89 protein-coding genes and 1 pseudogene (1 of these 90 cut by a window edge) are annotated in these 100,458 nt (G+C 70.1%); 49 read left to right on the top strand and 41 right to left on the bottom strand.

Going from position 1 to position 100,458, the window contains the following annotated elements:
• Nucleotides 1-175: 175 nt before the first annotated feature.
• Entirely contained in the window at nucleotides 176-490 is a 315-nt protein-coding gene (locus ACIRVH_RS19315; protein ID WP_403954584.1) for a hypothetical protein, read from the bottom strand.
• Between the two features lie 231 nt (nucleotides 491-721).
• Between ACIRVH_RS19315 and ACIRVH_RS19310 the strand changes: the two genes are divergently transcribed.
• From ACIRVH_RS19310 to ACIRVH_RS19300, 3 genes are all read left to right on the top strand, one after another.
• Nucleotides 722-1,378 carry a maleylpyruvate isomerase N-terminal domain-containing protein gene (locus tag ACIRVH_RS19310; protein WP_403954581.1) on the top strand — a complete coding sequence of 219 codons (657 nt, stop codon included), beginning with the start codon at nucleotides 722-724 and terminating at the stop codon, nucleotides 1,376-1,378.
• Nucleotides 1,379-1,430: 52 nt separating this feature from the next.
• Nucleotides 1,431-1,799, top strand: a complete 369-nt coding sequence (locus tag ACIRVH_RS19305) for an arsenate reductase family protein (RefSeq protein ID WP_403954578.1) — start codon at nucleotides 1,431-1,433, stop codon at nucleotides 1,797-1,799.
• A 120-nt stretch (nucleotides 1,800-1,919) separates the two neighbouring features.
• On the top strand, nucleotides 1,920-2,660 hold the full coding sequence (locus ACIRVH_RS19300; protein ID WP_389184006.1) for a hypothetical protein: 741 nt from the start codon (nucleotides 1,920-1,922) through the stop codon (nucleotides 2,658-2,660).
• Between the two features lie 3 nt (nucleotides 2,661-2,663).
• On the opposite strand, the gene ACIRVH_RS19295 is transcribed toward ACIRVH_RS19300, so the two are convergent.
• A complete protein-coding gene (locus ACIRVH_RS19295; RefSeq protein WP_403954576.1) occupies nucleotides 2,664-3,530 on the bottom strand; it encodes an alpha/beta fold hydrolase in 867 nt (288 codons plus the stop codon).
• Between the two features lie 68 nt (nucleotides 3,531-3,598).
• On the opposite strand from ACIRVH_RS19295, the gene ACIRVH_RS19290 reads away from it, so the two are divergent.
• The 7 genes from ACIRVH_RS19290 to ACIRVH_RS19260 all read left to right on the top strand — a co-directional run bounded on the left by ACIRVH_RS19290 (nucleotide 3,599) and on the right by ACIRVH_RS19260 (nucleotide 11,109).
• Nucleotides 3,599-4,066, top strand: a complete 468-nt coding sequence (locus ACIRVH_RS19290) for a MarR family transcriptional regulator (protein ID WP_403954573.1) — start codon at nucleotides 3,599-3,601, stop codon at nucleotides 4,064-4,066.
• Nucleotides 4,067-4,264: 198 nt separating this feature from the next.
• Nucleotides 4,265-5,296 (top strand): glutamine synthetase, encoded by a 1,032-nt coding sequence (glnII, locus tag ACIRVH_RS19285; RefSeq protein WP_403954571.1) that lies wholly within the window; start codon nucleotides 4,265-4,267, stop codon nucleotides 5,294-5,296.
• Between the two features lie 422 nt (nucleotides 5,297-5,718).
• On the top strand, nucleotides 5,719-6,315 hold the full coding sequence (locus tag ACIRVH_RS19280; RefSeq protein WP_403954568.1) for a winged helix-turn-helix domain-containing protein: 597 nt from the start codon (nucleotides 5,719-5,721) through the stop codon (nucleotides 6,313-6,315).
• A 66-nt stretch (nucleotides 6,316-6,381) separates the two neighbouring features.
• Nucleotides 6,382-7,407, top strand: a complete 1,026-nt coding sequence (locus ACIRVH_RS19275) for an NAD-dependent epimerase/dehydratase family protein (RefSeq protein WP_403954566.1) — start codon at nucleotides 6,382-6,384, stop codon at nucleotides 7,405-7,407.
• A gap of 52 nt (nucleotides 7,408-7,459) precedes the next feature.
• A complete protein-coding gene (locus tag ACIRVH_RS19270) occupies nucleotides 7,460-8,731 on the top strand; it encodes a sensor domain-containing protein (RefSeq protein WP_403954563.1) in 1,272 nt (423 codons plus the stop codon).
• Nucleotides 8,716-9,369, top strand: coding sequence for a LuxR C-terminal-related transcriptional regulator (locus ACIRVH_RS19265; protein WP_403954561.1), 654 nt, complete (start codon nucleotides 8,716-8,718; stop codon nucleotides 9,367-9,369). The genes ACIRVH_RS19270 and ACIRVH_RS19265 overlap by 16 nt, the downstream gene beginning before the upstream one ends.
• A 174-nt stretch (nucleotides 9,370-9,543) precedes the next feature.
• Nucleotides 9,544-11,109, top strand: a complete 1,566-nt coding sequence (locus tag ACIRVH_RS19260; RefSeq protein WP_403954558.1) for a DUF1996 domain-containing protein — start codon at nucleotides 9,544-9,546, stop codon at nucleotides 11,107-11,109.
• A 67-nt stretch (nucleotides 11,110-11,176) separates the two neighbouring features.
• Here the strand turns inward: ACIRVH_RS19260 and ACIRVH_RS19255 are convergent, their stop codons facing one another.
• Nucleotides 11,177-11,569: a hypothetical protein gene (locus ACIRVH_RS19255; protein WP_403954555.1), complete on the bottom strand. Its 393-nt coding sequence runs from the start codon at nucleotides 11,567-11,569 to the stop codon at nucleotides 11,177-11,179.
• A 79-nt stretch (nucleotides 11,570-11,648) separates the two neighbouring features.
• Here ACIRVH_RS19255 and ACIRVH_RS19250 point away from each other — a divergent pair, with 79 nt between their 5' ends.
• The 5 genes from ACIRVH_RS19250 to ACIRVH_RS19230 all read left to right on the top strand — a co-directional run bounded on the left by ACIRVH_RS19250 (nucleotide 11,649) and on the right by ACIRVH_RS19230 (nucleotide 16,969).
• A complete protein-coding gene (locus ACIRVH_RS19250) occupies nucleotides 11,649-12,185 on the top strand; it encodes a tetratricopeptide repeat protein (RefSeq protein WP_403954939.1) in 537 nt (178 codons plus the stop codon).
• 49 nt (nucleotides 12,186-12,234) lie between these two features.
• Nucleotides 12,235-14,157 carry a hypothetical protein gene (locus ACIRVH_RS19245; protein ID WP_403954550.1) on the top strand — a complete coding sequence of 641 codons (1,923 nt, stop codon included), beginning with the start codon at nucleotides 12,235-12,237 and terminating at the stop codon, nucleotides 14,155-14,157.
• A 69-nt stretch (nucleotides 14,158-14,226) separates the two neighbouring features.
• Complete coding sequence (locus ACIRVH_RS19240) at nucleotides 14,227-15,123, top strand: metal-dependent hydrolase (protein ID WP_403954547.1); 897 nt, start codon at nucleotides 14,227-14,229, stop codon at nucleotides 15,121-15,123.
• Nucleotides 15,123-16,211, top strand: a complete 1,089-nt coding sequence (locus ACIRVH_RS19235) for a PDR/VanB family oxidoreductase (RefSeq protein WP_403954544.1) — start codon at nucleotides 15,123-15,125, stop codon at nucleotides 16,209-16,211. Before ACIRVH_RS19240 ends, ACIRVH_RS19235 begins: the two co-directional genes overlap by 1 nt.
• Nucleotides 16,212-16,279: 68 nt before the next feature.
• Complete coding sequence (locus ACIRVH_RS19230) at nucleotides 16,280-16,969, top strand: TetR/AcrR family transcriptional regulator (RefSeq protein WP_403954541.1); 690 nt, start codon at nucleotides 16,280-16,282, stop codon at nucleotides 16,967-16,969.
• Nucleotides 16,970-16,982: 13 nt separating this feature from the next.
• Here ACIRVH_RS19230 and ACIRVH_RS19225 read toward each other — a convergent pair whose 3' ends face one another.
• Both ACIRVH_RS19225 and pulA read right to left on the bottom strand, forming a co-directional pair.
• A complete protein-coding gene (locus ACIRVH_RS19225; protein WP_403954538.1) occupies nucleotides 16,983-17,345 on the bottom strand; it encodes a 5-carboxymethyl-2-hydroxymuconate Delta-isomerase in 363 nt (120 codons plus the stop codon).
• Nucleotides 17,346-17,378: 33 nt separating this feature from the next.
• The gene (gene pulA, locus ACIRVH_RS19220) at nucleotides 17,379-22,784 is read right to left on the bottom strand and encodes a pullulanase-type alpha-1,6-glucosidase (RefSeq protein ID WP_403954535.1); all 5,406 of its coding nucleotides are present in this window, start codon (nucleotides 22,782-22,784) and stop codon (nucleotides 17,379-17,381) included.
• A gap of 201 nt (nucleotides 22,785-22,985) precedes the next feature.
• Between pulA and ACIRVH_RS19215 the strand changes: the two genes are divergently transcribed.
• The gene (locus ACIRVH_RS19215; RefSeq protein ID WP_403954532.1) at nucleotides 22,986-25,055 is read left to right on the top strand and encodes a carbohydrate-binding module family 20 domain-containing protein; all 2,070 of its coding nucleotides are present in this window, start codon (nucleotides 22,986-22,988) and stop codon (nucleotides 25,053-25,055) included.
• A 10-nt stretch (nucleotides 25,056-25,065) separates the two neighbouring features.
• Here ACIRVH_RS19215 and ACIRVH_RS19210 read toward each other — a convergent pair whose 3' ends face one another.
• From ACIRVH_RS19210 to ACIRVH_RS19190, 5 genes are all read right to left on the bottom strand, one after another.
• On the bottom strand, nucleotides 25,066-26,445 hold the full coding sequence (locus ACIRVH_RS19210) for an alpha-amylase family protein (protein ID WP_403954530.1): 1,380 nt from the start codon (nucleotides 26,443-26,445) through the stop codon (nucleotides 25,066-25,068).
• A 133-nt stretch (nucleotides 26,446-26,578) separates the two neighbouring features.
• The gene (locus ACIRVH_RS19205) at nucleotides 26,579-28,300 is read right to left on the bottom strand and encodes a glycoside hydrolase family 13 protein (protein ID WP_403954527.1); all 1,722 of its coding nucleotides are present in this window, start codon (nucleotides 28,298-28,300) and stop codon (nucleotides 26,579-26,581) included.
• A 158-nt stretch (nucleotides 28,301-28,458) separates the two neighbouring features.
• Nucleotides 28,459-29,364 carry a sugar ABC transporter permease gene (locus tag ACIRVH_RS19200; protein ID WP_403954524.1) on the bottom strand — a complete coding sequence of 302 codons (906 nt, stop codon included), beginning with the start codon at nucleotides 29,362-29,364 and terminating at the stop codon, nucleotides 28,459-28,461.
• 19 nt (nucleotides 29,365-29,383) lie between these two features.
• Entirely contained in the window at nucleotides 29,384-30,388 is a 1,005-nt protein-coding gene (locus ACIRVH_RS19195) for a carbohydrate ABC transporter permease (protein ID WP_403954521.1), read from the bottom strand.
• A 97-nt stretch (nucleotides 30,389-30,485) separates the two neighbouring features.
• Entirely contained in the window at nucleotides 30,486-31,757 is a 1,272-nt protein-coding gene (locus tag ACIRVH_RS19190; RefSeq protein WP_403954519.1) for an extracellular solute-binding protein, read from the bottom strand.
• A 436-nt stretch (nucleotides 31,758-32,193) separates the two neighbouring features.
• Here ACIRVH_RS19190 and ACIRVH_RS19185 point away from each other — a divergent pair, with 436 nt between their 5' ends.
• Both ACIRVH_RS19185 and ACIRVH_RS19180 read left to right on the top strand, forming a co-directional pair.
• On the top strand, nucleotides 32,194-33,228 hold the full coding sequence (locus ACIRVH_RS19185; RefSeq protein ID WP_403954516.1) for a LacI family DNA-binding transcriptional regulator: 1,035 nt from the start codon (nucleotides 32,194-32,196) through the stop codon (nucleotides 33,226-33,228).
• 68 nt (nucleotides 33,229-33,296) lie between these two features.
• Nucleotides 33,297-34,163, top strand: a complete 867-nt coding sequence (locus tag ACIRVH_RS19180; RefSeq protein WP_403954513.1) for a phosphatase PAP2 family protein — start codon at nucleotides 33,297-33,299, stop codon at nucleotides 34,161-34,163.
• A gap of 28 nt (nucleotides 34,164-34,191) precedes the next feature.
• Here the strand turns inward: ACIRVH_RS19180 and ACIRVH_RS19175 are convergent, their stop codons facing one another.
• The gene (locus ACIRVH_RS19175; RefSeq protein WP_403954510.1) at nucleotides 34,192-37,194 is read right to left on the bottom strand and encodes a bifunctional [glutamine synthetase] adenylyltransferase/[glutamine synthetase]-adenylyl-L-tyrosine phosphorylase; all 3,003 of its coding nucleotides are present in this window, start codon (nucleotides 37,192-37,194) and stop codon (nucleotides 34,192-34,194) included.
• An 883-nt stretch (nucleotides 37,195-38,077) separates the two neighbouring features.
• Between ACIRVH_RS19175 and ACIRVH_RS19170 the strand changes: the two genes are divergently transcribed.
• The 5 genes from ACIRVH_RS19170 (at nucleotide 38,078) to ACIRVH_RS19150 (ending at nucleotide 42,258) form a co-directional block, all read left to right on the top strand.
• A complete protein-coding gene (locus ACIRVH_RS19170; protein ID WP_403954508.1) occupies nucleotides 38,078-38,518 on the top strand; it encodes a VOC family protein in 441 nt (146 codons plus the stop codon).
• Nucleotides 38,519-38,625: 107 nt separating this feature from the next.
• Nucleotides 38,626-39,513, top strand: a complete 888-nt coding sequence (locus ACIRVH_RS19165; RefSeq protein ID WP_403954505.1) for an alkaline phosphatase family protein — start codon at nucleotides 38,626-38,628, stop codon at nucleotides 39,511-39,513.
• A 1-nt stretch (nucleotide 39,514) separates the two neighbouring features.
• On the top strand, nucleotides 39,515-40,792 hold the full coding sequence (locus ACIRVH_RS19160) for an MFS transporter (RefSeq protein ID WP_403954502.1): 1,278 nt from the start codon (nucleotides 39,515-39,517) through the stop codon (nucleotides 40,790-40,792).
• The gene (locus ACIRVH_RS19155; protein WP_403954500.1) at nucleotides 40,789-41,808 is read left to right on the top strand and encodes a TolB family protein; all 1,020 of its coding nucleotides are present in this window, start codon (nucleotides 40,789-40,791) and stop codon (nucleotides 41,806-41,808) included. Before ACIRVH_RS19160 ends, ACIRVH_RS19155 begins: the two co-directional genes overlap by 4 nt.
• A 30-nt stretch (nucleotides 41,809-41,838) precedes the next feature.
• Nucleotides 41,839-42,258 (top strand): VOC family protein, encoded by a 420-nt coding sequence (locus ACIRVH_RS19150; protein ID WP_403954498.1) that lies wholly within the window; start codon nucleotides 41,839-41,841, stop codon nucleotides 42,256-42,258.
• A gap of 31 nt (nucleotides 42,259-42,289) precedes the next feature.
• Here ACIRVH_RS19150 and ACIRVH_RS19145 read toward each other — a convergent pair whose 3' ends face one another.
• From ACIRVH_RS19145 to ACIRVH_RS19120, 6 genes and pseudogenes are all read right to left on the bottom strand, one after another.
• On the bottom strand, nucleotides 42,290-43,333 hold the full coding sequence (locus tag ACIRVH_RS19145) for an NAD(P)-dependent alcohol dehydrogenase (protein WP_403954496.1): 1,044 nt from the start codon (nucleotides 43,331-43,333) through the stop codon (nucleotides 42,290-42,292).
• Between the two features lie 117 nt (nucleotides 43,334-43,450).
• A complete protein-coding gene (locus ACIRVH_RS19140; RefSeq protein ID WP_403954493.1) occupies nucleotides 43,451-44,689 on the bottom strand; it encodes a glycoside hydrolase family 3 N-terminal domain-containing protein in 1,239 nt (412 codons plus the stop codon).
• A gap of 325 nt (nucleotides 44,690-45,014) precedes the next feature.
• Nucleotides 45,015-45,806 carry a DUF4239 domain-containing protein gene (locus ACIRVH_RS19135; protein ID WP_403954490.1) on the bottom strand — a complete coding sequence of 264 codons (792 nt, stop codon included), beginning with the start codon at nucleotides 45,804-45,806 and terminating at the stop codon, nucleotides 45,015-45,017.
• A 319-nt stretch (nucleotides 45,807-46,125) separates the two neighbouring features.
• Nucleotides 46,126-46,212: pseudogene (locus tag ACIRVH_RS19130) on the bottom strand (glutamine synthetase); the annotation flags it as partial.
• An 890-nt stretch (nucleotides 46,213-47,102) separates the two neighbouring features.
• The gene (locus ACIRVH_RS19125) at nucleotides 47,103-48,167 is read right to left on the bottom strand and encodes a CU044_5270 family protein (RefSeq protein ID WP_403954488.1); all 1,065 of its coding nucleotides are present in this window, start codon (nucleotides 48,165-48,167) and stop codon (nucleotides 47,103-47,105) included.
• Nucleotides 48,164-48,808, bottom strand: coding sequence for an RNA polymerase sigma factor (locus ACIRVH_RS19120; RefSeq protein WP_403954486.1), 645 nt, complete (start codon nucleotides 48,806-48,808; stop codon nucleotides 48,164-48,166). The genes ACIRVH_RS19125 and ACIRVH_RS19120 overlap by 4 nt, the downstream gene beginning before the upstream one ends.
• A 1,616-nt stretch (nucleotides 48,809-50,424) precedes the next feature.
• Here ACIRVH_RS19120 and ACIRVH_RS19115 point away from each other — a divergent pair.
• Nucleotides 50,425-50,712, top strand: a complete 288-nt coding sequence (locus tag ACIRVH_RS19115; RefSeq protein WP_403954483.1) for a hypothetical protein — start codon at nucleotides 50,425-50,427, stop codon at nucleotides 50,710-50,712.
• 76 nt (nucleotides 50,713-50,788) lie between these two features.
• Here ACIRVH_RS19115 and ACIRVH_RS19110 read toward each other — a convergent pair whose 3' ends face one another.
• On the bottom strand, nucleotides 50,789-51,001 hold the full coding sequence (locus ACIRVH_RS19110; RefSeq protein WP_403954481.1) for a hypothetical protein: 213 nt from the start codon (nucleotides 50,999-51,001) through the stop codon (nucleotides 50,789-50,791).
• Between the two features lie 280 nt (nucleotides 51,002-51,281).
• Between ACIRVH_RS19110 and ACIRVH_RS19105 the strand changes: the two genes are divergently transcribed.
• Entirely contained in the window at nucleotides 51,282-51,485 is a 204-nt protein-coding gene (locus tag ACIRVH_RS19105) for a cold-shock protein (RefSeq protein WP_403954478.1), read from the top strand.
• A 210-nt stretch (nucleotides 51,486-51,695) separates the two neighbouring features.
• On the opposite strand, the gene ACIRVH_RS19100 is transcribed toward ACIRVH_RS19105, so the two are convergent.
• Nucleotides 51,696-51,872: a hypothetical protein gene (locus tag ACIRVH_RS19100; RefSeq protein ID WP_403954474.1), complete on the bottom strand. Its 177-nt coding sequence runs from the start codon at nucleotides 51,870-51,872 to the stop codon at nucleotides 51,696-51,698.
• 535 nt (nucleotides 51,873-52,407) lie between these two features.
• Between ACIRVH_RS19100 and ACIRVH_RS19095 the strand changes: the two genes are divergently transcribed.
• Complete coding sequence (locus ACIRVH_RS19095) at nucleotides 52,408-52,539, top strand: hypothetical protein (protein WP_403954471.1); 132 nt, start codon at nucleotides 52,408-52,410, stop codon at nucleotides 52,537-52,539.
• A gap of 14 nt (nucleotides 52,540-52,553) precedes the next feature.
• On the opposite strand, the gene ACIRVH_RS19090 is transcribed toward ACIRVH_RS19095, so the two are convergent.
• The 3 genes from ACIRVH_RS19090 to ACIRVH_RS19080 all read right to left on the bottom strand — a co-directional run bounded on the left by ACIRVH_RS19090 (nucleotide 52,554) and on the right by ACIRVH_RS19080 (nucleotide 54,476).
• On the bottom strand, nucleotides 52,554-53,015 hold the full coding sequence (locus ACIRVH_RS19090) for a hypothetical protein (protein ID WP_403954468.1): 462 nt from the start codon (nucleotides 53,013-53,015) through the stop codon (nucleotides 52,554-52,556).
• A gap of 85 nt (nucleotides 53,016-53,100) precedes the next feature.
• Complete coding sequence (locus ACIRVH_RS19085; protein ID WP_403954464.1) at nucleotides 53,101-53,943, bottom strand: helix-turn-helix domain-containing protein; 843 nt, start codon at nucleotides 53,941-53,943, stop codon at nucleotides 53,101-53,103.
• Complete coding sequence (locus tag ACIRVH_RS19080; RefSeq protein ID WP_403954461.1) at nucleotides 53,940-54,476, bottom strand: DUF6879 family protein; 537 nt, start codon at nucleotides 54,474-54,476, stop codon at nucleotides 53,940-53,942. The genes ACIRVH_RS19085 and ACIRVH_RS19080 overlap by 4 nt, the downstream gene beginning before the upstream one ends.
• A 380-nt stretch (nucleotides 54,477-54,856) precedes the next feature.
• On the opposite strand from ACIRVH_RS19080, the gene ACIRVH_RS19075 reads away from it, so the two are divergent.
• Both ACIRVH_RS19075 and ACIRVH_RS19070 read left to right on the top strand, forming a co-directional pair.
• Complete coding sequence (locus ACIRVH_RS19075; RefSeq protein ID WP_403954458.1) at nucleotides 54,857-55,120, top strand: helix-turn-helix domain-containing protein; 264 nt, start codon at nucleotides 54,857-54,859, stop codon at nucleotides 55,118-55,120.
• Nucleotides 55,121-55,208: 88 nt separating this feature from the next.
• Nucleotides 55,209-56,474, top strand: a complete 1,266-nt coding sequence (locus ACIRVH_RS19070; protein WP_403954935.1) for a tyrosine-type recombinase/integrase — start codon at nucleotides 55,209-55,211, stop codon at nucleotides 56,472-56,474.
• A 78-nt stretch (nucleotides 56,475-56,552) separates the two neighbouring features.
• Here the strand turns inward: ACIRVH_RS19070 and ACIRVH_RS19065 are convergent, their stop codons facing one another.
• Nucleotides 56,553-57,914 (bottom strand): glutamine synthetase family protein, encoded by a 1,362-nt coding sequence (locus tag ACIRVH_RS19065; RefSeq protein WP_403954455.1) that lies wholly within the window; start codon nucleotides 57,912-57,914, stop codon nucleotides 56,553-56,555.
• Nucleotides 57,915-58,214: 300 nt separating this feature from the next.
• Here ACIRVH_RS19065 and ACIRVH_RS19060 point away from each other — a divergent pair, with 300 nt between their 5' ends.
• Nucleotides 58,215-59,402: a globin domain-containing protein gene (locus tag ACIRVH_RS19060; RefSeq protein WP_403954452.1), complete on the top strand. Its 1,188-nt coding sequence runs from the start codon at nucleotides 58,215-58,217 to the stop codon at nucleotides 59,400-59,402.
• Between the two features lie 55 nt (nucleotides 59,403-59,457).
• Here the strand turns inward: ACIRVH_RS19060 and ACIRVH_RS19055 are convergent, their stop codons facing one another.
• Together ACIRVH_RS19055 and ACIRVH_RS19050 are read right to left on the bottom strand one after the other, a co-directional pair.
• Complete coding sequence (locus ACIRVH_RS19055; protein WP_403954449.1) at nucleotides 59,458-60,498, bottom strand: FAD-dependent monooxygenase; 1,041 nt, start codon at nucleotides 60,496-60,498, stop codon at nucleotides 59,458-59,460.
• A gap of 91 nt (nucleotides 60,499-60,589) precedes the next feature.
• Nucleotides 60,590-61,036, bottom strand: a complete 447-nt coding sequence (locus ACIRVH_RS19050; RefSeq protein ID WP_403954447.1) for an Rrf2 family transcriptional regulator — start codon at nucleotides 61,034-61,036, stop codon at nucleotides 60,590-60,592.
• A gap of 136 nt (nucleotides 61,037-61,172) precedes the next feature.
• Here ACIRVH_RS19050 and ACIRVH_RS19045 point away from each other — a divergent pair, with 136 nt between their 5' ends.
• The 4 genes from ACIRVH_RS19045 to ACIRVH_RS19030 all read left to right on the top strand — a co-directional run bounded on the left by ACIRVH_RS19045 (nucleotide 61,173) and on the right by ACIRVH_RS19030 (nucleotide 66,791).
• Nucleotides 61,173-61,859 (top strand): DUF3105 domain-containing protein, encoded by a 687-nt coding sequence (locus tag ACIRVH_RS19045; RefSeq protein ID WP_403954444.1) that lies wholly within the window; start codon nucleotides 61,173-61,175, stop codon nucleotides 61,857-61,859.
• The gene (locus ACIRVH_RS19040) at nucleotides 61,856-62,485 is read left to right on the top strand and encodes a DUF305 domain-containing protein (protein ID WP_403954441.1); all 630 of its coding nucleotides are present in this window, start codon (nucleotides 61,856-61,858) and stop codon (nucleotides 62,483-62,485) included. The genes ACIRVH_RS19045 and ACIRVH_RS19040 overlap by 4 nt, the downstream gene beginning before the upstream one ends.
• A 209-nt stretch (nucleotides 62,486-62,694) precedes the next feature.
• Entirely contained in the window at nucleotides 62,695-64,638 is a 1,944-nt protein-coding gene (locus ACIRVH_RS19035; RefSeq protein ID WP_403954438.1) for a protease pro-enzyme activation domain-containing protein, read from the top strand.
• Nucleotides 64,639-64,742: 104 nt separating this feature from the next.
• On the top strand, nucleotides 64,743-66,791 hold the full coding sequence (locus ACIRVH_RS19030) for an NAD(+) synthase (protein ID WP_403954435.1): 2,049 nt from the start codon (nucleotides 64,743-64,745) through the stop codon (nucleotides 66,789-66,791).
• A gap of 24 nt (nucleotides 66,792-66,815) precedes the next feature.
• Here ACIRVH_RS19030 and ACIRVH_RS19025 read toward each other — a convergent pair whose 3' ends face one another.
• Both ACIRVH_RS19025 and ACIRVH_RS19020 read right to left on the bottom strand, forming a co-directional pair.
• Nucleotides 66,816-67,016: a DUF397 domain-containing protein gene (locus ACIRVH_RS19025; protein ID WP_403954432.1), complete on the bottom strand. Its 201-nt coding sequence runs from the start codon at nucleotides 67,014-67,016 to the stop codon at nucleotides 66,816-66,818.
• Nucleotides 66,988-67,851 carry a helix-turn-helix domain-containing protein gene (locus tag ACIRVH_RS19020; RefSeq protein WP_403954431.1) on the bottom strand — a complete coding sequence of 288 codons (864 nt, stop codon included), beginning with the start codon at nucleotides 67,849-67,851 and terminating at the stop codon, nucleotides 66,988-66,990. The genes ACIRVH_RS19025 and ACIRVH_RS19020 overlap by 29 nt, the downstream gene beginning before the upstream one ends.
• Before the next feature lie 116 nt (nucleotides 67,852-67,967).
• On the opposite strand from ACIRVH_RS19020, the gene ACIRVH_RS19015 reads away from it, so the two are divergent.
• Complete coding sequence (locus ACIRVH_RS19015; RefSeq protein WP_403954428.1) at nucleotides 67,968-68,192, top strand: hypothetical protein; 225 nt, start codon at nucleotides 67,968-67,970, stop codon at nucleotides 68,190-68,192.
• A complete protein-coding gene (locus tag ACIRVH_RS19010; RefSeq protein WP_403954426.1) occupies nucleotides 68,189-68,548 on the top strand; it encodes an ATP-binding protein in 360 nt (119 codons plus the stop codon). Before ACIRVH_RS19015 ends, ACIRVH_RS19010 begins: the two co-directional genes overlap by 4 nt.
• Before the next feature lie 524 nt (nucleotides 68,549-69,072).
• Here the strand turns inward: ACIRVH_RS19010 and ACIRVH_RS19005 are convergent.
• Complete coding sequence (locus ACIRVH_RS19005; protein WP_403954423.1) at nucleotides 69,073-69,432, bottom strand: hypothetical protein; 360 nt, start codon at nucleotides 69,430-69,432, stop codon at nucleotides 69,073-69,075.
• Nucleotides 69,433-69,892: 460 nt separating this feature from the next.
• On the opposite strand from ACIRVH_RS19005, the gene ACIRVH_RS19000 reads away from it, so the two are divergent.
• Nucleotides 69,893-73,864: an RICIN domain-containing protein gene (locus tag ACIRVH_RS19000; protein WP_403954421.1), complete on the top strand. Its 3,972-nt coding sequence runs from the start codon at nucleotides 69,893-69,895 to the stop codon at nucleotides 73,862-73,864.
• A 15-nt stretch (nucleotides 73,865-73,879) separates the two neighbouring features.
• Complete coding sequence (locus ACIRVH_RS18995) at nucleotides 73,880-74,485, top strand: hypothetical protein (protein WP_403954418.1); 606 nt, start codon at nucleotides 73,880-73,882, stop codon at nucleotides 74,483-74,485.
• 442 nt (nucleotides 74,486-74,927) lie between these two features.
• On the opposite strand, the gene ACIRVH_RS18990 is transcribed toward ACIRVH_RS18995, so the two are convergent.
• Complete coding sequence (locus ACIRVH_RS18990) at nucleotides 74,928-75,890, bottom strand: DUF5937 family protein (RefSeq protein ID WP_403954416.1); 963 nt, start codon at nucleotides 75,888-75,890, stop codon at nucleotides 74,928-74,930.
• Nucleotides 75,891-75,988: 98 nt separating this feature from the next.
• On the opposite strand from ACIRVH_RS18990, the gene ACIRVH_RS18985 reads away from it, so the two are divergent.
• Entirely contained in the window at nucleotides 75,989-76,834 is an 846-nt protein-coding gene (locus tag ACIRVH_RS18985) for an alpha/beta fold hydrolase (RefSeq protein ID WP_403954932.1), read from the top strand.
• 27 nt (nucleotides 76,835-76,861) lie between these two features.
• On the opposite strand, the gene ACIRVH_RS18980 is transcribed toward ACIRVH_RS18985, so the two are convergent.
• The 4 genes from ACIRVH_RS18980 to ACIRVH_RS18965 form a co-directional block, all read right to left on the bottom strand.
• The gene (locus tag ACIRVH_RS18980; protein ID WP_403954414.1) at nucleotides 76,862-78,082 is read right to left on the bottom strand and encodes an MFS transporter; all 1,221 of its coding nucleotides are present in this window, start codon (nucleotides 78,080-78,082) and stop codon (nucleotides 76,862-76,864) included.
• 97 nt (nucleotides 78,083-78,179) lie between these two features.
• Nucleotides 78,180-79,148, bottom strand: coding sequence for an endonuclease/exonuclease/phosphatase family protein (locus ACIRVH_RS18975; RefSeq protein ID WP_403954930.1), 969 nt, complete (start codon nucleotides 79,146-79,148; stop codon nucleotides 78,180-78,182).
• Nucleotides 79,149-79,417: 269 nt separating this feature from the next.
• Nucleotides 79,418-80,047 (bottom strand): TetR/AcrR family transcriptional regulator, encoded by a 630-nt coding sequence (locus tag ACIRVH_RS18970; RefSeq protein WP_403954411.1) that lies wholly within the window; start codon nucleotides 80,045-80,047, stop codon nucleotides 79,418-79,420.
• Between the two features lie 75 nt (nucleotides 80,048-80,122).
• Nucleotides 80,123-81,709 (bottom strand): MFS transporter, encoded by a 1,587-nt coding sequence (locus tag ACIRVH_RS18965; RefSeq protein ID WP_403954409.1) that lies wholly within the window; start codon nucleotides 81,707-81,709, stop codon nucleotides 80,123-80,125.
• Nucleotides 81,710-81,912: 203 nt separating this feature from the next.
• Between ACIRVH_RS18965 and panB the strand changes: the two genes are divergently transcribed.
• From panB to ACIRVH_RS18950, 3 genes are all read left to right on the top strand, one after another.
• Nucleotides 81,913-82,779 (top strand): 3-methyl-2-oxobutanoate hydroxymethyltransferase, encoded by an 867-nt coding sequence (gene panB, locus ACIRVH_RS18960; protein WP_403954406.1) that lies wholly within the window; start codon nucleotides 81,913-81,915, stop codon nucleotides 82,777-82,779.
• Nucleotides 82,780-82,989: 210 nt separating this feature from the next.
• A complete protein-coding gene (locus ACIRVH_RS18955; protein ID WP_403954403.1) occupies nucleotides 82,990-84,015 on the top strand; it encodes an ATP-binding cassette domain-containing protein in 1,026 nt (341 codons plus the stop codon).
• Entirely contained in the window at nucleotides 84,012-84,887 is an 876-nt protein-coding gene (locus ACIRVH_RS18950) for an ABC transporter permease (protein ID WP_403954400.1), read from the top strand. Before ACIRVH_RS18955 ends, ACIRVH_RS18950 begins: the two co-directional genes overlap by 4 nt.
• Before the next feature lie 55 nt (nucleotides 84,888-84,942).
• Here the strand turns inward: ACIRVH_RS18950 and ACIRVH_RS18945 are convergent, their stop codons facing one another.
• Complete coding sequence (locus tag ACIRVH_RS18945) at nucleotides 84,943-88,203, bottom strand: BTAD domain-containing putative transcriptional regulator (protein WP_403954397.1); 3,261 nt, start codon at nucleotides 88,201-88,203, stop codon at nucleotides 84,943-84,945.
• Between the two features lie 33 nt (nucleotides 88,204-88,236).
• The gene (locus ACIRVH_RS18940) at nucleotides 88,237-88,734 is read right to left on the bottom strand and encodes a DUF6578 domain-containing protein (protein WP_403954394.1); all 498 of its coding nucleotides are present in this window, start codon (nucleotides 88,732-88,734) and stop codon (nucleotides 88,237-88,239) included.
• Between the two features lie 105 nt (nucleotides 88,735-88,839).
• On the opposite strand from ACIRVH_RS18940, the gene ACIRVH_RS18935 reads away from it, so the two are divergent.
• Nucleotides 88,840-89,640 (top strand): site-2 protease family protein, encoded by an 801-nt coding sequence (locus ACIRVH_RS18935; protein WP_403954391.1) that lies wholly within the window; start codon nucleotides 88,840-88,842, stop codon nucleotides 89,638-89,640.
• Here the strand turns inward: ACIRVH_RS18935 and ACIRVH_RS18930 are convergent.
• The 3 genes from ACIRVH_RS18930 to ACIRVH_RS18920 all read right to left on the bottom strand — a co-directional run bounded on the left by ACIRVH_RS18930 (nucleotide 89,630) and on the right by ACIRVH_RS18920 (nucleotide 91,806).
• Nucleotides 89,630-89,821, bottom strand: a complete 192-nt coding sequence (locus tag ACIRVH_RS18930) for a hypothetical protein (protein WP_403954388.1) — start codon at nucleotides 89,819-89,821, stop codon at nucleotides 89,630-89,632. The two genes, ACIRVH_RS18935 and ACIRVH_RS18930, sit on opposite strands and share 11 nt — an antisense overlap.
• A gap of 54 nt (nucleotides 89,822-89,875) precedes the next feature.
• Nucleotides 89,876-90,589, bottom strand: a complete 714-nt coding sequence (gene npdG, locus ACIRVH_RS18925) for an NADPH-dependent F420 reductase (protein WP_403954385.1) — start codon at nucleotides 90,587-90,589, stop codon at nucleotides 89,876-89,878.
• 143 nt (nucleotides 90,590-90,732) lie between these two features.
• Nucleotides 90,733-91,806 (bottom strand): exo-alpha-sialidase, encoded by a 1,074-nt coding sequence (locus ACIRVH_RS18920; protein ID WP_403954382.1) that lies wholly within the window; start codon nucleotides 91,804-91,806, stop codon nucleotides 90,733-90,735.
• A gap of 115 nt (nucleotides 91,807-91,921) precedes the next feature.
• Between ACIRVH_RS18920 and ACIRVH_RS18915 the strand changes: the two genes are divergently transcribed.
• Nucleotides 91,922-92,518: a hypothetical protein gene (locus ACIRVH_RS18915; RefSeq protein ID WP_403954379.1), complete on the top strand. Its 597-nt coding sequence runs from the start codon at nucleotides 91,922-91,924 to the stop codon at nucleotides 92,516-92,518.
• 44 nt (nucleotides 92,519-92,562) lie between these two features.
• Nucleotides 92,563-93,840, top strand: coding sequence for an MFS transporter (locus ACIRVH_RS18910; RefSeq protein WP_403954376.1), 1,278 nt, complete (start codon nucleotides 92,563-92,565; stop codon nucleotides 93,838-93,840).
• Here the strand turns inward: ACIRVH_RS18910 and ACIRVH_RS18905 are convergent, their stop codons facing one another.
• Nucleotides 93,841-94,080: a hypothetical protein gene (locus ACIRVH_RS18905; RefSeq protein ID WP_403954374.1), complete on the bottom strand. Its 240-nt coding sequence runs from the start codon at nucleotides 94,078-94,080 to the stop codon at nucleotides 93,841-93,843.
• A gap of 58 nt (nucleotides 94,081-94,138) precedes the next feature.
• Here ACIRVH_RS18905 and map point away from each other — a divergent pair, with 58 nt between their 5' ends.
• Nucleotides 94,139-94,996: a type I methionyl aminopeptidase gene (map, locus tag ACIRVH_RS18900; RefSeq protein ID WP_403954372.1), complete on the top strand. Its 858-nt coding sequence runs from the start codon at nucleotides 94,139-94,141 to the stop codon at nucleotides 94,994-94,996.
• A 123-nt stretch (nucleotides 94,997-95,119) separates the two neighbouring features.
• Nucleotides 95,120-95,767, top strand: coding sequence for a heme oxygenase (biliverdin-producing) (locus ACIRVH_RS18895; RefSeq protein WP_403954370.1), 648 nt, complete (start codon nucleotides 95,120-95,122; stop codon nucleotides 95,765-95,767).
• Here ACIRVH_RS18895 and ACIRVH_RS18890 read toward each other — a convergent pair.
• Nucleotides 95,764-96,408: a PhzF family phenazine biosynthesis protein gene (locus ACIRVH_RS18890; protein WP_403954368.1), complete on the bottom strand. Its 645-nt coding sequence runs from the start codon at nucleotides 96,406-96,408 to the stop codon at nucleotides 95,764-95,766. The genes ACIRVH_RS18895 and ACIRVH_RS18890 overlap by 4 nt on opposite strands.
• Nucleotides 96,405-97,292, bottom strand: coding sequence for a hypothetical protein (locus ACIRVH_RS18885; RefSeq protein ID WP_403954365.1), 888 nt, complete (start codon nucleotides 97,290-97,292; stop codon nucleotides 96,405-96,407). Before ACIRVH_RS18885 ends, ACIRVH_RS18890 begins: the two co-directional genes overlap by 4 nt.
• Nucleotides 97,293-97,477: 185 nt before the next feature.
• Here ACIRVH_RS18885 and efeO point away from each other — a divergent pair, with 185 nt between their 5' ends.
• The 3 genes in view from efeO to efeU are tightly spaced (at most 13 nt apart) and all read left to right on the top strand, a layout consistent with a single transcriptional unit that may run on beyond the window.
• Nucleotides 97,478-98,614 (top strand): iron uptake system protein EfeO, encoded by a 1,137-nt coding sequence (efeO, locus tag ACIRVH_RS18880; RefSeq protein WP_403954363.1) that lies wholly within the window; start codon nucleotides 97,478-97,480, stop codon nucleotides 98,612-98,614.
• Between the two features lie 13 nt (nucleotides 98,615-98,627).
• Complete coding sequence (gene efeB, locus ACIRVH_RS18875; RefSeq protein WP_403954360.1) at nucleotides 98,628-99,908, top strand: iron uptake transporter deferrochelatase/peroxidase subunit; 1,281 nt, start codon at nucleotides 98,628-98,630, stop codon at nucleotides 99,906-99,908.
• A 3-nt stretch (nucleotides 99,909-99,911) separates the two neighbouring features.
• Nucleotides 99,912-100,458, top strand: partial view of an iron uptake transporter permease EfeU gene (efeU, locus tag ACIRVH_RS18870; protein WP_403954358.1) — the 5' portion only. It continues 326 nt past the right edge of the window; the window shows 547 of its 873 coding nt (coding positions 1-547); it begins with the start codon at nucleotides 99,912-99,914; its stop codon lies off the right edge, out of view.

The following is a 100,458-nucleotide window of genomic DNA, read 5'->3' as shown; positions in this document are numbered from 1 at the left end:
GGGGGGGGGGCGGCGCGCCGGGCCGGGCGCGGGCGCCCCCCGGGCGGGCGGGGCCCGGGTGGGGGGGGGGGGGGGGGGGGGCGGCGGGGGGCCGCCGCCGGGGGGGGGGGGGGGGGGGGGGGGGGGGGGGGGGGGGCCCCGGGGGGGGGGCGCCCCCCCCCCCCCCCCCCACGGCTCAGCGCGAGTACCGCATGAACGCCCGCACCATGTGGCACGTCGTGTCCGACGGCGGGTGCACTCCGATCTTCTCCGCCGTGCTGCGGATCGTCTCGTTGCGCGCCTGGTCGGGCAGGTAGATCCCCAGGTCGAGCAGGGCTATGGCCAGGCGCATGGCCTTCAGGCGCCGGTTGTGCGTGACGTACCAGTCGCGCGGCCGCCCGGCCGGCAGGGCACGCTTCTGCATCGGCACGTAGGGCGAGTCGAGCTGGACGGAACGCTTGGCGGTGGACTGGGTCGGCAACGGCTTGGTCTTCAGGGCGGCAGCGGGCACAGGCATCCTCCTGTCGCGGTCAGGGCAGCACCGGAAGGCTCCGGCGATTCCCTCGAACACTGCTTCCAGTTTACTGCCGGGCACTGACAATCAGGGAGTCCGGAAGGTCCATCAAAGGTCCAGGTCAGTAAGGAAATTGCCACTGCGTCACCGCAGGTTCGGGAGGTGCGCGTGAGACGGAGGAAATTCGAACAGAACCGATGGCGGGGGCGTCCGCGATACCGTGCCGCGGTGGACCTCTTCTCACGCTCGTGGACGGCGTTGCGCACGGCGGTCACCGAGACCCCGGACGAGGACTTCGACCGGCCGTCCGGCTGTGCCGGCTGGCTCGTTCGGGACCTGGTGTGCCATCTGGTCATCGACGCCCAGGACGTCCTGATCACGTTGGTCACGCCCGCAGACGGCGAACCGACCGTGGACGCGGTCACCTACTGGGACCTCCTCGCCGAGCTCCCGACCGGCGAGGACCCGCTCGACGCGCTGATCCCGCGGCTGGCCGCCGCGTACGGCGAGCCGCGGTGGCTCAAGTTCCACCTGGACGACGTCGGTTCCGCCGCGGGCCGTGCCGCCGCACTCGCCGATCCCGCCGCCCGTGTCAGCACCCAGGACAAGGTGCTGACCGTCGGCGACTACCTGTCCGCGTACGTGCTCGAGTGGACCCTGCACCACCTCGACCTGATCGCGCATCTGCCGTCGGCCGCCGATCCGCCCGCCGAGTCCCTCGCGGCGGCACGCGCGTCGCTGGAGAAGATCGGCGGGACCCCGTTCCCCGCCTCGTTCTCCGACCGGGACGCGCTGCTGGTCGGCACCGGACGCCGCACGCCGACCGCGACGGAGAAGGCCGCGCTGGGCGGCTTCGCCGCGAGGCTTCCGCTGGTCCTCGGCTGAGCGGGCCGTTCGCTCCGCAGGTGGGGAACGGGGTTCGCGTACCGTGGGCCGCATGGAGATCTGGATCAATCCGGCCTGCTCGAAGTGCCGTAGCGCGCTCAGCCTTCTCGACGCCGAGGGGGCCGACTACACCGTCCGCCGTTATCTGGAGGACGTGCCGAGTGAGGACGAGATCAGGGCCGTACTCGACCGGCTCGGGCTCGAACCGTGGGACATCACCCGCACCCAGGAGGCCGCGGCCAAGGAGCTGGGGCTGGGCGAGTGGGCGCGCGACGAGACCTCGCGGGACCGGTGGATCACGGCCCTCGCCGAGCACCCCAAGCTCATCCAGCGCCCGATCATCACCGCCGACGACGGAACCGCCCTGGTCGCCCGCACCGAGGAGGCCGTGCAGGAGGCGCTCTCCCGGAACAAGAGCTGAGCGTTGCTCAACTCCCCTGTGACGCAGGTTACTTCGGCAAACTTCCGCAACCGCTGAGTAACCTCGTTCGGGATCTCGTACATAGCGGCGTACGCTCCCCTACCTCTTCAGGAGGCGCGGATGTCGCGCAGGAGAACTCTCGGCACGAAGAAGAAGATCGCGCTGCTCGTCAGCGCCGCGGCGGTGGCGGGCGGCGGGGCCTTCGCGCTGGCGTCCACCTCGAACGCCGCGCAGAGCCCGCAGAACGCCAAAACGCTGTCCGCCGGGGACTCGACCGTCTGCCAGGGGCTGGCCACGGCCCACGGCAACAACGACAAGTTCATCGCGGACCAGAAGGCGAAGCCGGACGCGCAGTCGGCGGCCCGGATCGCCAACCGCGAGGCGGTCATCAAGCAGATCGAGGTCCAGCAGAAGGCTGCCGGATGCACCGTTGGGGAGTCGGCTCAGGGCTCCCAGGCGGCTCAGGGCAACGCGGGCCAGCAGGGCAACGCCGGTCAGCAGGGCAACGCGGGTCAGCAAGGCAATGCCGGTCAGCAGGGCAACGCGGGTCAGCAGGGCAACCAGCAGGCCGGCAACGCGGGGAACAACGGCGGTGGCGCTGCCGCGGCCGCCGGTCAGCAGGTGTGCAAGGGCTCCACCGTCACGCTCTCCGGCGAGGGCGGCGCCCCGGCCGCGTCCAGCAACCAGTTCCCGGCGGGCACGACCCTCAAGGTCACCAACCTGGACAACAACAAGTCCACGACGGTGAAGGTCACCTCGGTCTCCGGCAGCTGTGTGCTGCTGAACAACGCGGCCTTCGAACAGGTCCGGGAGCCGGGCAAGTTCCTCATCCGCCGCGCGGTGATCGAGAAGGTGGGGTGAGGTTCAGCCACCGGACAGGAAATCGGTGAGGTGACGGGCCAGGCCGGGTGAGGCTGCCTGCGGCAGCGCGTGGTGGGAGACACCGGGCAGTACGACGGTCTCCACGTGCGGCAGCGTCGCCGCGGCCCGGCTCGTCACCGTGGTGGGGTCATGGGTCCTGCTGTTCGCTGCCACGAGCAGCAGGACCGGCACCTCCAGGGCGCGCAGCGCGTCCGGTGCCGGGCGGGGGTCCGTCACCGGCTTCGCGGACGGGAAGCCCGCGCCCGCCTCCTGGAGGGCCAGCCACTCGGGGTCGAGGGACGCCCCCCCGGTCTCCCACTCCAGGAACGCGCGGACCCGGCGGGGCGCGGGCCGCAGCAGCATGGGCAGGGCGTGGAGCAGGTATGCCGCCTTGTATCCGGCGAAGCACAGGGTCGGATCGAGGAGGAACAGGCGGCGTACCCGAGCAGGTGCGCGCAGGGCGTGATGCAGGGCGATCCAGGCACCGTACGAGTGCGCGCCCACGTCGGCCGACGTCACGCCGAGGCCGTCCAGCAGGGCGTCCAGCCAGGAAGCCAGGTCGGCGACCGTACGGGGGTGGCGGTCGGTGGCCGGGATGCTCAGGCCGGGGGCGCCGATCAGGTCGGGGGCGTAGACACGCCGGACGCGGGCCAGGTCGGCGGCCTGGGCGTACCAGGACACGGAGGTCGCTGTGCCGCCGCCCGGCAGCAGGAGCAGCGGCGGCGCCTCGCGTGGGCCGCAGACGTTGACCCGGGTGTCGCCGAAGGGCGTGGCCACGGTGAGCGCCTCACGGTCCGCCGGCCATTTCGCCAGCACCTTGTCGTACGCAACCCGGAAGACGTCGGCGTCGTACACGCTCGTCCTCGGCATGGAAGAACCCCCTATTATCTCGCTGAGCAAGATACTCGTTGAGCGAGATGATACGCCGGAGGACCCGTATGCCGACCCCGCCCCGCCCCGACGCGGTGCCCGAGATGGAGACCGTCCATCTGCTGCGGGCCGTCGCCGTCGAACTCGGCCTGCACAGCGCCCGGTTCGCGCACCAGAACGGCATGCACCCCACGGACGTACGCGCCCTGATCGCCCTCATGGACGCGCGGCGCGCGGGCGAGGAGATGACCGCCGGGCGGCTCGGGGCCGAGCTGGGGCTCAACTCGGCGGGGACCACCGCGCTCGTGGACCGGCTGGAGCGGGCCGGGCAGGTGCGGCGGGTGCGCGGGGAGCGGGACCGGCGGCGGGTCGTGGTGGAGGTGGAGGAGCGCGCGGTCGAGCTGGGCCAGGCGTTCTTCGGCCCGCTGATCGAGCGGTCGCTGGAGCTGCTGCGCGGGTACGACGAGCGGCAACTGGCGGCGATCCGGGGATTCCTGGAGGGAGTTCGGGAGGCCGCCGCCGAGGGCCGCGACTGAGCGCCCATACCCCGCGGGTCAGACCCTCACAACGTGAGTCGGGACACAGAACGACCAGGTAACACGGGGTTCACACGAGAGCAATGACCGGGAAATCGCCTGTTGACAGGCTGCCCGGCAGATCGACGCGGCGCCCCAGTGCCGCAGCGCCGCAAGCACCCGAGTGCACCCGCACCCACCCCCGAAGGATGTGGCCCCGTGACCTTCAAGGCTGAGTACATCTGGATCGACGGCACCGAGCCGACGGCCAAGCTGCGTTCCAAGACGAAGATCATCACGGGTTCCCCCGCCGGTCTCGACGCGCTGCCGATCTGGGGCTTCGACGGGTCCTCGACCAACCAGGCCGAGGGGCACTCCTCGGACCGCGTGCTCAAGCCGGTCTTCACCTGCCCGGACCCGATCCGTGGCGGCGACGACATCCTCGTCCTGTGCGAGGTCCTCGACATCGACATGACCCCGCACTCCTCCAACACGCGTGCCGCGCTGGCCGAGGTCGCGGAGAAGTTCGCCGCGCAGGAGCCCATCTTCGGCATCGAGCAGGAGTACACCTTCTTCGACGGCCCCCGCCCGCTCGGCTTCCCCGAGGGCGGCTTCCCGGCCCCGCAGGGCGGCTACTACTGCGGCGTCGGCGCCGACGAGATCTTCGGCCGCGAGATCGTCGAGGCGCACCTGGACAACTGCCTGAAGGCGGGGCTCGCGATCTCCGGCATCAACGCCGAGGTCATGCCCGGCCAGTGGGAGTTCCAGGTCGGCCCGGTCTCCCCGCTGGAGGTCTCCGACCAGCTGTGGGTGGCCCGCTGGCTGCTCTACCGCACCGCCGAGGACTTCGGCATCTCCGCCACCCTCGACCCCAAGCCGGTCAAGGGCGACTGGAACGGCGCCGGCGCGCACACCAACTTCTCCACCAAGGCGATGCGCGAGGGCTACGACGCGATCATCACCGCCTGCGAGTCGCTCGGTGAGGGCTCCAAGCCGCTCGACCACGTCAAGAACTACGGCGCCGGCATCGACGACCGTCTGACGGGTCTGCACGAGACCGCCCCGTGGAACGAGTACTCCTACGGCGTCTCCGACCGCGGTGCCTCGGTCCGCATCCCGTGGCAGGTCGAGAAGGACGGCAAGGGCTACATCGAGGACCGCCGCCCGAACGCCAACGTCGACCCGTACGTGGTGACCCGCCTCCTGGTGGACACCTGCTGCTCCGCCCTGGAGACGGCCGGCCAGGTCTGATCCGAGACTCCGAAAGGGGCGCCCGCCAACCCGGCGGGCGCCCCTTTCGCGTACCCCCTGTCCGAGGAGTGAGACGGTAAATCGGCAGGTGAGGTACACAGCGTCAACTTCCCGCCAAGGAAGCGTCCAAGCAGTGAGAGGAGACTCCTGTGCGGCGCACTCGTCTGCTTCAATGGGCGCATGGCCAGCTTCCAAAAGCACATCGCGACAGGTCGCCATGACCTCGAGCCGTTCTGGCCTTCCCGTCAGCACCACGACTTCGACCGGGTGTGTTGCCGCGCGATGAACGCGCCGGCCCTCTAAAGCCGTACACCCCGGCCTTCGGCCAGCGCGAAACGACGTACGTCCCCCGGCGCGCCCGACCACGAATCGCGGCCGTCGTCCTGCCCGACGAACTCCTCGCGCGAAAGAGCTGACCTCTCATGGCGACCACTCGTTCTCTCTCCACCGCCGCTCTCTCCACCTCCACCGCCACTCTCACCGCCCCCGCCCAGAACGGCACCCGGCACCGGTTGCGGGCCGTCGACCGGGACGAGGTCGTCAACGTGGCGGACCTCCTGCCGCCGGGCGCCACCTGGCTGCCCGCGCCGCAGCACACCCTGCCCACCCTGCCCGGCCAGCCGCCGATGGTCGGCTACCTGGTGCTGGTCCCGGCCGACCAGCGGCCCCCGTTCCTGCCGGTCGCGGTGCCGGACCAGCCGGAGACGGTCGCGCAGGCGGACGGCGACCCGCTGGTACGGATCGACTCCGGGCAGCGCACCGCCAGCGTCGACGGCCGCGAACTCGACCTCACCTACCTGGAGTTCGAGCTGCTCGCGCACCTGGTGGCGCACCCGCACCGGGTGCACACCCGCGACCAGCTGGTCACCACCGTGTGGGGGTACGGCCACGTCGGCGACGGCCGCACCGTCGACGTGCACGTCGCCCGGCTGCGCCGCAAGCTGGGCGCCCAGCACCGCCAGACGATCCAGACCGTGCGCCGGGTCGGCTACAAGTACACCCCGCCGACCGGGCGTTGACCGGGGTTGTCTGCCGACGGCAGACAACCCTTCCCTCCCGGGCCCGTACCGGGCACGCTCCCCGGCATGAGACTTCTCGTGCTGGGCGGAACGGAGTTCGTGGGGCGGGCCGTCGTGGAGGCCGCGCTCGGGCGCGGCTGGGAGGTGACCGTCTTCCACCGGGGACGGCACCGGCCTCCCGAGGGGGTGCGGTCGCTGCACGGCGACCGCACCGCCGCCGACGGTCTGGCAGCCCTCGCCGCGGACGACGACACCTGGGACGCCGTGGTCGACACCTGGTCGGCCGCGCCGCGTGCCGTGCACGAGGCGGCACGGCTGCTGCGGGGCCGCGCCGGACGGTACGTGTACGTCTCCAGCCGGTCGGTGTACTCCTGGCCCTGGCCCGCGGGAGCCGGCGAGGACGCTCCGCTGGTGGAGGGCGCCGCCGCCGACGCGGAGGCGACCGACTACGCGCGCGACAAACGGGGCGGTGAACTGGCCGCCGTCGAGGCCTTCGGCACGGAGGGCTCGCTGCTGGTGCGGGCCGGGCTGATCCTCGGCCCGTACGAGAACGTCGGCAGGCTCCCCTGGTGGCTGACCCGGATCGCCCGCGGCGGCCCGGTCCTGGCACCCGGGCCGCGCGAGCTGCCGGTGCAGTACATCGACGTGCGCGACCTCGCCGACTGGCTCCTGGGCGCGGTGGAACAAAAGCTGAGCGGGCCCTGCAACCTGGTGAGCCCGCCCGGCCACACCACGATGGGTGAGCTGCTGCGGGCGTGCGTCGACGTCACCGGCGCGGACGCCGAACTGCGCTGGACCGACCCGGAGGTGATCCTGGGCGCCGGGATCGAACCGTGGACCGAGCTGCCGGTGTGGGTGCCGCCGGGCGGCGAGATGTACGACGCGGTGCACCGCGCGGACGTGTCCCGTGCGCTGGCCACGGGACTGGTGTGCCGGCCGGTCGGCGAGACGGTCGCGGACACCTGGCGGTGGCTGACGGAGATCGGCGGCACCGCGCCGCAGCGCCCGGACCGGACGGGCAAGGGCCTGGCCCCGGAGGTGGAGGCGAAGGTGCTGGCAGCGGGCGGGGGTGTAGCCGGCACCACCCCCTGACACGGGTCTTCGGCCCAGTGACCGGGGCCGATCGGTCGGCGAGACTTGTGGCATGAACACCGAACCGAAGAGTGGCCGTGCCCGTGCGCGGACCCGAGAGGTACTGCTGGCCGCCGTACAGGGACTCACGCTGGCCGTGGCCGTGCTGCCCTTCTCGGTACTGCTCCTCGTCCTGACCCTGGTCTCCGTCGCGCTCATCCCGATCGGCGTCGGCATCGTCACGACTCCGCCGATCCTGACCGCGGTGCGGGCCCTCGCGGACAAGCGCCGGGAACTCGCGGCCGAGTGGTGCGGGGTGCGGATACCGTCGGCGTACCGGCCGGTCCCCGCGGGCGCCAACCCGTGGACGCGGACCCTGGCCCTGCTGCGCGACCCGCAGGTCCGGCGGGACGTGCGGTGGCTGCCGGTGGACATGACGGCCGGCTTCATCACGGCGCTGCTGCCGGCCGTCCTGCTCTTCTACCCCTTCGAGGGGTTCGCGGTGGCGGCCGGGCTGTGGCGGGTGCTCGCGAAGGACGAAACGTACTGGTACGGCTTCGTGCCGGTCACCGACCAGCCGTCCGCGCTCGGCGCCGCCGCCACCGCAGCGGTCCTCCTGGTCGCCGCCTACCGCCTCACCCCGCGTCTGCTGACGGTCCACTTCGAGCTCACCCGGTCCGTCCTCGGCGCAGACCAGGGCGAACTCGCCGAACGGGTCCGCGTGTTGACCGAGACCCGACGCGACGCCGTGGACACCTCGGCCGCCGAGCTGCGCCGCATCGAGCGGGACCTGCACGACGGGGCGCAGGCCCGGCTGGTCGCGATGGGCATGGATCTCGGCACGATCGAGATGCTGCTGGACCGGGACCCGGCCCAGGCTAAGAAGCTCCTCTCCCAGGCCCGCCGGAACTCGGTGGAGGCCCTGGAGGAACTGCGCGACCTGGTCCGCGGCATCCATCCGCCGGTGCTGGCCGAGCGCGGACTCGGGGACGCGGTGAGGGCGTTGGCGCTGCGGCTGCCCCTGCCGAGCGAGGTGAGCGTGGAGCTGTCCGGCCGCGCGGACGAACCCGTCGAGTCGGCCGCCTACTTCGCGGTCAGCGAGGTGCTCACCAACGCCGTCAAGCACTCCGGTGCCGAACGGCTCTGGGTGGATCTGCACCACGCCGGCGACATGCTGCGGATCACGGTCACCGACAACGGCAGGGGCGGTGCCGTGATCGGCGCGGGCTCGGGGCTCGCCGGGGTCGAGCGGCGGCTCGGTACATTCGACGGCGTCCTGGCCGTCAGCAGCCCCGCGGGCGGTCCCACCCTGGTGACCATGGAGATCCCGTGCGTGTTGTCCTAGCCGAAGACCTCTTCCTGCTGCGCGACGGACTGGTCCGGCTGCTGGAGGCCTACGGCTTCGAGATCGCGGCGGCCGTCGAGTCCGGGCCCGAACTCACCCGGGCACTGGCCGAGTCGGAGCCGGACGTCGCCGTGGTCGACGTACGCCTGCCGCCCACGCACACCGACGAGGGGCTGCAGTGCGCGCTGCGGGCCCGGCAGGAGCGGCCCGGGCTGCCGGTGCTGGTCCTCTCCCAGCACGTGGAGCAGCTGTACGCGCGGGAGCTGCTCGCCGACGGCAGCGGCGGGGTGGGCTATCTGCTCAAGGACCGGGTCTTCGACGCCGACCAGTTCGTGGACGCCGTACGACGGGTGGCCGCGGGCGGTACGGCGATGGACCCGCAGGTGATCCAGCAGTTGCTGTCCCGGCGGGCGGCCGACGACCGGCCGCTCGGCAACCTCACCCCGCGGGAGCGGGAGGTGCTGGAGCTGATGGCGCAGGGCCGGTCGAACGCGGCGATCGCGGCCCAACTGGTGGTGACGGAACGGGCCATCGCCAAACACACCTCCAACATCTTCGGCAAACTGGGCCTTGAGGTGTCGGACGACGACAATCGCCGCGTTCTGGCCGTGCTCGCCCACCTCGACCGCGACCGCTGAGCCGAAATGCAACTTCCGCTGCTCAGCAGGTATTTGAGCCCCGAGTGCGGGGTAATCCTCTGACTAATTTGTGAGACGGCTGAACACCTCTGAGGCGGCGTCCGTATGGATGGATGCCGCTTCACTCCTGTCGGGCGCCTCGATGCTGCCCCGCAAGGAAGTCAGAGGAGTTCCATGGGACGCAACACACGAAAACGCCGTACGCCGCTGGCCACCAAGGCCATAGCCGCATCGGCGGCCCTAGCGCTCGGTGGGGGCGGGCTGATCTGGGCGAACTTCTACGCCTCGGCGCACGAGTCGAACAACCAGTCGTGGGGAGGCAACCAGACCAAGGCCGCGACGGCCTCGGTCGCGACGATCTCCTGCCCGGACGTCGGCCAGAAGCTGACGAACGTGCCGAACCAGGCCCGCCAGGGTGTGGCGATGGAGCTGGGGAACCTCGACCGGCAGATCACCGAGGCCTACAACCGGCTCGCCTCCACCCGGCAGGCACAGAGCAACGATCCGAGCTTCGTGCAGAACTCGATCGTCGGCCCCCTCAAGGACAAGCGGGCCGCGACGATCGACCGGATCAGGATCGACATCCAGCGGGTCGGCGGTTCCTTCAACAACTCGCTCAAGCAGCTCGCCGCCTGTACGACGCAGTCCGCCAACCAGACCACCGCCGGTGGTCAGCAGCAGAACACCGGTGGTCAGCAGCAGAACGGCGGGCAGCAGCAGAACACCGGTGGCCAGCAGCAGAACACGGGTGGTCAGCAGCAGAACACGGGTGGTCAGCAGCAGGCCGGCGGACAGCAGCAGAACATCGGCGGGCAGGCCGGCAACGGCCCGGTCGCGGCCGACTTCGTGGACATCACGAAGGTCGCCGCGAACGTCCAGGGCAAGCCGGTGCGCGGCAACAACGCCTCGACCGGCACCTTCACCACCCGCTGCGGTGTGAACGCGAACAAGAACCACAACACCGACAACGTGATCGTGGCGCCCGGCGTGACCAACGGCGCGCACCACCTGCACGACTACGTCGGCAACCAGAAGGTCAACGCGTTCTCCAGCAACCAGACGTTCCTGCAGGGCGGCACCAGCTGCCAGAACCAGAGCGACCTGTCGTCGTACTACTGGCCCGTGGTCCGCGTCCAGGACGGCTCGCAGGACTTCGACCAGAACGCGGACGGCGGTGGCAAGGAAGGCAACGTCGGCAAGATCCTGACGCCGGTCCAGGCGCAGATCAAGTACGTCGGCAGCCCGGCCAGCAAGGTCGTCGCGATGCCGCAGTTCCTGCGCATCATCACCGGTGACGCCAAGACCACCACCAACGGTCTGGCCAACGCCAACGCGCACTGGAGCTGCACCGGCTTCGAGAACAAGGTGCAGCTGACGTCGCAGTACCCGATCTGCCCGCAGGGCAGCAAGGTGGTGCGTACGTTCGCCTTCCAGAGCTGCTGGGACGGCCAGAACATCGACAGCGCCAACCACCGCACGCATGTGGCCTTCGCCGACCCGGCGAGCGGTGTCTGCGGGAACGGCTTCAAGGCGATCCCGCAGCTGACGATGCGCCTGGTGTACAACATCACCCCGCCGACCGTCCAGAACGGCCAGGTGAAGAACGCCTACGCGGTGGACGGCTTCCCGGAGCAGCTCCACAAGCCGGCCACCGACCACGACGACTTCATCAGCGTCACGACCGGCGGCCTGGCGAACAAGATCGCGAACTGCATCAACAACGGTCAGCGATGCGCGTAGTGACCACGTAGTGACAACCCCCTGGGAAAGCGGGCGGTGGGAATCTCCCACCGCCCGCTTTTCTTGGTCAGCCGCTGTGCGCGTGGTGGTTCGCGCCCACCTCGACATCGCCGCCGAGCGTGCCGCGCAGCGCCTTGACGACCCCGTCGTCGCCGACGGCGACCCACTTGCGGCCGACGAGGTAGAAACCGCCGTAGTCCTTCGCGTCGTTGATCCACTCGCGCTGGCCGCGGTCGGTGGCGAAGGTGGCGAGGATGAACTGCCCGTCGGTGTTCTTGCAGATGGCCTGGCGGATCTCGTCGGCGTCGGTCTGCATGTTCGGCTTGCACTTCACCTCGGCGGCCAGGCTCTCCAGACTGCCCGTGGCGGTGGCCGGCACCGCCTTCGTGTCGCCGCCCGACCCGCAGTCGGCCAGGGCCAGTGCCGCAGCGGCGCCGATCATCAGTCGCGTCAACCTCATCCGTTCCTCCGGTCCTGGTGGGCCAAGCATGCCCCAGCCCCTTCGGATACGGCTCCGGGCCGCGGTGCGCTCAAATCCGATGCCGGGGTGGGCACAGGTGTGCGAGGGTGACCCGGTGAACCAAGACTGGGAAGATCGCGCGACCGCCGCCTGGGCGACCTTCGACGAGTATCCCGAAGAGCGGGCGGCCGAGTTCCGCGCCGTGATCGGCAAGCTCGTCGCCGAGCTGCCCGACGGCAGTGAGCTGGCCCCGTTCGAGCAGGCCTGCGCCTGGGACTCCACCGGGCACTCGGACAAGGCGGTGCCGCTGTACCGGGAGGCGCTGGCGCGGGGCCTGAGCGGTTACAAGGGACGCCGGGCCAAGATCCAGTTGTCCTCCTCCCTGCGGAACATCGGACAGGCCGAGGAGGGCGTCAATCTCCTCACCCCCGAACTGGACGCGCCCTCGGACGAGTTGGACGACGCCGTACGGGCCTGCCTCGCCCTGTGCCTGTCCAGCCTGGGCCGCGACCGCGAGGGCCTCTCCCTCGTCCTCGGTGCCCTCGCCCCTCATCTGCCCCGCTACCAGCGGTCGATGGCCAACTACGCGCGCCTGCTGGTCGAACCCGAGGCGTGAGTCGCCTGCTTGGCGGTGACCAATCAACGGCTCGCTCGTTCTCCCGGACGTGCAGTCACAGGATGTAGCCCAGCGTCACGCACCCTCCTCCGCCGGGGCCACCGGCCCGGTCGTCGACGTCGAACAGGCCGAGGCCGCGCTCGTCGAGCACTACCCACGGCTGGTCCGGCTCGCCCACCTGGTACTGCCGCCGGCCCTCGGCCGCAGCCGCCGGGTACTGACGGCCCACGCCCTGGTCCAGCGGGCCCTGCCCCGGGGCCGCAAGCAGACGTCCGTGATCCCGGCCCAGTCCACGGGCCGGGAGGGCGACCCCGGGTACGCGTTCCTCCGGCTCCGGGTCCTGCGTGCGGCGCTGGAGGCGGCCCGCCCCCGCACGGGCCGGCCGCGGCTCTCCCAGCTGCCGCCGCTGCTCCCGCAGGTGTGGGGGCTGCGCCTGTTCCCGCGCTCCGGCGGCGCCGACGAGCTGGCCCTGGACCAGCGGCTGTCCGCCCTGTCCGGCCCGGCCCGCGCCGCGTACGTGCTGCGCGGCCTGGAGAAGCTGCCCGACACGGACATCCGCAGGATCCTCAAGTCCGCCGGGGTCGACCGCCCCGAGTCCGCGCTGGCGGAGGCCAACGGGGTGCCCGCGCAGGACGCGCTGCTCACCTCCCCCGAGTTCGACCCCTGCTCGCTGCAGGCCCGGCCCACCGACCTGATGCGCCGCCGCCAGCACACCAAGGCCGCGCTCGCCGCGGCGGCCGCGCTCGCGGTGTGCGGGGCGCTGGTGGCCATGCCGGGCGGCGGCTGGGGTCCCGACGGCGCCGCCGCGCCCGTCTACGCGGAGAACCCGGCGGCCGAGGCGGCCCTGGACCCCGGCAAGCTCACCCGCGTCGCCCCTACGGCGTGGGAGTCGGCGGCCCGCAACGACTTCTCCGCGTGGCCCGCACGCGGCCCGCTCACCGGCGACAAGGACCTGCTGCGCCGCGCCCTCGCCGTCTGGACGCGGCCCGGAGAGACGGTCCGCGTCTCGGCCACCCCCGGCACTCAGACCGGCGCCCCGGCCGGCCCGCCCCAGCTGCTGTACGCGGGCGAGGTGGACAACGCGCGCGTGGCGGTCTTCTACGACGGCCTGCGCATCGCCCGCTACGCCGAGCCCACGGACGGCACCGCGGGCGCCGCCCTCGACTTCGCCCGCGTCGACGGCGCGACCGACGCCGAGGCGAGCGCGCTGGTGCTCGGCCGCTCCGACGGCAACGTCCGCTATCTGACCGCCCCTTGGGTGAAGAGGGCCGCCGAGCGGGACCTGACGAAGCCGGACGCGGCCGCGGCACCCCTCACCGTCACCGACGGCGTCACCACGCCGATGGCCAGCTCCGCCCTGCAGCCCGGCAGCTGCACCTCGTGGAACGTGCTCCAGCTGACCGACGCCTCCGGCACCCGACTCGCCACGGACCTCGGTGAGCTGGTCCCGGCCCACCTCACCGCGGGACGCCCGGGTGCCACGGGTGAGGCGTCCGGGGCGGAGGGGCTGCGCGCCTGGGCGCCGTTCGCCTGCTCGCTGACCGCGGAGCGCTCCGTGGGGGTGCGCAGCGTCAACGCCTGGGCGTTCGCGAACCAGCCGTTGCCCGACGGGAGCGGGGCGGCCGAGTGGGTGTGCACCAGGGCGGAGACCTGGCGCGGCGACGGTACGGCGGCACTGGCCCAGTTCCGGACGCCGGGCGGGCCGGTCGGTGCGGTCGTGGCCAAGGGCACGGACGTACGGTCCTGCGGTCCGCGCGACCCGCACGTCCTGGCCGGGGTGCTGTGGAAGTCCCGCGCCGGGCACTGGTACCTGCTGGCCGCGGGCAGCCAGGACACCGCGTCGATCCGGGCGACCGGCGGGGTCACCGCGTCCGGTCCGGGACCGCTGCTGGTGGCCCGGGCCCAGCAGGGGGCGCAGGCGCAGCTGAAGGGCACCCTGACGGACGGCAGGCCGGTCAGCGGACTGCACTAGCTGACACTCGCGTCAACAAGGTGCCGCACGGGGGTTCTCAGATGACCTACCCGTCAGTACATTGACGCCATGTCTAACACGCAGGCCCGGCCGGTGGAGTCCGAGCGCATACCGCTCAAGGCCCGCGACGTGTCCTTCTCCTGGGAGGACACACCGCTGCACTGGGTGCCCGGCGACCCGTTCACCACGCACACGATCAACGTGCTGCACCTGCTGCTGCCCGCCGGCGAGCGGTGGTTCGTGCATGTGTACAAGCAGGTGCTGCCGCTCATCCGGGACGACCGCCTCCGCGAGGACGTCATCGGTTTCATCGGGCAGGAGGCGATGCACTCCCAGGCCCATGACGAGGTCCTGCCGCACCTGAGGGAGCAGGGGCTCGACCCCGCGCCGTACACGGCGCAGGTCGACTGGTTCTTCGAGAAGCTGCTCGGCGACCGCACGCTGCCGCCGGGCAGGGCACGCCGCTGGTGGCTGCTGGAGCGGGTCGCGCTGATCGCGGCCATCGAGCACTACACCGCCTTCCTCGGCGACTGGGTGCTCAACGCCGCCGAGCTGGACCGGCGCGGCGCCGACCCGACCATGCTGGACCTGCTGCGCTGGCACGGCGCCGAGGAGGTCGAGCACCGCTCCGTCGCCTTCGACCTGTTCATGCACGTCGACGGCAGCTACCGGCGCCGGGTGCGCACCTGGGCGACGGCCTTCAGCGCGCTGGTCTTCCTGTGGCAGCGCGGGGCCCGCTTCTTCATGGAGAACGACCCCACCCTGGTGGACGGCAAGGCCTCCTTCAAGGATTTCCATCGGAGCGGCCGCCGGGGCACCCTGCCCACGACCGGTGCCATGCTCAAGTCCATCCCGCGCTACCTCAGCCACGCCTACCACCCCTCCCAGGAGGGCTCCACCGCCCAGGCGGTCGCCTACCTGGCCTCCTCCCCCGCCGCGCTCGCGGCCGAAAAGACGGGGTCGTGATGCCGAAGCTGCGCACTGTCGCGCTCGTCGCAGGGGCCGCCCTGCTGACCCGGCGAGCCCTGCGCCGCCGGATCCAGGCCTCGCCGCTGTGGCCGCTGCCCGCGCTGGACCCGCCCGTCTCCGGCCGCCCCCGCTCGCGGGCGCTGCGGCTGCTGCTCACCGCGCACGAGACGGTCGGCGACGGGGTCGTACAACTGCGCCTGGAGGGCAGCGGGTTGCCGCGCTGGGAGCCCGGTGCGCATCTCGACCTGGTGCTGCCGTCGGGGCTCGTACGGCAGTACTCGCTGTGCGGGGACCCGGAGGACGGCTCCTCGTACACGGTGGCCACCCGGCTGGTCGAGGACGGCCGGGGCGGCTCGCGGGAGGTGCACGAGCAGCTCACCGAGGGCATGGAGTTGGAGGTGCGCGGCCCGAGGAACCGTTTCCCCCTCGTCGAGGCGCCCGCGTACGTCTTCGTCGCCGGCGGCATCGGCATCACACCGATCCTGCCGATGCTGCGGGCCCTGCCGGACGGCACGGACTGGCGGCTGCTGTACGGCGGGCGGACGCGGGCCTCGATGCCGTTCCTGGAGGAGGTACGCAAGCTCGCCGGGATGGGGGTCCCCCCTGCTCGAGCGAAGTCGAGAGCTCGGGGGAGGCTGACTCTGGTCGCCGAGGACGAGGACGGGCGGCCGGACCTGGAGGCGCTGTTCGCGGAGGTTCCGGAGGGGACGGCCGTCTACTGCTGTGGCCCGGAGGGCCTGATGGAGGCGGTGGAGGCACGGCTGCCCGAGGGTGCCACGCTGCACCTGGAGCGGTTCGCGCCGCGCACGTCGTCCGACGGCAACCACGCGTTCGAGGTGGAACTGCGTCGCAGCGGAAAGACGTTGCCGATCCCCGCGGACTCCACCGTGCTGGCCGCCGTGCGCCGCGCACTGCCCGACACCGCCTACTCCTGCGAGCAGGGCTTCTGCGGGACCTGTCAACAGCGGGTGCTCGAGGGTGAGGTGGACCACCGGGACGAGCTGCTGACGGATGCGGAGCGTGCCGACTCGATGCTGATCTGTGTGTCACGGGCCAGTAGTGAGCGAATTGTGCTGGATATGTGACGGACTCATGTGAATACCGGCGCTGGTCCGGCCCGTTCCGGGCCGGATTCGATCGGTAAGGTGTTCGCATGAGTACCGGGGTTCGCCGCAGGATGGGCGTCGAGGAGCGGCGGCAGCAGCTGATCGGTGTCGCACTCGACCTGTTCAGCCGCCGTTCGCCCGACGAGGTCTCGATCGACGAGATAGCGTCGGCGGCGGGCATCTCGCGCCCGCTGGTCTACCACTACTTCCCCGGCAAACTCAGCCTGTACGAAGCCGCGTTGAAGCGTGCCTCGGAGGATCTGGCGGGCCGCTTCGCGGAGCCGCACGAGGGCTCGCTCGGGGCCAGGCTGCTGCGCGTGATGCGCCGCTTCTTCGACTTCGTGGACGAGCACGGGCCCGGCTTCTCGGCGCTGATGCGCGGCGGCCCGGCCGTGGGCTCCTCGACGACCAACGCCCTCATCGACTCCGTACGGCAGGCCGCCTACGAGCAGATCCTGACGCATCTGGGCGTCACCGAGGCACCCGCGCGCATGGAACTGGTCGTCCGCTCCTGGATCTCGCTCGCCGAGTCGACGGCGCTGATCTGGCTGGACGGCCGCCGCATCCCGCGCGCCGAGCTGGAGCTGCAGCTCGTGCACGACTTCGCCGCCCTGGTGGCGGTGAGCGCCGCCCACGACGCGGACATGGCCGCCCTGCTGCGCACCATGGTCAAGGACGAGCCGGCCGACGGGCCCCTTGCGGAGCTCGTCGGCCGGCTGCTGTCCCTGGCGCCCTGAGGAGCGCGGACCGCTACCGGTCGAACTTCCGGTACGACGGATCCAGGTCGCGGATCTCGGCGGAGGCGTGCAGGGCGAAGCGCTTGTCCGCCACGTGCCCCCGAAGCAGCTCCAGCACGGTCTCCGTGAGCCTCGCCTTCGTCTCGTCGCTGCGGCCGGCGAGGAGCCCGATGGTCACGTGCACGATGGCGTGCCCGTGCTCCGCCGGGTCCTCGTGCCCGTACGCCGTGAGTGCGCTCGGCCGGAACTGCGTCTTGCAGGCCTCCGGCTTGGCCGCCGCGATCTCCACGGTCGCCTCGTGCAGCGCCCGCGCGAAACCGGCGCGGTCGAAGGCGGCCTCCATCGTGTTCGAGTAGTCGACGGTGATCTGCGGCATGAGCACTCCTGTTCTACGGCGACGGGGCCGACCCTACTTCGCCGCCCGGGTGAAGACCGCCACCGTCCGCGCGGGCACGGTGAACGTGCCCGAGTCGGCTGCGTAGGAGGAGGTCTTCACCACCGCGTCCTCTCCGGCCGCCTGCACCGGGTGCAGCCGGTAGGCCGTCCCGGCGAGGGCGCCGATCCGCTGATCCTGCTGCTGCGGGGTGGCGTTGAAGACCACGACCAGGTCACCGAGCCGCATGGTGATCACGCCCGGCGTCTCGTCCTTGCCGGACAGCGGGAAGGACAGCCGGTCCTGCACCTGCGCGGCCGTGCCGAGGGAGAACGCCTTCTCCGTCGTACGGATCCTCAGCAGGTCCTGGTAGGCGGCCGAGGAGCCGGTGATCTGCGGGCAGCCCACCTTCACGGCGCCGAGCAGCGGCTTGGCGTAGTCCCACTTGGACTGGTTGTCGGCCGCCATGGGCAGTCCGCGCCCGAAGCCGTTGCCGTCGGCGCAGTTCCAGTGGATGGCGTTGAACCAGTCGCCGCTGTCGAAGGAGTTGCGGTCCAGCGACTTCGAGCGCAGCAGGTCGGTGCCCGCCTGGGAGAGGGACGGCCCCTGCGAGAGGGCGGCCGTGGCCATCGCCAGCACCTGCATCCGGGCCCGGTCGGACGCCGAGGTGTCCTTGGGCAGCTTGTAGGTGAGGGCGTCGAACAGCGACTCGTTGTCGTGCGCGTCCACGTAGGCGAGGGCGTCGCCGGGTGCGTCCGCGTATCCGGCGGGCGAGCCGTTGTAGTCGATCTCGGAGCCCTTTACCTCCTTGCCGTCGGTGTCGGTGAAGGCGAAGGACTTCAGGTTGCCGGTCAGACCGACCTTGATCAGGTCCTGGTAGTGCAGCAGCCGGGCCTTCTGCTCGGCCGAAGTGCCGTTCGACGCCGATCCGTTGGGGTCGGTGTAGAGCCCGGACGCGAAGCCCTGGATGCCGGGGTCCGAGTCGAAGGGGCCGCCGCCGCGCACGGCGTCACGGGCACGGTCGGAGAAGGTGGCGATGCCGGTGCCGGCCATGTTCTGCTGCGTGGCCTGCACGAACCGGGCGTCGTTCGCGACCTCTCCGAAGTTCCAGCCCTCGCCGTACAGGATGATCTTCTTGCCGTCGACGCCGTCCTTGTCGAGGGTCAGCGCGTCGAGTGCCTTCCGCACCGCCAGGATGTTGGCCTTCGGGTGGTGGCCCATGAGGTCGAAGCGGAACCCGTCGACCTTGTACTCCTTGGCCCAGGTGACGATCGAGTCCACGACCAGCTTGCCCATCATCGCGTTCTCGGGCGCGGTGTTGGCGCAGCAGGTGCTGTTGGCCACGCTGCCGTCGGCGAGGAGCCGCTGGTAGTAACCGGGCACGACCTTGTCCAGGACGGAGGTGTCCGCCTGGCCGCTGGCCGCCGTGTGGTTGTAGACGACGTCCATCACGACCCGGAGGCCGTCGTCGTTGAGCGCCTTGACCATCCTGCGGAACTGGACCGTACGGGCGGTGCCGTCCGGGTCGGTGGCGTACGAGCCCTCGGGGACCGTGTAGTGGTACGGGTCGTAGCCCCAGTTGTAGGCGTCCTTCGCGGCGATCTTCGCCACGCACTCCTGCTGCTTGTCGGAGTCGGCCGCGTAGGAGGCCAGGTCGCAGTCGGTGCTCGCCTGGTCGGCCTTCTTCTCGGGGATGGTGGCGATGTCGAAGGCGGGCAGCAGGTGCACGTACGAGGTGCCCGACTTCGCCAGCTGCCGCAGGTGCTTCGAGCCGTCGCTGTTGTTGTCGGTGAAGGCCAGGTAGGTGCCCTGGTCCTTCGCCGGGACGGTCTTGTCGGCGACGGAGAAGTCGCGGATGTGCAGCTCCTGGATCTGCGCGTCCTTGAGCGGTACGGCCCTGGGCTTGTGCAGACTCGTCCAGCCGCTCGGGGAGAGGGACCTGTCGTTCAGGTCGACGACCAGGCTGCGCTCGGAGTTCGCGGTGAGCGCGACCGAGTACGGGTCGGTGACCTTGTTGGTGACCACCTTGCGGACGCTGGGCGCCCAGACCTTCACGACGTACCGGTAGGGCTTGCCCTTCCAGGACGCGGGGCCGGTGACGGACCAGACGCCGGTGGTGGCGTTGCGGTGCATCTTCACGGCCGTGCCGGCCAGGTCGAGGTGGACCGACTGTGCCGTCGGCGCCCACACGGAGAGGGTCGGCCGCCCGTCGTGGAAGACCGGGCCGAGGCTGCTCTTCGTCGCGCCGGAGTACAGGTCGTCCAGCACGCCGGCGATCTGCACCCCGGTCGCGGCCAGCACGGCACCGTTCGCCGCGCGCTGCGAGGCCACGAGCTCTCCGCCGAGTGCCGAGCGGACCCGGTCGCGGTCACGCGGGTCGACGGACCAGGCGGTGTAGTCCTTCAGGTGCGGGAACTTCGCCTTCTGGGCGTCGGTGAGGGTGGTCTTCGTCAGCCGCAGCCAGCGCTCGTCGTCGCCGGTCAGCGCCCCGTCCTTGACGGCGATGGAGCCGTCGTGGGAGTACAGCAGCTGGGTGGAGGCAGCGCCGTCGACACCGTTCCAGGCGACCGTGTTCCGGTCGATCCAGACCGCCTTGGACGTGGTCAGGTCGAGGGCGGCCGCGCTGCCCGCGGGCTGCGGCAGCAGGTACTTCTCCTGGCCGTTCAACAGCCACACCTCGTAGCCGTTGGACTTGAGGTCCAGCGACTGGTCGGCGGGGAGATCCTTGTCGTCGCCCTTGTGGATGATGTAGCTGAGGCTGGTGGCACCCTCGGTGATCGGTACCTCGAAGACCGCGCCATAGGCATCAGTCTTCACCGGCTTCAGCGGGTTCGACCAGTCGGTGGGGTTCGCCGCACCCGTCCAGACGTGCAGGCCCCAGCCGTCGTAGTCGCCGTCGGCACGGTGGTAGTGGATGACCGCCTTGGCCTTGTCCTGCGCGGGATAGTCGGGCCGCTGCGTCAGTACATCCGTCTTGCCCTGCTCGACCCAGACCTCACCCGTCTTGGTGACGTCGATGGACCGGTCGGCGGAGACGTCCTTGTTGCCGTCCTTGTCGATGACCAGGAAGCCGACGTTCGAGGCGCCCGGCTTCAGCTTGACGTAGGCGAAGGCGCCGTAGGCGTCGCGGCCGACGAAGGGGTGGCTGTTCGGCCAGCTGGTCGACTCGCCGTCGGCGAGGTCGCCCCAGGCGTACAGGCCCCAGTTGGCGTAGTCGCCGTCGGTGCGCTTGTAGTGGACGATCGCGTAGTCCCGGGAGGAGGCCGTGGGGACCTCGGGTGCGGCCGGAGTGCCGGTGGTGCTGCTCGCCAGGGTGCTCGCGGTGCGCCCGGCCGAGTCGATCACGACCGCCTTGTAGCGCAGGGCGGTCCCGGCGGGTACGTCCTTGCCGATGGCCTGGGTGACCTTGTAGGGGGCGTGGTCGGCGGAGCCGAGGGTCTTCCAGGCGCCGTTGCCGACCTGGGCGGCGAAGACCACGCGGTTGAGCTGACCCCCGTCGACGTCCGCGGTGACGTCCACGGTCCCGGTGGCTCCCGCGGCCGGGGCCTTCAGGGTGACGGCCGGCTTGGCGGCGGGCGCGGCGAGCGTACCGGCGGCCTTGAGGACGACGGCGGAACCGGCCGGAACGCTGACGGTGAGCTTGCGGTCGGCGTCGGACTTCACCGCGTCGGAGGTGCCGTAGACACCCTGGTACGCCATGTCCGCCGAGCCGGTGGAGAAGCTCGCGGACTTCTCGCTGTCGGCGTTGTTGAAGGCGACGACGTACTCGGCGCCGGTCTTCGCGTCCGTACGGGTGAAGGCGTAGACGCCGGCCTCGTCGGCCGCGTACCGCTCGGTCTGGACACCGTCCGTCAGCGCCGGGTTGTTCTTCCGGAGCTTCGAGAGGGCGGCGATCTCTTTGTAGAGCGGCGCCTTCGTGTCGTACGCGTCGCTCGCGTGGGTGCGGTCGGTGCCGATCTCGTCGTCGTCCAGATAGTCGGCGACCTTGGAGGCGAACATCGTCTGGCGGGCGTCCTTGTCGCCGCCGGAGCCGGTGAAGCCCTGCTCGTCGCCGTAGTAGACGACCGGGTTGCCGCGGCTGAGGAACATCAGCTCGTTGGCGAGCCTGTCCTTGCGCAGGATCTCGGCGTCACCGGCCTTCGGGCTGTCCTGCTTCAGGAAGTATCCGATGCGGCCCATGTCGTGGTTGCCGAGGAAGGTGACCTGCTCGTACGCGTTGGCCTTGTCGGTCGTGTACTTGTAGTCGTCACCGAAGACGTTCGCCAGCCGCTGTGCGCTGCCGCCCTGGGAGGCGTAGGAGCGGGCCGCGTCCTGGAAGGGGAAGTCGAGGGTGGCGTCCAGCCGGCCCTGGGTGACGTACGGGGACGTGATGGACGTGTCCGCCGAGTACACCTCGCCGAACATGAAGAAGTTCTTCCGCCCCCGCGCGGCCGCGTACTTGTCGAGCGCGGTGGCCCACTGGGTCCAGAACTCCATGTCCACGTGCTTCACGGTGTCGATCCGGAAGCCGTCGACGCCGAAGTCCTTCACCCAGCGCTCGTAGATCTTCTCCATGCCGTGGACGACCTCGGGACGCTCGGTCCACAGGTCGTCCAGACCGGAGAAGTCGCCGTAGGTGGTGGACTCGCCGGCGTACGTCGAGTCGCCCCGGTTGTGGTACATCGTCGGGTCGTTGAGCCAGGCCGGGACCTTGCTCCGACTGGCCACCTTCGGCGTGCGCGGGAAGGAGTCCGCGTCGACGGCCGGGAACTTCCTGTTGCCGGCCGCGTAGTCGGCGTCGTCGAAGGGCCGCCCGTCCTCGGTCAGGTACGGGAAGGCGCCCTTGGAGAGGTAGTCGTACGACTTCTCCTTGTAGTCCACGACGTCGGCGGTGTGGTTGGTGATGACGTCGAAGAAGACCTTCATGCCCTTGGCGTGCGCCTTGGAGATGAGGGTCTGGAGGTCCTTGTTCGTCCCGAAGTGCGGGTCGACCTGGGTGAAGTCGGTGATCCAGTAGCCGTGGTAGCCGGCGGAGGCGTTGCTGCCCGTGCCCTGCACCGGGCGGTTCTTGAAGATCGGCGCCATCCAGATGGCGGTGGTGCCGAGGCCCTTGATGTAGTCGAGCCGCTTCGTCAGGCCCTTGAGGTCGCCGCCCTGGTAGAAGCCCTTGTCGGTGGGGTCGTAGCCGGTGCTGAGGCGTGACCCGGTCAGCCCGCCCCGGTCGTTGGACCTGTCTCCGTTGGCGAAACGGTCCGGCATGACGAAGTAGAACTGCTCGCGGGTGTCGTCGTGCCGGGCGGGCTGGGCCGCGAGCCTGGCGTCCGAAGGGGGCGGGGGCGGGCTGTCCGCGTGGGCCGCGAGCGGCGTCACGAGGGCGGCGGCGAGCGCGGCGACAGCGACGGCCGCGACCCGTCTGACGTGGGCGGTTCGGCGCGTCGGGGGCGCCGGCCATCTCGGTATCACAGGCGGGAACTCCTTGCGATTGCGGCTCTCTTGGGTCCGACCCCGCGCGACCGTACCGCCGCCGAAAGGTTTACAGCAAGACCCTTGAAATTCATAGCAAGAAGTTTCAGCGTCAACCTTGACGCCTCCTCCCCAACTGCCCCACGCTCACGGGTTGTTGGACTCTGTCCTCTTCTCTCGAAGTTCGTTTCGGAGCCGCACATGAGCAGACACCATCCCCCGGGTGTCCTCCGCCGCACCGCGACCGCCGCGGCCGCAGGCGCCCTCGCACTGGCAGGAGCCATAGCCCTGCCCGCCACCCCCGCACGGGCGGACACCACCGCCAAGGGCGATGTCATCGCCAACCTGTGGGAGTGGAACTGGGACTCCGTCGCCTCGGAGTGCACGAACGTCCTGGGCCCCGCCGGGTACGGCGCGGTGCAGGTCGCCCCGCCCGCCGAGTCCCTGAAGCAGACCAACTACTACTGGTGGGACGTCTACCAGCCGTACTCCTACAACCTGAACAGCCGCTTCGGTTCGGCGGCGAAGTTCGCGTCGATGGTGACCGCCTGCCACCAGGCCGGCGTCAAGGTCTACACGGACGCGGTGATCAACCACACCGCCGCGCAGACCGGCACCGGCTACAACGGCACGACGGTCACCAGCAAGTACGACACCCCCGACTGGGACCGCGCCGACTACCACGACTCGACGTCGTGCCCCACCTCCGACCTGACGATCCAGGACTACTCGAACCTCACCCAGGTCCAGAACTGCGAACTCCTCGGCCTGCCCGACCTGAAGACCGGCTCGGACACGGTCCGCGCGGGCATCGCGAACTTCCTCGACAGCCAGCTCGCCCTCGGCGTCGACGGCTTCCGGGTGGACGCGGCCAAGCACATCCCCGAGGCCGACCTCGCGGCGATCGAGTCCAAGCTGACGAACACCACGTCGGGCTCGGCGCCGTACGTCTTCCAGGAGATCTACCCGGGCTCGACCCCGCAGCCCGCGGACTACTACGCCTCCGGTGACGTCCTCGACTTCACCTACGCGAGCAGGCTGAAGTCCGCGTTCCAGGGCAATGTGAGCGACCTGGAGTCGCTGTCGTCCTCCGGGATCCTGCCCGCGGCCGACTCGGTGTCCTTCGTGACGAACCACGACACCGAGCGCAACGGCCTGCACATGTCCTACAAGGACGGCGACACCTACAAGCTCGCCAACCTCTTCCAGCTCGCCTACAAGTGGTCGACGCCGACCGTGTACGCCAGCTGGGAGTGGACCCAGAGCGACCAGGCCCCGCCGAACTCGTCGGGCTTCGTGACCGGCACGGACTGCGCGAACGGCTGGTACTGCCTGGACCGCGACACGGCGGTCGTCGGCATGGTGGCCTGGCACAACGCCGTCGACACGGCGGCCGTCTCCGACTGGCAGACCAAGTCGTCGTCCGTGATCGGCTTCGGCCGCAGCGGCGCCGGCTTCTTCGCGCTGAACAACGGCTCGTCGGCGGCGACGTACACCTTCGCGACGGGCATGGCGGACGGCACGTACAGCAACGTCGTCGACGGCGGCACGACGAAGGTCACCGTCTCCGGCGGCAGCGCGTCGATCACCGTCCCGGCGAAGGGTGCGGTCGCCTTCTACAACGCGTCCTACACCTGCACGGTGGGCTGCGACGACACGGGCGGCGGCGGTTCCACGTCGACCGTGAGCGCGACCTTCGACGAGTACGCCTCGACCACGTCCGGCACCAATGTCTACGTCGTCGGCTCGATCCCGGCGCTGGGCGGCTGGGACACCTCGAAGGCGATCCGGCTGTCGGCCTCCGGCTACCCGGTCTGGTCGGGCGAGGTCAGCGTGCCGATCAACACCTCCTTCACCTACAAGTACATAAAGAAGGACAGCTCGGGCAACGTCACCTGGGAGTCGAACGCCAACCGGTCGGCGACCACGGCGACCTCGGCGATCACCCTGGACAACTCCTGGAACGTGGCGAACGCGGACGCCACCGACGTCACCTTCAACGAGACCGCGGCGACCGACTGGGGCACCGACGTCTACGTCGTCGGCTCCCTCCCCTCCCTCGGCGCCTGGAACCCGAGCGACGCGATCCCGCTGTCCTCGGCGTCCTACCCGACCTGGAGCAAGCTGGTCATCCTCCCCAGGAGCACGTCCTTCACGTACAAGTACCTGAAGAAGGACGGCTCCGGGAACGTGACCTGGGAGTCCGGGACGAACCGCTCGTACACGACGGGCAGTTCGTCCGGCTACACCACCGGGGACACCTGGAAGTAGTGCCCCGGGCTCAGCAGCTCGACTTGCCGGCGTAGATCGCGAGCGCCGTGTTCGAGCCCAAGGTGGCGGTGAACTGCCCGGCGGAGTTCACCGCCACCGTCGTGTTGTGCTGGACGTTGCAGTAGGTGCCCGCGGGCAGCGAGGTCTGGTACGTGCGGGTCAGGGACGAGGACTCGTGGTTGATCGCCACGTAGCCCTTGCTGCCCCGGCCGAAGGCGATCGCGTTGTTGCCGTTGTCCCACCAGTTGGAGACGGCCTGGCCGCGGGTCGCGTTACGGAAGGCGACCATGCGGATGATCTCCGGCCAGGCGTGCTGGCACTTCCAGCCGTCCTGCCAGCAGGCGTTGACGGTGCCGCCGTTGGGCGGGCCCGCGTCCACGTCGGACCACTCGTAGCCGGAGTTGATGTCCGGGGCGCCGTAGGGGTAGGCCAGCATGAAGACATTGGCCAGGGTGTAGTTGGCGCCGTCCTTGTAGTTGAGGGTGGAGCCGTTGCGTTCCGTGTCGTGGTTGTCGACGAAGACACCCGCCACCGAGCTGCTCAGGTAGCCCCAGCCCTCGCCGTAGTTGGTCAGGTACGCGAGCTTCTCGTTGTTGAAGACGCGCTTGAGGTCGTAGGCGTAGCGGAACTCCTGGACGTCCCCGTTGCCGGTGTACTCGGACGGCTGGACGGCCTCGTTCGCGCCGTAGATGACCTCCTGCTTCCAGTAGACGGAGGGGTTGGTCAGACGGCTCTTGATGTTGGCCAGGTCGTCCGCCGGGATGTGCTTGGCGGCGTCGATCCGGAAGCCGTCGACCCCCAGCGTGAGCAGGTCGTTCATGTAGCCCGCGATCGTCTTGCGGACGTACTCCTCGCCCGTGTCCAGGTCGGCCAGGCCGACCAGTTCGCAGTGCTGGACGTTCCAGCGGTCCTGGTAGTTGGTCACCTGGGAGGTGCAGTCGTCGAAGTCGTAGGAGGAGTACAGACCGGGGTAGTCGTACTTCGTGTACGACGAGCCGCCCGTGCCGGTGCCCGAGCCCGCCGCCATGTGGTTGACGACCGTGTCGACGACGACCTTCACACCGGCCGCGTGGCACGTGTTCACCATGCTCTGGAAGGCGGTGCGGTCACCGAGGCGACCCGCGATCTTGTACGACACCGGCTGGTACGACGTCCACCACTGCGAGCCCTGTATGTGCTCGGCGGGCGGGGAGACCTGGACGTAGCCGTAGCCGGCGGGGCCGAGGGTGTTGGTGCACTCGCGGGCGACCGAGGAGTACTTCCACTCGAAGAGGACCGCGGTGACGTCCTTGGTGCCGGGCGGGGAGGCGTACGCGGCGGTCCCTGGGGCGAGGACGGCCGCCGCCGCGGTGAGGGCGAGGGCACCCGAAACGATTCTGCTGCTGGCCATGTGGGGGTTCCTTCTCCGTTGAAGGCCTTGCTGAAATCTTTCAGAAACCTTGCGGTGGCCAGATGTTAAAGGCCCGCCACCCAAAAGGGCAGCGGGCCGAAAGAAGTTGACGGAAGAAGTTATCGAGCGGTGATCACGCGGTCGTCCACCACACGGTCGTGTCGGCCGGCACCTTCGCCTCGCCGTCGGCCTCGGTCACCTCACCGCTGGCGAGCAGGACACGGCCGTGCGACGGGGTCGTCACGGACTCGCCGGTGGTGTTCGCGACACACACGAACTCGCCCCGGCGGAAGGCCAGGACGCCCTCCGGCGCGCGCAGCCACTCGACCGCCTCGCCCGCGCCCAGGTCGGGCTGCGACCGGCGGATGCCCAGCGCCGAGCGGTACAGCTCCAGCGTCGAACCGGGGACCCCCGACTGCGCCTCGACACTCAGCTCGGCCCAGGCCGACGGCTGGGGCAGCCAGCTGCCGCCGCTGCCGAACCCGTACGAGGAGCCCTCCCGGGTCCACGGGATCGGCACCCGGCAGCCGTCGCGGAAGCCGTCCTGGCCGGCGCCGCGGAAGAACGCCGGGTCCTGGCGCACCTCGTCGGGCAGGTCCACGACGTCCGGAAGGCCCAGTTCCTCGCCCTGGTAGACGTACGCCGAGCCGGGCAGGGCCAGCATGAGGAGGGTCGCCGCGCGGGCCCGGCGCAGGCCCAGCTCGCGGTCGCCCGCCGTGCGGATCTGGGTGCCGAGACCCGCGGGGTTGGCGAAGCGCGTCGAGTGCCGGGTGACGTCGTGGTTGGACAGGACCCAGGTGGCGGGGGCGCCGACCGGGCGCATCGCCTCCAGGGTGCGGTCGATGACCGTCCGCAGTTCCTTCGCGTCCCACTCCGTACCCAGGTACTGGAAGTTGAAGGCCTGGTGCAGCTCGTCCGGGCGGACGTAGTTCGCGGTGCGCTCGACGGTCGGGGTCCACGCCTCGGCCACGAAGATGCGCCCGCCCGTCTCCCGCCACCGCCCTTCTGCGGAAGGCCCTTCGGGCCCCATTTCATTTCCGGCGTACTCGTCGAGGACCACGCGCCACTGGCGGTAGATGGCGTGCACGCCGTCCTGGTCGAAGAACGGCATGACATCGTTGCCCAGCAGCTTGAGCTGGTCGTGGGAACCCAGGTCCGGGAGGCCGTCGGCCTTCACCAGTCCGTGGGCGACGTCGATGCGGAAGCCGTCCACGCCCATGTCCAGCCAGAAGCGCAGGATGGAACGGAACTCGTCGCCGACCGCCGGGTGCTCCCAGTTGAAGTCGGGCTGCTCGGGGGCGAAGAGGTGGAGGTACCACTCGCCGTCCTCGACCTGGGTCCAGGCGGGGCCACCGAAGATCGACTCCCAGTCGTTCGGGGGGAGTTCGCCGTTCTCGCCCTTGCCGGGGCGGAAGTGGTAGCGCTCACGCAGGGGCGAGCCGGGGCCCTCGGCGAGGGCGCGCTTGAACCACTCGTGCTGGTCCGAGGAGTGGTTCGGGACCAGGTCGACGATGACCCGCAGGCCCAGCTCGTGGGCGTCACGGATCAGTGCGTCGGCGTCGAGCAGGTTGCCGAACATGGGGTCGACGGCGCGGTAGTCGGCGACGTCGTAGCCGGCGTCGGCCTGCGGGGAGGCGTAGAAGGGGCTGAGCCACACGGCGTCCACGCCGAGGTCACGCAGGTACGGGAGTCGGGAGCGTACGCCTTCCAGGTCGCCCATGCCGTCGCCGTTGCTGTCGGCGAAGCTGCGCGGATAGACCTGGTAGATCACCGCCTCCCGCCACCAGTCGCGGTGCTTGGCGACGGTGGCGACGGCGGAGTCGTCGGCCGGGGCTGCAGAGTGCTGCTGGCTCATGGCGTCCTTGATGCTTAAGAGAGTTCGGGTCATGGCGTGGGTACGGCGACAGGGGCCAGGGGGTGTGCGAGGCGGCCGCGGTGTCAGCGGGGTCGGATGGACACCGCGGCCGCCTACCCGCGCGGACAGGCGCGCGGGAGCTCGGTGCGGAAAGGGCCTCAGCCCTTGGTGCCGCCTGCGGTGAGGCCGGTGACGAGGTTCTTCTGCACGAGGTAGAAGAACACCGACACGGGTATCGCGATCAGCACCGCGGTGGCGGCCATGTAGTTCCACTGCGCGTCGTGCTCGCTGACGAAGGTCTGCAGACCGACGGCGAAGGTGTACTTCGAGTCGTCGAGCATGAAGGTGGTCGCGAAGGCCACCTCGCCGACGGCGGTGATGAAGTTGTAGAAGGCGGCGACGGCCAGCCCGGGGCGGGCCAGCGGCAGGATCAGCCGGAAGAAGGTGCCGAAGGGGCTGAGCCCGTCCACCCGTCCGGCCTCGTCGATCTCGAAGGGGATGGTGTCGAAGTACCCCTTGAGCAGCCACGCGCTGTAGGGCACGGCGGTGGTGCAGTTGATGACGATCAGCGACCAGTAGGTGTCGATGAGCCCGAGTTCGCTGAAGATCTCGTACATCGGCACGATCAGGATGGCGATCGGGAAGGCCTGGGTGAGCAGCAGCACCCACATCAGCGACTTGTAGCCGGGGAAGCGCATGCGGGAGACCGCGTATCCGGTGGTCGCGGCGACGAAGACACCGATCAGGGTGGTGCCGCAGGCCACGATCATCGTCGACTTGAACCAGTCGAAGAAGGCGGTGTGCTCCAGCACGAAGCTGTAGTTGGAGAAGGAGAGCTTGCCGGCGATCCTGCCGGGGTGCAGGTAGTCGTCCTTGTCCGGGCCGAGGGACAGGAAGAACAGCCAGGCCACCGGGGCCAGTGCGATGAGGCTCGCGACGACGAGGCCGCCGTGCAGGAGGGCGGCGCCGAGCGGGCTGCGCTCGCCGCGTCGGCGGGTGCGGCGCGGGGCCGGTGCGGTGGGGGCGGGCCCGGCCTCGGTCTTTTCGAGGGTCGTGGTGCTCATGGCGGCGGCTCCTGCGGCGTCAGACGGCGAGCTGGTCATTGCGCTTCAGCCAGCGGAAGTAGAAGGAGGTGAAGACGGTCAGGATCGACAGCAGCAGGACGCCGTACGCGGCGGACTGGGCGAAGTCGCGCGGCTGCTGTCCGAAGCCCAGGAAGTAGGCCCAGGTCACGAGGATCTGGGCGTCGGGCGCGCCGGTGGGGCCGAACAGCAGGAAGATGATCGCGAACTGGTTGAAGGTCCAGATGATGCCGAGCAGCACCACGGTGGAGCTGACCGAGCGCAGGCCGGGCAGGGTGACGTGCCGGAACTGCTGCCAGGCGCTGGCGCCGTCCATCTCCGCGGCCTCGTAGAGCGTGGAGTCGATGGACTGCAGGCCGCCGAGCAGCGAGAGCATCATGAACGGCACACCGCACCAGGTGTTGACCATGATCGCGGCGAACCGCTGCCAGAAGGTGTCCTCCAGCCACTGCGGCTGGGGCAGGTGGAGGGCGCCGAGGAACTGGTTGAGCACGCCGGAGTCGGCGAGCATGATCCGCCAGGAGAAGACGGTGACGAAGGTCGGCACGGCCCAGGGCAGGACCAGCATCAGCCGGTAGAAGGTGCGGCCGCGCAGCTTCTGGTTGAGCATGAGCGCGAGGCCGAGGCCGATCGTGTAGTGCAGGAACACACAGGCCGCCGTCCAGAAGACGGTCCACAGGAAGTGCGACCAGAAGCGGTCGTACGAGGTCGGGCCGAACAGGATGTCCTTGTAGTTGTCCAGGCCGATGAACTTGTAGGTGGCGGCGATGTGGTTGACGCCGATCGTGCGCGCCGAGTTGAGGCTGTTGGCGTCGGTGAGGGTCAGGTAGAGACCCCGCAGCAGGGGGTAGCCCACGATGACACCGAGCACGATGACCACCGGGGCGATCATCGCGTAGGCGTACCAGTGCTTCTGGTAGCCGTTTCTGATGCGCTGCCCCAGCCCGGGCCGAGGCGCGCGGTCACCGCGGCGCTTGCCGGTCGCGCGGTCGATGGCGACTGTCATGGTTCGACACCTTCTGATGGTTCAGGGGTTGGGCCGGGCATAGGCCGATGGCCGCCGGATCCTTCCCCCCTCGGGAGAATCCGGCGGCCACGCGGGCTTACTTGCTGAAGTCGGGCACCAGCTTGGCCATGGCCAGCTCGGCGTTGCTCAGACCCTTGTCCAGCGACTCCTTGCCGCCGGCGATCTTGGGCAGCTCGGTGTCCAGCGGACCCCACAGGGAGCTGTACTCGGGCAGCGCCGGGCGGGGCTGGGCGGCGCTGAGGACGCCCTGGTAGCCGGCGATGCCGGGGTCGGCCTTGACCTGGGCGGTGTAGGCGTCCGAGCGGGTGGGCAGCGTGGAGTTCTTCAGGGCGATGGTCTCCTGGGACTTCGCCGAGGTCATGAACTGCACGAGCTTCAGCGCCGCGGCCTGGTGGGCCTTGTCGGAGCCGGCGTAGACCGCGAGGTTGTGGCCGCCGGTCGGGGCGCCCGCCTTGCCGGAGGAGCCGGCCGGGACGGTGGCGATGCCCAGGTTGGACTTGTCCGAGAAGGCCGAGCCCTTGTAGAAGTTCGTGATCTCCCAGGGGCCCTGGACGATCGCGGCGACCTTGCCGTTGACGAACGCGTCCTGGATGTGGGCGTAGGCGTCGGCGGTGGTGTCGGCCTTGTGCAGGCCCTTGCCCGAGAACAGGCTCAGCCAGGTGCCGTAGGCCTTCTTGGCGGCGGCCGAGTTCACGGTGATCTTCTTGGCGGTGGCGTCGACGGTGTCGGTGCCCTCGCCGTAGAGGAAGGACTGGGCGTAGTAGGCCTGGGTGGAGCCCCAGTAGCCGTCGACCTTCGTCTTGGCCTTGATCTTGGCGGCGTCGCTCTTCAGCTCGTCCCAGGTCTTGGGGGCCTCGGTGATGCCGGCCTTCTTGAACAGCGCCTTGTTGTAGACCAGGGCGAGGGTGTCGGTGACGAACGGCACGCCGTAGGTCTTGCCCTCGTACTGGGCCTGCTTGATCAGGTTCGGCTGGAACTTGGCCTGGTCGGTGAGGGCCTCGGTGCCGTCCAGCGGCAGGAAGTAGCTCTTCTTCGCGAAGGCCGGGGTCCAGCCGACCTCGGAGCGCAGCACGTCCGGGGCGCCCTTGGAGCCGGCGGCGGTGTCGAACTTGTTCTGCGCCTGGTCGAAGGGGACGTTGACGTACTTGACCTTGATGTTCTTGTTGGCGGCCTCGAACTGCTTGACCAGGGCCTTGTACGTCGGCGCCTCGTTCGTGGCGTTGGAGGTGTCCCACCAGGTGATGGTGACCGGGCCGTCCGACTTGCTGTCGCTGTCGCTCCCGCCGCACGCCGTCGCCGCCAGGGCGAGGGACGCCACCAGCGCGGAGGCCGCTATGCCACGCCGCATGAGTTCTCCTTGAGGGTTAAAGCCCGTGTGATGCAGGGAGGGTCCCGTCCGCCGTCCCCGCGGTCTTGCCGACTGCGCCGTTGCGGCCGCCGGGCGACTGGAACGTAACAGCGATGTAAGCCTTGCGAAAGACCTTGCAGAAAAAAAGTGCAAGAGAACACGGGGGTTACCTCGGCGTGACCTGCACGGAACCGCTTTGCGACACAGACGCCGCCGTTCAGTGGGTTGACGGACAACTGTGCAAGACTCTGCAAGGCCTTGCCATGTGTTTCAGGTACCCGGATCATTTCCTTGCGAAGCGGGACAGCGGCCGCACCTACAGCCAGAAGGACGAGGGAGCGCGATGACGCAGCAACCCACAGCGGGCCGCGGGACCGCGCGCGGACGGCGTCCGGTCGGTGTCCAAGGGGAGAAACGACCGGTACAGTCCGGTGTCGTGACCACACGGCTTGCCGACATCGCAGCGCAGGCGGGGGTGAGCGAGGCGACAGTCAGCCGGGTCCTGAACGGGAAGCCGGGCGTCGCCGCCACCACCCGCCAGTCCGTGCTCGCCGCGCTGGACGTGCTCGGCTACGAGCGCCCGGTACGACTGCGGCAGCGCAGCGAGGGCCTGGTGGGCCTGATCACCCCGGAGCTGGAGAACCCGATATTCCCGGCGCTGGCCCAGGTCATCGGCCAGGCACTGACCAGACAGGGCTACACCCCCGTGCTCGCCACCCAGACCCCGGGCGGCTCGACGGAGGACGAGCTGACCGAGATGCTGGTGGACCGCGGGGTGGCGGGAATCATCTACATCTCCGGACTGCACTCCGACACCACCGCCGACATGCAGCGCTACGAGCGGCTGCGGGCGCAGGGCGTGCCGTTCGTCCTGGTGGACGGGTTCTCGCCGAAGGTGCAGGCGCCGTTCATCTCCCCCGACGACCGGGCCGCGATGACGCTGGCGGTGACGCACCTGGCGTCGCTGGGCCACACCCGGATCGGCCTCGCGCTCGGCCCGAAGCGGTTCGTGCCGGTGCAGCGCAAGATCGAGGGCTTCGTCCGGGCCATGCAGGACCAGTTGGGGCTGAACGCCCAGACGATCGAGACCGAGCTGATCCAGCACTCGCTGTACACGCTGGAGGGTGGCCAGGCGGCCGCGACCGCGCTGATCGGGCGCAGCTGCACGGCGGTGGTGTGCGCGAGCGACATGATGGCGCTCGGTGCTATAAGGGCCGCCCGGCAGCTGGGCCTGGAGGTGCCGCGTGAAGTGTCCGTGGTGGGCTTCGACGACTCCCCGCTGATCGCCTTCACCGACCCGCCGCTGACCACGGTCCGCAAGCCGGTCCCGGCGATGGGTCAGGCCGCGGTGCGCACGCTGCTGGAGGAGATCGGCGGGACGCCCGCGCCGCACAGCGAGTTCGTGTTCATGCCGGAGCTGGTGGTGCGGGGTTCGACCGCTTCGGCACCGAATGTCCTCCGTATGTCGTAGAACGTGCGGGGTGGACCCAACCTTGGGATGATCTGGCGAGGAAGCCTTTTCTGGCAGACTCTGTGCCTATGAGTGACTCGACCGTGACAGAACCGGAAGGTCGCGAGGAGGTGGCCGTTCCGCAGGCCGTCACGGGCGAGGACAGCCAGGGTCTACGGCATCGGCTGCGCCGCCCGCGCAGGCCCCGGTTGTGGTTCGAGATCCTGCTCATCGGGGTGAGTTACTGGACGTACTCCCTGATCCGCAACGCGGTCCCGGAGCAGAAGGCCCAGGCGCTGCGCAACGCCGACTGGGTCTGGCGTCTGGAGCACCGGCTGGGCGTCGCCGTCGAGGAGGCAGTCAACCACGCCGTGAACTCGGCGAATTGGCTGATCATCGGCATGAACTACTACTACGCCACACTGCACTTCGTGGTCACGCTGGGTGTGCTGGTGTGGCTGTACCACTGGCATCCCGGCCGCTACGCGGCGACCCGGCTGGCCCTGTTCGCGACCACGGGCGTGGCGCTCGTCGGCTACTACCTGTTCCCGCTGGCCCCGCCCCGGCTGATGAACGGCGGCCGCTTCGTGGACACGGTGATGGTGCACCACACCTGGGGCTCGATGGCCTCGGGCGACCTGAAGCACATGTCGAACCAGTACGCGGCGATGCCGTCCATGCACATCGGCTGGTCGCTGTGGTGCGGGCTGACCGTCTTCGCGCTGGCGTCCGTGCCGTGGGTACGGGTGCTCGGCCTGCTCTACCCGGCGAGCACACTGCTGGTGATCGTTGCCACGGCCAACCACTTCTGGCTGGACGCGGTGGGCGGCGTCCTCTGCCTGGCCTTCGGTTTCACGGTGGCCCGGCTCTGGTACGGCAGCCTGCCGCACGCCCTGCCCAGGCTGGTGCCGGCCCCGGCCCGGACCGCCGCGCCGGCTCGGCTCCCGGCCGCGTAGAAGGCTCGGCGTCCGTCCGGTAGAAGGCTCAGCTCCCGTCCGCGTAGAACAAGTCCTTCACGACCGTGCGCGCCCTTCGGGTCGTACGGCGGTAGGCGTCCAGCATGTCCCCGGCGTGCCCGGCGCCGTAGCCCAGGGCGCGGCCGACCGCGGCCAGCTCGCGGGGTTCGGTCGGGAAGGTGTCCCCCGCCCGGCCGCGGACCAACATGACCGCGTTGCGCACCCGGGTGGCCAGCACCCACGCCTCGTCCAGCACCGCCGCGTCCTCGGCGGCGATCAGCCCGACCGCGTGGGCGTGGGCCAGGGCCTCACGGGTTCGGGTGGTGCGCAGGCCGGGCTCGTGCCAGCCATGGCGCATCTGGATCAGCTGGACGGTCCACTCGACGTCGGACAGGCCACCGGGACCGAGCTTGGTGTGCAGCCGGGGGTCGGCGCCGCGCGGCAGGCGCTCGGCCTCCATCCGTGCCTTCAGCCGGCGGATCTCGCGCACCGCGTCGTCGCCCAGGCCATGCTGCGGATAGCGCAGCGGGTCGATCAGCTCGGTGAAGCGGCGGCCCAGGTCCTCGTCCCCGGCGACCGGCTCGGCCCGCAGCAGCGCCTGCGACTCCCAGACCAGGGACCAGCGGCGGTAGTACGCCTCGTACGAGTTCAGGGTGCGCACCAGCGGCCCGGACTTGCCCTCGGGGCGCAGGTCCGCGTCGATGAGCAGCGGCGGGTCGGCGCTGGGCAGCTGCAGAAGGCGGCGCATCTCGGCGACGACCTTGTTCGCGGCCTCCGCGGCCTCCCGCTCGTCCACGCCGTCCTGCGGCTCGTGCACGAACAGCACGTCGGCGTCGGAGCCGTAGCCCAGCTCGTGCCCGCCGAAACGGCCCATCCCGATGATCGCGAACCGGGTCGGCAGGGTGTCGCCCCAGCCGGCGCGGACCACCGCGCGCAGGGTGCCCGCGAGGGTGGCCGCGGTCAGGTCGGAGACGGCGGCACCGACCCGGTCCACCAGGGCGCCCTGGTCGGCCTCGGCGGGGCTGGTCTCGGTGCCGTACGAGGAGACGATGTCCCCGGCGGCCGTACGGAACAGCTCGCGGCGGCGGACCCCGCGGGCCGCAGTGACGCCCTGCTCGGCGTTCTCGGCGCGGCGCACGGCGGCGAGGATCTCCTGCTCCAGCGGGGCGCGCTCACGCGGATCCAGACCGCCGCCACCGTCGCCGTCGCCCAGCAGGGCCACCGCCTCCGGGGCGCGCATGAGCAGGTCGGGGGCGAGCCGGCCCGCCGACAGGACGCGGGCCAGGTTCTCGGCGGCCGCGCCCTCGTCCCTGAGGAGCCTGAGGTACCAGGGGGTCTTGCCGAGCGCGTCGGAGACCTTGCGGAAGTTGAGCAGGCCGGCGTCCGGGTCGGCGGAGTCGGCGAACCAGCCGAGGAGCACCGGCAGCAGGGTGCGCTGGATGGCCGCCTTGCGGGTCACGCCGGAGGCCAGGGCCTCCAGGTGGCGCAGGGCCGCGGCCGGGTCGGCGTAGCCCAGGGCGACCAGCCGCTCGCGGGCCGCCTCCGCGCTCAGCCTGGCCTCGCCGGGGGCGAGTTGGGCCACGGCGTCGAGCAGTGGGCGGTAGAAGAGCTTCTCGTGCAGCCGGCGTACGACACCGGTGTGCCGCTTCCACTCGCGCTGCAGCTCGGCCACCGGGTCGGTGCGCAGGCCCAGGGAGCGGCCGAGGCGGCGCAGGTCGGCCTCCGCCTCGGGGACGAGGTGGGTGCGGCGCAGCCGGTAGAGCTGGATGCGGTGCTCCATGGAACGCAGGAAGCGGTAGGCCTCGTCGAGGCGGGCGGCGTCCTCACGGCCCACGTAGCCGCCGGCGGCGAGTGCCTGGAGCGCGTCGAGGGTGGTGCCGCTGCGCAGGGAGGGGTCGGTGCGGCCGTGCACCAACTGGAGGAGCTGGACGGCGAACTCGACGTCCCGCAGGCCGCCCGGGCCGAGCTTCAGCTCGCGCTCGATCTCCGCTGCGGGGATGTTCTCCACCACTCTGCGGCGCATCTTCTGCACGTCGGCCACGAAGTTCTCGCGCTCGGCCGCCTGCCAGACGAGGGGTTCGAGCGCGTCGACGTACGCCTGGCCCAGGGTGGTGTCCCCGGCCACCGGGCGGGCCTTGAGCAGGGCCTGGAACTCCCAGGTCTTGGCCCAGCGCTGGTAGTAGGCGAGATGACTGCTGAGGGTGCGGACGAGGGGGCCGTTGCGGCCCTCGGGGCGGAGGTTGGCGTCCACCGGCCAGATCGAGCCCTCGACGGTCGTCTCTGAGCAGATCCGCATCATGTGCGAGGCCAGCTTGGTCGCGGACTTGAGCGCCTTGCCCTCGTCCGCGCCCTCGGCCGCCTCGGCCACGAAGATCACGTCCACGTCCGAGACGTAGTTCAGCTCGTGGCCGCCGCACTTGCCCATCGCGATCACCGCGAGGCGGCAGACCGCGGCGTCCCCCGGTGCCGCGGCCACGGCCAGGGCCAAGGCCGCACGGAGGGTGGCTGTGGCGAGGTCGGCCAGTTCGGCGGCGGTCTCATGGAGGTCCGTGGTTCCGCACACGTCACGTGCCGCTATCGACAGCAGACACCGGCGGTAGGCCACGCGCAGGGAGATGGGGTCGACGGCCTCGGCCAGGCCGCGCTCGAACTCCTCCACGCCGGGGTGCAGGTCCCGGGGCTCGTAGGTGACCAGGGCCTGCCAGTCGCTCGGGTGGCGGGCGAGGTGGTCCGCGAGGGCGGCGGAGGCGCCGAGGACGCCCAGGAGTCGGTCGCGGAGGGGCTTGGCCGCTATCAGGGTGTCCAGCAGTTCGCGGCGGGCGGTGGGCGCGGGCTGGGACTCCAGAAGGCGGACCAGGCCGTGCAGGGCGAGGTCCGGGTCGGCGGTGGCGCCCAGAGCCTCCAGAAGGAAGGGGTCGTCGCGGAGGGGGGCCAGTTCACCGCTCTCCAGGAGACGCTCGGCGGCGGAGGGATCCGTGAAGCCGTGCCGCAGCAGTCGCGTGAAGGTACTGCTCCTGCGCCCCGGCGTCATCCGTGGCCTCCCCTGGATCTCGGTCGTCCTGGCCAGAGCCTAACCGCAGAGGGCGCCTGCGGCGCTTGGGCGGGGCTGTTGTGGGGGTGAGTTGTGCCTGCGGCGCTTGGGCGGGTGTGTTGTGCCTGCGGCGGGCTGGGCGGCTCCCTTGCGCGGATGCGGTGTGCCTGCGGCGGGCTGGGCAGTGCGTCGCGGGGTGTGCCCTGCCTGCGCCGGGCCGCGCGGGTGCGTGGTGGGCGCTCCTCGCCCGCGGTGGCCTGCGCGGGCGCGGTGCGGCTTGCGCCCTGCGCCCTGCGCCCTGCGCCCTGCGCCTGCGCGGCCCGGACGGGTGCGTGGAAGGGCGCGCTCCTCACCTGCGGCCGCCCGTGTGGGTGCGTTGCGCCCTGCCTGCGGCGCCCGTACAGGTGCGTGGTGCGTTGCGCCATGCCTGCGGCGGCCCCTGCGGGTGCTTCGTGGCTTGGGTCGCGCCCGCTGTGGTGGGTGGGTCGGGGCCGCGCCGGGTGGTGTCCGTCCTCGGTCCGGCGGACTGTGGGGCGAGTCGTGACCGAGTTATCGCCGGCCGCTGCGGGCGGACACCACCCGGCACGTCCCCCTCCCGCCGTGCGCGGGTGCGGCGTCGCGGGGGTCCGCGGTACGGACGGACGCGTGGTCACCGGCACGCCCCCCTCCCGCCGTACGCGAGTGCGGCGTCGCGAGGGCCCGCGGTACGGACGGACGCGTGGTCACCGGCACGCCCCCCTCCCGCCGTACGCGAGTGCGGCGTCGCGAGGGCCCGCGGTACGGACGGACGGGTGGTCGCAGGTTTTCGGTTTCGGTGGCACCGGGCATCGGTTTCGGCTTCGGTATGGGGGAGATGTTCGGCCGGACGGGGAGGAGTCGTTCCATGGAGATGACGCTCGAGGTGATCCTGCTGCCCGTGTCCGATGTGGACCGGGCCAAGAAGTTCTACCGGGACAAGGTCGGCTTTCACGTCGACCTGGACGGTGAGGTCATGGAGGGCGTGCGGATCGTGCAGCTCACGCCGCCCGGGTCGGGGTGTTCCATCGCGCTCGTCGACGGGCTGCAGGTGCCCACGGGGACGCCTCGGCCGGGGACGTATCACGGGATGCAGCTGTGTGTGACGGACGCCAAGGCCGCGTACGAGGAACTGACCGCGCGAGGGCTCGAGGTGAGTGAGCCGGTGCAGTTCGCGCCTCAGGACGGGGCCACGTTCATGTACTTCAAGGATCCCGACGGGAACGGGTGGGCCATCCAGGAGTACAAGCGGCGGATCACCGAGCCGCTGCATCAGGTGCTCGCCGGACCGGCCCACCGGGAGGAGTAGTTCACGAGGTCTTCATCCTCCGGGTTGAGTGACGTGGGGCGGGGGCATATTGACGTGTGCATGCTCTGTCCGCACCGCCAACCCCGCCCCACTCCCCGGAGGTTGTTGTGTCCGGCAGTTCCGTGTACCGCCGTGCCCGCACCGTCGTGGCGTCCGCCGCGGCCTTCACCGCGGCCGCGTTCGGCGTGTGGACCGGGCTCGGTGGTGAGACCGCGCACGCCGCGGGCGCCGTCCCCAGCCCGGACCACGTGGTCGTCGTGGTCTTCGAGAACCACGCCTACAGCCAGGTGATCGGTTCCTCCAGCGCCCCGTACCTCAACTCGCTCAAGTCCGGCGGCGCCGGCCTCACCCAGTCCTACGCCATCACCCACCCGAGCCAGCCGAACTACTTCGCCCTGTTCTCCGGATCCACGCAGGGGATCACGGACGACAGCTGCTACACCCCGGGCTTCTCCTCGGCGGCGAACCTGGCCTCCGAGCAGATCGCCGCCGGCCGCAGCTGGGCCAGCTACAACGAGACGCTGCCCAGCCAGGGTTCGACCACGTGCAGCAGCGGCAAGTACGCGCGCAAGCACAACCCGTGGTTCGGTTTCAGCAACGTGCCGACGTCGAGCGCGAAGACCTTCGCGCAGTTCCCGACCGACTACTCGACGCTGCCTCAGATGTCGTTCGTGGTCCCCAACCTGTGCAGCGACATGCACGACTGCTCGGTGTCGACCGGTGACACCTGGCTGAAGAGCAACCTGGGCGCGTACGCGACCTGGGCCAAGACCCACAACAGCCTGCTCGTCGTCACCTTCGACGAGGACAACCGGCTCAGCGGCAACCGCATCCCGACGGTGCTGTACGGCCAGCCGGTGGCGGCGGGGTCCTCCTCGTCCACCACCTACAACCACTACGACGTGCTGCGCACCCTGGAGGACACGCAGGGCCTGACGACCCACGCGGGCAACGCAGCCTCCGCCCGGGACATCAGCGGTATCTGGGCGTCCTGACGTGTACGTAGCGGACAGCCGCGCCCACACTCCCGGTGCGCCGGCGTCCGCGGACAGTGCCGTCCGGCCTCTCGCCGGGCGGCGCCGCGCCGTGGTCGCCCCCACGGTCCTCGCCCTCGGCACCGTCAGTCTGGTCACCGACGTGTCGTCCGAGATGGTCACCGCGGTGCTCCCGCTGTACCTGGTGACGGGGTTGGGTCTCTCTCCGCTCGGCTTCGGGCTGCTCGACGGGATCCACAACGGCTTCTCGGCGCTCGTGCGGCTCGCGGGCGGGCATCTCGCCGACCGCGGGGGCGGGCGGCACAAGTGGGTGGCCGGGTTCGGCTACGGCATCTCGGCGCTGTGCAAACCGTTGTTGCTGGTGGCGCACTCGCTCACCCCCATCGGGCTGGTCCTGGCCGCCGACCGCACCGGCAAGGGGCTGCGTACGGCCCCGCGTGACGCGCTGATCTCGCTCTCCAGCACGCCGGAGACCCGGGGCCGCGCCTTCGGCGTGCATCGGGCGATGGACACCGCGGGCGCCCTGTTCGGGCCGCTGGTGGCGTTCCTGATCCTGCGGGCCACGGTGGACGGCTACGACGCGGTGTTCACGGTCAGCTTCTGCGTGGCCGTGTTCGGGGTGCTGGTGCTCGTGCTGTTCGTGCCGGGTGGCCGTCGGGAGGGTGACGCCACCGGGGACGACGCGCGGCCCACCCTGCGCGCCGCGGTGGGGCTGCTCCGCCGGCGCGATCTGCGCCGGATCACCATCTGTGCGCTACTGCTGGGGCTCGCCACGGTCAGCGACTCCTTCGTCTATCTGCTGCTGCAGCGTCGGCTGGGTGTCCCCGACCGCTGGTTCGCGCTGCTGCCGCTCGGCACGGCGGCCGCGTTCCTGCTGCTGGCCGTCCCGCTCGGCCGGCTCGCCGACCGGGTGGGCCGGTGGACCGTCTTCCTGGCCGGTCACGGAGCCCTGCTCGTCGCGTACGCGCTGCTGCTCACCTCCTGGCACGGCGCGGCCCTGCCGTACCTCGTCCTGGCCCTGCACGGCGGCTTCTACGCGGCCACCGACGGGGTGCTGATGGCGGCGGCCTCGGAGGGCGTGCCGGAGGCGCTGCGCTCGTCCGGCCTGGCCGTCGTACAGACCGGGCAGGCGCTGGCCCGGTTCGCCTGCTCGCTGCTGTTCGGCGCCGCCTGGACGGTGTGGGGCGACCGGGCCGCGCTGGTGGGTGCGCTAGTGGCCCTGGCCGGGTGTGCGGCGTTCGCTCTCACCCTGCGCCCGAAAGGCACCGTCACCGCATGACCGTACGCACCCGCATCCTGATCCTGCTCTCGGCCGTCGTCGCGCTGGCGGCGGTCGGGGCGGCGTCCGTCCTGCACGCGTCGGCGCGTGCGGACCGCCGTGACCACACGCAGGCGGGCGGCCCGAAGGTCACGCCGGGCACGGTGTCCCTGACCGGGCACGGCCGCATGGTGTTCCGCAACATGGCGTGGGGACCGCACCGCGACGAGCTGACGACGGTCCCGGCCTCGGACCCGGCCGGGCCACGCACCGCCTCGGGCGTCAAGTGCCTGCGTTTCTACGCCGCTTCGGGCACCGGAGTGTGTCTGCAGGCGGTGCACGGCCCGGTCTCGGACACCTACCGCGCCCTGATCCTGGACGACCGTCTCCGTACCCGGGACCACTACGACGTCCCGGGCATCCCGTCCCGGGCCCGGGTCTCCCCCACCGGGCACTTCGCCGCCTGGACGGCGTTCGTGGGCGGTGACTCGTACGCCGGTACGAACTTCTCCACGCGCGCGGCGATCGTGGACACCCGCACGGGCGAGCTGATCCCGTCGCTGGAGGCCTTCCGGATCGTCAAGGACGGGCACCCGTACCGTGCGGCGGACACCAACTTCTGGGGCGTGACGTTCGCCGCGGACGACCGCACGTTCTACGCGACGCTGGCGACCAGGGGCAGCACCCATCTGGTCCGGGGCGATCTGCGCACGCGCACGGTCACCACCCTGCACGCGAACGTCGAGTGCCCGTCCCTCTCCCCCGACGGCACCCGCGTCGCGTACAAGAAGCGGGTCAAGGGCCTGCCCAAGGAAGCCCCTTGGCATCTGTACCTCCTCGACCTGCGCACGATGCACGAGACTCCCCTCGCCGAGCCGCGGAGCGTGGACGACCAGGCGGTCTGGAAGGACACCCGCACGATCGTCTACGCCCTGCCCGGGGACTACGGCGCGGACCTGTACGAGGTCCCGGCGGACGGGTCGGGGCAGCCGCGGCGGATCAGCAAGGCGGCGGTGTCGCCCGCGTACCTGCGCTGAACGGAGCGGCGGGCGGGACACAGTAGGGGCATGGACGAAACGAACCTTCTGACCCGGGGCCGGGTGGCCACCCGGCTGCCCGCCCAGGACCTGGACCGGGCCCGCCGTTTCTACTCCGAGGTGCTCGGCCTGGAGCCCGTCGACGAACGTCCGGGCGGACTGCTGTACCGGTGCGGGGGCACGGACTTCGTCGTGTTCCGGTCGGCCGGCGCCTCGCCCGGCACCTTCACGCAGATGGCCTGGGAGGTCGAGGACATCGAGGCCGTCGTCTCGGAGCTGCGGCGACGCGGGGTGGTCTTCGAGGAGGTCGACCAACCCGGCTTCCACACCCAGGGCGGCATCGCCGAGATCGAGGGGAACTATCCGAGCAAGGGCGCCGGGGGCGAGCGTGGCGCCTGGTTCCGGGACAGCGAGGGCAACCTGATGGGCATCGGCCAGCCGATCCGCTGACGGAGCACCCGGGCCCCCGCGCGGGCGCCGGTCAGGTGAGCGTCGAGGTGTCGATGACGAAGCGGTAGCGCACGTCCGAGGCGAGCATCCGCTCGAAGGCTTCGTTGATCTTCATGGCCGGGATGATCTCGACCTCGGCGCCGACGCCGTGTTCGCCGCAGAAGTCGAGCATCTCCTGGGTCTCGCGGATGCCGCCGATGAGTGACCCGGCGAAGATGCGGCCGTGCATGATGAGGGAGAGCACGCTCAGTGAGAGCGCTTCGGGCGGAGCACCGACGTTGACCAGGGCTCCGCCCGGCTTCAGCAGCCCGAGGTAGGAGTCCAGGTCGACTCTCGCACTGACCGTGTTGACGATGAGGTCGAAGGCACCGGTGAGCTGCTCGAAGGTGGCCGGGTCGCTGGTGGCGAAGTACTCGCGTGCGCCGAGGCGCAGGCCGTCGTCCATCTTCTTCAGCGACTGGGACAGGACGGTGACCTCCGCACCCAGGGCGTGGGCGGTCTTGACCGCCAGGTGGCCGAGCCCGCCGAGCCCGACGACCGCGACCTTCTTGCCGGGGCCCGCGCCCCAGCGGCGCAGCGGGGAGTACGTGGTGATGCCCGCGCACAGCAGTGGCGCGGCCTCGTCCAGGGCGAGCTGGTCGGGGAGCCGGAGCACGAAGTCGTCGTTGACGACGACGTGCGTGGAGTAGCCGCCCTGCGTGAGGGTGCCGTCCTCGTCGACGGAGCCGTACGTGAGGGTGTTGCCCTTCAGGCAGTACTGCTCCTCGCCCCTCAGACAGGGTGCGCACGCCCGGCAGGAGTTGACCATGCAGCCGACACCGACGCGGTCGCCGGGAGCGTACGCGGTGACCTCGGAGCCGGCCTCGGCGACGACGCCGGCTATCTCGTGGCCAGGCACCATCGGATAGGACGCCGGGCCCCACTCGCTGCGGACGTTGTGGATGTCCGAGTGGCAGATACCGACGTACTTGATCTCTATCAGGACGTCGTGCGGACCCACGTCCCGTCGCTCGACGGTCGTGGGGGTGAGCGGTTCGGTCGCGGACGTCGCGGCGTAGGCGGGAACGGTGAGCACGTGTCCCTCCCGTACTTCGAGGGTGCGTGGTACGCAACGGCGGAACGTATCCACCCTGCGCCACAACCTGGGCCGGAGCCACCGGAGCGGGAGTGTCGGTGCTGCGTCCGCTCGCGCTCAGGAGCAGAGATTCACGTGTCGGACGGCCAGGACGTGCCCCGCCGCGTCGATGAGTCGGCTGCGGGAGAGCTGTCCGCCGGCCACCGCGTTGGTGATCGCCGTTGCGATCGAGGACGTCTGGGCGCCGACGTTGCTCCCCAGGTCGAACAGGACCATGTCGGCACCTGAGCGCAGGGCCTGGACGGCGGCGGCGGGGACGCTGAAGCCGGCGGCGGAGATCGCCTTGGCGCTGAGCGAGTCGGTGATCACCAGCCCCTTGAAGCCCAGCTGGCCGCGGAGCACGGTGTTGATGTCGGTCGGCGACAGGCTCGCCGGATTGGTACCCAGGCCCGGAACGATGTTGTTGGAGACCATGACGGCCGGGGCGCCGGCCTTGATGGCCGCTGTGAACGGCGGGATGGCCACCTTCTGCAGGGTGGACCAGGGCAGGGTGCGGGCGGGGCCGAAGTCGGAGTTGTAACTGGAGCCGCCGAGGCCCGGGAAGTGCTTGACGACGGGTATCACGTGTCCGGCGCGCAGCCCGTTCATGTACGCGACGCCGTCCTGGGAGACCACCGAGGTGTTGCCGCTGAAGGACCGCCATCCGTCGGGGTTGGTCTTGCTGGGGGCCACGTTCCTGCCGTCGACGTCGACCACCGGCGCGAGGTCCATGTTCACCTGGGCGGCCGACATCTTGGCGGCGACCTTCGTGACGTTCTGCTGGATCTGGGCCGGGGTCCAGTGCGCGCCCATGTACGCGGGCCAGGGCAGGGATCCGACGAGGTTGGCCATGCGCTGGATGTCGCCGCCCTCCTCGTCGGTCATCACCAGCAGGCCCAGGTGGCCGGGTACGTGGGTCTTCAGGGCGGTCAGCCGGGAGCCGAGGTCGGACGGTGCCTTGCTGCCGAACAGGATCACACCGCCCGCACCGGCGCTCACCTCGGAGGTGGCGTCGGACACCGAGGTCTCCGACACCGGGACGGCGATGGTCAGCATGGCCAGCCGGCGGTTCGACCACCCGGCCAGTTTCGTGCTGTTGGTGCAGGCGGCGGCTGTGGCGCGGTCCGGAGCGAAGGACGCCGGGGAGCCGGAGGGCGGGGATGCGGTGGGGGTGCCCGTGGGGGTGCCAGCACTCCAGCCCGCCAGGAGCATCGCCGCCACGGCGGTGGCGCTCAGTCGTCTTGCGTTCCCGGCCCGGCCGGGGAGCAGCGGTGGTGCTGTCGTGGTTCTGCGGTCACGGTACGACGGGAGGGTCATCACCTGGCCTCCTTCGGGATGTCGCGACGGTGCCCGTCGCGCTGAGGACCGTAGGAGCTGATGTGGGCTCTACGAAGCGTGAGATGCGCTTCAGCCCACATTTGTTCGGGGCTCCGCGGTAGGCGTACTACCAGAATCTCGCGTAGTCGGTGAGACGCACGGGGGCCGACGGTCCGCGACCGTCGGCCCCACGGGATCGTTCCACCGGGAAACCGGCTCCGACCTGCCCTTACAGCACCGGCAGATTCTTCCGCAGCTCGAACGCGGTCACCTCGAGGGGGTTTCGGTGGCGCGCACGTTCCCGGCCCGGCCGGACCTCACCACGTCACTTGCCCCAGTATTTCCTCAGCTGACCTTCCATGAATGGACGCGGACTTGCGCTCACTCCGCCGGCGAAGGGGTGGTCGAGGACGAGGACGAGAACGAGGCTCAGGCCTACCAGCAAAGCGATCGTCCCTACGAAAAGTAGCTGCACCTTGAGGTTCTCCACCCCGTAAAGCAAGGTGACCAGTATGACGACCACTGCTCCCCCGTAGGTGAGGACCTGCAGGAGAACGGGCAATCGTTGCGTTGCGGCCAGGATGCGGGTTCTACGCTGTGCGGTCACATCGTTCAGTCGCCGCACCGACTCATTGTAGAAGGCCTGTTCGGAAGTGCTTTTAGGATTGTAATCCTGGAGGACTCCATACAATGCCTCGAGCTTACCCGAGGTCGCACTGAGGCTATTTTTTCCCTCACGCATCAGTGGCCATGCATCCTCTACGACAGCGTGGACGTAGCCCCCGATCGCACGGTCCATTTTTTTCTGCACATCGTCTGGAAACGAATGCGCGTTGCGGGAGATTACAGCGAGATCTGTAGCCTCCGAAGTCACCACTACTTGCACTTGCTCAAGTTCGGTCCACAAGGTCACGATGACGAAAGCAAGGATGATTCCGTAGATGGCTCCGAACAGTTCAAGTACCGTGCGGGACACGTCATTGGTGACGCCATTGATCAAGACAGGGAAAATACGTCGCGTCACCAAACAAGCGGCGAGCGACAAAACAACAACGCCTCCAACCACGAGGATCGCGAGGCTGGCCGTGTTCAGGTTGTTGAGTAGCCAAAGTCCCACGCCGGCGACTCTAGCATGTGCGACCACATATTACTGATTCCCAATGACGTTTCTATATTCCGTCAGTCCTTATTTTCGACGCATTGAGCCTTTCCAACCTGGCGTGTGGGCCGTGCAGTTGGAGTGAAGGACAACACCCCTGGCGTTCGGCCCGCGGAGAACGCTCCGTTCACCGCGGCGCACGCGGTGCGCGCGGTAGATGCCATGGACCGGACAAACGTGGAGACGGCCCAGACCCCGTGAGACGCGGTGGGACCCACGGGGTGCGAACGTCAGCGCCGCTCGCTGCAGAACTCAGCAAAACCGCTCCGACCTGCCCTTACAGCACCGGCAGATTCTTCCGCAGCTCGAACGCGGTCACCTCGGAGCGGTACTCCTCCCACTCCGACTTCTTGTTGCGCAGGAAGTGACGGCGGCTCGGAGCAACCTCACGCGATCACCGTCGGCGCAGCGCTGACCTGCGATAGAACGGCCGTCATTGGTCGTTGTTGGTCGCCGTGGGCCACCCTTCGACGGCCCACAGACGGCCCCGCCCGAGCATCGGCACCGCGCTCTCGCTCCCCGACCTCAAGATCGGCATCTGCGGCAGGCTGGCCGCGCGGCGACCCAGTCGGAGGGCAGCGACTTCCGCTGACCGGAGTAGGGCGGCACCTTGTGCGGGGCGGCGCCCTTCCGTCCATTGCCTGCGGAGATTGTCAAGCCAAGTCGCTGGCCAGGCTAAATGGCGATTGCTGGCGTTGGTTGCGGTTGATCCCGCGTGACGTCGTTGTGCCCTCGGTGTGCCCTCTAGGAGCCGGCCGGGTCCCACCGCGCGGACGGTCGGCAGCCGCGCCGTCATGACCGTTGGCGGTTGCTGTTGGTCGCCCTCGGACGGCCCGGAGACGGCGCAGCTGGCGCGGCTGGCAATTTTCAGCGGGCCGCCCCTAGTAGTCCTGACCAGCGTGGTAGCCGCTGCAAGAGGAGCACGCCTCGGAGCTGAGACGACGGCAAGGGCGACCGCCAACACCCCGGGCGCCAGTAGTGGCCGTTCACCGAGCGGTTCGGAGTACGAGCAGGCCGCCCACGACACGGCGAGCGACCTGCTTCCCTCATAGCGTTCTACTGCTTGACGTCAGCTCTGGCCGGCCGTACGGCGCCTGCGCGCGATGAACATTGCGCCGGTGCCGACCCACCACGACCGCGCGAGCGACACCCGAGACGACGGGAGTACTGCTTGACGCGCCGGTCCTGATCGCGTGGCACCATACGCACTGCCCAGCGCCGTCCCAGCTGGCTCCCGGCGGGGCGATCGCGTTCTCACGCACCGGTACCTTGCGCGCCGGGGCGCTGCTTCTGGGCGTCGACGACGGCCCGCTCCAGTACGGCGGTGGATTCGATGACCGTGCCGGGCTTGATGCCGTAGGCCTGCTTGACCTGGACAGCGCGGCTGCCGAGATAGGCGTACGTCTTGGGGTCGAAGATCCACTCGGTGCGGTCGCCGCTCTTCTGGTCGACGTGGGCCAGGGCGATGCCCTCGCGTCCCGCGGCGTCCTTGGCGTGGTCCACCACCACAACCCCGGGGATCTTGGCGGCGGCCCGGTACAGCGCTGCGTTCAACTTCGCCGGTGCGAGCTGCTCCCCGAGCAGGCCGCCGACAGTGGCGAATGCCTCCTGGTCCGGGGAGTTTCCCTGGCCCTTGGTCTCCTTGTAGATCTTCTTCAGCAGGGCGTCCGGGTCGGTGGGCAGCGTCTTGAGGTAGTCGTAGGAGGGGCCGCCCAAGCTGCTCTCGACGTCGCTGTCGAGGGTGACACCGCCCTTGGGCTTGTAGCCGGGCTCGTCCAGCCAGCCCTGCTTGCCGTCGGGGGAATTCCAGACCTCACGGATATGCAGGGGCTGGACCCAGGCCGTGGACTCGTCTGCGTCGGTGTGCGAGACGACGAGGTAGGAGACCTCGCTCTTGATGTAGATGTACTGGCCCGGGCCGGGTTCGGGCGTCTTGCTGGCCGAGGCGGCGGCGGCGATGTGCTCGACGGTGGAGGCGAGCTGGGCGGTGCTGCCGGGCTCGATGCGCACGACCGGCGCTTCGACCGGGGGCGGGGTGGCCGCGGCCGGGTCGATGCCCCCGGAACCGGTCAGCGCGGTGAAGGCGAATGCGCCGGCCAGGGCGGCGGCGGTGACCGGGACACCGATCAGCAGGACACGGCGTGCCGGGCGGCGGGACGGCGCAGGGGCGGGAGCGGTGGACTGGATCTCGTTCATCAGGTGCTCCTCGAGAAGCAGGTGACGGTCGAGCGACAGGTGCGGGTCTCCCGGCGCCGGCAGCAAACGGGCCAGCTCCGCGTAGTCCAGCGACTCCTCACGCCGCGACTTCTTGCGGATCATTCGGACCTCTCCTCGTACGACTCATGTGACCGGGCCGCAGAAGTGCGGCCGCCCTGTACTTGTCCGTTGCGCGGTGGCGGTTCCCTGCGCTTTCTCAGTTCTTCCTCGGCCAGCTTGCTCAGCCGTCTGCGGGCGCGGGACAGGCGTGAGCGCACGGTGCCGACCGGGACGCCGAGCACGGCCGCCGTCTCCGCGTAGCTGAGCCCGGACCACACACAGAGTGTGAAGACCTCGCGCTCGCTCCGGTTCAGCTTCTTCAGCACCCGCTGGGCAGCAGCCAGTTGGTCGGCATCGGCTATGCGGCCGACGAGTTCGTCGGCGAAGTCCGGGACCGTTTCCTTGGCTGGCAGGCGCTCCAAAGCCCGCTGGTGGCGGCGCGCAGCGCGGGTGGTGTTGCGCAGTACGTTCACGGCGATGCCCATCAGCCAGGGGCGCGGACTGTCGCCCTCGTCCCGCAGCTTGACGCGCAGCCGCCACGCCTCCAGGAAGGTCAGCGAGACGATGTCCTCGGCGACGGCCCAGTCCCCGGTCACACGCACCGCGTGCCGGTGGACCAGTCGGGCGTGGTCACGGAAAAGCTCGCGGAACGCCTCGGGGTCGCCTGCCCGTATCCGGGTGTGCAATGAGTAGTCCACGTCCATCCTTGTCCACACGTCAGGGCAGGTTCCCGTGGCGTGCGTCACACGGTCAGGAGACATGGGGCTCCGCGGCCAGGCTCGCACATCACGTCCGCCGTCTCCGTGGGCTGAGCCACATCTCGGGCGGCAGCGAGTACTGGGCGGCACGGCAGTTGAGCAGCAGGGCAGGTGGCGTTCTCGGGTTGAGTGGAGCTTTTCTGTCATCGGCTCGATCTGTGGAGATCTTCTAAGAGCTCGCGCAGGCAGGCGCGTTGGGGTACCTCGGTAGTAGAACAGGCGCAGGCCCTGGTGACGACGCTGTGATCACCGGGAGACCTGTGCCTGCCCTGCCCGCGGCCCGGCATCCGGTCCACGCCTGGTCCACATACGCTGATCCACAACGTGACGGAGCCGGATCAAGGTGAGACAGACCCGATGCAGAAGGGGTGCCTCTCAGCGAGAGACACCCCTTCTGACCAGCACGTCTATAATCTGCGGAGTCGGTGCGATCCGAGCTCACGGAGACGCTTTCACGTCCTCACGTTTTTCAAGACCTCCCGCGAGCCGTCGCTGACTAAGTCTGTGACCTGGCCACTCGCCGCTCTCACAGGCCAGCCGCCCTATGCTTTGGCCGCAGGCTGGCCGTGGACCCCCTCAGGCGCCCTGCTACCTACGCATTACGAGTTGTGCGATCTTGGTCCGGGAGTATCCATGGGCGTCCGCGCATGCCGTCTCTTACGAGATCAGGGGGCATCCCTGGTACCGATGGACGAAGGTGGACGCTCCCGGAATGAGCAGGAACTGAGACTGCAACTGAGACCGTCGCCCAAGACGTCTCGCTGGCCCCGCTCTCACGTGCTTGAACCCGCAGCCCCTTCGTCCCGAATTAGGCCCTGGAAGATCGCCTACCTGTTCTCCAGATAAAATATGCAGGTCAGGGTGTTGGGGAGCGTTGGTCTCCGTCGGCGCCTCAGAGGTCTCGACGCAAGATCATCTCCAGGATTTCTCCAAGGCACGCTCCCGCTCACTGCGCGCGGTGCTCTCGTTCGCATCTTGCCGGGCTGGTGGAGAGGGAGACGCACCAGTGCCGCTCTTCGCTCCCTGGAAACATCGGTGCGGGCGCGCTGAAGGCTGCCCTACGATCACTCCGCCTGCGCCGACCGGCCCGCTGTAGACCCGCAGCACCGGCCCGTTGCGGAGGGGGCCAGCCCGTTCGAGCCGGGCCAGGTGGACTGACACCCGCTTTAGAACTCCTAACGAAATGATCTTCGAGGTCGTTGGATCACTCCGGGACCGATGATCCGGGGGTACGGGGTGGCGCGGCCGAAGCCGTGGGAAGTCGACAACGAGTTGTAAGCGGTGATCGAGCCGCTGCTGCACGCGCTTGGCACACGTCTCGGTGCCCTTCCGCGGCTTGCGCGGACGGGTGCGCCGGCCGTCTCGCCGAGTTCGGAGAGCGGCAGCGTCCACGGCGGCCGCGTACAGCGCCGCCGTGCCACGCCGTGCAGCGCCCCGCAAACCCGGCTCGGCCACGACCGGGACGGCGGGGCTTCGTGCGCTCGGGCTACGTTGCCGATCATCCAGGCACTTTGCCTTGGTCAATCCAGGCAACTGGTCCTGTAAGCCCCAAAATGGGGGGCATGGCAGCCCATGTATACAGCGATGACGCGGTCGTCATCGCCGGATCCACTCAGATCCCGGTCCAGGCCAAGCTTCGAAAGCCCTACACCCAGCCGTCCGAGAAGTGGTTCGGCACCCTGGCGCCAGACAACCCGCAGGCCGACCTGTACATCCTGCTTGAAAACAGCGACCGGCTCGCCTTGCGCTTTCCTGATGGCAGCGAGGCCACCTTCACGGCTGATTGGACTGCTGTGAACGGCGTGACCGGCTCCATCCGCATCGACGGGACGGGCCCGGCGCCGTTCTAGGGGAACGCACTGCACATCCTGAGCGCCTCAGCGTCGCGCAGAGGCGTACGCACACGCTGTTCCGCCGAGAGGGTGCTCAGCGCTCCCACACCTCCGGGCCGCCGCCATGCCACTCGATCAGCGGATGGTCCATCACATCCACCTCATCCACGTCCTCCAACCCCGCGCGCTGAAGGAACACCGACAGGTCGTGCAGGCTGTACGCCTTACCGAGGAACTCACCGTCGACCCGGACATACCGGCCACCGCCCGCCCCGGGCGGTTCCACGATTTCACGACGCTCAGCCATAGCCTCAGCCTCACCCAGTAGCAGGTGAGGCGCACTTGGGAGACCGCTGTCAGTGGCGGCCGGTCGTCCCACGGGGTCGCGTGCCGTCGTGGTTCTTTGTGGCTGAGTGCCATCGGCCGGTGTAGCGTTCCTGATCAGCAGTCGTGGTTCCGAAGTCCCGTTCGCCCGTGATCGCAATCGCGGGCGTTTTTGCTGTTTAACGCCTCTCCGGACCAGGGCGATCACCTCCGGATCCCGCACGGTGCGGGACCCGATACGAGTCCTATCGAAGGAGACAGGCATGGCCAAGGGCACTGTGAAGTGGTTCAACGCGGAAAAGGGCTTCGGCTTCATCGAGCAGGAAGGCGGCGGCCCCGACGTCTTCGCCCACTACTCGAACATCGCCACCCAGGGCTTCCGTGAGCTTCAGGAGGGCCAGAAGGTCGAGTTCGACATCACGCAGGGCCAGAAGGGCCCGCAGGCGGAGAACATCCGCCCCCAGTAACGCTGGATGCGGACGAGCCCCCGGCTGGTGCAGACCTGGCCGGGGGCTCTGTGCGCCACCCCCGGGGACGGGGGGAGAAACCGGGGCGGGCGCCTCCAAGTACCGGCACCAGCCGAGTTGAGGCCCATTGGACGCCGTGTGTCTGTGCCGGATGGTGGTGATTCACCGTGGCATCCGGTCTACGCAGAATCGATTCACCACACCCTTGCGTCACCCGAACGCACCACCGGCCGCGCCGGCAGTCCGCCGCCAGGGCTGCGCGCTGTTCAGCTCTTGGACGGGACGATGAACGCTCGCCGCGGCTTGTGGCTCCGGGGAATCGGGCTGCCGGGCGCGTTTCCACGCGGCCACCAGCTCCGCGTACCGCGGGTCGATCCACTCGGACATGCGGCCTCCTTTCGGCAGGGAGGCTAGTGGAGCGGCCGCCTCGACGGGGGTGACGAGGCGGCCGCCTCTCCAGCGCCGTTCCCTCCCCCCCCCAATTCGCCGTCGGGGGCACGCTGGAGTCTTGCTCGCTGCCCGCACGTGCGCGGGGAGCGGAGTTCAGCTCAGGACGTCCACTCGATGCCCTTCACGTCCGTGATGGACTTCCGGCCGGTGTAGTGATCGACATGCCTGCGGTCCTCGTGCGGTGCCCTGGTGCACCGCGCCGTGCCGCCCTTGTACGGCTCCCAGCAGTACCCAGCGGCCCGGCCTGCTGCCCGCGACGCCTGCTCCGTAGCGGCCTCGGTCTTCTTCGGGGGTCATCGGCGTAGCTCCAGGGCCAGGGCGCGCAGGGCGCGGCGGGTTTCGCAGAGGGAGGCGTCGTCCGTGCACTGCTCGCACCCGCCCGGGTGGGTGCGCACCAGCGCCAGCAGCGGCTTGAGGGTGAGCGGCGCCAGCCTCGGGGGTACCAGCGGCCGGGTACGCCCTGGATGCTGTCGTGTCGGGGCTCAAGGTCTACGGCGGTGTCGCCGTGGAGTTCAGCCGCACACCACACGCAGTGCGCGCCTCGCAGTTGGGTGGCCGTCAGCACGTCGGGGGCGGGCAGGCCGAGCTGGGCCAGCGCCCCTGACTGAGTGGCGGTGCTCATGCCTGTGCCTCCGCTTCGGGTCGATAGCCGCCCGGGCCGAACGCGGCCGCGAGAAGCGTCGGGTCGGTGAGCTGGCCCGTGCCGTCCGGGAGCGCCAGCCACCACCTGCCGCTGAGGGAGTGCACGACGGGCGGGCAGTTGAGGGTCCAGCCGGTCGGGTGCACGGTGAGGCCGGCGACGTCGTCGAGTTCGTCCGTGAGGCCGGGCGGGAGCAGCCACCAGGCCAGGCCGCGGGGGATGTCGGCGAGCACCGGGCCGTGGGGGTTGGAGCCCAGTCGCCGGATCGCTTCGAGGGATCGCGCCAGCGTGGCCTCGGCGACCTGCCAGTGAGGGCCGGCGGGGATCGCGGCGAGCTGCTGCGCATCCCACGCCTGCTGCGTCGCTACGGGATCCGGTGCGCAGGAGAGAAGCCACTCCTGCCCCGCGCGCACCGGCGCCAGGGGAACGTGTGTCGCCATGTCTGGACGGTACGTAGCGCCGTTGCGGACGAGCGCGCCGATTGCGCCAGATTGCGCGTCCTGCTCCCGAGTTGAGGCCGGTTGCTCAACCGAGGTCGAGCGAGGCCGTTGCCCGGCCGATCAGACGGCGCGCCTGCTGACCTTGAACGGCGGACTCTTCGAGCCGGTCCCACACCCTGCCATACAGGGCGACGTCCTCCGTGGTCTCCAGCGTGAACTCGGTGTTGATGGTCTCGACGACCACGCGCGCCTCATCGAAAATCCAGAAACCGTGCTTCGGGGAGAGCTTCAACCGGGCGCCGAACGGCACGATGCCCAGCTCGATCTGCGGTAGCCCGATCAGGCCGATGAGCCGATCGAGCTGGCCGGCCATCACCTCGGCCGGTCCAACGAGGGCGTGCAGCGCGCCCTCCCACACCAGGACACGGAACAGCTTGTCGCCCTCGTACAGCACCTCTTGGCGTCGCATGCGGGCGTTCACGGCCTCGTCGGTGTCACGGGGCGACTGCATCAGCTCGGCGTTCAGGATGAGCAGGTGCCGCGCATAGTCCGGGGTCTGGAAGAGGCCCGGGATGACGGTGGCCTCGTAGCCGCGGACGGTCGCTGTGCACCGGTACTCGGCGACGTACCGGTCTTGCACGGCGCGGTGCCCGGTGGCGAGCTGGCGGCGCCAGGAGCGCTGCTGAGACTCCAGCCCGCGCAGTCGGCTGTGTAGGTCGGCCAGCTCGCCGGGAGCATCCAGGGCGAGCGCCCACGCTTCTAGGTCGGCGGCCGTGGCGGTCTGCTTGCCGTTCTCCAGCCGGGACACCTTCGACCGCTGCCAGCCCAGCCGTTCAGCGAGGTCCTTGCTCTGCAGGCCGGCCTCGGTGCGCAGCTCACGCAGCCGCCCACCGAGGGCCTCGCGGCCGGACTGGTAATCGGTGCTCACCCGGCAGACGGTACCTGGGCTTGGAACTGCCTGGTAGGGACGGCGAAGTGCCAGGCTGCGTCCCGGGCTTGGCAGGCGCGGACGACGGTCGCAGGCTCCTCATGGACCTCCACCCCGAGGGTCACGCCATCCTCGTCGATGACGAACTTCACGACCGTGCGGGAGTCGAACAGCCAGAAGTCGTACTCCGGCAGGCCGAGCCGGACGGCGTCGGCGCGCCACAGGTTGCGGATGTCCTCGCCCGCGGCCTCGTTGCTCGGTGCGCGGGCGAGCAGGAACTGCTGTCCCTCGGTGGGTGGGTCGTCGACCAGGCGCACCCGCTCGAAGCGTTTCCCGGCGGCGGTCTGGGCGGCGATGTTCTGCCGCCAGGCGTCCAGCGGATCGTTCGCGAATTCCTCGCCCGCCTTCCACCGGGCCCAGTTGGGGCTCACGCGGTCGGTGGCATAGCCGCGTTGGGTCTCCAGCCGCCAGGCGGTGTGCTCGAACTCGGTGAACAGGTGGGTGATCTCGTCGAACGGGATCAGGTCGGGCACGCGGTCTACTCCTTGTCCTGCGCTGCGTTGTCGCGGGGCGTGAAGCGGGTGAGCAACTCGCGGGGGACCCGGACGAACGACTCGCTGGCCGCGCCGCACCACCACAGACACCACCCCTTCTCTTTTTCCTAAGAGAAGAGACGCTGCGTCACCCGCGTCACCACGGACCAGGAAACGGCCCCTGACCTGTGGCTAGATCGGTGACGCAGACGGCCGACACCTGCGTCATCTCGCGTCACCCGCGTCACGACTGACAGAGCCCCGCCCCGCCCTGCGACACGCCCCGAGCGACCCGCGTCACCGCATAGCAGCAGGTCAGAGCCACAAATGACGTGCGTGACGCGATGACGCAGAATCCCGCACCTAGGACAGACGCGGCCATGCCCTCCCCACTTGGAGTCCCTTTGGCAAAGCCGACAGACCCCGACCCCCGCGCCATCCTCCGGGGAGGTCTCCCGGACCGGTACCTCACCCCCGACGACATCGCCGAGATCTTCGAGGTGCCCAAAGAAACCGTCTACCAGTGGCGCAAGAAGCGCATCGGGCCGCCCGGCTTCCGCGTCGGCAAGCACGTGCGCTACGACCCCGCCGACGTGCACGCCTACGTCATCCGCCAAAAGGACGCCAGCACCGACGCGGCCTGACGCAGCCACCCATCGCACCACCCAACTCCCCGGGGAGGGTCACACCGTGGCCCTCCCCTTCCCATGCCCAGAAGGGGCTACGCCTTACATGGCTGGCCACATCCAAGACCGCTGGTACAAGACCGAGACCGACGCCAACGGCAAGACCGTCCGGGTACGCACCGACCGGTACGGCAAGGGCCTGCGATACCGCGCCCGCTACATCGGTCCGGACGGGACCGAGAAGAGCAAGTCGTTCCCCGACGGACAGAAGCGACTGGCCGATCAGTGGCTCGCCCACATCGAGGCGGACATGTCTCGGGGGCAGTACGTGGACCCTGCCGCCAGCCGAGTGACGTTCCGGCAGTACGCCGAGAAGTGGCTGAACACGCAGACCACCGACATGACCACGCGAGAGTCAGTGGAGTCCGCGATTCGCGGCCACGCGATCCCTTATCTGGGCCCGCGGCCTCTCGGCTCCTTCAAGCCGGAACACATCCGGGATTGGCTCAGCGAACTGGAACGGGCCGTCCCTGCGTCGTCGTACCGACGCGTGATCTACAACAACGTGTCGACGGTCCTCAACGCGGCCGTCGACGACGGCCACCTGCCGAAGAATCCGTGCCACGCGCAATCGGTGCGTCCGCCCGCTGCGGGAACTGGTCGCGTTGTGCCGTGGAGCGCAGAGCGCGTCTTCGCCGTACGGACCGCACTCCTGGAGCGATACCGCGCAACGGTCGACCTCGGAGGCGGATGCGGACTCCGGCAAGGCGAGATCTTCGGGTTGCCCGTCGATGAAATCGGCTTCGACTCCGGATGGCTACACATCGTGAACCAGGTCAAGGTGACGAAAGAGGGTCTCGTGTTCGCCCCACCGAAGCGGAACAAGGTCCGCGACGTCCCCTTGCCCGACCGCGTGGCGCACGTCCTCAAGCAGCACATGGAGGCGTTTCCCCCGGTAGAGATCACCCTGCCCTGGCTGCGGGTGGACGGCCCGCTCGTCACGAAGCGGCTGCTGTTCACCGGTCTCAACGGCGCGGGTGCGGTTCGCCGTACCGACTTCAACGACCGGGCATGGAAACCTGCTCTTGTCGCGGCTGGAGCGATCCCCCAGCCGAGGCCGGGCGAGCGTCACCAGGCTGCCCGCGAACACGGCATGCACGCGCTCAGGCACTTCTACGCCTCGGTTCTGCTGGACGCCGGCGAGAACGTCAAGGCTCTGAGCAACTACCTCGGACACAACGATCCGGGGTTCACGCTCCGGGTCTACACACATCTCATGCCGAGTAGTGACGCACGAGCCCGGAAGGCCGTCGACGGCCTGTACGAGGGCACCGATCCGGCGCCGGACGGCCCACAGACGGCCCAAGGCTAGTGAGACGCGATGGGGCCGACGGTCCACGACCGTCGGCCCCACGGGATCGTTTCGCCGGAAACCCGCTCCGACCTGCCCCTACAGCACCGGCAGATTCTTCCGCAGCTCGAACGCGGTCACCTCGGACCGGTACTCCTCCCACTCCGAACGCTTGTTGCGCAGGAAGAAGTCGAAGACGTGCTCGCCAAGGGTCTCGGCGACCAGGTCGCTGCGCTCCATGAGGGTCAGGGCCTCGCCGAGGTTCTGCGGGAGGGGTTCGATGCCCATGGCGCGGCGCTCGGCGTCCGAGAGGGCCCAGACGTCGTCCTCGGCGCCCGGCGGGAGCTCGTAGCCCTCCTCGATGCCCTTGAGGCCGGCGGCCAGCAGCAGGGCGTACGCCAGGTACGGGTTGGCGCCGGAGTCCAGGGAGCGGACCTCCACGCGCGCGGAGCCGGTCTTGCCGGGCTTGTACATCGGGACGCGGACCAGGGCCGAGCGGTTGTTGTGACCCCAGCAGATGTAGGAGGGGGCCTCGCCGCCGGCGCCGGCCGTGCGCTCGGAGCCGCCCCAGATGCGCTTGTAGGAGTTCACCCACTGGTTGGTGACCGCGGAGATCTCCGCCGCGTGCTTGAGCAGGCCCGCGATGAAGGAGCGGCCGACCTTGGAGAGCTGGTACTCCGAGCCGGACTCGTAGAACGCGTTCCGGTCGCCCTCGAAGAGGGAGAGGTGCGTGTGCATGCCGCTGCCGGGGTGCTCGGAGAAAGGCTTCGGCATGAAGGTCGCGTGGACCCCCTGCTCCAGGGCCACCTGCTTCATGACCAGGCGGAACGTCATGATGTTGTCCGCCGTGGAGAGCGCGTCGGCGTAGCGCAGGTCGATCTCCTGCTGACCGGGGGCACCCTCGTGGTGGGAGAACTCGACCGAGATGCCCATCGACTCCAGCATGGTGATCGCCTGGCGGCGGAAGTCCATGCCGACGTTGGTCGGGGTGTGGTCGAAGTAGCCCGAGTTGTCGGCCGGGGTGGGACGGGTGCCGTCCAGCGGGCGGTCCTTCAGCAGGAAGAACTCGATCTCGGGGTGGGTGTAGAAGGTGAAGCCCAGGTCGGAGGTGCGGGCCAGGGCGCGCTTGAGCACGTAGCGCGGGTCCGCGAAGGACGGGGAGCCGTCCGGCATGAGGATGTCGCAGAACATGCGGGCCGTGCCCGGCGTCTCCGCACGCCACGGCAGGACCTGGAACGTGGAGGGGTCCGGCTTGGCGATCATGTCGGACTCGTAGACCCGGGCGAAGCCCTCGATGGCGGAGCCGTCGAAGCCGATGCCCTCGTCGAAGGCCTGTTCCAGCTCGGCCGGGGCCACGGCGACGGACTTCAGGAAGCCCAGCACGTCCGTGAACCACAGGCGTACGAACCGGATGTCGCGCTCCTCCAAGGTCCGGAGCACGAACTCCTGCTGCTTGTCCATCTTCCGCTTCCCCATCCTTGCTGGTCAGGCCGCCTGGGTGCATCTCACCACAACACCGTTTCGAGCGCGTTGCGGACCTTGATCACCCTGGCGTCCCAGGCCTGAACGCCTGTCGTACGGCAGGTGTACTGCTCTGCCGCCCATCTTGCCTTCTCTCGCCGACATCCGTAATGGCCGGTCCTCCTCCCTGGTGAGCGAGGCCACATCTCTTTAATTTGCATCTCAGATGCAAGTTTTCATAGCGTGCCGATCAGCAGAGCCGATCCGTCGAGCCGAGCAGTCGAGCCGTGAGGAGTCACGATGCTGTCCGAGCAGTCCGCAGTCACCGTCCGCGCCAGCCTTCCCGCCGTCGGCGCGGCCATCGGCGAGATCACCGAGCGCTTCTACGCCCGGCTCTTCGCCGCCCACCCCGAACTGCTGCGCGACCTCTTCAACCGCGGCAACCAGGCCGCCGGCCTCCAGAAGCAGGCCCTCGCCGGCTCCATCGCCGCCTTCGCCACCCACCTGCTGGAGCACCCGGACCGGCGGCCGGACGCCCTGCTGAGCCGGATCGCCCACAAGCACGCCTCGCTGGGCGTGGCCCCCGAGCAGTACCCGGTGGTCCACGAGCACCTCTTCGCCGCCATCGTCGAGGTCCTGGGCGAGGCCGTCACGCCCGAGGTCGCCGCCGCCTGGGACGAGGTGTACTGGCTGATGGCGAACGCGCTCATCGCCATGGAGAAGCGGCTGTACGAGGAGAGCGACAGCACGCGGCAGCGGCCGTGGGAGGTCGTCGAGCGCGTCGAGGAGACCGCGGACGTCGTCACCTTCCGGCTGCGGCCCGTCGACGGCGGCCCGGTGCGCGACTTCCGCGCCGGCCAGTACGTCTCCGTCCAGGTCGAGCTGGCCGACGGGGCCCGGCAGATACGGCAGTACAGCCTGTCCGGCGCGCCCGGCGAGACGCTCCGCCAGTTCAGCGTCAAGCGGGTGCAGGGCGACGACGCGACGCCCGACGGCGAGGTGTCGAACCACCTTCACGCGCGCGTGCGCGAGGGCGACGTCCTCGACCTCTCCGAGCCGTACGGCGACCTCGTGCTCGGGGACAGTGCCGGCCGGCCGCTCCTGCTCGCCTCCGCGGGCATCGGCGTGACCCCGATGGTCGCGATGCTCGCCGCACTGGCGGCCGACGGACACGGCGCCCCGGTCACGGTCGTGCACGGCGACCGCTCCCCCGCCGACCACGCCCTGCGCACCGACCACGAGGCGTACGCCGCCAAGCTCCCTGAGGCGTCCACGCACTTCTTCTACGAGCGTGAGGCCGAGCCCGGCACCCGCACCGGCCTGGTCGACCTCACCGACGTCACCGTGCACCCCGGCACGCGCGCGTACCTGTGCGGTCCGCTGCCCTTCATGCGCGCGGTGCGCTCCCAGCTGATCGAGCAGGGCGTGGCCCCGGCGGACATCCACTACGAGGTGTTCGGGCCGGACCTCTGGCTCGCCCAGGGCTGAGGGACGACCCGGGCCACCGCCACGCAGGCCGTGCGTGGCGGTGGCCGCAGGGTTCTCAGGCCCCGAAGCGCCGCGCCCCCTCCCGGCCGATCTCCTGGTTCTCGGTCACGTACGGGCGCAGTTCCTGCTCGTAGGACGCGAAGGCCTTGGTGTGGTCGCCGGAGGCGGCGAGGTGGCGGGCGAGGGTGTGCGCGCCGATCAGGGCCTGGGAGGTGCCCATGCCGGAGGTCGGGGCGGCGCAGTGGCCCGCGTCGCCCACCAGGACCACGCGGCCCTCGGACCAGCGGTCCAGGTGCACCTGGCAGGCCGAGGAGAAGTAGAAGTCGGTGGCGGCGGACATGTCCTCCAGCAGGCGGGGCAGCAGCCAGCCCGCGCCGGCCATCCGGTCCCGGGTGATGCGCTCCTGTTCCGCGCGGTCCAGCAGGTCCAGCGCCGGGGAGTCGCTGGCGAAGGACAGGCTGACGGACATCCGGTCCCGGTCCGCCGCACTGAACAGGTAGACCGCGCGGCCCGGGGTCTGCCACAGCGCTCCCCGGTGGTCCAGGCCGAGGTGGTTGGCCGTGCTGAAGCCGGCGCCCGAGAGGCCGAGGTGGCGGATCACCTCGGAGTGCGGGGCGAAGACCAGACGGCGCACCACGGAGTAGATGCCGTCGGCCCCGACCACCAGGTCGTACGTGTCCGGGGCAGACCGCTCGAAGCCGACCCGGACACCGGTCGCGTCCTGTTCGATGCGGTTGATCGAGTCGTCGAAGACGTAGCGCACCGTCCGAGCCGTGTGCTCGTGGAGGATGCGGGTCACCTCGCGCTTGGGGACCTCCAGCTCACCGGCGAAGGTCTCGGGCGGCAGCTCGCCTATGCGGTCGCCGTCGGCGTCCAGGAGGTCGGTGCCCGTCATTCCGGTGGCGTGCGCGCGGACCTCCTCCAGGATGCCCAGTTCCTCCAGCACCTCGAAGGCCGGTCCCCGGAAGTCGACGGCGTAGCCGCTGTCGCGCAGGGCCGGGGCCCGCTCGACGACGGTCACCTCGTGACCGTCGCGGTGCAGGAACCAGGCCAGGGCAGGACCGGCGACACTCGCGCCGGAGATCAGGATCTTCATACGTACCCCCGTTGTCGATCCATGCGGAGGTCCCAGCCTTCCGGAGGCCTCTACCGGTGATCAACGGCCGTTCCGGCCAAACGGCGGCCCTTCAGTCGCCCCGCGGTCCCCTGGAGATGCCCAGCAGCAGGGGCCCCGTCGGTTCCGCCACCATGTCCCCCACCGTCACCGGGTCCAGCGTCGCGAAGAACGCCTCCTGGGCCCGGCGCAGGGCGCCCCGCAGACGGCAGGCGGAGTTCAGGGGGCAGGGGGTCGTACCGCCCTCGCAGTCGACGACGTCACCGTCCCCCTCGAAAGTACGGACGACCGTACCCACGGACGCCGTACGACCCCGTTCGGTGAGGGCGAGGCCGCCGCCCCTGCCGCGGCGGGCGTCGACCAGGCCCAGGTGCTGGAGTTCCGCCACGACCTTCGCGGCGTGCGTGTACGGCACGTCCATGTCCGACGCGACCTGGCGGGTCGTGGGACTGGTGTCGTCGGCGACGGCGAGCCGCATGAGGACTCGCAGGGCCAGGTCGGTGGAGCGCAGCAACCGCATACCGCGAGGGTAGGTAATGCGCATCCGGGGTTCAAATTATCCGGTTGCCGTGCCCTCCCTACGGACAGGCACTCCTTGCGCACTACGATCAGCGAGCCCCACCATCCACGTCCGTTTCCCCCAAGAAGGACACCTCATGGGTTCCGCCAAGAACAGCAGCAGCGCTGCGCGCAAGGCGCGCATCGAGGAGTTGCGGCGCGCCGAGCGTGCCCGGGAGCGTCGCAACCGGGCGCTCACCATCGCCGCCAGCGTGGTGGTCGTCGGTGGTCTCGTCGTCGGCGGTGTGGTCCTCGTGAACTCGCAGTCGGACAAGTCCGGCAAGAACGACACGGTCTCGAGCGGCGACGCCAAGGGCTCCGGGGACTCCGGGCACTTCACCACCGGCAAGGACGGGGTGAAGACCTGGTCCGGAAAGCTGGCGCGGACGCACGTGACGAACAAGGTGTCGTACCCGATGCACCCGCCGGTCGGCGGCAACCACAACCCGGTGTGGCTCAACTGCAACGGCGACGTCTACACCAAGCCGGTGCAGGACGAGAACGCCGTGCACGCGCTGGAGCACGGCGCGGTCTGGGTGACGTACACCGGCAAGGCGCAGAAGGCCGACGTCGACGCGCTCGCGGCCAAGGTGAAGAAGACGCCGTACTCGCTGATGAGCCCGTACGAGAACCAGGACGCCCCGCTGATCCTGTCGGCCTGGGGCCACCAGGTGGCCGTGAAGAGCGCCAGTGATCCGGAGGTGAACAAGTTCTTCGCCTCCTACGTGCAGGGCGCCCAGACCCCCGAGCCGGGCGCCTCGTGCACCGGCGGGGTCATGAAGTGAGGCGGCAGCACATCGGCTGGGTGACGGGCGCCGTGGCAGCGGTGCTCGTCGCCGCCGGGGCGATCACGTACGCGGTCGCCGAGGACGGCGGATCGGCCCCGAAGACGCCCACGGCCGAGTCCGCCGACGCCGGGTTCGCGCGGGACATGGCCGTCCATCACCAGCAGGCCGTCGAGATGTCGTACATCGTGCGGGACCGCACGAAGAACGAGGAGGTACGGCGCCTCGCGTACGACATCGCGCAGACGCAGGCCAACCAGCGCGGGATGCTGCTGGGCTGGCTGGATCTGTGGGAGCTGCCGAAGGTGTCGGCCGATCCGCCGATGACCTGGATGGGCATGGGCGACATGGCCTCCGGCAAGGACGGCGCGCTGATGCCGGGCATGGCGACCAACACCGACCTGAAGAAGCTCCAGTCGCTGAGCGGGAAGCAGGCGGAGATCCTCTATCTCCAGCTGATGACGGACCATCACAAGGGCGGCATCCACATGGCCGAGGGGTGTGTGGCCAAGTGCACCGTCGGGGTGGAGAAGCGGCTCGCGCAGGGCATGGTCGACGCGCAGCAGTCGGAGATCGAGCTGATGGCCGGCATGCTCAAGGAACGGGGCGCACAACCCCGTTCGTAAGCCACAACACGGACGAAAGCATCAAATCACCCTGGATGACGGTTCCTTGAGCTTCTCTTGACCTTTGCGTTCCCCTGGCATGAACGGTTCATCGAAAGAGTGGCCCCCATCGTGTGATCCCTTCGCGGGCCGACGCCGCCGCGGGCCGGTGTGCGGATCCACGACGTACCGACCACTACATGCATGCGAACCGCATCGCAGGGGGTTCTATGAGATCCAACCGCGCCAAGGTGCGCGCCGGCGTGAGCATGGCAGCGACACTGCCGATGATCGCCGGAGCGCTGGCGTTCGGTATATCCGCGGCGCACGCCGCGGACACCCCGGCCCGTGACGCACTGGCGGGCACCAAGCCCGCGTGGGCCACGGCCAAGGCGGACAAGGGTGCCACCGCCGACAACGCCCAGGTCAAGGCCCGTGTGTACCTGGCCGGCCGGGACCGGGCCGGACTCGCCGCCTACGCCAAGGCCGTGTCCGACCCCAGCTCGCCGCACTACGCCAAGTACCTGAGCGCCAAGAAGGCGCAGGCCCGCTTCGGGGCGACCAAGGCCCAGGTGGCCGCGGTCAAGTCCTGGCTGAAGGCCGCCGGGCTCCAGGTCACCGAGGTCACCTCGCACTACGTCGCCGTCTCCGGTGACGTCGCCGCCGCCGAGAAGGCGTTCGGCACCCAGCTGCACGACTTCACCAAGGGGTCGAAGACCTACCGCGCCCCGGTGAAGACCGCCTCGGTGCCGGCCGGTCTGCAGGGCGCCGTACTGACCGTCACCGGTCTGGACAGCGCGCCGCACAAGTCGACCCACGACGACCAGCTGCCGCCGCCGGACGCCGTGTTCAAGAACTCCGGGCCGTTCTCCTCGTACTTCGGCTCGAACATCGCGACCTCGCTGCCGGACGCGTACGGCCAGAAGATCCCGTACGCGATCAAGGGCTACACCGGCAAGCAGCTGCGTGCCGCCTACGGCGCGGGCGACTACACCGGCAAGGACGTGCGCATCGCGATCACCGACGCGTACGCCTCGCCGACCATCGCCTTCGACGCGGGCAAGTACGCGCTGAAGAACGGTGACGCGGCCTGGAAGACCGGCCAGCTGCACCAGTCGCTGCCGAAGAACTACACGAAGACCAAGGAGTGCGGCGCGGCCGGCTGGTACGGCGAGGAGACCCTCGACGTCGAGGCCGTGCACGCCGTCGCGCCGGCCGCCGACGTCACCTACGTGGGCGCCGCGTCCTGCTACGACGACGACCTGCTGGACTCGCTCAGCAAGGTCGTCGACAACCACCTGGCCGACATCGTCTCCAACTCCTGGGGCGACATCGAGGCCAGCCAGACGCCGGACCTCGCGGCCGCCTACGACCAGGTCTTCCAGCTGGGCGCGGTCCAGGGCATCGGCTTCTACTTCTCCTCCGGTGACAACGGCGACGAGGTCGCCAACACCGGTACGAAGCAGGTCGACACCCCGGCCAACTCGGCGTGGGTGACCGCGGTCGGCGGTACGTCGCTGGCCGTCGGCAAGGGCGACGCGTACCAGTGGGAGACCGGCTGGGGCACCCAGAAGGCGACCCTGTCGGCCGACGGCAAGAGCTGGACGAACTTCCCCGGCGCGTTCACCTCGGGCGCGGGCGGCGGCACCAGCAAGACGGTGGCGCAGCCGTACTACCAGAAGGGCGTCGTCCCGGACTCGCTCGCCAAGGCCAACAGCGCCGACGGCAACCGCGTCGTCCCGGACATCGCGGCCATCGCCGACCCGAACACCGGCTTCCTGGTCGGCCAGACCCAGACCTTCCCGGACGGCACCCAGCAGTACAGCGAGTACCGCATCGGCGGCACCTCGCTGGCCGCCCCGGTGATCGCCGCGGTCCAGGCCCTGGCCCAGGAGGCGCACGGCGGCAAGGCGCTCGGCTTCGCCAACCCGGCGATCTACGCCAAGTACGGCAAGAAGGGCGTGTTCCACGACGTCACGGACAACCCGACCGGCTCCGGCCTGGCGGTGGCCCGTATCGACTTCGTGAACGGCCTCGACGCCTCCGGTGGCCTCGCGACCTCGGTCCGCAGCCTCGGCAAGGACAGCTCGCTGTCCGCGGTGAAGGGCTACGACGACGTCACCGGCGTGGGCTCGCCCGCGGGCGGCTACGTCCAGTCGTACCGCCGTCACTGATCGGCTGACGCCGATCCGCTGACGCGGTAGGCGCCGCAGGGGGGCGTGGGGTATTCAACACCCCGCGCCCCCCATTGCGTCGCTCTGACGATTACACTGGGCCAGTGCCTCCGTTGAACTTCTGGTCGATCTATCAGCATGGCTTCGCACGCGTCGCCGCGTGCACGGGTCACACCGTCATCGCGGACCCGCAGGCCAACGCCCAAGCGGTCCTGCGCCACGCACGCCGGTGCGCCGAGGAGGGGGTCGCCGTCGCCGTCTTCCCGGAGATGGTGCTGTGCGGCTACTCGATCGAGGACCTGCTCCTGCAGGACGCGCTGCTCGACCAGGTCGAGGAGGCGCTCCGGGAGGTGGTGGCCGGGTCGGCGGACCAACTGCCGGTGCTGGTCGTCGGTGCCCCGCTGCGCCACCGCAACCGGATCTACAACTGCGCGGTGATCGTGCACCGCGGCCGGATCCTCGGCGTGGTCCCCAAGTCGTACCCGCCGAACTACCGGGAGTTCTACGAGCGCCGGCAGATCGGCGACGGCGCCGACGAGCGCGGCGGGTCGATCCGGTTCGGCGGCGAGACCGTGCCGTTCGGCGTGGATCTGCTGTTCGCGGCGGAGGACGTTCCCGGTCTCGTGCTCCATGCCGAGATCTGCGAGGACATGTGGGTGCCGGTGCCGCCCAGCGCGGAGGCGGCCCTCGCTGGTGCGACCGTCCTCGTCAATCTCTCGGGCAGCCCGATCACGGTCGGGCGGGCCGAGGACCGCAAGCTGCTGTGCCGCTCGGCGTCCTCCCGCTGCATCGCCGCGTACGTCTACGCGGCGGCCGGCCTCGGCGAGTCGACCACCGACCTGTCCTGGGACGGACAGACCATGATCTACGAGAACGGCGCGCTGCTGGCCGAGACCGAGCGGTTCCCGCTCGGCGACGAGTACGCGGTGGCCGACGTGGACCTCGACCTGCTGCGGCAGGAACGGCAGCGGACGGGCACGTTCGACGACAACCGCCGCACGCACCAGGCGCGGACCGGTGATTTCCGGACGGTCGGCTTCGAACTCGACCCGCCGCTCACCGACCTGGGGCTGCGCCGCCGCCTGGAACGCTTCCCGTTCGTGCCGGCCGACGCCGACCGTCTCGCCCAGGACTGCTACGAGGCGTACAACATCCAGGTCGAGGGCCTCCAGCAGCGCCTCGCGGCGATCGGCGGCCCGAAGGTGGTCATCGGGGTGTCCGGCGGCCTGGACTCCACGCACGCGCTGATCGTCGCCGCCCGCGCGATGGACCGCGCGGGCCGACCGCGCAGCGACATCCTGGCCTGGACGCTGCCCGGCTTCGCCACCAGCGACCACACCAAGGACAACGCCCACAAGCTGATGAACTCGCTCGGCGTCACCGCGGCCGAGCTGGACATCACGCCGACCGCACGGCTGATGCTGCAGGAGATGGGCCATCCGTTCGCCTCCGGCGAGCCGGTGTACGACGTCACCTTCGAAAACGTGCAGGCGGGTCTGCGCACGGACTATCTCTTCCGGCTGGCCAACCAGCGCGGCGGCATCGTCCTCGGCACCGGCGACCTGTCGGAACTCGCCCTCGGCTGGTCCACGTACGGCGTGGGCGACCAGATGAGCCACTACAACGTCAACTCGGGCGTGCCGAAGACGCTGATCCAGCATCTGATCCGCTGGGTCATCAGCAGCGGCCAGTTCGGCGAGGAGACCGGCAAGACGCTCGCCGCGATCCTCGACACGGAGATCAGTCCGGAGCTGGTGCCGGGCGAGGAGATGCAGTCGACGGAGTCGAAGATCGGGCCGTACGCGCTGCACGACTTCACGCTGTTCCACGTCCTGCGCTACGGCTTCCGGCCGTCGAAGATCGCCTTCCTGGCGTGGCACGCCTGGCACGACGCGGAGGGCGGTGCCTGGCCGCCGGGCTTCCCGGAGGCCAAGCGGGTGGCGTACGACCTGCCGGAGATCCGGCGCTGGCTGGAGGTCTTCTGCCGCCGCTTCTTCGGGTTCGCGCAGTTCAAGCGATCGGCCATGCCGAACGGGCCGAAGGTCTCGGCGGGGGGTTCGCTGTCGCCGCGTGGTGACTGGCGTGCACCGTCGGACGGCAACGCGCGGGCGTGGCTGCGGGACCTTGAGCGGTTCGACATCCCGGAGGGGTGAGGGTGACGGCCCCTGGGCCCTAGTTCACCTCTTGAGCGAGGCTACGAAGGGGGCCCAGGCGGTGGCGCTGAGGATTAGGGCGGGAGCTTGGAGGGTCTTGGAGTCGCGGACGGGGACGAGTCCGGGGATGTTGTGGGCGACTTCTAGGCAGTTGCCGCCGCTCGCGTTGCTGTAGCTGCTCTTGAGCCAGAGCGCGTCACTCAAGTCGACCCGGTTGCTTGCCATTTCGGTAGTCCTCTGCCGATGTCTTGATCATGGCCAGGGACGCCTCTGGTGACAGCGCGACGGCCCTGAGCCGATCGTACGACCGGCGGTACTCCTGTACGAGCGCAATATCGTCGATGGTGTCGCCGCTGTGCAGCGCCTCCGTGTAGAACAGCGGCGGGGCGTCGGGGAAGGTCATGATCATGGCCGAGCCGGTCATGAACGGGTGCGCTACGCACTTCCGCGGAAGAACCTGCGAAACGATCCGGCGGCGCTCGACCAACTCCACGACCCGGTCGAGCTGCTCGGCCATATCTCGGGCGGCCAGGAGCGGATCGAGGATCAGTGACTCGTGCAGGATCACCCAGTACTCCGGAGTGCGATGGTCCGCTTCGAAGAGGTCAGCGCGCGCCATTCTGGCGCTGACCTTTTGTTCCACCTCAGCGTTGGCGGACAACGGAAGACCGGCGAGGACAACGGCCCGCGCGTAGGCCGGAGTTTGAAGTAGCCCCGGGAAGAGCATCGGGCACCACTCCTCGATGGCCGTGGCGTGCTTCTCCGCTTCCAGGACCCTCTCGAAGTAGGCGGCATGCCCAGCCCTGCGCGCCTTCCGCACATCCTCGCAGTGCCGCTCGAAGAACCCATCGGTGTTGAGCACCCGGTCCGCATGCCGAGCCAGATCGATCGGCATCCTCCGTTCCCCACGCTCGATGTCACTGAGGTACGTCTTGCCGTAGAAGCTGCCCTCAAGGAACGCCTCCAACGACATCCCCGCCGCCTCCCGCTTCCACCGCAACTCCTTGCCGTAGAAGGTCGGGACGCTCATCGAGCCGTCGATGTCCTTGCGCCTTGCCATCGTTCACCTTCCGCTGTCCCGGTCGCGAACGCGAAACCCCTTTCACCGTAGCGAATCCCAACGACATTCTGTGAGGCGTTCGTCACGCAACGCACAGAAAGAGGAAGACGCAGCCTATGCCCGACCACTCCCCCACGGCCTATGACGTGACCCTCTGCGTCGAGGAACTCCGCACCGTCCTCGCCCTGCACGGCATCACGCTGCCCTCCCTGCGCGTGGACCTCCCGAGCTTCGCCGGTACGTACACCCCGCCCGCCGGCCTCATCGCACTCGGGAACTGCAACACCGCAACTGCCCAGGCACTGGCCACCGCCCTCCGGAAGACGGCAGCCGGGCAATGACCTTCGAACTCAACCTGCTCGCCACACCGAAGGCCGTACCGGAACTCCGCCACCACCTTCGCACCCACGACTTCGAAGTCCGCCTGTGTGCAACGGAGTTACTGACGAACGTCATCGACCACCTCGGCGAGGGCGCCCCGGTGACGGTCCGCGTCACCGCCACACCCCACGGCCACACCCGCGTCGAGGTCACCGACCCCGACCCGCGCACCCTGCCCGTCCTCGTGCCCCCCACCGACACGGCCGAGTCCGGCCGCGGCCTGGCCCTGGTCGGCCAGCTCTCCCAGCGTTGGGGCGTGGATCAGGGAGCGGACCGCAAGACGGTCTGGTGCGAGCTGGCCGAACCTGGGCGGTGATCAGCCCTCAGACCCGGCAGCGCGAACACATCGGGATCGAAAATCAGTCATCTGTGATCACCTATCGCACCCCCGCCAGTCGTTCGAACGCACAGAAGTCTCACAGGAAAAACACAGACAGCCTGCGAGTGAGCACCACCTTCCAACAGGCTGACCTGCCGAAGGGTTCACGCCATCAGTCCGCCACACGAAAGTGAACACCCGTACGAGTACACGTGTGTGTGCCTAGAGTGTCGGCGTGCACCGGCGGAGCCTGACCACTCCGTACGCGCACACCAGTCAGCGACCGGGGGAACGCCGTCGCTCACGGGGAGGGGTTGCATCGCCATGCCGTCGCACCGGCCATCCGCGTGCGTGAGCCCGGCCAGGGATCTGCGCTTCTGAGTCTTCGTGAGAGTTCTTGCAATTCACTGCTCTGGGGAGCATCGGCCGATCAACCGGCGCATACACACTCTGAAGAAAGTGATGCTCCGTTGCCTTCCCGACCAGGAAGATCGCTCATACCAACGCCAGGCCGTTCAGGATTACTTGCCCGAATCATCCTTCTGCTGACCGCAGTTGCGGTCGTAGTCGGACTTGCTGTGCGACCCGACCTCGCTGGCCTCTCGGACCACGACGATGCAAGCCTCGTAGGAGATTCCTACGACGGCTACGACACCAAGGCCGCTGAACAGCTGCGCGGGGATCAATGCGTGGCTGTCGACGCCCTGCGCAAGGGCGGACCGAACCTGTTCGCCCTGGCTCAGGGCGCCGTCGGGCTCCCGTCCGACCAGCTCCATCAGAAGCTGAACCGGGACCTGCACGACGTCAGGACCCCCCTGCACCAGGCCTTCGATGCCGATGAGGACAACAGCGGCCAATGGCAGAAGAAGGTCGAAGACCAAGGACAGGCGTGGACCAGCGCTGTCAGTGGCCTGGATTCGTACCCCGGCGCGCCGCAGGGAGCGAACAAGATCTACGACAAGGTCGGGCTGCTTCCGTGGATCTACCAGACGTGGGGCCGGGGCATCGACCTGTTCTCGCCCTTCTACGAACCCTCTCCCACTGCTGACGACAGCACGAAGGCTGCCGCGGTCGCGATCGGTGACCAGCTGTACACCACTGGGGGGACACCGGAGGAGCAGCAGGCATGGGCGCTGTGGAAGAGGAACTCCGGCAAGGTCGAGCCCAACCAGTTGTTCGTTCCCAGGGTGTTCGCCGATGACGCCCGCATCTTCCTGTCCTCAGGTGGCTTCCCCCGCACCGCTCCGGCCCCGGACACCCCGGAGTTCCGCGTCGCGGTCGAGGACCTGAAGGCCCGCTTCGCCGCGTGCGCGTGGCACGACCCGGGTTCTCGGCAAGGAAGTGGCCCAGGCGTCCACCGAGTGGCAGCAGGAGATCGCTTCGCAGGCCACGCAGCGACAGCAAATCCTCGCCGCCAACGTCACCGCCACGAAGGCGCTGCAGGACGGCACCTTCGCCCTGGGCAAGCTCCTGGGCCAGTCGTGGATCGCGGACTACTCCACCCGCTGGCTGGACCACTACACCGAGGGCGGCATCAACTGGATCGGTGACGCCCCGCTGGAGATCCAGGTGCCGGGCGCTGCCGGCAAGTGCCTCGACGTCCAGGGATCCGGGAAGGCCAACGGCACCCCGGTCCAGATCTACACCTGCAACGGCAGCAGCGCCCAGAAGTGGCAGCTGTGGGGGGTCTACGACGGCCACTACACCCTCCTGAACGTCAACGCGCAGAAGTGCCTGGAGGTGCTGAACGGCGCCAATGCCAACGGCACGAAGATCCAGATCCGGGACTGCGGCAGCAGCAAGGCACAGCAGTGGACGTTCAACGTCCGCGCCGCGGACGAGCTGCGCAACATCGCCACGGACAAGTGCCTGAACCTGGCCGCGTTCGACAACGGCAAAGACGCCCAGCTGAACACGTGCAACGGCTCCAACGCACAGAAGCTCCGCATCGTCCCCAAGGGCCACACCGGCAGCGCGCCGTCGAAGGCCGACGTGGACAAGGCCAAGGCGAACGTCACGAGTGCGCAGTCGGAGGCGAAGAAGCAGCTCGCCGCCGTCAAGGCACAGCTCGCCGCCGCGCAGAAGGCCGCCACCACCTCGGACACGGCCATCCAGGCCGCCTACACCATCGCCGACACCAACGGCGCGCCCCGGGGCCGTGGTCTGCTGGTCGGTCAGCAGAAGGACCAGGTCACCAAGGGGTCAGTCGCCGCACTGCAGGCGATGGAGAAGGCCGCCGAGACCGCCGAGGCCGCCACCCGCGCCTCCGCCGGCGACACCCAGACCATCACGCAGCGCGCCCTGGCCCAAGCCGCCCAGTCGAAGGCCGAGTTCCGCAAGGAGGCCGCCAAGGCGGCCGAGTGGCAGGCGAAGGCCGCCGCCGACGCGGCGAAGATCCACCGGGACAACGCGAAGAAGGACAAGGAGACGGCTGAGGCCAAGCTCTCCGACGCGCTGAAGGCCGAGGGCGACGCGAAGGCGGCCGCCGCCGACGCGCACGCCAAGCGGCTCGCGGCGGAGGCCGAGGAGAAGACGGCCAAGGCGGAGAAGGAGAACGCCGCCGCCAGCCGGGCCGAGGCCGCCGAGCACCGCAAGAACGCCGAGTCCGAGGCAACGAAGGCGAAGGACGCCAAGGACAAGGCGGAAGCTGCCGAGAAAACCGCCGAGGGCAAGCGGGACGACGCGGTCAACGCAGGCGACCACGCCAAGGCCATGCGCAACGACGCCTGGGACGCCGAGCAGAAGGCCGACGCGGCGCGCGCCAAGGCCGACGCCAAGGACGCCTACGCCGACAAGCTGGACTCTGGTGACGCGGCGGACGCCGCCCGCTCCGCGGCGAACGATGCGGACAAGGCCGCCGACGACGCAGAAACCGCAGCGGCCAAGGCCCGTTCCGAGGCCGACGCGGCCACCCAGGCGGCGGCCGACGCCGATGCCGCGGCCACCCGCGCCGAGGCGGCCGCCAAGCGGGCCCGCTCCGACGCGGACGCCGCCCAGGCGGACAAGCTGAAAGCGGACGCGGCGGTGAAGACCGCGACCAGCGCGGTAGCGGACGCCATCAAGGCCTCCCAGGACGCCTCCGCCGAGGCCAAGACAGCGGTCAAGCTGGCCGATGAGGCCGAAGCGCACGCCAAGGACGCCAAGACCCAGGCCGACGCCGCCAACAAGGAGGCCGGCAACGCCCTCGTAGCCTCGGCAAAGGCAGCGGGCTACGCCCATGTCACCGCGCAGGCTGCCGTGGACGCCGGTGAAGCGGCAAAGCAGGTCGCCAAGCCGGCCAACGACGCGATCCAGCTCGGCTCCCCCTACGTCGACACCGACTCGGCCGCCGGCCTGGTCGTGCTGACCGGCCAGGCGTCGAAGTCGGTCGCCGAGCAGCAGCAGGCCGTCGCCGACGCCCACGCCAAGAACGCCGCCGCCGAGGCCCAGGCCGCCAAGAACCTCGCCGACCAGGCCAAGGGCGACGCCAAGGAGGCGTATCAGCACGCGGCCAACGCCGCCGAGTACGCGGCTGACGCCCGCACCTACTCCAAGGAGGCCCTGGGCTACGCGGCCGACGCGGCCAAGGCGGCGTCCGCGGCCGCCTCTTCACTGGCCCGGACAGTCGAGTACGACAAGCAGGCAGCCGCCGACGCGGCGGCCGCCGACAGGGCGGCCGGAAACGCCGAGGGCTACGCCAAAGACGCCCGTGACTCGGCAGACGCGGCCGAACTCGACGCCGAAGCCGCCCGCTCCGCCGCCGCCCAGGCCGAACAGGACGCCAAGGACGCCCGAGCAGCAGCCGACCGCGCCGACACCGCCGCAACCGAGGCCGAACAGGCGGCCAAGGACGCCGACAAGTACGCCAAGGAAGCCCAGGATGCAGCCGACCGCACCGAGCGGGAGGACGCCAACAAGCAGGTACAGACGGGTGCGGCGACCGGTGTCGGAGGGGTCTTCTCCGTCATCGACGACATCAAGCAGCACGGCGAGCCGGAACGCCTCCCCAACGAGTGCCACGGCATCAACTGCAACACGCTTGTGTTCATTGCGCACTTCGACGCAGTGGTCAGTTACTACCTGTGCCTCAACCCGGACGTGCCTGCCACCGAGGCCGGCTGCCCAGCCGAAGACACGCTCTTCCTCAAGACGCAGACGTTCCCGGACCTCACCAAGAAGGTCAAGGTCTCCGCGTGGGACGTGACGGTGGATCTCTGGAAGGGAATCTTCAAGTCGATCAAGAGCGACTTCACAGGCTGCTACCACAAGCTCAACGGTGACGGCAGCGGAAGCTTCGGCGACTGCGCCTGGGCAGCCACTTGGCTTCCGATCGGCGGCCCGATCGGGAAGATCGCCGAGGCGATCCGAGGCGTGGACGCGGCCCTGCGGTCCGGGGAAGGCGTTGCCGACGCGTTGAAGGCGCTGAAGGCGCTAGACGTGGACGCGGAGACGCTGGCGGACATCGAGCGATCGGTGCAGGTGTGGGAAGAGGCCCGTACAGCGTGCAAGGTCAACAGCTTCCCCGGCACCACCGAGGTCGTCCTGGCCGACGGCAGCCGCAAGGCGCTGCGTGACGTGCGCAACGGCGACCTGCTGCTGGCCACCGACCCGGAGACCGGACGCACACGGGGTGAGCCCGTCACACGCACCTTCCACCACAGCGCCGTCGACCTGGTCGACGTGACGCTGACGGACGGCGGCCGCCTCACCAGCACACCTGGACACCGGTTCTTCGTGACCGGCCGCGGCTGGACCCTGGCCTCCGATCTTCGCCGCGGAAACGCCCTGCGCACCCCGGACGGCGTGCACACCGTGGCCGCGCTGCTCGACCGGCACGAGGCGAGGCCCCGGACCGTGTACGACCTGACCGTCTCCGGCCTGCACACCTTCTACGCCGTGGCGGGCGGCAGCCCGGTCCTGGTCCACAACTGCAACGACCTCGCGGCCGACGCAGAGAATTTCCCCGGACTGGCTCACACGCTCGACGAGCACACGGCAGGCCTCGTCACTCCTCAGCGCGCGAGGGAGCTTGCCGAAGAAAAGACGGAGAGGCTCGGATATGTCGTCCCGAACAGCCTGTTCATCGACGAACAGACCGCCCAACAGGTCGTGGACTACGCGCTGACCAACAACGCTAACAGGATTCGTACCTGGCTTCGGGGACCCAACCCGGAACTGTCATGGAGAGGTACCTTCGGGGCGAGGAACTCCCTCGGCAAGGCCTACTATCCGGACGGCACGGTGAAGGAAGCCGGCAATGCGTACCGCATCAAACTTGTCCGAGCCAGGGGGCACAAGTCGGGCTACTACGTGCAGACATGTTTTCCGGAGTAAGAGAGGCGAGGCGCAGTGGCACGTTTCACGGAGTTCGACTTCGGTGTGTCCTGGGTTATGGACTTCTTCCATCAGGACGGGACCCACTACGGGGACACAGCCGCTGAAATCGTTGCGAATCACCTCGCGGGGTGGAGCGACGAGGCAGCCCAGGCAGTACGCCGTGACGCCCAGACGCTCCTCGACAACCTCCCCTCGGGGACGCTCGAGGTGCTGTGGGAGGCCGGAACGGAGTACATGGCGAACTGGGAGCGGCTCGGGAGTGGAACGCAGTGGACCCGGGCCGTCGTCGACCTGTGCGACGCCCGGCTGTCCACAGCAACAGGCGTACGCCCGCTCACCGGCGCGGACACCGAGGACGGCATGACCTGCCTCGACGCGGTCGTGGCTGAGATCGAGGCAACCCGATTCCTGGCTCCTGACGTGCGGGCGGCGCTCGTCGACTGCGCGCGCCGGTGCACTCCGGACCTGGCCTTCCGGGTGCTGCTGAGAGCGATCAGCTGCGCCACGGATGTCTCGCTGTCCCCGGAGCAGTACACAAGGCTGGAGGCCATCGGATCGGCTCTCCACTACGGCGAATTCGTCGTGGACTTCGTCAAGTACCTGGTCGAAAACGACTAGCCGGCGGCTAGAACCTGAGCGCGCTACGGGACCGCTGCCCCCGCGTGGTGCGGCGGTCCTTCGCGTTCCACAGGACTGGCGACAAGGGCGTGGAGGTCTGCGACCTCGACGCACTCGTTGTCGGCTGGCGCCGCTGGATACCCTCCTGGCGCCAGTGGCTCGGTTACCTCAACTTGCCGAATTCACAGACTGGTCGGCGACTGTCGGTTGCAGTCAGGAGGATGTGGTGGGCATCAGGTCGTTGACCAGGACCATTCCGAGGCCGGCCGCGCTGATGAAGGCTGTATTTCCAGCGCGGATCCGATCCCATGTGGTTGCATCGTGCGAGACGTCAGCGACCAGGCCACGGCATTGAAGGTCCCGGGAATCTCCCTATGCCATCACGGGACCAGCATGCAAGAAGCGTTGCAAACCCGCAGGTCACGGCATTTCGTTGGTCGCCCTAGTCGTGCGGGTCCAGCAAGCGCGTCGCCCGCTCCGTACGCAGATGCAGCGCCGTACGCCCCCTCCGCCGCGTCGTCACCAGCCCCGCCCCCCGCAGAGCCCCCAGGTGCTGGGAGACCGCGCTCGGGGTGATGCCCAGACGGTCGGCCAGGGTCGCTGTCGTCAAGGGCTCGGCCAAGGCCGTGAGCAGGGCAGTCCTGGTGCGGCCCAGGACCGGGACGAGGCCCGCCAGGGCCGGTGGGGGCGGTTCCCAGAGCAGGCCGACGCCCACGGCCGGGTAGCGGATCGACGCGGCGGTGAGCGGGGACTTGTCGACGCCCACGTGCGGCCAGTTGAAGACACTGGGCAGCAGGACCAGGCCGTGCCCGCCCGTGTCCACCGTCCAGACCGAGTGCGGGGTGCGCCGGCCGTGCACCACCAACTGGCCGCCGTCCCAGGCGATGTCCCGGTGCAGCTCGGCGAAGAGGGCCTGGACCCCGCCGTCGACCAGGGTGAGCGCGCGTCTGCCGACGTCCGCCTCCAGAACGGCCCGCATCCGGACCCAGTGGGGTGCAACGACCAGTTCGTGGCAGCGGTGCAGCGCTGCGGCGAGCCGCGGCAGTACCGCCTCCGGCTCGGGAGTCTCCTCCTGCGGGATGCCCAGGACCGCCGCGTATTCCTGCCGGAAGAAGGCGCCTTCCGTGGCTCGCAGCACCTCCAGTTCCGCCGTCATCGACGGCAGCCGCTCCTGCGGCACCGGGAACAGGAACGACGGCAGCGGCCCGGCGATCAGCGCCCGCAGCAGCGGCAGTTCACGCTCGCCCGCCAGCAGCGGCCGCGCCCCGCGCACCCACGGCTCGTGCACCGCGTGGCCACCCGTGCCGAGCAGGATCCGCAGCGCCAGCACCGTCTCGCCCAGCGGCGAGAGAGCGAACCGCACCCTCGCGACCGAGGCCGCGGTGAACCGGATCTCTACCGCCATACCGTCATCCGTGCCGCCGCCCCGTCATCCCCATCATGTAGCTGGAGCTAAACGATAGTTGGGCGCCCATCGCCACCCCCAGGCTGCCCGCCATGGACTTGAACTTCTTCACCTCGTACGACGGCACGAAGCTCGCCCACCACGTGACCGGCGACGGCCCCGCTCTCATCTGCCTGCCCGGCGGGCCGATGCAGGACTCGGCCTATCTCGGCGAGCTCGGCGGCCTCGCCGCCCACCATCGGCTGATCCGGCTGGACCTGCGCGGCACCGGGCGGTCGGCACGGCCCGAGGACTCCGCCGGCTACCGCTGCGACCGGCTCGTCGACGACGTGGAGGCCCTGCGCCGCCATCTCGGCCTCGACCGGATCGATCTGCTCGCGCACTCGGCCGGCGCGAACCTGGCCGTGTCGTACGTGAGCCGCCACGCGGAACGGGTCGGCCGTCTCGCGCTGATCACGCCGAGCGTTCTGGCCGTCGGCGTCGCGATCGACGGAGAGGACCGGCTCCGGGCCGCGCGCATGCGCCGGGACGAGCCGTGGTTTCCGGAGGCGTTCGGGGCCCTTGAGGCGGTCGTCGCCGGGCGGGAGACGGCCACCTCCTGGCAGGCCGTCGCCCCCTTCTGGTACGGCCGCTGGGACGGCGCGGCCCGCGCCCACCAGGCTGCGCAGGACGAACAGCGCAACGCCGAGGCTGCGGCCGCCTACGCTGCCCCCGGCGCCTTCACCCCTGACACCACGCGTACGGCCCTGGCGCGCTTCCGCTCGCCGGTGCTGGTGCTCGCCGGGGAAGCCGACGTGGCGGGCCCGCCCCGCGCGATGACCGAGGTGGCCGGGCTCTTTCCCCACGGCCGGCTGGTGATCCAGCCCGAGGCCGCTCACTTCCCGTGGCTGGACGACGGGGACCGGTTCGCGGCGACGGTCGGGGGTTTCCTGGGAGGATCTTGACCGACCGAGACGGGTGGGCGGGCAGACTCAGTGCTGCAGCGCCCCCGACTGCTCGGGCACGTGCGCAGCGACGACGCGGCCCACCGAGGCCGAGGCAACCTCCCGACGCCGGTCCACCAGGTGAGCCACGCTCGCCACGCCCAGCCCCAGTACAGCCAACGCCGCCCCGGCCACCGCAGGCGACGTGACTCCGAACCCCGCCGCCAGCGCCAAGCCACCGATCCAGGCGCCGCCGGCATTCGCCAGGTTGAATGCCGCCTGGTTGGCGGAGGAGGCGAGGGAGGGAGCCGCCGCGGCCTTCTCCATGACCATCAGCTGGAGCGGGGATCCGGTGACGAACGCCGCCATGCCGAGCAGCGCCACGGCCAGGGCAGCGCTCCACTCCGACCGCATCAGCAAGGGGAACAGGAGCAGTACGGCCACCATCGAGGCGAGCCCGCCGAACAGCGTGCCCCGCATCGACTGGTCGGCCAGGCGTCCGCCCAGCAGGTTGCCCGCCGTCGCACCCACACCGAACAGGGCGAGCAGCACCGTCACGCTGCCCTCGGCGAACCCGGCGGAGTCCGTCAGCATCGGGGTGACGTAGCTGTAGGCGGCGAAGAGCGCGCCGAAGCCCGCCACCGTCGTACCGAGGGCCAGCCAGACCGGCAGGGACCGCAGGGCGGCCAGCTCGCCGCGCAGGCCCGTGGTGGGGGCGGCGACGCGGTCGCGCGGGATCAGGAGGGCCAGCGAAGCTATCGCCGCGAGGCCGATCGCGCTCACGCCGAGGAAGGTCGCCCGCCACCCCAGGTGCTGGCCCATCAGCGTGGCGACGGGAACGCCCACGACGTTGGCGACCGTCAGGCCGAGGAACATCAGGGAGACGGAGCGCGCCTTGCGCTCCGGCGGGACCATGGCCGTGGCCACCACCGCGCCCACGCCGAAGAAGGCGCCGTGCGGCAGGCCGCTGAGGAAGCGGGCGGCGAGCAGGGAGTCGTAGCCGGGAGCGAACGCCGAGAGCGCGTTGCCCGCGACGAACAGGGCCATCAGAGCGATGAGCACCGTGCGGCGGGACATCCGGGCGGTGAGCGCGGCCAGCAGCGGGGCGCCGATGACGACGCCCAGCGCGTACGCCGAGACCAGGTGGCCGGCGGTGGGGATCGAGATGTGCAGGTCGTCCGCGACGTCGGGCAGCAGGCCCATCATCACGAACTCGGTGGTACCGATACCGAAAGCGCCGACGGCCAGAGCGAGCAGGGCCAGGGGCATTGAGGGCCTGTGCCTTTCGAGGTAAGAGAGCGGAGTTCCGTCACCAGTTTATGTTCAGCTACGGAACAAAGTCTCCCGGGCCCAGTATTCCAGCCGGTTACGAGGACGTGTCCACCTTCACACGAGCAGCCACCGGGAGGTGGTCACTGTTCGTGCGCGGCAGCGTCCAGGAGCTCTCCGGCTCGACGCCCTTGACCATGATCTGGTCGATCCGGGCCATCGGGAACGACGCCGGCCAGCTGAACCCGAAGCCGCTTCCCGCCGCGCCCTGGGTGGAGCGCAGCTGGGAGGTGACGGCGTTGAGCGAGCGGTCGTTCATCGTGCCGTTCAGGTCGCCGAGCAGCACGACCCGCTGCAGGGACTCGTGGGCGATGGCCTCGCCGAGCGCGTCGGCGCTCTTGTCCCGCTGCCGGGCGGTGAACCCGGCCTCCACCTTCACCCGCACCGAGGGGAGATGCGCGACGTAGACGGCGAGCGGGCCCTCGGGGGTCGTGACGGTCGCACGCATCGCGCGCTTCCAGCCGAGCTTGATGTCCACGTCCCGTACGTCGGTCATCGGGTACTTGCTCCACAGGCCGACCGTGCCGACGACCGAGTGGTACTTGTACGTCGAAGCGAGCGCCTTCTCGTACACCGGGACGGCGGACGCGGGCAGCTCCTCCAGCGCCAGCAGGTCGGCCCCGGAGCCGGCGACGTCCTGGGCGGTCGCGGCCGGGTCGGGGTTGTCGGCGTTCACGTTGTGGGTGGCCACCATGAGGTCGCCGCCGGTGGCCGTCCGGTCGGTGAGCAGTCCGCCGAAGAGGTTCAGCCACACGATCGCCGGGAGCAGGATCGTGAGCAGGGCGGTCGCCGACTTCCGGAGCACACCGAGGACCAGCAGGACCGGGATGGCCAGGCCCAGCCAGGGCAGGAAGGTCTCCGTGAGGCTGCCCAGGTTGCCCACCCGGTTGGGGATGTGCGAGTGCAGCAGCATCACCAGCGCGAGCAGCAGCGCGAGGACGGCGAGGACGATGCCCCGGCGCCAGATGCGTGGATCGCCGCGCCAGCCGCCGAACAGGCGGTGCATCAGGCGCCGAAGCCGGGATCCCGGTCGCTCGGGCCCCGAGCCGCCGTTGTCCGTCTCCGTCATGTACGCCTGCTGCGCCATACCGTCTGCCTCACTGCCTGCCGTGCACACCGTCGTTCCCCTGTGTTCATCCGACCCTAGGGGATGATCGACCTGGTTCCCGCCGTCCCATGACGGCCGTACGGAAGACGAGGACGAACGAGTCGGCGCCCGGGGTTCCGGTTACCCCCAGGACCGGCGTGGTCTGTGACGAAACGTGCACATACGTGCTACGAGCCTGTCGAGCTGACGGGCCGTAGGCCTTCCAGGACCGTGTCGACGATCTGTTCCGCGAGCCCCTCGGGCAGGTCGTCGTCGGGGCGCATGACGGAGCGCACGAGCATGGGGCCCATGAACATGTCGTTGGCCAGCTCCAGGTCGACGTCCGCCCGGAGTTCGCCGCTCTGCCGTGCGCGGCGCAGCACTTCCAGGGAGAGGGCGCGTCGGGGCGCTATGACGCCGGCGTGGTACGCCGCCCAGATCTTGGGGCTGCTCTTCATCTGGGCGTACACGTTGTGCAGGATCGCCGACGAGCGGCTGGCGAGGCCGCGTTGGCGCAGGGACTCCAGCAGCACGACCAGGTCGTCGCGCAGGGAGGTGCCGGGGAGTACGGGGTCGGGGGGTTCGGCGGCGCGCACGACGTCGACGAACAGCTCCTCCTTTCCGCTCCAGCGGCGGTAGATGGTGGCCTTGCCGACCCCGGCCGTGCGCGCGACGCGCTCGATGGAGAGCTCGGCAAGGGGCACGCCGTCCTCCAGGAGCTTCACGACGCCCTCCAGGATGGCGCGTTCCACGGCCTCACTGCGCGGGCGGCCCCGCACGGGCCCGTCCGGTCGCGGCCGGCTGTCGGCAAGGCTCACTCGTCCGTCCTTTCACTGTGCTGCGGGAATTCTCCCGCAACAGCCTCCTTCCCCCGTGGACCACGTCGTTTTCGGTCAGTCCGCGGCTACGACCAACTCCTGCTCCTTCTTGTCCTCCTGACCGGCCGACGGCTTGCCGGGCAGGAAGAGGGCCGTCACCAGGGCGCCGACGAGCGCCACGCCCGTACCGCACAGGGCGGTGATGTGCATGGCGTGCAGGAAGGCGTCGTTGGCGGGGGTGACGAGGGCCTTGCCCGGGGCGCCGAGCTTCTCGGCGACGCCGAGCGTGGCCTCGATGGACTCGCCGGCCGTGTCCCTGAGGCCGGGCGGCAGCAGGCCGAGCTTGCCCTCGATGCCGTTGCGGTACGAGGTGGAGAGCACCGAGCCGAGCACGGCGATGCCGAGGGCGCCGCCGACCTGGCGGAAGGTGTTGCTGAGCGCGGAGGCGGAACCGGCCTTCTCGCGGGGCAGGGCCTGCATGATGACGACGGAGGTCGGGGTCATGATGTGCGCCATGCCGGTGCCCATGAGGAAGAAGACGACCTCCAGCACCCAGATCGGCGTGTCGGCCTCGAAGGAGGAGAACGCGGCCAGCGTCGCCGCGATCAGCACCAGGCCCGCGGTGGTCGTGGCCTTGTTGCCGAACCGGTCGACCAGCAGCCGGGCGCGCGGCGCGAAGATCATCTGGGCGGCGGCCAGCGGCAGCATCATCAGGCCGGACTGGAACGGCGAGTAGCCGCGGACGCTCTGCATGTAGAAGACCGAGAAGAACGTCACGCCCATCAGTGCGAAGAAGACGAGCGCGATGGCGGCCATGGCGGACGAGAACACCTTGTTCTTGAAGTAGGTGACGTCCAGCGACGGGTGGTCGCTGCGCTTCTCGAAGATCACGAAGCCGGTGAGGACGGCGAGACCGGCGACGATGGTCGCCAGCACCTTGGCGTCGGTGAAGTCGGCCAGCTCGCCGCCCTTGATGATGCCGTAGACCAGCAGGACCAGGCCGACGACGGACAGGACCACGCCGACGGGGTCGAGCCGGCCGGGACGGGGGTCGCGCGAGTCGGGCACGAGCCACACCATCAGGGCGAGCGCGATGAGCACGATCGGCACGTTGATCAGGAAGACCGAGCCCCACCAGAAGTGGTCGAGGAGGGCGCCGCCGGTGATCGGGCCGATGGCGATGGCGAGGCCGACACCGCCGGCCCAGATGCCGATGGCCTTGGGCTGCTCCTCGCGCTCGAAGACGTTCATGAGCACGGCGAGGGTGGCGGGCATCACGAAGGCGGCACCGAGGGCCATCAGGGCGCGGTAGGCGATCAGCTGGTTCGGGGAGCCGGACTCGGCGGCCAGGGCCGAGCCGATGCCGAACACGACGAGGCCGCCGAGCAGGACCTTCTTGCGGCCGAGGCGGTCGCCGATGAGGCCGGCGGTGAACAGCAGGCCGGCGAAGACCAGGGTGTAGGCGTTGATCGCCCACTCGATCTCGCTCTGGGTGGCGCCGAGGCCGGTGGGCGCCGGAGTGGAGATGGTCTTGATCGCGACGTTCAGGATCGAGTTGTCGAGCACCACGATGAGCAGGCTCAGCATCAGCACGCCGAGGATCGCCCATCGGCGCCGGTGTACCGCTTCCGGTATCCGGGGGGCAGGGACGGAACTTGTCATGCGTTCGAGCCTACGACCATTTCGATACGGAACCGTCTCGTATCTTATTCCTTTACCGAGGCCTTACCCGGCGGGGCCACAGCGGGGACCCGCCGAAGGGATCACAGGGGGCTCCTCTGGCCCTCACTGGCACGAGGTGCCACCATGGAAGCGATCCGGGGACGCCGTCAGGGCGCCTCGAGATGACTGAAGGAGCCGTTGCCATGACGCAGCTTTCGGCTGCCCAGAACAAGCCTTCCGACGGCAGCAAGGCGCTGTACGGGGGGAAGGGCACTCGCCGCATCACCGTCCGCGACATCGCCCTCGCCAAGGAACGCGGCGAGAAGTGGCCCATGCTCACCGCCTACGACGCGATGACCGCGTCCGTCTTCGACGAGGCCGGGATCCCGGTCATCCTGGTCGGCGACTCGGCGGGCAACTGTCACCTCGGGTACGAGACCACCGTGCCCGTCACCCTCGACGAGATGAGCATGCTGTCGGCGGCCGTCGTACGTGGCACCCAGCGCTCCCTGATCGTCGGCGACCTGCCCTTCGGCTCGTACCAGGAGGGCCCGGTGCAGGCACTGCGCTCGGCGACCCGGCTGGTGAAGGAGGCGGGCGTCGGAGCGGTCAAGCTGGAGGGCGGCGAGCGCTCGCACGAGCAGATCCGGCTCCTCGTCGAGTCCGGCATCCCGGTGATGGCGCACATCGGGCTGACCCCGCAGTCCGTCAACGCGATGGGCTACCGCGTCCAGGGCCGGGGCGAGGAGGCGGCGGCGCAGCTGCTGCGTGACGCGAAGGCCGTGCAGGACGCGGGCGCGTTCGCGGTGGTGCTGGAGCTGGTTCCGGCGGAGCTGGCGGCCGAGGTGACGCGGGTGCTGCACATCCCGACCGTGGGCATCGGCGCCGGGTCGGAGACGGACGCGCAGGTGCTGGTGTGGACCGACATGCTCGGACTGACGTCCGGTCGCGTCCCGAAGTTCGTGAAGCAGTACGCGAACCTGCGTGAGGTCATGGGCAACGCGGTGAAGGAGTTCGCCGAGGACGTCGTCGGCGGAACGTTCCCGCTCGAGGAGCACTCCGTCCACTAGCCACTGCGGCAACACCCCGGACAGCCCGCCGACCGTCCCCCGTCGGCGGGCTGTCCCCCTATGTGTGCCTGAGCCGGTGCCGCTCTCGCGGAGGTGGTTGCTCGCCGTCGTGGTCGCTCAATTGATGGTTGCGGTGGTCGTCGGCATGTTGTCGGTGGCTGTCGGCGGCCTGTCGGTGGTTTGTCGGTGGGGCCTGGCACCTTCATGGGCATGACGCGAATCGAACACAACCCCGTCGGCGGAAGCCACGCCGTGACGGTGCGGGGACTGGTCAAGCACTACGGCGAGACCAAGGCGCTGGACGGGGTCGACCTGGATGTGCGGGAGGGCACGGTGATGGGGGTGCTCGGGCCGAACGGCGCCGGGAAGACCACCCTCGTACGGATCCTCTCCACCCTGATCACGCCGGACGCCGGGCAGGCCACCGTGGCCGGGTACGACGTCGTACGCCAGCCCCGGCAGCTGCGCCGGGTGATCGGCCTGACCGGGCAGTACGCCTCGGTCGACGAGAAGCTGCCCGGCTGGGAGAACCTCTACATGATCGGGCGGCTGCTCGACCTCTCCCGCAAGGACGCCCGCGCCCGCGCCGACGAGCTGCTGGAGCGGTTCTCGCTGACGGAGGCCGCCAGGCGCCCGGCGAGCACGTACTCCGGCGGCATGCGGCGGCGGCTGGACCTGGCCGCCTCGATGATCGGCCGGCCGGCCGTCCTGTACCTCGACGAACCGACCACCGGGCTCGACCCGCGCACCCGCAACGAGGTGTGGGACGAGGTCAAGGCGATGGTCGGTGAGGGGGTCACCGTGCTGCTCACCACCCAGTACATGGAGGAGGCCGAGCAGCTCGCCTCCGAGCTGACCGTCGTGGACCGCGGGAAGGTCATCGCGAACGGCGGCATCGAGGAGCTGAAGGCCAGGGTCGGCGGGCGCACGCTGCGCGTGCGGCCGTTGGACCCGCTGCAGCTGCGGCCCCTCGCCGCCATGCTGGACGAGCTGGGCATCACCGGGCTCGCGGCCACCACCGTGGACCCCGAGTCCGGGACGCTGCTGGTGCCGATCCTCAGCGACGAGCAGCTGACCGCCGTGGTCGGCGCTGTCACCGCGCGCGGCATCACGATCTCCTCCATCACCACCGAACTGCCCAGCCTGGACGAGGTGTTCCTGTCCCTCACCGGCCACCGTGCCGGTGCCCCGCAGGACGTCACGCCCGCCGAGACCCGCGAGGAGGTCGCCGTATGAGCTCCCACCCGTCGCCCACCACCACCCTGAACGAGGCGCTTCGCGCCGCCCCTTCCAACACCCTTACCCCGACCGCCGCTGCGAAGACCGACGCGCCCATCCCGCTGCGTGCCCACCTGCGCCACACCGGCGCGCTCATCCGCCGCAACCTGCTGTGGATCCGGCAGGACCCGGAGTCGATGTTCGACGCCATCCTGTTCCCGGTCATCTTCACCCTGCTGTTCGTGTACGTCTTCGGCGGCTCCATCGGGCAGTCCCTGGGCGGCGGTCAGGAGCGGTACGTGCAGTACGTCGTGCCCGGCCTGATGGCCATGATGGGCATGAACATGGCCCAGGGCGTGGGCACCGGCTTCAACCAGGACTTCAACTCCGGTGTCATGGACCGCTTCCGGTCCCTGCCGATCGGGCGCGGCTCCGTGCTGTTCGCCAAGATCGCGGTGGAGCTGATGCGGATGCTCTTCGCGACCGTCGTGCTGATGATCGTCGGCGTGCTCGTGGGCTTCCACATCACCAACTGGCCGGGGCTGCTCGCCTCGGTGGGCCTGTCCGCGCTGTTCGGCTCGGCCCTGATGTGGGTGTTCCTCACCCTCGGCGTGGTGATGAAGAGCGCGCAGTCCGTGCAGGCCATGGGCTTCCTGGTGCTGATGCCGCTGCAGTTCGGCTCGTCGATCTTCGCGCCGACCCGCTCGATGCCGGGCTGGCTGCAGAACTTCACCGACTACAACCCGCTGTCCGCCCTGGCGGACGCCGCGCGCGGCCTGATGGTCGGCGGACCGGTCGCACACGGTCTGTGGGTGACCCTGCTCTGGTCGGCCGGCCTCACCGCGGTGATGGCCCCGGTCGCGATCCACAAGTTCCGCACGAAGAGCTGACGTACCAAGAGCAGACGTACCAAGAGCAGACGTACGAAGAGCCGCGCTCAGCGGCTCACAGCAGGGCGGTGGCCTCCGCGAGGGAGAGGCCACCGCCCTCGGCGTATGCGGCCGCGTACGCGGGGCCGTCGAGCGTCTCGCGGATCCGGGACTCGGTCAGCTCGTACGTCCGGCGCTCCAAGCCGGAGGAGACGTGCTCGGCCGGCAGCAGGGCGTCCGCGGCGGCCAGGCAGCGGGCGGCGTCGGCGGCGCGGGTGCCGCCGTCCAGGCTCGCCAGGGCCATCGCCCCGATGGTGAGGCAGATGGAGCCCAGATGCGGGGTGACCACCCGGGACAGCGGGTCGTCGGCCCGCCGCAGTGCCGTGCGGACCCGGTCCAGTGACTCCTCGGAGCGGCGGTCGAGGGCGTCCAGCCAGGCGTCCTGGCTGAGGATCATGACGTCGAAGACGACGAAGTGCGCGATCGTGAACTCCTCGCGCAGCAGCCGGAGTTGCTCACGCGCCTCCTCGATGCGCTCGGTCAGGCCGAGCCAGGCGGCGAGGAAGAGCCGGGCGGCCGGCATCGCCTCGTTGACGGCGCCCTCCTGGTTGGCGATGACGTCCCGCAGCATGCGCTCGCCGCGTTCGGTGTCGCCCCCCTCCAGGAGCACGCTGCCGAGCCGGGCCCGGAGCACGGCCATCTGGGCGCGGGCGCCGAGGCGTTCGGCGTGCACGATGGCCGCCTCGTAGTCGGCGGCGGCCGTGCGGTAGGCGCCCTTGCGTTCGTTGGCCTCGCCGCGCGCCGACAGCGCCTCGGCGATGCCCCACCGGTCGCCGAGGCGGCGGAAGATCTCCAGGGCCTCGTCGGCGTCGCGGGTGGCGTCGCCCGCCCAGGCGGTGCGGTTGGCGAGCAGGTTGGCGCGCAGCTGCAGGGCGCCGGCCAGCTCCCACTCGAAGCCGGGGGTGTCCCGGCAGGTCCGTATGGTGGCGTCGGAGATCGTGCGCATCCGGTCCGCGCCGTCGGTGAGGATGACGGCGTAGAACCATATGGCGCCCGGGGCGCGGCAGGTCTGCGGCAGGCCGGGCTCGTAGACCTGGGCCATGACCCGCAGCTTGGCCTGGGCCTCGGGGGTCTGCCAGCTGTTGATCTCGGTGTCCATGCAGGCGAGATGGGCGAGGTGGACGCCGCGCCGGGCCTCGGCGAGGAGTTCGCCGGTGAACGGGGGCGGGGTGTCGGTGCAGCGCTCCCAGACGGGGAGGGCGGGGCGGACCGGCTCGGCGAACGGGTCGGGGCCGAGGGCCATGGCCTCCTCGCACCAGGTGCGGCACTCGATGCGCAGGTCGCGCATCTGCCAGTACCAGACCAGGGACAGCACCAGGCTGAGCGCCTCCTGCTCGTCGCCGAGGGCGACGGCGTGCCGCAGGGCGGTGCGCAGGTTCTCGTACTCCAGTTGGAACCTGTCGATGGCGGCGCGCTGCTCGCTGCCCCGCAGCAACGGGTCGGTGGTGCGGGCGAGTTCGCGGTAGTAAGTCAGATGGGCGCGCTCGGCCCCGGCCCGGCGCCCGGTCTCGTCCAGCCGTTCGGCCGCGTACTCGGCGACGGTCTCCAGCAGCCGGTAGCGCATCCCGCCGTCCGCCGACGGGGAGGCCACGACCAGGGACTTGTCGACCAGGGAGCCGAGCGCGTCCAGGGCGGCCGGGCCGCACACGCCCTCGGCGGCGGCCAGGTCGCAGCCGCCCGCGAAGAGCGACAGCCGGCACAGGACGTCCCGTTCGTCCGCGTCGAGCAGGTCCCAGGACCAGTCCACGACGGCGCGCAGGGTCTGCTGGCGGGGCAGCACGGTGCGGCTGCCGCTGGTGAGCAGCCGGAAGCGGTCGTCCAGCCGGCCGGCTATCTGGCGCGGGGTCAGCATGCGCAGGCGGGCGGCCGCCAGCTCGATGGCGAGGGGCAGCCCGTCGAGCCGCCGGCAGATCTCGGCACAGGCCTCGGGGTCTTCGTCCAGGCGGAATCCGGGCCGGGCCGCGGCACCTCGCTCGGCGAACAGCCGCAGCGCGACCGGCTCGGGCAGCGGCTCCACGGGACGCACCAACTCCCCGGGCACGCCGAGCGGTTCGCGGCTGGTGGCGAGCACGGTCAGCTGCGGGCAGCGGGCCAGCAGCCGCTCGGCCAGCCGGGCGGCCGCCTCGACGACATGCTCGCAGTTGTCGAGGATCAGCACCATCCGGCGGCGGGCGCAGTACTCCACGAGCCGGTCGATCGGGTCGTCCACGTCGGTGATCGCGCGCATGGCCTCGACGCCGGCGCCGTGCAGCACGGTCTCGCGGGCGCCGATCGCGGTCAGCACGGCCTGCGGTACGGCGTCCGGGTCGTCGACGGGCGCCAGTTCGGCCAGCCACACCCCGTCCCGGGCGGTGTGCCGTACGGCCTCGGCGGCCTCCTGGGACAGCCGGGTCTTGCCCGCTCCGCCGGGCCCGAGCAGCGTGACCAGCCGAGCCGCCGCGAGGTCGGCGCCGATGGCCGCGATGTCGGCCTCCCGGCCGACGAAGGAGGTGAGCCGGGCGGGCAGGTTACCGAGGGCGGCGGGCGGCGCGGGCTGCGGTTCCCGCTCGGCCTCGGTGAGCAACTCGGTGTGCAGGGCGCGCAGTTCGGGGCCGGGGTCGGAGCCGAGCCGGTCCGCGAGGAGCTCGCGTACCTCCTCGTAGGCGGCCAGCGCCTGGGCCGGGCGGCCCGCGTCCCGCAGGGCGCGCAGCCGCAGTGCCTGGAGCGGCTCGTCCAGGGGATGGCTGTCGCACAGCGCCGCCAGCTCGGGCAGGGACTGCTCGGCGTGGCCGAGGGCGAGGGCGGCGGTGTGCCGGGCGCGCAGAGCGTCGAGGCGGCGGGTCTCCCAGCGGGCCGCGTCGGCGGTGTGGTCGGGCAGGTCGGCGAGGGCGGGGCCGCGCCACAGGGCGAGCGCGTCGTCCAGGACGGCGGCGGCCTTGGCGGGGTCGCCGTCGGCCAGGGCGCCGAGGCCCTCGCCGGTCAGCCGGTCGAACCGGCCCAGGTCGATGTCGTCGGGGGCGGCGGCGAGCCGGTAGCCGCCCTCGGCGGAGGCGACCGCGTCGGCGCCGAGGGCCCTGCGCAGTCGGCCGACCAGCGCCTGCAGCGCGCCCGTGGCGTCGGCGGGCGGCTCGGCACCCCACACCTCGTCCACCAGCAGGTCGGTCGGGACGGTCCGGCCGGCCCGCAGCGCGAGCACGCTCAGCAGGGCACGCAGGCGCGCCCCGCCTACCGGGACGGGCGTGCCGTCGGGGCGGAGTGCCTGGGTGGGGCCGAGGAGGCGGTAGCGCACGGGGTTCATTGTCTCCGGAGCGGTCGGTACGGGTCACCGGGTTCAGGCGGCGTGCCGCCCGGGACCTCCGGCGTCGTCCGGGATTTCCAGGGTGACGAGGACGCCGACGGCGCGGCGGACGCGATAGGGCACCCGGCGCGGTGGCTGTTCCTCGTCCTCGAAGCCGCCGAACCACCTCGGGCAGCTGTCGACGGGCTCCAGGGTCCGTGCGCCGGGCACCGGCTCCAGACTGCGCCCGGTCGACCGGAAGACCACCGTGCCGGGCTCCAGATCGGCGAGCGCGGCGCGTTCCGCGGCGCGCGGATCGTGGTGCGCGGCGTACTCCTGGTGCACCAGGTCGATGGAGCGCACGCGGCCGACGGTCTTGTGCTTCGGGCCCCCGTGGTTCTCCACCCACGCCTCGGCGCCGTGCCAGTGGTCGTTCCCGGCCTCCTCCCCCTCGACGGCGACCAGCCGCCAGCCGACCTCCTGGCCCACGCTGAACGGCTTGCCGCAGCACTCCATCTGCCAGTCCTCGTAGAACACCCTCATCAGTGCCATTCCCCCACCCTCCTGGAACCGGACGGCCACCGCGAGACGTTTTCCTCCTGAGTCCCCGGCCGGTACGGTCGGCCTCCCGACCGTACCCGCCCCCTGGAGCCGCTCATGACGACCGCCACCACCCGCCGCGGCGAGCGCCGGATCAGCCCCGTGTTCCTCGGGATCGCGGCCGTCACGGCGGTGACCGGCTGGGCCACCTGGACCGGGTTCGCCGAGCAGCCGGGTATCGCGGTGTTCCTGTTCGTGACGGCGGCCTGGATCGTCTCCCTGTGCCTGCACGAGTACGCGCACGCGCGCACCGCCCTGCACAGCGGGGACATCACGGTCGGCGCGAAGGGCTACCTGACGCTGAACCCGCTGAAGTACACGCACGCGCTGCTGAGCATCGTGCTCCCGGTGCTGTTCGTGATCATGGGCGGGATCGGCCTGCCGGGCGGTGCGGTCTTCATCGAGCGCAGCCGCATCCGGGGCCGCTGGCGGCACAGCCTGATCTCGGCGGCGGGCCCGCTGACCAACGTGCTGTTCGCCGCGGTGTGCACGGCGCCCTTCTGGCTGCACGCGCTGGACGGGGTCCCCCGCGACTTCCGTTACGCGCTGGCGTTCCTCGCCTTGCTCCAGGTGACGGCGGCGATCCTGAACTTCCTGCCGGTGCCGGGCCTGGACGGGTACGGGGTGATCGAGCCGTGGCTGTCGTACCAGGTGAAGCGGCAGGTGGAGCCGTTCGCGCCGTTCGGGCTGCTGTTCGTGTTCGCGCTGCTGTGGGTGCCGTCGATCAACAGCGCGTTCTTCGACGCGATCGACGCGATCCTGCGCGGGCTGGGCATCGACGGCTTCTCCCGCGCCTGCGGCTACGAGCTCTACCGCTTCTGGCGCGGCACCCCGGAGATCTGCACGATCAGCCCGTGACCGACTTGCCCTGCGCCGCGGTGGCCCGGCCGCGCTTGACGTAGTACCAGGTCATGTTGGACGACAGGCCCGCCAGCAGCACCCAGACGATCCCCAGCCAGCTGCCCTGGACGAACGAGACGACCGCGGCCGCGACGGCGAGGAGGCAGACGGCGAGGGTGTAGAGAGCGATGCGGGGCATGGGGTCGGCTCCTTGCGGGGGACACTGCTACGACGACCAGTGTCCCCCATGCCCTCAGACGTCCGTGACGCGGAGCCCGGCGTGTGCCTTGTAGCGGCGGTTGACGGAGATCAGGTTCGCCACCAGCGACTCGACCTGGTGGGCGTTGCGCAGACGGCCCGCGAAGACGCCGCGCATGCCGGGGATGCGCCCGGCAAGCGCCTGGACGATCTCCACGTCGGCGCGCGCCTCGCCGAGCACCATCACGTCGGTGTCGATCTCCTCGATGTCCGGGTCCTGGAGCAGCACGGCCGACAGGTGGTGGAAGGCAGCGGCGACCCGGGAGTCCGGCAGCAGGGCGGCGGCCTGCTGCGCCGCGCTGCCCTCCTCCGGCTTCAGCGCGTAGGCGCCCTGCTTGTCGAAGCCCAGCGGATTCACGCAGTCGACGACGAGCTTGCCGGCCAGTTCCTCGCGCAGGGACTCCAGCGTCTTGCCGTGGCCGTCCCACGGTACGGCGACGATCACGATGTCGCTGCGGCGCGCGGTCTCCGCGTTGTCGGCGCCCTCGACGCCGTACCCCAGCTCCTCGGCGGCGGCCCGGGCGCGCTCGGTGGCGCGCGAGCCGATGATCACCTTCTGACCGGCCCGGGCGAGCCGGTAGGCGAGGCCCTTGCCCTGCGGGCCGGTGCCGCCGATCACGCCGACGACCAGCCCGGAGACGTCGGGCAGGTCCCAGGGGTCCTTGGCGGGGGCCTTCGCGGGAGTCTGTGCGCTGTCGGTAGAGGTCATGGGCCGACTCTAGTGCCCCGGCAGGCAACGTTTGCCCGTCGAGGAGCGGCGTCCGGTGCGTGCGGCGAGAGGGCGTGCCGGGCGTCGCGACGGGGCGAACGTTGCCTGTCGGGGCACTGGTCCGTGGGGCGGACGGCACCGGGTCAGGTGAGCCGCGTCACGGGCACCCGGCGGAAGGTGATGGTCTCGTAGGCGCTGAAGTCCCCTGTCTCGTAGAGGAGTCCGACCGTGCCGCGGTCGACGCGGACCAGGTCGGAGTAGGCGGCGGGCAGTCCGTCCACGGAGAGGGCCTTGCGCCAGGTGGTGCCGCCGTCGCCGGAGACGCGGAGGGTCATCAGGGCGCGGGCGGCGGGGTCGGCCGGGGCGGAGAGGAGCAGCAGGTCGGGATCGCGGAGCTGCAGGACGGAGGCCTCGCAGACCGGGGTGGTGAGTCCGGCCTGCGGGCGGAAGGGCTTCACCAGCGTCCTGCCGCCGTCCCTGGAGTGGGCGTCGGCCCGGTTGCCGGGCGCCGGCGAGTCGTTGCGGGTGTTGAAGTAGACGCGGCCGTCAAGGAGTTCGGCGGCCGTGGTCTCGTTCACGTTGATGTAGCCGTCGGTGTTCTCGTCCAGGTAGCCGAGGTACCAGGTCTCGCCGCGGTCGTCGCTGAGCAGGCAGTGGCCGCTGTTGTACCTGGCCTCGGCGCCGGTGTCGGTGCCGGTGGGCGGCAGGGTGTGGTTGCCGGGGACGAGTACCCGGCCGGAGCGGAGCTGGAGGGCGTGGCCAGGGGTGGTGGCGTACCAGCGCCAGCCGGGCTTCTTCACCTGCGCGGTGATCTCCTTCGGCTTGGACCAGGTCGCGCCGTCGTCGTCGCTGTGCTGCACCCACACCCGGCGGCCGTCGGCGTCGCTGATCTGCCCGCGCAGGATGGCGGCCTCGGTGGCGCCGGCCGCGGCACGGACGTGCACGAGCAGGATGCGGCCGGTGTCGAGGACGACGGGGGCGGGGTTGCCGGCGAGGTTCTTCCCGTTGCTCGCGGCGACCCGCAACGGGCCCCAGGTGCGGCCGCCGTCCGTGGACCGCTTCAGCACGATGTCGATGTGCCCGTGGTCGGCGGCGGAGTCGACCCGCCCCTCGCAGAAGGCGAGCAGCGTGCCCTTGTGAGTGGCCACGACGGCCGGGATGCGGAAGCCGGCGTAGCTCTCCTGGCCGGCGCGGAAGGGGACGGACACGTCGGTCATGGGGGCGGCTCCTCACACGGAAACGGACAGTGACGGGCCGTCAACATCCCCAGGTTGGGCGAATTCGGGGTGAACTCCGCGTCACGAGTGACCGGTTGGGGCAGGATGCGGGCGCATGGACGCCGTACGGGTCGCGCTGCTGCGCGAAGTACTCGCCGGGACCGAGTGGTTGGGGGCCACCCGGCGGTTCGCGGGCGTGATGCGCGGGTCCGTGGTGGCGCACGGGGGCGGACTGCTGCTGGTGGGCACGCCCGAGTACGAGCCCTGGCATCTGGCCGCGCATCTGGTGGACGAGGCGGCCTGGTCCGGCACTCCCGAGCTGGCTCCGACCCTCGTACGACACCACGCGCGCCCCTCCGATCCCGCGCACCTCGCTGTCGGACCCGGCCGGATCGAGGAGGCACGGCGCGGCGAGACCCTGCTCGTGGTCGCCCCCGAGGAGCCCGCGGAGCTGCTGGAGCGGGTGCACGCGGCACGGCGGGCCGGGGTGACGGTACTGGCGCTCGGCGCGGGCGGGCCCGAGCTGTCCGCGATGGCCCACGACACGCTGGCCGTACCCGAGGGGGCGGAGCTGGACCTGGACAGCGTGCAGCACCTGGTCACTGCGGCGGCCGGCGAGAACGGAGGCTCTCCGAGGGTCCGCCGGGGCTTCCGCGACCGTCTGTCGAGGCTGGCGGAGATTCTTACGGCACCGCCGGCTGCCCCCTGGTGAGAAAAGCAGTTGCCCCAGCCTCCCCCCGAGCCGAGCATGCCGAAGTGGCTTCAGCTCTCCTCCCCGACCTCGCCCCCTGGAAGGCCTCCGCCGACTTCCGCAGACTCTGGGCATCAGGTCTCATCAGCAACTTCGGCAGTTTCCTGACCTTCGTCGCCGTGCCGGTCCAACTGAAGGACCTCACCGGCTCGGCGGCAGCCGTGGGCGCGATCGGAGCCGTGGAGCTGATCCCCCTCATCGTCTTCGGCCTGTACGGCGGCGCCCTCGCGGACGCACTCGACAAACGCCGGCTGATCGTGTGGACGGAGGCCGGCCAGGGCCTCCTCAGCGCAGCCCTGCTGGTCAACGCCTTGCTGCCCAGCCCCGCCGTCTGGCCGCTCTACCTCGTCGCAGCCCTCTCCTCCGCACTGGTCTCGGTACAGCGCCCCGCCCTGGACTCCCTGCTCCCCCGGATCGTCGCCCACGACCACCTGCCCGCGGCGTCCTCCCTGAACTCCCTGCGCTGGACGGTCGGCGGAGTGGCCGGACCGGCGATCGCGGGCGTGGTCGTCGCCTACGCCGGCCTCGGCTGGGCCTACGCCGCCGACCTGCTGACGTTCGCCGTGTCCCTGCTGTTCATCGTCCGCATCGCCCCCTCCCCCGCCTCCCACGAGGCCGCGAAGCCGAACCTGCGGGCCATCGCCGAGGGCGCCCGCTATGCCTGGAGCCGCAAGGAACTCCTCGGCACCTACGTCGTCGACCTCGCCGCGATGTTCCTGGCCATGCCCCTCGCCGTCCTGCCGTTCCTCGCCGACGAGCTGCACGCCGAGTGGGCGCTCGGCCTGATGTACGCGGCCGTCCCGCTGGGCGCGATGGTGGTCGGCCTGACCAGCGGCTGGACCTCCCGGGTGCACGGGCACGGACGCATGGTGGTGCTGTCGGCCGCGCTGTGGGGCGTGGCGGTCGCGGCCGCGGGAGTCGTCGGCAACGTGTGGCTGGTGCTGCTGCTCCTGACCGTCGCCGGCGGCTGCGACATGGTCAGCGGGGTCTTCCGGGCCGCGATGTGGAACCAGACGATCCCCGACGAACTGCGCGGCCGCCTCGCCGGCATCGAACTGCTGTCGTACTCGGTGGGCCCGACGCTGGGCCAGGTCCGCTCGGGCGGGGTCGCCGCGTGGGCGGGCGTACGCACGTCCGTGTGGTCGGGCGGACTGCTGTGCGTGGGCGCGATGGGGCTGCTGGCCCTGTGTCTGCCGGGGCTGATGACCTACGACGCCCGGACCAACGAGCACGCGGTGCGGCTGCGCGAGCAGCGCACCGCCACCGCACCCACGCAGGTGTGATCAGTCCTGGTCGGCGTCCTGGTCACCGCGTGCCGAGGCGTCGTGCCAGCGGGGGTCGGTGTCCCACTCCAGGTTGCGCTCGGCCGCCGTGTCCATGGCGCGCTGGGCCTCCTCCCGGGAGGCGTACGGCCCGAAGCGGTCCTTGCCCGGGCACTCCGGGCCCTCTTCGACCTTCTTGTGCTCCAGGCAGTAGTACCACTCGCCCGGCTTACCGACGGTGCGCTTCTTGAACAGGGGCATGAACAGCTCCTCTCGCCACGGCCATGTTCCCCCATGCCCGCTGGTTAGACTCGCTGGCATGTCTGGCCAGTCGCTGCTCGTACCAGGGGAGCTGTCTCCCACCCGTTCGGTACCCGGAAACATCCGCCGCCCCGAGTACGTCGGCAAGCCCGCGCCGACGCCGTACACCGGACCGGAGGTGCAGACCCCCGAGACCGTCGAGGCGATGCGCGTCGCCGGCCGTATCGCCGCGCAGGCGATGGCGGAGGCCGCGAGGATCATCGCGCCGGGTGTGACCACCGACCAGCTGGACAAGGTGGCCCACGCGTACATGTGCGACCACGGCGCCTACCCGTCCACGCTCGGCTACCGCGGCTTCCCGAAGTCGCTGTGCACCTCGGTCAACGAGGTCATCTGCCACGGCATCCCGGACTCGACGGTCCTCAACGACGGCGACATCGTCAACCTGGACGTGACGGCGTACATCGGCGGGGTGCACGGTGACAACAACGCCACGTACCTCGTCGGTGACGTGGACGAGGAGTCGCGGCTGCTGGTGGAGCGGACCCGGGAGTCACTCAACCGGGCGATCAAGGCGGTCCGGCCGGGCCGGCAGATCAACGTCATCGGCCGGGTCATCGAGTCGTACGCCAAGCGCTTCGGCTACGGGGTCGTACGGGACTTCACCGGGCACGGCATCAGCTCGTCGTTCCACTCGGGCCTGATCATCCCGCACTACGACAGCCCGCACGCGACGACCGTCATGCAGCCCGGCATGACCTTCACCATCGAGCCGATGCTGACGCTGGGCACGCACGAGTACGACATGTGGGACGACGGCTGGACGGTCGTGACCAAGGACCGCAGGCGGACGGCCCAGTTCGAGCACACGCTGGTCGTGACGGACACGGGCGCGGAAATCCTCACCCTGCCGTAAACCACCGCCACCTTCCCGCAGCCCGCCCTGACCCCCGGGGGCGGGCTTTTCGCTGCCCGGATGTTTTTCCGACAGCCTGTCGGTAAACTTACCGACAGCAGGTCGGCAAACCGAGGAGAGCCCATGGAGTCGTTCTCGTCCCTCATCCGCACCGCGTCCCACGAGCAGCACGTGGAGGCGGAGACGTCGACGTTCATGAGCGACCTGCTGGGCGGCCGGCTGGGCGTGACCGCGTACGCCCGCTACACGGAGCAACTGTGGTTCGTGTACGAGGCGTTGGAGAGCACGGCCGGGCGGCTGGCGGCGGATCCGGTGGCGGGTCCTTTCGTGCGCCCCGAGTTGTTCCGGCTGGCCGCGCTGGAGCGGGACCTGGCGCACCTGCGGGGGTCCGGATGGCGAGCGGGACTGAGCGCGCTCCCGGCGACGCGGGCGTACGCGGACCGGGTGCGGGAGTGCGCCGAGCGCTGGCCGGGCGGGTACGTCGCCCATCACTACACCCGCTATCTCGGCGACCTCTCCGGCGGGCAGATCATCCGCGACCGGGCGGAGAGGGCGTGGGGCTTCGCCAGGAAGGGCGACGGGGTCCGCTTCTACGTGTTCGAGGGAATCCCCAACCCGGCGGCCTTCAAGCGTGACTACCGGGGCCTGCTGGACGGCGTCTCCGCGGACGACCTGGAGAAGCAGCGCATCGTGGCCGAGTGCAGGAAGGCGTTCGCGCTGAACACCGCCGTCTTCCGGGCCCTGGGCGAGGAGTTCCCGCTGAGCGCCTAACGCTCCAGGAAGACCCGCCCCCCGATCTCCACCCACCCGTGCGGCTGAGGCGCCGTGAGGATCTGGGACCCCCTGCCCTGCGTGATGTTCAGCGCCCGCCCCAGCTGGTCGGTGAGGAGCAGCGCCGCCGCACCGGTCGCCTCGTCCTCCCCGATCCCGTCATCACGGCCGGGAAAGCCACGGGCTCGAATCCGCCCTGCCGCCTCGTCCTCCCACGCCCAGGCGTAGACCCACTCACCGGGCGGCGGCACGTCGAGGGCGTCGACCTCGGCGGCGGTGGAGTACTGGCGCAGGGTGCGCGGCGGCGCCCACTCCGCGCGGGCCTCGATCCAGCTGAACTCGCCGTCCAGCCGGGCACCCACCAGCCCGGCGGGCGTGACCAGTTCGGGCACGTCCAGCAGCCAGGCCGTGCCGACGCACGGGTGACCGGCGAAGGGCAGACGCAGGGTGGGGGTATAGATGTCGATCACCCCGCGCTCGGGGTCGTCCACGAACACGGTCTCACTGAACCCGAGTTTCGCGGCGAACTCCTGCCGCTCACTCCGCTCGGGCACCACCGATCCGTCCCGGACGACACCGAGTTCGTTGCCGTAGCCGCCGTTCGGCGCACAGAACACACGGAGCACGTCGTAATCAGTCACTCCGGAATTGAAACATCGTGGCGCGAGCGAAGCGCGTCCCAGGCGGGGGCGCCACCCGGGAGGGGCCAGGAGCGGGTGGGGGCCGGCTCGTACGGCAGCGAGGACATGACGTCGCCGTACGCCCGTACCAGCGTGTCCCGCTGCCGCTCGGTGTCGGGGTCGGCGGGGCGGGCGGTCAGCCGCTCCATCCCCCGCTCGTGTCCCCGGGTCACTTCGTCGGCGGTCCGGCGCCAGTCCTCCTCGTCCGGCAACCGGGTCAGGACGACGCAGGGCGGGGTCCGGCCTTCCGCGAGGGACGCGACGGCCCGGTCGTGGCCGTCCAGGATCATCCAGCCGTCGAGGAGTGTGACCCACCACAGGAAAACCGGCGCGAGCGTGCCCTCGCGCGCGTGCTTCCGGTACGCCTTCACCCGTGGGTCGTCCTCCGGCGACAGCGGTCGCAGCGGTACGACGCCCTCCCAGCCGCCACGGCACCAGTCCAGGTGGCCGCCGGGCCAGTCCCGCAGGAAGTCGCCCCACCAGACGTAGGTCGGAAACCGGTGGCGCTCCCCGAGGAGCCACCACCCGTTGTGCAGGGGCCCGTCCTGGGGCGCCTCCTCCAGCCAACGCGCGTACTGGTGGACCCAGTTGCCCGGTCGGCGCTGCCGCGCCGAGCGGGGCGGCGGCAGCGGTGAGCGGTAGCCCGCAAGGCGGTGCACGAAGAGCCCCTCCCGCGAGCAGCCGCCCTGTTCCTCGCGGCCCAGCAGCACCGGCCGCTCCCCCTGCCGCAGCAGCAGCCGACCACCGGGCGCGCACTCGAAGCGCAACGACGGAGGATCCGGCCGGTCCCGTACGTCCAGCACGATGCCACCGGCCCCCAGCAGCTCCCTGCGCACACTCCCCATACCCCCCACCCTCCCATCACTTGACTTTCCCTTTACCTTTCCTTGGGATCTCTTTTGAGACGTCGAGATCAAGCCGTGCCTGTGAGATTTCCGTGAGAGCTGAATCACGACCCGGGCGGGTATTGGTGAGGTAAGCCTCATGTAAGTTAGGCCAGCCTCACCACACCGCCCCGCTTGGAGCCTGCATGCGAGCCGTCCGACTCACCGTCACCGCCGCCGCCACCGTGGCCGCTCTGACCGCCCTCTCGGCGTGCACGGCGAAAAGCGACGCCAAGGACGGCGACGCGATCCAGGTGACCGCCGCCGACTCGAAGTGCGAAACCTCCGCCAAGTCGGTCCCGGCCGGGCAGGTCACGCTGAAGATCGAGAACAAGGGGTCGAAGGCCACCGAGGTCGAGATCCTGTTCCCGGACGACCGGATCGTCTCCGAGAAGGAGAACATCGGCCCGGGCACCAAGTACACGCTGACCGCCGAGGTCAAGGCGGGCTCGTACGAGATCGCCTGCGTCCCGGGCATGAGGGGCAAGGGCGTCCGGCAGAAGCTCACGGTCACCGGCTCCGGCAAGGTCGCCAAGCGGGACCCGCAGCTGGACAAGGCGGTCGCCGACTACCGCTCCTACGCCCAGGAGCAGGCCGACGCCACGCTGCCGCTCGTCGAGACCTTCGTGAAGGCGATCAAGGACGGCGACGTCGAGGCCGCCAAGAAGGCGTACGCCCCCTCGCGCCTCGGCTGGGAGCGCACCGAGCCGGTCGCCGAGTCCTTCGGTGACATCGACCCGAAGGTCGACGTCCGCGAGGACGGCCTGGAGGACGGTCAGAAGTGGACCGGCTGGCACCGCCTGGAGAAGGCGCTCTGGGCGGACAAGAAGATCGGTGCCGAGGAGAAGACCCTCGCCGACCAGCTGGTGACCGACCTGAAGGACTGGCAGGGCCGGGTCGGCAAGGCCGAGATCACGCCGACCTCCATGGCCAACGGCGCCAAGGAGCTGCTCGACGAGGTCGCCACCGGCAAGGTCACCGGTGAGGAGGAGCGCTACTCGCACACCGACCTGGTCGACTTCAAGGCCAACGTCGAGGGCGCGCAGAAGTCGTTCGAGCTGCTGAAGCCGGTCGCGCAGAAGAACGACGCCGCGCTGGCCACCGAGCTGGACAAGCAGTTCGCGGCGCTGAACACGCTGCTCGACAAGTACCGCACGGACAAGAACTCGTACGACTTCACCTCGTACGACAAGGTCGGCAAGGCCGACCAGAAGCAGCTCTCGGACGCGGTGAACGCGCTCGCGGAGCCGCTGTCCAAGCTCGCCGCCGCGGTTGTGAAGTAAGGGGAGACGCGTCATGACCGAGACCCGGGAAAGCCAGGACAGCCAGGACAGCCAGGGCGGCTCCTCCCCCTCGCGCCGGACGCTGATCGGCTGGGGTGGTGCCGGCCTCGCGCTCGGTGCCGCCGCGGCCGGCGGTGCCGTGGCTGCGGCCAAGGCGGGCAACGACGTGGAACCGGCCGCCGCCGAGGTGGGCGCCGCCGTGGAGTTCCACGGCGCCCACCAGGCCGGCATCGCCACGCCGGTGCAGGACCGGCTGCACTTCGCCGCGTTCGACGTGAAGACCGAGGACCGCGCCGAGTTCGTGCAGATGCTGAAGGACTGGACCGAGGCCGCGCGCCGGATGACCGCCGGGAAGGCGGTCGGCGAGGGCGCGTACGGCGGGCTCGCCGAGGCGCCGCCGGACGACACCGGTGAGGCCCTGGGCCTGAAGCCCTCGCGGCTGACGCTCACCATCGGCTTCGGACCGTCGTTCTTCGACAAGTTCGGACTGTCCGGCAAGCGTCCCGAGGCGCTGGTCGACCTGCCCCAGTTCCCGGGCGACAACCTCGACAGGACGCGCACCGACGGCGACCTGTGCGTCCAGGCCTGCGCGGACGACCCGCAGGTCGCCGTGCACGCCATCCGCAACCTGGCCCGCATCGGCTTCGGCAAGGTCGCCATCCGCTGGTCCCAGCTCGGCTTCGGCAAGACCTCGTCGACGACTCCGGACGCCCAGACGCCCCGCAACCTCATGGGGTTCAAGGACGGCACCCGCAACATCGCGGGCATCGAGACGGACCGGCTGAAGAAGTTCGTGTGGGTCGGCGAGGGCGACGGCACGCAGTGGATGACCGGTGGGTCGTACCTGGTCGCCCGGCGCATCCGCATGCACATCGAGACCTGGGACCGGACCCCGCTGCAGGAGCAGGAGGACATCTTCGGCCGCGACAAGGGCGAGGGCGCCCCGGTCGGCAAGGCCAAGGAGCACGACAAGCCGTTCCTGAAGGCGATGAAGCCGGACGCGCACGTGCGCCTCGCGCACCCCGAGTCCAACAACGGCATCACGATCCTGCGCCGGGGCTACTCCTTCACCGACGGCACCGACGGCATGGGCCGCCTGGAAGCGGGCCTGTTCTTCCTGGCCTACCAGCGTGACGTGCGCAAGGGGTTCATCCCGCTGCAGCGGCAGCTGTCGGCCAAGGACGCGCTCAACGAGTACATCCAGCACGTGGGTTCGGCCGTCTTCGCCGTCCCGCCCGGTGTCCGGGGCAAGGACGACTGGTGGGGCCGCACGCTGTTCTCCGAGGAGGCGTAACCCGTGTTCTCCAACTACCTGATCGGCCTGCGTGAGGGCCTGGAGGCGTCGCTCGTCGTCTGCATCCTCATCGCCTACCTGGTGAAGACGGACCGCAGGGACGCCCTGAAGCCGATCTGGATCGGCATCGGCATCGCGGTCGCCATCGCGATGGGCTTCGGCTGCGCCCTCGAATTCGGCTCGCAGGAGCTGACGTTCGAGGCGCAGGAGGCGCTGGGCGGCTCGCTGTCCGTCGTCGCCGTCGTCCTGGTGACCTGGATGGTGTTCTGGATGCGGCGCACCGCCCGGCACCTGAAGTCCGAGCTGCACGGCAAGCTGGACGCGGCCCTCGCCATGGGCACGGGCGCGCTGGTCGCCACCGCGTTCCTGGCCGTCGGCCGGGAGGGCCTGGAGACCGCCCTGTTCGTGTGGGCCTCGGTGCACGCGGCGAGCGACGGCACCCCGCGCCCGCTGATCGGCGTGGCCCTCGGCCTCGCCACGGCGGTCGTCCTCGGCTGGCTGTTCTACCGGGGCGCGCTGAAGATCAACCTGGCCAAGTTCTTCACCTGGA

This window comes from Streptomyces sp. NPDC101165 (assembly GCF_044768135.1).
Classification (GTDB): Bacteria; Actinomycetota; Actinomycetes; order Streptomycetales; family Streptomycetaceae; genus Streptomyces.
The sequence above is the reverse complement of the archived record's forward strand: the minus strand, read 5'-3'. Positions and strand labels throughout refer to the sequence as shown.

Coding starts and splice junctions, on each gene's coding strand:
- ACIRVH_RS19305 (WP_403954578.1), top strand. CDS start 1,431: ATGGAGATCTGGATCAATCCGGCCTGCTCGAAGTGCCGTAGCGCGCTC.
- ACIRVH_RS19300 (WP_389184006.1), top strand. CDS start 1,920: ATGTCGCGCAGGAGAACTCTCGGCACGAAGAAGAAGATCGCGCTGCTC.
- ACIRVH_RS19295 (WP_403954576.1), bottom strand. CDS start 3,530: ATGCCGAGGACGAGCGTGTACGACGCCGACGTCTTCCGGGTTGCGTAC.
- ACIRVH_RS19290 (WP_403954573.1), top strand. CDS start 3,599: ATGCCGACCCCGCCCCGCCCCGACGCGGTGCCCGAGATGGAGACCGTC.
- ACIRVH_RS19280 (WP_403954568.1), top strand. CDS start 5,719: ATGGCGACCACTCGTTCTCTCTCCACCGCCGCTCTCTCCACCTCCACC.
- ACIRVH_RS19275 (WP_403954566.1), top strand. CDS start 6,382: ATGAGACTTCTCGTGCTGGGCGGAACGGAGTTCGTGGGGCGGGCCGTC.
- ACIRVH_RS19270 (WP_403954563.1), top strand. CDS start 7,460: ATGAACACCGAACCGAAGAGTGGCCGTGCCCGTGCGCGGACCCGAGAG.
- ACIRVH_RS19260 (WP_403954558.1), top strand. CDS start 9,544: ATGGGACGCAACACACGAAAACGCCGTACGCCGCTGGCCACCAAGGCC.
- ACIRVH_RS19255 (WP_403954555.1), bottom strand. CDS start 11,569: ATGAGGTTGACGCGACTGATGATCGGCGCCGCTGCGGCACTGGCCCTG.
- ACIRVH_RS19250 (WP_403954939.1), top strand. CDS start 11,649: ATGCCGGGGTGGGCACAGGTGTGCGAGGGTGACCCGGTGAACCAAGAC.
- ACIRVH_RS19240 (WP_403954547.1), top strand. CDS start 14,227: ATGTCTAACACGCAGGCCCGGCCGGTGGAGTCCGAGCGCATACCGCTC.
- ACIRVH_RS19235 (WP_403954544.1), top strand. CDS start 15,123: ATGCCGAAGCTGCGCACTGTCGCGCTCGTCGCAGGGGCCGCCCTGCTG.
- ACIRVH_RS19230 (WP_403954541.1), top strand. CDS start 16,280: ATGAGTACCGGGGTTCGCCGCAGGATGGGCGTCGAGGAGCGGCGGCAG.
- ACIRVH_RS19225 (WP_403954538.1), bottom strand. CDS start 17,345: ATGCCGCAGATCACCGTCGACTACTCGAACACGATGGAGGCCGCCTTC.
- ACIRVH_RS19215 (WP_403954532.1), top strand. CDS start 22,986: ATGAGCAGACACCATCCCCCGGGTGTCCTCCGCCGCACCGCGACCGCC.
- ACIRVH_RS19210 (WP_403954530.1), bottom strand. CDS start 26,445: ATGGCCAGCAGCAGAATCGTTTCGGGTGCCCTCGCCCTCACCGCGGCG.
- ACIRVH_RS19205 (WP_403954527.1), bottom strand. CDS start 28,300: ATGAGCCAGCAGCACTCTGCAGCCCCGGCCGACGACTCCGCCGTCGCC.
- ACIRVH_RS19200 (WP_403954524.1), bottom strand. CDS start 29,364: ATGAGCACCACGACCCTCGAAAAGACCGAGGCCGGGCCCGCCCCCACC.
- ACIRVH_RS19195 (WP_403954521.1), bottom strand. CDS start 30,388: ATGACAGTCGCCATCGACCGCGCGACCGGCAAGCGCCGCGGTGACCGC.
- ACIRVH_RS19190 (WP_403954519.1), bottom strand. CDS start 31,757: ATGCGGCGTGGCATAGCGGCCTCCGCGCTGGTGGCGTCCCTCGCCCTG.
- ACIRVH_RS19180 (WP_403954513.1), top strand. CDS start 33,297: ATGAGTGACTCGACCGTGACAGAACCGGAAGGTCGCGAGGAGGTGGCC.
- ACIRVH_RS19175 (WP_403954510.1), bottom strand. CDS start 37,194: ATGACGCCGGGGCGCAGGAGCAGTACCTTCACGCGACTGCTGCGGCAC.
- ACIRVH_RS19170 (WP_403954508.1), top strand. CDS start 38,078: ATGGAGATGACGCTCGAGGTGATCCTGCTGCCCGTGTCCGATGTGGAC.
- ACIRVH_RS19155 (WP_403954500.1), top strand. CDS start 40,789: ATGACCGTACGCACCCGCATCCTGATCCTGCTCTCGGCCGTCGTCGCG.
- ACIRVH_RS19150 (WP_403954498.1), top strand. CDS start 41,839: ATGGACGAAACGAACCTTCTGACCCGGGGCCGGGTGGCCACCCGGCTG.
- ACIRVH_RS19140 (WP_403954493.1), bottom strand. CDS start 44,689: ATGACCCTCCCGTCGTACCGTGACCGCAGAACCACGACAGCACCACCG.
- ACIRVH_RS19125 (WP_403954488.1), bottom strand. CDS start 48,167: ATGATCCGCAAGAAGTCGCGGCGTGAGGAGTCGCTGGACTACGCGGAG.
- ACIRVH_RS19120 (WP_403954486.1), bottom strand. CDS start 48,808: ATGGACGTGGACTACTCATTGCACACCCGGATACGGGCAGGCGACCCC.
- ACIRVH_RS19115 (WP_403954483.1), top strand. CDS start 50,425: ATGGCAGCCCATGTATACAGCGATGACGCGGTCGTCATCGCCGGATCC.
- ACIRVH_RS19110 (WP_403954481.1), bottom strand. CDS start 51,001: ATGGCTGAGCGTCGTGAAATCGTGGAACCGCCCGGGGCGGGCGGTGGC.
- ACIRVH_RS19105 (WP_403954478.1), top strand. CDS start 51,282: ATGGCCAAGGGCACTGTGAAGTGGTTCAACGCGGAAAAGGGCTTCGGC.
- ACIRVH_RS19100 (WP_403954474.1), bottom strand. CDS start 51,872: ATGTCCGAGTGGATCGACCCGCGGTACGCGGAGCTGGTGGCCGCGTGG.
- ACIRVH_RS19090 (WP_403954468.1), bottom strand. CDS start 53,015: ATGGCGACACACGTTCCCCTGGCGCCGGTGCGCGCGGGGCAGGAGTGG.
- ACIRVH_RS19075 (WP_403954458.1), top strand. CDS start 54,857: ATGCCCTCCCCACTTGGAGTCCCTTTGGCAAAGCCGACAGACCCCGAC.
- ACIRVH_RS19070 (WP_403954935.1), top strand. CDS start 55,209: ATGGCTGGCCACATCCAAGACCGCTGGTACAAGACCGAGACCGACGCC.
- ACIRVH_RS19065 (WP_403954455.1), bottom strand. CDS start 57,914: ATGGACAAGCAGCAGGAGTTCGTGCTCCGGACCTTGGAGGAGCGCGAC.
- ACIRVH_RS19060 (WP_403954452.1), top strand. CDS start 58,215: ATGCTGTCCGAGCAGTCCGCAGTCACCGTCCGCGCCAGCCTTCCCGCC.
- ACIRVH_RS19055 (WP_403954449.1), bottom strand. CDS start 60,498: ATGAAGATCCTGATCTCCGGCGCGAGTGTCGCCGGTCCTGCCCTGGCC.
- ACIRVH_RS19050 (WP_403954447.1), bottom strand. CDS start 61,036: ATGCGGTTGCTGCGCTCCACCGACCTGGCCCTGCGAGTCCTCATGCGG.
- ACIRVH_RS19045 (WP_403954444.1), top strand. CDS start 61,173: ATGGGTTCCGCCAAGAACAGCAGCAGCGCTGCGCGCAAGGCGCGCATC.
- ACIRVH_RS19035 (WP_403954438.1), top strand. CDS start 62,695: ATGAGATCCAACCGCGCCAAGGTGCGCGCCGGCGTGAGCATGGCAGCG.
- ACIRVH_RS19025 (WP_403954432.1), bottom strand. CDS start 67,016: ATGGCAAGCAACCGGGTCGACTTGAGTGACGCGCTCTGGCTCAAGAGC.
- ACIRVH_RS19020 (WP_403954431.1), bottom strand. CDS start 67,851: ATGGCAAGGCGCAAGGACATCGACGGCTCGATGAGCGTCCCGACCTTC.
- ACIRVH_RS19015 (WP_403954428.1), top strand. CDS start 67,968: ATGCCCGACCACTCCCCCACGGCCTATGACGTGACCCTCTGCGTCGAG.
- ACIRVH_RS19010 (WP_403954426.1), top strand. CDS start 68,189: ATGACCTTCGAACTCAACCTGCTCGCCACACCGAAGGCCGTACCGGAA.
- ACIRVH_RS18990 (WP_403954416.1), bottom strand. CDS start 75,890: ATGGCGGTAGAGATCCGGTTCACCGCGGCCTCGGTCGCGAGGGTGCGG.
- ACIRVH_RS18980 (WP_403954414.1), bottom strand. CDS start 78,082: ATGCCCCTGGCCCTGCTCGCTCTGGCCGTCGGCGCTTTCGGTATCGGT.
- ACIRVH_RS18975 (WP_403954930.1), bottom strand. CDS start 79,148: ATGCACCGCCTGTTCGGCGGCTGGCGCGGCGATCCACGCATCTGGCGC.
- ACIRVH_RS18965 (WP_403954409.1), bottom strand. CDS start 81,709: ATGACAAGTTCCGTCCCTGCCCCCCGGATACCGGAAGCGGTACACCGG.
- panB (WP_403954406.1), top strand. CDS start 81,913: ATGACGCAGCTTTCGGCTGCCCAGAACAAGCCTTCCGACGGCAGCAAG.
- ACIRVH_RS18955 (WP_403954403.1), top strand. CDS start 82,990: ATGACGCGAATCGAACACAACCCCGTCGGCGGAAGCCACGCCGTGACG.
- ACIRVH_RS18950 (WP_403954400.1), top strand. CDS start 84,012: ATGAGCTCCCACCCGTCGCCCACCACCACCCTGAACGAGGCGCTTCGC.
- ACIRVH_RS18945 (WP_403954397.1), bottom strand. CDS start 88,203: ATGAACCCCGTGCGCTACCGCCTCCTCGGCCCCACCCAGGCACTCCGC.
- ACIRVH_RS18940 (WP_403954394.1), bottom strand. CDS start 88,734: ATGGCACTGATGAGGGTGTTCTACGAGGACTGGCAGATGGAGTGCTGC.
- ACIRVH_RS18935 (WP_403954391.1), top strand. CDS start 88,840: ATGACGACCGCCACCACCCGCCGCGGCGAGCGCCGGATCAGCCCCGTG.
- ACIRVH_RS18930 (WP_403954388.1), bottom strand. CDS start 89,821: ATGCCCCGCATCGCTCTCTACACCCTCGCCGTCTGCCTCCTCGCCGTC.
- npdG (WP_403954385.1), bottom strand. CDS start 90,589: ATGACCTCTACCGACAGCGCACAGACTCCCGCGAAGGCCCCCGCCAAG.
- ACIRVH_RS18920 (WP_403954382.1), bottom strand. CDS start 91,806: ATGACCGACGTGTCCGTCCCCTTCCGCGCCGGCCAGGAGAGCTACGCC.
- ACIRVH_RS18915 (WP_403954379.1), top strand. CDS start 91,922: ATGGACGCCGTACGGGTCGCGCTGCTGCGCGAAGTACTCGCCGGGACC.
- ACIRVH_RS18905 (WP_403954374.1), bottom strand. CDS start 94,080: ATGCCCCTGTTCAAGAAGCGCACCGTCGGTAAGCCGGGCGAGTGGTAC.
- map (WP_403954372.1), top strand. CDS start 94,139: ATGTCTGGCCAGTCGCTGCTCGTACCAGGGGAGCTGTCTCCCACCCGT.
- ACIRVH_RS18895 (WP_403954370.1), top strand. CDS start 95,120: ATGGAGTCGTTCTCGTCCCTCATCCGCACCGCGTCCCACGAGCAGCAC.
- ACIRVH_RS18885 (WP_403954365.1), bottom strand. CDS start 97,292: ATGGGGAGTGTGCGCAGGGAGCTGCTGGGGGCCGGTGGCATCGTGCTG.
- efeO (WP_403954363.1), top strand. CDS start 97,478: ATGCGAGCCGTCCGACTCACCGTCACCGCCGCCGCCACCGTGGCCGCT.
- efeB (WP_403954360.1), top strand. CDS start 98,628: ATGACCGAGACCCGGGAAAGCCAGGACAGCCAGGACAGCCAGGGCGGC.